Annotated in this window: 96 protein-coding genes and 5 pseudogenes (2 of these 101 running past the window's edge); 47 read left to right on the forward strand and 54 right to left on the reverse strand. The window is 70.6% G+C overall.

Annotated features, from left to right (window positions below):
- Positions 1-186: the 3' portion of a prolyl oligopeptidase family serine peptidase gene (locus ACQP2H_RS19915; protein WP_433228463.1), read on the forward strand. It extends 1,074 nt beyond the left edge of the window; 186 of the gene's 1,260 nt are visible here — the last part of the coding sequence; its start codon lies beyond the left edge, outside the window; the stop codon is at positions 184-186.
- 35 nt (positions 187-221) lie between these two features.
- Here ACQP2H_RS19915 and ACQP2H_RS19920 read toward each other — a convergent pair whose 3' ends face one another.
- The 7 genes from ACQP2H_RS19920 to ACQP2H_RS19950 all read right to left on the reverse strand — a co-directional run bounded on the left by ACQP2H_RS19920 (position 222) and on the right by ACQP2H_RS19950 (position 5,836).
- The gene (locus tag ACQP2H_RS19920; RefSeq protein WP_208567601.1) at positions 222-581 is read right to left on the reverse strand and encodes a MerR family transcriptional regulator; all 360 of its coding nucleotides are present in this window, start codon (positions 579-581) and stop codon (positions 222-224) included.
- Positions 582-601: 20 nt separating this feature from the next.
- On the reverse strand, positions 602-1,546 hold the full coding sequence (locus tag ACQP2H_RS19925) for an aldo/keto reductase (RefSeq protein ID WP_433228466.1): 945 nt from the start codon (positions 1,544-1,546) through the stop codon (positions 602-604).
- Positions 1,547-1,789: 243 nt separating this feature from the next.
- Positions 1,790-2,659: a DUF6745 domain-containing protein gene (locus ACQP2H_RS19930; RefSeq protein ID WP_433228468.1), complete on the reverse strand. Its 870-nt coding sequence runs from the start codon at positions 2,657-2,659 to the stop codon at positions 1,790-1,792.
- 144 nt (positions 2,660-2,803) lie between these two features.
- Positions 2,804-3,514 carry a glycosyltransferase gene (locus tag ACQP2H_RS19935; RefSeq protein WP_357537476.1) on the reverse strand — a complete coding sequence of 237 codons (711 nt, stop codon included), beginning with the start codon at positions 3,512-3,514 and terminating at the stop codon, positions 2,804-2,806.
- 5 nt (positions 3,515-3,519) lie between these two features.
- Positions 3,520-4,146 (reverse strand): class I SAM-dependent DNA methyltransferase, encoded by a 627-nt coding sequence (locus ACQP2H_RS19940; RefSeq protein WP_357537478.1) that lies wholly within the window; start codon positions 4,144-4,146, stop codon positions 3,520-3,522.
- Positions 4,143-4,880 (reverse strand): PIG-L deacetylase family protein, encoded by a 738-nt coding sequence (locus tag ACQP2H_RS19945; RefSeq protein WP_219463400.1) that lies wholly within the window; start codon positions 4,878-4,880, stop codon positions 4,143-4,145. The genes ACQP2H_RS19940 and ACQP2H_RS19945 overlap by 4 nt, the downstream gene beginning before the upstream one ends.
- Positions 4,874-5,836: an acyl-CoA dehydrogenase family protein gene (locus ACQP2H_RS19950; protein WP_357013413.1), complete on the reverse strand. Its 963-nt coding sequence runs from the start codon at positions 5,834-5,836 to the stop codon at positions 4,874-4,876. The genes ACQP2H_RS19945 and ACQP2H_RS19950 overlap by 7 nt, the downstream gene beginning before the upstream one ends.
- A 422-nt stretch (positions 5,837-6,258) precedes the next feature.
- Between ACQP2H_RS19950 and ACQP2H_RS19955 the strand changes: the two genes are divergently transcribed.
- The 3 genes from ACQP2H_RS19955 to ACQP2H_RS19965 are packed head-to-tail and all read left to right on the forward strand — an operon-like array spanning position 6,259 to position 8,905.
- Positions 6,259-7,092 (forward strand): CPBP family intramembrane glutamic endopeptidase, encoded by an 834-nt coding sequence (locus ACQP2H_RS19955; RefSeq protein WP_219463405.1) that lies wholly within the window; start codon positions 6,259-6,261, stop codon positions 7,090-7,092.
- On the forward strand, positions 7,092-8,249 hold the full coding sequence (locus ACQP2H_RS19960) for a sensor histidine kinase (RefSeq protein WP_219463406.1): 1,158 nt from the start codon (positions 7,092-7,094) through the stop codon (positions 8,247-8,249). Before ACQP2H_RS19955 ends, ACQP2H_RS19960 begins: the two co-directional genes overlap by 1 nt.
- A complete protein-coding gene (locus tag ACQP2H_RS19965) occupies positions 8,246-8,905 on the forward strand; it encodes a response regulator (RefSeq protein ID WP_219463408.1) in 660 nt (219 codons plus the stop codon). The genes ACQP2H_RS19960 and ACQP2H_RS19965 overlap by 4 nt, the downstream gene beginning before the upstream one ends.
- Before the next feature lie 51 nt (positions 8,906-8,956).
- Here the strand turns inward: ACQP2H_RS19965 and ACQP2H_RS19970 are convergent, their stop codons facing one another.
- The gene (locus tag ACQP2H_RS19970; protein WP_219463410.1) at positions 8,957-9,736 is read right to left on the reverse strand and encodes an NAD(P)H-dependent oxidoreductase; all 780 of its coding nucleotides are present in this window, start codon (positions 9,734-9,736) and stop codon (positions 8,957-8,959) included.
- A gap of 145 nt (positions 9,737-9,881) precedes the next feature.
- Here ACQP2H_RS19970 and ACQP2H_RS19975 point away from each other — a divergent pair, with 145 nt between their 5' ends.
- Both ACQP2H_RS19975 and ACQP2H_RS19980 read left to right on the forward strand, forming a co-directional pair.
- Positions 9,882-10,730, forward strand: a complete 849-nt coding sequence (locus tag ACQP2H_RS19975; RefSeq protein ID WP_219463411.1) for a helix-turn-helix transcriptional regulator — start codon at positions 9,882-9,884, stop codon at positions 10,728-10,730.
- Between the two features lie 185 nt (positions 10,731-10,915).
- Positions 10,916-11,443 (forward strand): DUF6244 family protein, encoded by a 528-nt coding sequence (locus ACQP2H_RS19980; protein WP_219463414.1) that lies wholly within the window; start codon positions 10,916-10,918, stop codon positions 11,441-11,443.
- A 12-nt stretch (positions 11,444-11,455) separates the two neighbouring features.
- Here ACQP2H_RS19980 and ACQP2H_RS19985 read toward each other — a convergent pair whose 3' ends face one another.
- The 4 genes from ACQP2H_RS19985 to ACQP2H_RS20000 all read right to left on the reverse strand — a co-directional run bounded on the left by ACQP2H_RS19985 (position 11,456) and on the right by ACQP2H_RS20000 (position 14,721).
- Complete coding sequence (locus tag ACQP2H_RS19985) at positions 11,456-11,938, reverse strand: NUDIX hydrolase (RefSeq protein WP_308290835.1); 483 nt, start codon at positions 11,936-11,938, stop codon at positions 11,456-11,458.
- A 210-nt stretch (positions 11,939-12,148) separates the two neighbouring features.
- Complete coding sequence (locus ACQP2H_RS19990) at positions 12,149-12,586, reverse strand: hypothetical protein (protein ID WP_219463416.1); 438 nt, start codon at positions 12,584-12,586, stop codon at positions 12,149-12,151.
- A gap of 228 nt (positions 12,587-12,814) precedes the next feature.
- Positions 12,815-13,372: an O-acetyl-ADP-ribose deacetylase gene (locus ACQP2H_RS19995; RefSeq protein ID WP_219463418.1), complete on the reverse strand. Its 558-nt coding sequence runs from the start codon at positions 13,370-13,372 to the stop codon at positions 12,815-12,817.
- A gap of 857 nt (positions 13,373-14,229) precedes the next feature.
- Complete coding sequence (locus tag ACQP2H_RS20000) at positions 14,230-14,721, reverse strand: SgcJ/EcaC family oxidoreductase (protein WP_219463419.1); 492 nt, start codon at positions 14,719-14,721, stop codon at positions 14,230-14,232.
- 59 nt (positions 14,722-14,780) lie between these two features.
- Between ACQP2H_RS20000 and ACQP2H_RS20005 the strand changes: the two genes are divergently transcribed.
- Both ACQP2H_RS20005 and ACQP2H_RS20010 read left to right on the forward strand, forming a co-directional pair.
- On the forward strand, positions 14,781-15,260 hold the full coding sequence (locus ACQP2H_RS20005; protein ID WP_219463421.1) for a MarR family winged helix-turn-helix transcriptional regulator: 480 nt from the start codon (positions 14,781-14,783) through the stop codon (positions 15,258-15,260).
- A 248-nt stretch (positions 15,261-15,508) separates the two neighbouring features.
- Positions 15,509-16,261, forward strand: a complete 753-nt coding sequence (locus ACQP2H_RS20010) for a DUF6928 family protein (protein WP_219463423.1) — start codon at positions 15,509-15,511, stop codon at positions 16,259-16,261.
- Positions 16,262-16,311: 50 nt separating this feature from the next.
- On the opposite strand, the gene ACQP2H_RS20015 is transcribed toward ACQP2H_RS20010, so the two are convergent.
- Entirely contained in the window at positions 16,312-17,328 is a 1,017-nt protein-coding gene (locus ACQP2H_RS20015) for a helix-turn-helix transcriptional regulator (RefSeq protein WP_219463425.1), read from the reverse strand.
- Positions 17,329-17,486: 158 nt separating this feature from the next.
- Between ACQP2H_RS20015 and ACQP2H_RS20020 the strand changes: the two genes are divergently transcribed.
- From ACQP2H_RS20020 to ACQP2H_RS20070, 11 genes are all read left to right on the forward strand, one after another.
- Entirely contained in the window at positions 17,487-17,888 is a 402-nt protein-coding gene (locus ACQP2H_RS20020) for a RidA family protein (protein ID WP_308290836.1), read from the forward strand.
- A 62-nt stretch (positions 17,889-17,950) separates the two neighbouring features.
- Positions 17,951-19,198 carry an IS701 family transposase gene (locus tag ACQP2H_RS20025; protein WP_219463427.1) on the forward strand — a complete coding sequence of 416 codons (1,248 nt, stop codon included), beginning with the start codon at positions 17,951-17,953 and terminating at the stop codon, positions 19,196-19,198.
- A 547-nt stretch (positions 19,199-19,745) separates the two neighbouring features.
- Positions 19,746-20,384, forward strand: a complete 639-nt coding sequence (locus tag ACQP2H_RS20030) for a YybH family protein (protein WP_357537485.1) — start codon at positions 19,746-19,748, stop codon at positions 20,382-20,384.
- Between the two features lie 145 nt (positions 20,385-20,529).
- Positions 20,530-21,732 (forward strand): 3-deoxy-7-phosphoheptulonate synthase, encoded by a 1,203-nt coding sequence (locus ACQP2H_RS20035; protein WP_308290838.1) that lies wholly within the window; start codon positions 20,530-20,532, stop codon positions 21,730-21,732.
- Positions 21,720-22,343 carry an isochorismatase family protein gene (locus ACQP2H_RS20040; RefSeq protein WP_219463436.1) on the forward strand — a complete coding sequence of 208 codons (624 nt, stop codon included), beginning with the start codon at positions 21,720-21,722 and terminating at the stop codon, positions 22,341-22,343. The genes ACQP2H_RS20035 and ACQP2H_RS20040 overlap by 13 nt, the downstream gene beginning before the upstream one ends.
- Entirely contained in the window at positions 22,340-24,256 is a 1,917-nt protein-coding gene (locus ACQP2H_RS20045; protein ID WP_219463438.1) for an anthranilate synthase family protein, read from the forward strand. The genes ACQP2H_RS20040 and ACQP2H_RS20045 overlap by 4 nt, the downstream gene beginning before the upstream one ends.
- Positions 24,253-24,600: a hypothetical protein gene (locus ACQP2H_RS20050; protein ID WP_219463439.1), complete on the forward strand. Its 348-nt coding sequence runs from the start codon at positions 24,253-24,255 to the stop codon at positions 24,598-24,600. Before ACQP2H_RS20045 ends, ACQP2H_RS20050 begins: the two co-directional genes overlap by 4 nt.
- The gene (gene phzG, locus ACQP2H_RS20055) at positions 24,597-25,214 is read left to right on the forward strand and encodes a phenazine biosynthesis FMN-dependent oxidase PhzG (RefSeq protein WP_219463441.1); all 618 of its coding nucleotides are present in this window, start codon (positions 24,597-24,599) and stop codon (positions 25,212-25,214) included. Before ACQP2H_RS20050 ends, phzG begins: the two co-directional genes overlap by 4 nt.
- Before the next feature lie 39 nt (positions 25,215-25,253).
- Entirely contained in the window at positions 25,254-27,089 is a 1,836-nt protein-coding gene (gene asnB / locus ACQP2H_RS20060) for an asparagine synthase (glutamine-hydrolyzing) (protein ID WP_219463443.1), read from the forward strand.
- A 32-nt stretch (positions 27,090-27,121) separates the two neighbouring features.
- On the forward strand, positions 27,122-27,610 hold the full coding sequence (locus ACQP2H_RS20065; RefSeq protein WP_219463446.1) for a PhzA/PhzB family protein: 489 nt from the start codon (positions 27,122-27,124) through the stop codon (positions 27,608-27,610).
- Between the two features lie 9 nt (positions 27,611-27,619).
- Positions 27,620-28,030: a VOC family protein gene (locus tag ACQP2H_RS20070; RefSeq protein WP_219463448.1), complete on the forward strand. Its 411-nt coding sequence runs from the start codon at positions 27,620-27,622 to the stop codon at positions 28,028-28,030.
- A gap of 117 nt (positions 28,031-28,147) precedes the next feature.
- Here the strand turns inward: ACQP2H_RS20070 and ACQP2H_RS20075 are convergent, their stop codons facing one another.
- The 4 genes from ACQP2H_RS20075 to ACQP2H_RS20090 all read right to left on the reverse strand — a co-directional run bounded on the left by ACQP2H_RS20075 (position 28,148) and on the right by ACQP2H_RS20090 (position 32,606).
- Entirely contained in the window at positions 28,148-28,999 is an 852-nt protein-coding gene (locus ACQP2H_RS20075; protein WP_307799765.1) for a PhzF family phenazine biosynthesis protein, read from the reverse strand.
- Positions 29,000-29,028: 29 nt separating this feature from the next.
- Positions 29,029-30,693: an asparaginase domain-containing protein gene (locus ACQP2H_RS20080; RefSeq protein WP_219463449.1), complete on the reverse strand. Its 1,665-nt coding sequence runs from the start codon at positions 30,691-30,693 to the stop codon at positions 29,029-29,031.
- Positions 30,690-31,163 carry a DUF488 domain-containing protein gene (locus ACQP2H_RS20085; RefSeq protein ID WP_308290839.1) on the reverse strand — a complete coding sequence of 158 codons (474 nt, stop codon included), beginning with the start codon at positions 31,161-31,163 and terminating at the stop codon, positions 30,690-30,692. Before ACQP2H_RS20085 ends, ACQP2H_RS20080 begins: the two co-directional genes overlap by 4 nt.
- Positions 31,164-31,349: 186 nt before the next feature.
- Complete coding sequence (locus ACQP2H_RS20090) at positions 31,350-32,606, reverse strand: replication-associated recombination protein A (RefSeq protein ID WP_363823995.1); 1,257 nt, start codon at positions 32,604-32,606, stop codon at positions 31,350-31,352.
- A 464-nt stretch (positions 32,607-33,070) separates the two neighbouring features.
- Between ACQP2H_RS20090 and ACQP2H_RS20095 the strand changes: the two genes are divergently transcribed.
- From ACQP2H_RS20095 to ACQP2H_RS20105, 3 genes are all read left to right on the forward strand, one after another.
- Entirely contained in the window at positions 33,071-34,045 is a 975-nt protein-coding gene (locus tag ACQP2H_RS20095; RefSeq protein ID WP_357537546.1) for a methyltransferase, read from the forward strand.
- 82 nt (positions 34,046-34,127) lie between these two features.
- Positions 34,128-34,454 (forward strand): TraR/DksA family transcriptional regulator, encoded by a 327-nt coding sequence (locus ACQP2H_RS20100; RefSeq protein ID WP_208569987.1) that lies wholly within the window; start codon positions 34,128-34,130, stop codon positions 34,452-34,454.
- A 285-nt stretch (positions 34,455-34,739) separates the two neighbouring features.
- Positions 34,740-35,288, forward strand: a complete 549-nt coding sequence (locus ACQP2H_RS20105; protein WP_357537492.1) for a hypothetical protein — start codon at positions 34,740-34,742, stop codon at positions 35,286-35,288.
- 68 nt (positions 35,289-35,356) lie between these two features.
- Here the strand turns inward: ACQP2H_RS20105 and ACQP2H_RS20110 are convergent, their stop codons facing one another.
- Genes ACQP2H_RS20110 through ACQP2H_RS20120 form a run of 3 tightly spaced genes read right to left on the reverse strand, consistent with a single transcriptional unit; the run spans position 35,357 to position 39,004 of the window.
- Complete coding sequence (locus ACQP2H_RS20110; RefSeq protein WP_433228478.1) at positions 35,357-36,709, reverse strand: hypothetical protein; 1,353 nt, start codon at positions 36,707-36,709, stop codon at positions 35,357-35,359.
- Between the two features lie 19 nt (positions 36,710-36,728).
- Positions 36,729-37,928 (reverse strand): ATP-grasp domain-containing protein, encoded by a 1,200-nt coding sequence (locus ACQP2H_RS20115; protein ID WP_433228479.1) that lies wholly within the window; start codon positions 37,926-37,928, stop codon positions 36,729-36,731.
- Positions 37,925-39,004, reverse strand: a complete 1,080-nt coding sequence (locus tag ACQP2H_RS20120) for a glycosyltransferase family 2 protein (protein WP_433228480.1) — start codon at positions 39,002-39,004, stop codon at positions 37,925-37,927. Before ACQP2H_RS20120 ends, ACQP2H_RS20115 begins: the two co-directional genes overlap by 4 nt.
- Before the next feature lie 158 nt (positions 39,005-39,162).
- On the opposite strand from ACQP2H_RS20120, the gene ACQP2H_RS20125 reads away from it, so the two are divergent.
- Both ACQP2H_RS20125 and ACQP2H_RS20130 read left to right on the forward strand, forming a co-directional pair.
- On the forward strand, positions 39,163-40,944 hold the full coding sequence (locus ACQP2H_RS20125; protein WP_219463461.1) for a carbamoyltransferase family protein: 1,782 nt from the start codon (positions 39,163-39,165) through the stop codon (positions 40,942-40,944).
- A complete protein-coding gene (locus ACQP2H_RS20130) occupies positions 40,941-41,618 on the forward strand; it encodes a hypothetical protein (RefSeq protein WP_433228482.1) in 678 nt (225 codons plus the stop codon). Before ACQP2H_RS20125 ends, ACQP2H_RS20130 begins: the two co-directional genes overlap by 4 nt.
- Here the strand turns inward: ACQP2H_RS20130 and ACQP2H_RS20135 are convergent.
- On the reverse strand, positions 41,615-42,709 hold the full coding sequence (locus ACQP2H_RS20135) for a UDP-galactopyranose mutase (protein WP_363821951.1): 1,095 nt from the start codon (positions 42,707-42,709) through the stop codon (positions 41,615-41,617). The genes ACQP2H_RS20130 and ACQP2H_RS20135 overlap by 4 nt on opposite strands.
- 201 nt (positions 42,710-42,910) lie before the next feature.
- Between ACQP2H_RS20135 and ACQP2H_RS20140 the strand changes: the two genes are divergently transcribed.
- Positions 42,911-43,933 (forward strand): hypothetical protein, encoded by a 1,023-nt coding sequence (locus ACQP2H_RS20140; RefSeq protein ID WP_433228485.1) that lies wholly within the window; start codon positions 42,911-42,913, stop codon positions 43,931-43,933.
- Here the strand turns inward: ACQP2H_RS20140 and ACQP2H_RS20145 are convergent.
- Together ACQP2H_RS20145 and ACQP2H_RS20150 are read right to left on the reverse strand one after the other, a co-directional pair.
- Positions 43,905-45,218, reverse strand: a complete 1,314-nt coding sequence (locus ACQP2H_RS20145; protein WP_433228486.1) for a phenylacetate--CoA ligase family protein — start codon at positions 45,216-45,218, stop codon at positions 43,905-43,907. The genes ACQP2H_RS20140 and ACQP2H_RS20145 overlap by 29 nt on opposite strands.
- Positions 45,219-45,642: 424 nt before the next feature.
- Positions 45,643-46,020, reverse strand: coding sequence for a VOC family protein (locus tag ACQP2H_RS20150; protein ID WP_219463470.1), 378 nt, complete (start codon positions 46,018-46,020; stop codon positions 45,643-45,645).
- A 105-nt stretch (positions 46,021-46,125) separates the two neighbouring features.
- Here ACQP2H_RS20150 and ACQP2H_RS20155 point away from each other — a divergent pair, with 105 nt between their 5' ends.
- Positions 46,126-46,719, forward strand: coding sequence for a TetR/AcrR family transcriptional regulator (locus ACQP2H_RS20155; protein WP_219463473.1), 594 nt, complete (start codon positions 46,126-46,128; stop codon positions 46,717-46,719).
- Between the two features lie 395 nt (positions 46,720-47,114).
- On the opposite strand, the gene ACQP2H_RS20160 is transcribed toward ACQP2H_RS20155, so the two are convergent.
- The 3 genes and pseudogenes from ACQP2H_RS20160 to ACQP2H_RS20170 form a co-directional block, all read right to left on the reverse strand.
- The gene (locus ACQP2H_RS20160; protein WP_374197569.1) at positions 47,115-48,932 is read right to left on the reverse strand and encodes a phosphotransferase family protein; all 1,818 of its coding nucleotides are present in this window, start codon (positions 48,930-48,932) and stop codon (positions 47,115-47,117) included.
- 72 nt (positions 48,933-49,004) lie between these two features.
- A pseudogene (locus ACQP2H_RS20165) lies at positions 49,005-49,523 on the reverse strand (AMP-binding protein); the annotation flags it as partial.
- Positions 49,524-49,977: 454 nt separating this feature from the next.
- Entirely contained in the window at positions 49,978-52,686 is a 2,709-nt protein-coding gene (locus ACQP2H_RS20170; RefSeq protein ID WP_433228488.1) for an RICIN domain-containing protein, read from the reverse strand.
- A 564-nt stretch (positions 52,687-53,250) separates the two neighbouring features.
- Between ACQP2H_RS20170 and ACQP2H_RS20175 the strand changes: the two genes are divergently transcribed.
- A complete protein-coding gene (locus tag ACQP2H_RS20175) occupies positions 53,251-54,381 on the forward strand; it encodes a LacI family DNA-binding transcriptional regulator (RefSeq protein ID WP_357537508.1) in 1,131 nt (376 codons plus the stop codon).
- 613 nt (positions 54,382-54,994) lie between these two features.
- Here ACQP2H_RS20175 and ACQP2H_RS20180 read toward each other — a convergent pair.
- Positions 54,995-56,332: a ricin-type beta-trefoil lectin domain protein gene (locus tag ACQP2H_RS20180; RefSeq protein ID WP_357537510.1), complete on the reverse strand. Its 1,338-nt coding sequence runs from the start codon at positions 56,330-56,332 to the stop codon at positions 54,995-54,997.
- A 377-nt stretch (positions 56,333-56,709) separates the two neighbouring features.
- Here ACQP2H_RS20180 and ACQP2H_RS20185 point away from each other — a divergent pair, with 377 nt between their 5' ends.
- Positions 56,710-56,889: a cellulose binding domain-containing protein gene (locus ACQP2H_RS20185; protein ID WP_219463483.1), complete on the forward strand. Its 180-nt coding sequence runs from the start codon at positions 56,710-56,712 to the stop codon at positions 56,887-56,889.
- A gap of 82 nt (positions 56,890-56,971) precedes the next feature.
- On the opposite strand, the pseudogene ACQP2H_RS20190 reads toward ACQP2H_RS20185, so the two are convergent.
- From ACQP2H_RS20190 to ACQP2H_RS20225, 8 genes and pseudogenes are all read right to left on the reverse strand, one after another.
- Positions 56,972-57,154: pseudogene (locus ACQP2H_RS20190) on the reverse strand (IS701 family transposase); the annotation flags it as partial.
- 312 nt (positions 57,155-57,466) lie between these two features.
- A complete protein-coding gene (gene iolB, locus ACQP2H_RS20195; RefSeq protein ID WP_433233602.1) occupies positions 57,467-58,291 on the reverse strand; it encodes a 5-deoxy-glucuronate isomerase in 825 nt (274 codons plus the stop codon).
- Positions 58,292-58,337: 46 nt separating this feature from the next.
- The gene (locus ACQP2H_RS20200; RefSeq protein WP_219463485.1) at positions 58,338-59,522 is read right to left on the reverse strand and encodes a glycoside hydrolase family 88 protein; all 1,185 of its coding nucleotides are present in this window, start codon (positions 59,520-59,522) and stop codon (positions 58,338-58,340) included.
- A gap of 84 nt (positions 59,523-59,606) precedes the next feature.
- Entirely contained in the window at positions 59,607-60,284 is a 678-nt protein-coding gene (locus ACQP2H_RS20205) for a hypothetical protein (RefSeq protein ID WP_219463487.1), read from the reverse strand.
- A 5-nt stretch (positions 60,285-60,289) separates the two neighbouring features.
- The gene (locus ACQP2H_RS20210; protein WP_219463489.1) at positions 60,290-61,186 is read right to left on the reverse strand and encodes a carbohydrate ABC transporter permease; all 897 of its coding nucleotides are present in this window, start codon (positions 61,184-61,186) and stop codon (positions 60,290-60,292) included.
- Positions 61,186-62,049 carry a carbohydrate ABC transporter permease gene (locus ACQP2H_RS20215; RefSeq protein WP_308290840.1) on the reverse strand — a complete coding sequence of 288 codons (864 nt, stop codon included), beginning with the start codon at positions 62,047-62,049 and terminating at the stop codon, positions 61,186-61,188. Before ACQP2H_RS20215 ends, ACQP2H_RS20210 begins: the two co-directional genes overlap by 1 nt.
- A gap of 116 nt (positions 62,050-62,165) precedes the next feature.
- Positions 62,166-63,470, reverse strand: a complete 1,305-nt coding sequence (locus ACQP2H_RS20220; RefSeq protein ID WP_219463492.1) for an ABC transporter substrate-binding protein — start codon at positions 63,468-63,470, stop codon at positions 62,166-62,168.
- A 42-nt stretch (positions 63,471-63,512) separates the two neighbouring features.
- Complete coding sequence (locus ACQP2H_RS20225) at positions 63,513-65,513, reverse strand: DUF2264 domain-containing protein (RefSeq protein ID WP_433228492.1); 2,001 nt, start codon at positions 65,511-65,513, stop codon at positions 63,513-63,515.
- A gap of 654 nt (positions 65,514-66,167) precedes the next feature.
- On the opposite strand from ACQP2H_RS20225, the gene ACQP2H_RS20230 reads away from it, so the two are divergent.
- Positions 66,168-67,307: a substrate-binding domain-containing protein gene (locus ACQP2H_RS20230; RefSeq protein WP_219463496.1), complete on the forward strand. Its 1,140-nt coding sequence runs from the start codon at positions 66,168-66,170 to the stop codon at positions 67,305-67,307.
- A 476-nt stretch (positions 67,308-67,783) separates the two neighbouring features.
- Here the strand turns inward: ACQP2H_RS20230 and ACQP2H_RS20235 are convergent, their stop codons facing one another.
- Positions 67,784-69,133: a ricin-type beta-trefoil lectin domain protein gene (locus ACQP2H_RS20235; protein WP_308290841.1), complete on the reverse strand. Its 1,350-nt coding sequence runs from the start codon at positions 69,131-69,133 to the stop codon at positions 67,784-67,786.
- 567 nt (positions 69,134-69,700) lie between these two features.
- Here ACQP2H_RS20235 and ACQP2H_RS20240 point away from each other — a divergent pair.
- Positions 69,701-70,081, forward strand: a pseudogene (locus ACQP2H_RS20240) (transposase family protein); the annotation flags it as partial.
- Here the strand turns inward: ACQP2H_RS20240 and ACQP2H_RS20245 are convergent.
- Positions 70,043-70,384 (reverse strand): hypothetical protein, encoded by a 342-nt coding sequence (locus ACQP2H_RS20245; RefSeq protein ID WP_357537708.1) that lies wholly within the window; start codon positions 70,382-70,384, stop codon positions 70,043-70,045. The pseudogene ACQP2H_RS20240 and the gene ACQP2H_RS20245 sit on opposite strands and share 39 nt — an antisense overlap.
- Positions 70,385-70,502: 118 nt before the next feature.
- Between ACQP2H_RS20245 and ACQP2H_RS20250 the strand changes: the two genes are divergently transcribed.
- Together ACQP2H_RS20250 and ACQP2H_RS20255 are read left to right on the forward strand one after the other, a co-directional pair.
- Positions 70,503-71,333 carry an IS5 family transposase gene (locus tag ACQP2H_RS20250; protein WP_219463508.1) on the forward strand — a complete coding sequence of 277 codons (831 nt, stop codon included), beginning with the start codon at positions 70,503-70,505 and terminating at the stop codon, positions 71,331-71,333.
- A complete protein-coding gene (locus tag ACQP2H_RS20255; protein ID WP_357537621.1) occupies positions 71,330-71,737 on the forward strand; it encodes a hypothetical protein in 408 nt (135 codons plus the stop codon). The genes ACQP2H_RS20250 and ACQP2H_RS20255 overlap by 4 nt, the downstream gene beginning before the upstream one ends.
- A 371-nt stretch (positions 71,738-72,108) precedes the next feature.
- Here ACQP2H_RS20255 and ACQP2H_RS20260 read toward each other — a convergent pair whose 3' ends face one another.
- Positions 72,109-72,786, reverse strand: coding sequence for a TetR/AcrR family transcriptional regulator (locus ACQP2H_RS20260; RefSeq protein WP_219463511.1), 678 nt, complete (start codon positions 72,784-72,786; stop codon positions 72,109-72,111).
- Positions 72,787-73,060: 274 nt separating this feature from the next.
- Between ACQP2H_RS20260 and ACQP2H_RS20265 the strand changes: the two are divergent.
- The 3 genes and pseudogenes from ACQP2H_RS20265 to ACQP2H_RS20275 all read left to right on the forward strand — a co-directional run.
- Positions 73,061-74,038 (forward strand): annotated as a pseudogene (locus ACQP2H_RS20265) (MMPL family transporter); the annotation flags it as partial.
- A gap of 180 nt (positions 74,039-74,218) precedes the next feature.
- A complete protein-coding gene (locus ACQP2H_RS20270; protein WP_357537710.1) occupies positions 74,219-75,214 on the forward strand; it encodes an MMPL family transporter in 996 nt (331 codons plus the stop codon).
- An 88-nt stretch (positions 75,215-75,302) separates the two neighbouring features.
- Positions 75,303-75,951, forward strand: a pseudogene (locus tag ACQP2H_RS20275) (Tn3 family transposase); the annotation flags it as partial.
- Between the two features lie 425 nt (positions 75,952-76,376).
- Here the strand turns inward: ACQP2H_RS20275 and ACQP2H_RS20280 are convergent.
- Positions 76,377-77,060, reverse strand: a complete 684-nt coding sequence (locus ACQP2H_RS20280; RefSeq protein ID WP_219463516.1) for an SDR family NAD(P)-dependent oxidoreductase — start codon at positions 77,058-77,060, stop codon at positions 76,377-76,379.
- A gap of 118 nt (positions 77,061-77,178) precedes the next feature.
- Positions 77,179-77,832 (reverse strand): NAD(P)-dependent oxidoreductase, encoded by a 654-nt coding sequence (locus ACQP2H_RS20285; protein ID WP_219463518.1) that lies wholly within the window; start codon positions 77,830-77,832, stop codon positions 77,179-77,181.
- A 119-nt stretch (positions 77,833-77,951) separates the two neighbouring features.
- On the opposite strand from ACQP2H_RS20285, the gene ACQP2H_RS20290 reads away from it, so the two are divergent.
- Together ACQP2H_RS20290 and ACQP2H_RS20295 are read left to right on the forward strand one after the other, a co-directional pair.
- The gene (locus ACQP2H_RS20290; protein ID WP_255597649.1) at positions 77,952-78,644 is read left to right on the forward strand and encodes a TetR/AcrR family transcriptional regulator; all 693 of its coding nucleotides are present in this window, start codon (positions 77,952-77,954) and stop codon (positions 78,642-78,644) included.
- 449 nt (positions 78,645-79,093) lie between these two features.
- Entirely contained in the window at positions 79,094-80,212 is a 1,119-nt protein-coding gene (locus tag ACQP2H_RS20295) for an IS630 family transposase (protein ID WP_357537626.1), read from the forward strand.
- 24 nt (positions 80,213-80,236) lie between these two features.
- Here the strand turns inward: ACQP2H_RS20295 and ACQP2H_RS20300 are convergent, their stop codons facing one another.
- The 5 genes from ACQP2H_RS20300 to ACQP2H_RS20320 all read right to left on the reverse strand — a co-directional run bounded on the left by ACQP2H_RS20300 (position 80,237) and on the right by ACQP2H_RS20320 (position 85,044).
- Positions 80,237-81,241: a tyrosine-type recombinase/integrase gene (locus ACQP2H_RS20300; protein WP_219463522.1), complete on the reverse strand. Its 1,005-nt coding sequence runs from the start codon at positions 81,239-81,241 to the stop codon at positions 80,237-80,239.
- Positions 81,231-81,713: a hypothetical protein gene (locus ACQP2H_RS20305; protein WP_219463524.1), complete on the reverse strand. Its 483-nt coding sequence runs from the start codon at positions 81,711-81,713 to the stop codon at positions 81,231-81,233. The genes ACQP2H_RS20300 and ACQP2H_RS20305 overlap by 11 nt, the downstream gene beginning before the upstream one ends.
- A 284-nt stretch (positions 81,714-81,997) precedes the next feature.
- Positions 81,998-82,786 carry a transposase family protein gene (locus ACQP2H_RS20310; RefSeq protein WP_374197509.1) on the reverse strand — a complete coding sequence of 263 codons (789 nt, stop codon included), beginning with the start codon at positions 82,784-82,786 and terminating at the stop codon, positions 81,998-82,000.
- Positions 82,787-83,212: 426 nt separating this feature from the next.
- Positions 83,213-83,848: a response regulator transcription factor gene (locus ACQP2H_RS20315; protein ID WP_219470164.1), complete on the reverse strand. Its 636-nt coding sequence runs from the start codon at positions 83,846-83,848 to the stop codon at positions 83,213-83,215.
- Entirely contained in the window at positions 83,845-85,044 is a 1,200-nt protein-coding gene (locus tag ACQP2H_RS20320) for a sensor histidine kinase (RefSeq protein WP_255597650.1), read from the reverse strand. The genes ACQP2H_RS20315 and ACQP2H_RS20320 overlap by 4 nt, the downstream gene beginning before the upstream one ends.
- A 153-nt stretch (positions 85,045-85,197) precedes the next feature.
- Between ACQP2H_RS20320 and ACQP2H_RS20325 the strand changes: the two genes are divergently transcribed.
- The 8 genes from ACQP2H_RS20325 to ACQP2H_RS20360 all read left to right on the forward strand — a co-directional run bounded on the left by ACQP2H_RS20325 (position 85,198) and on the right by ACQP2H_RS20360 (position 95,329).
- Positions 85,198-85,947 (forward strand): ABC transporter ATP-binding protein, encoded by a 750-nt coding sequence (locus ACQP2H_RS20325; RefSeq protein ID WP_219470168.1) that lies wholly within the window; start codon positions 85,198-85,200, stop codon positions 85,945-85,947.
- 2 nt (positions 85,948-85,949) lie between these two features.
- Complete coding sequence (locus ACQP2H_RS20330; RefSeq protein ID WP_219463526.1) at positions 85,950-88,340, forward strand: ABC transporter permease; 2,391 nt, start codon at positions 85,950-85,952, stop codon at positions 88,338-88,340.
- Positions 88,341-88,522: 182 nt separating this feature from the next.
- A complete protein-coding gene (locus ACQP2H_RS20335) occupies positions 88,523-89,329 on the forward strand; it encodes a thioesterase II family protein (RefSeq protein ID WP_219463528.1) in 807 nt (268 codons plus the stop codon).
- A 12-nt stretch (positions 89,330-89,341) separates the two neighbouring features.
- The gene (locus tag ACQP2H_RS20340; RefSeq protein ID WP_219463530.1) at positions 89,342-91,096 is read left to right on the forward strand and encodes a fatty acyl-AMP ligase; all 1,755 of its coding nucleotides are present in this window, start codon (positions 89,342-89,344) and stop codon (positions 91,094-91,096) included.
- A complete protein-coding gene (locus ACQP2H_RS20345; protein ID WP_219463531.1) occupies positions 91,093-92,709 on the forward strand; it encodes an acyl-CoA dehydrogenase family protein in 1,617 nt (538 codons plus the stop codon). Before ACQP2H_RS20340 ends, ACQP2H_RS20345 begins: the two co-directional genes overlap by 4 nt.
- Complete coding sequence (locus ACQP2H_RS20350) at positions 92,709-94,430, forward strand: acyl-CoA dehydrogenase (RefSeq protein WP_219463532.1); 1,722 nt, start codon at positions 92,709-92,711, stop codon at positions 94,428-94,430. Before ACQP2H_RS20345 ends, ACQP2H_RS20350 begins: the two co-directional genes overlap by 1 nt.
- Positions 94,431-94,465: 35 nt before the next feature.
- On the forward strand, positions 94,466-94,756 hold the full coding sequence (locus tag ACQP2H_RS20355; RefSeq protein WP_219463534.1) for an acyl carrier protein: 291 nt from the start codon (positions 94,466-94,468) through the stop codon (positions 94,754-94,756).
- Between the two features lie 9 nt (positions 94,757-94,765).
- Positions 94,766-95,329, forward strand: coding sequence for a DUF1579 family protein (locus ACQP2H_RS20360; protein ID WP_219463536.1), 564 nt, complete (start codon positions 94,766-94,768; stop codon positions 95,327-95,329).
- Between the two features lie 60 nt (positions 95,330-95,389).
- On the opposite strand, the gene purU is transcribed toward ACQP2H_RS20360, so the two are convergent.
- The 3 genes from purU to ACQP2H_RS20375 form a co-directional block, all read right to left on the reverse strand.
- Positions 95,390-96,241, reverse strand: a complete 852-nt coding sequence (gene purU / locus ACQP2H_RS20365) for a formyltetrahydrofolate deformylase (protein ID WP_219463538.1) — start codon at positions 96,239-96,241, stop codon at positions 95,390-95,392.
- A 73-nt stretch (positions 96,242-96,314) separates the two neighbouring features.
- Positions 96,315-97,235: a LuxR C-terminal-related transcriptional regulator gene (locus tag ACQP2H_RS20370; RefSeq protein ID WP_219463541.1), complete on the reverse strand. Its 921-nt coding sequence runs from the start codon at positions 97,233-97,235 to the stop codon at positions 96,315-96,317.
- A gap of 189 nt (positions 97,236-97,424) precedes the next feature.
- Positions 97,425-97,967 (reverse strand): hypothetical protein, encoded by a 543-nt coding sequence (locus ACQP2H_RS20375; RefSeq protein WP_219463542.1) that lies wholly within the window; start codon positions 97,965-97,967, stop codon positions 97,425-97,427.
- A gap of 393 nt (positions 97,968-98,360) precedes the next feature.
- Here ACQP2H_RS20375 and ACQP2H_RS20380 point away from each other — a divergent pair, with 393 nt between their 5' ends.
- The gene (locus ACQP2H_RS20380; protein ID WP_219463543.1) at positions 98,361-98,951 is read left to right on the forward strand and encodes a hypothetical protein; all 591 of its coding nucleotides are present in this window, start codon (positions 98,361-98,363) and stop codon (positions 98,949-98,951) included.
- 211 nt (positions 98,952-99,162) lie between these two features.
- Positions 99,163-100,794, forward strand: coding sequence for a BTAD domain-containing putative transcriptional regulator (locus ACQP2H_RS20385; protein WP_433228499.1), 1,632 nt, complete (start codon positions 99,163-99,165; stop codon positions 100,792-100,794).
- A gap of 53 nt (positions 100,795-100,847) precedes the next feature.
- On the opposite strand, the gene ACQP2H_RS20390 is transcribed toward ACQP2H_RS20385, so the two are convergent.
- From ACQP2H_RS20390 to ACQP2H_RS20415, 6 genes are all read right to left on the reverse strand, one after another.
- Positions 100,848-101,783, reverse strand: coding sequence for a TauD/TfdA family dioxygenase (locus ACQP2H_RS20390; protein ID WP_219463548.1), 936 nt, complete (start codon positions 101,781-101,783; stop codon positions 100,848-100,850).
- Positions 101,784-101,868: 85 nt separating this feature from the next.
- Positions 101,869-102,906, reverse strand: coding sequence for a MupA/Atu3671 family FMN-dependent luciferase-like monooxygenase (locus tag ACQP2H_RS20395; RefSeq protein ID WP_219463550.1), 1,038 nt, complete (start codon positions 102,904-102,906; stop codon positions 101,869-101,871).
- Positions 102,907-102,916: 10 nt separating this feature from the next.
- Positions 102,917-104,176, reverse strand: coding sequence for an MFS transporter (locus ACQP2H_RS20400; protein ID WP_219463553.1), 1,260 nt, complete (start codon positions 104,174-104,176; stop codon positions 102,917-102,919).
- 29 nt (positions 104,177-104,205) lie between these two features.
- A complete protein-coding gene (locus tag ACQP2H_RS20405) occupies positions 104,206-104,424 on the reverse strand; it encodes an MbtH family protein (RefSeq protein WP_219463556.1) in 219 nt (72 codons plus the stop codon).
- 74 nt (positions 104,425-104,498) lie between these two features.
- Positions 104,499-114,611: a non-ribosomal peptide synthetase gene (locus ACQP2H_RS20410; protein WP_219463558.1), complete on the reverse strand. Its 10,113-nt coding sequence runs from the start codon at positions 114,609-114,611 to the stop codon at positions 104,499-104,501.
- On the reverse strand, positions 114,608-115,343 hold the 3' end of the coding sequence (locus tag ACQP2H_RS20415; protein ID WP_433228503.1) for an amino acid adenylation domain-containing protein. It continues 11,813 nt past the right edge of the window; the window shows 736 of its 12,549 coding nt (coding positions 11,814-12,549); its start codon lies beyond the right edge, outside the window — the gene reads right to left on this strand; its stop codon occupies positions 114,608-114,610. The genes ACQP2H_RS20410 and ACQP2H_RS20415 overlap by 4 nt, the downstream gene beginning before the upstream one ends.

A 115,343-nucleotide genomic window follows, 5' to 3' on the forward strand; every position in this document is an offset into this window, starting at 1 on the left:
GTGCCACCCGAGACCAACACGGTCCACGCCCACCACCTCATCCCGGGATCACTGGTCACCCTGTACGACCACGTCGTCTGGAACGGCTACCAGTTCCCCGGTCACTTTTCCTGGATCTACCTGGCCCGCAACGACCCGAGCATCGGCGGCACCCACATCTGGCAGTGGATGGCCCACCGCCGCTGATCCGCCGCGTCCGCGGTCGCCCAGGCGGCTCGACCTCAGTCCGCGGCGCTGTAGTAGACGATCTTGTCGTCCAGGACCGAGATCGCGGTTTCGATCTGCCTCACGCGTCGTTGCAGTTCGCTGCGGTGCCGCACGAGGAAGCCGACCCGGTCACCCGCCGGATCCCCCTCACGCAGCATCGACGTGAACTGCCTCAGGTCGGCGATTCCCAGGCCGGCGTCACGCAGGCAGCTGATCAGTCCGATCCAGAACACGTCGTCGTCGGAGTACCGGCGCTTCCCACCGGAGTCACGGTCGACCGGGCCGATGAGCCCTTCGCGTTCGTAGTACCGCAGGGTGTCCAGCGAGAGACCGGTGCGTTCGGCCACCTGCGCCGGAGGCATCGATGCCTTCATCGCGAGCCTTCCGTTCCTGTTCAGCGAGCGTCGGCCAGCCGGGCCATCTGCTCGTCCTCCAACGGCACGTCCACCGCGTCGACGGCCTCGTCGAGCTGCGCGAGGTCACTCACGCCGACGATGGGCCGGACACCCTGCCGCAGCAGCCAGGCGAGCACCACCTGGTTACGCGTCGCCCCCGTCTCGACGCCGACCTCGTCGAGCACACCGAGGACCCGACGCGTTCCCGGATGATCGTAGGCCTCGGGTAGGGGCTTGTCAGGACGGACGTAGCCACCGTTGATCAACGGGGTGTAGGCCCACACGTCCAGGCCCTCGGTGCGCGCGTAGTCCAGATCGTCGGCGGCGAGAAGCTTGTGGCCCTGATCGGGCAACACGGCACCGGGCCGTGGTTGCGCCAACGAATACCGCAGTTGCACCGCCGACCACTGCGCCACCCCCTGGCCCCGGGCCAGGGCCCGCGCCTGCTCGACACGCCACGACGCGTGGTTCGCCGCCCCGACCCGGTGTACGTCCCCCCTGTTGACGAGCGCACCGAAGGCGGCGACGGTCTCAGCGAGCGGCACGCTGCGGTCCTCGCCGTGCGCCCACAACAGATCGACCGCGTCGACACCCAGCCGCGACAGGCTACCGGCGACACCCGCCACGACCGCCCCGGCCGACAGTCCCTCGGCGGACTCGGGCCAACGGTGCGCCACCAACGGGTCGTACCGGACCTTCGTCGCGATCCTCACCCGCGCCCGCCCGCCCGGACGCGCCTGGAGCCACGCCCCGATCACCCGCTCACTCGCCCCGCCGACGCCGGCCGGGTCGGACCAGAACGCGTAGCAGTTGGCGGTGTCGATCCACTCCCCGCCAGCGTCCACGAACCTGTCCAGCAGCGCGAACGCACGATCCTGGTCCACGGTCGTGCCGTAGTTCATCGTCCCCAGCACCAGCCGGGCCACTGCCCTGTCCCCTGCCATGGCGTCGACCCTGCCACCTGGAGCGCGTTCCAGATCAAGCCCTTCGCCCCGCCTGCCTGCCGGGGAGGCCGGTCGGCAGCTGCCCCGTCCCGGTGTTCCCGCCACACGGACCGCCGTGGGTCTCATCCGTCGAACCCGCCGGCCGGTCCGCTTCCGACCGGCAGCGGAGATCATGAGCAGCAAGGGGCCGGACCGGCCGGCCGGGACCGTGGACTGCCTGTCCCGGCCGGCGGTCGGCTCACCTCACCTGCTCAGCAGTGGTTGCCAGCCGTCGCGGTAGCACACCCCGCGAGGCAGCAACCGGATCTGGTCGTGCGCCGTGGCGACGACCGGCTCGGTGCGTACCTCCCGGGGGCGGTCCACCACGACGCAGACGTCCTCGCCGGGCCACCACCAGCCGCAGGAGCGGGCGAGGTCGGCCCAGGCGTCGACGTGTTCGGTCTCGTCCGGACCGTAGCCGGCCAGGCCGAGACGACGCAGCACGTCGTAGTAGGCGATCCAGGACGCGTCCTGCTGCCCGTACCAGCACACCGGAACCGCAGCCCCGCCGGCGAGCGCCGCGCGCACGGGCAGGTAGAACCCGTGCGCGAGGCTGCGGTGCAACGCCGTACGGATGCCCTGGTGCAACACGACCGCCAAGGGGACACCGCTGTCGAGCGCACGCGACGGTGCCAGTTCGGGCCAGGGCTGCCTGGTCCTGCCCGTACGCCCGGGGGACAGTTCCGGGTCGGGGTGGGTGACGCCCGCGCCCAGTGCGCCCCGCAGCCGGGAGGCGATCATGGCGAGGTCGCTGGCCAGCGGTGGGGTCCGGCGGGGCCGGGGGTCCCGGACCTGTTCGTAGAGCTGGTCGAGGGTGGGCCAGCCGGTGACCAGGGGGCGTGCCGCGGCCGGCGATTCGACCCAGACGAACCGAGGTCGCGGCCGTGCTGCCCGGGCGTAGAGGGCGGTCAGGGACCGCTCGGCGGTCGCCCGGTCAGCCGGCTGCGTGGACAGGGCGTGATCGAGCCACTCCTGGCGGATCCGGGTCGCCCGCTGCCACAGGTCGTGCGGGTCGCTGCGGACAGCGGCCTGCGGGGTCTTCGCGGCGACGTCGCGCCGCGCGGGGGCGCTCACCGCGCCAGGGCGTCGCCGCCCTTCCGGTACGAGATCATGCGACGACTATCGCCCGCCGCGCGCCGCCGGTGCAAAGGCATTTCGCCACCTCCCCGGTTCACCCGCCGCACGCCGCCGGCGCAAAGGCTTCGCCACCTCCCCGGTTCACCCGCTGCACGGCGTCCGCTCAGGCTCCACCGTCGGCGGCCGCAGGTCGGTTTCGAGGGCGTCGAGGTAGCCGGCGAAGCCGTGCGGGGCCCGACCGTGGCGGCGGGCGCTGGTCCGTACCGCACAGGCGACGTCGGTGACGACCCGCATGGCCTGGCGACGACCACGCTCGACCAGGTCGTGGTCCTCGCCGTGGCGTAGGTCGGCGAATCCACCCAGCCGCTCGTACGCGGTGGCGGCGCAGCCCAGGTTCGCACCGTGGACGTGCCGGTGACCGGTGCCGGTCAACCCCTGCCGGTACCGGTCCTCGAAGCGTTCGCGGAGCTGCGTGCAGCGCGGCGCCCAGTCGCTGACCCGTACGGTCCCGACGAGCAGGTCGGTGCCGGCGCGGGCGTGACCCAACTGCCAGCCGCCCCACCGCCGGGGCACCCGGCTGTCCGCGTCGGTGGTGGCGAGCCACAACCCCTGCGGACCGTTGCGCAGCGCGTACGCCATGCCGGCGGCGCGGGCCCGGCCGACGTTACGGGCCCGCACCGTCAGCACGACGACGCCGAGACGTTCGGCGACGGCGGCCGTGGCGTCCCGGCAGTCGTCGGCCACCACGATCACCTCCGAGCGCACCGGCAGGTGACGCAGCGAGTCGAGGACGGAGGTCAGACAGCCGGGCAACGACACCTGCTCGTCGTGGGCGGGCACCACGACCGCCATCCGGTTCACCACAGACCGTCGGTCTGTGCGACGGACCGGGCCGGCGGCGGCACCCGGAGGAACACGTCGAGGAGGAAGTCGGCCTCCTCGTGCCGGGCCGTCCGCGCCAGACCGGCCACGCCGCCGAGCAGCCGGTGCACGTCGTCGCCACCACGGGCGTGCTCGGCCACCGCCGGCCGCCAGTGCACCGCCACGAGCGTGCCGCCGGGGGCGAGCGAGTCCACCGTCCGGGCCACCAGCCGATCCAACCCGGCGTCGTCGAAGTAGTAACCCAACTCGGAGAGCACGACCAGGTCGAAACGGTCGTCCGGCACGGCCGGCCACTCGTCGGGAACGCGCATCCGCTCCACCCGTACGTGCGGCTGGTCCGCCAGCCGCTCCTGGGCGCTCGCCACCGGCGCGGCGGCGATGTCGACCGCCAGCAGCCGGTCGCACCGCTGGGCGAGGCGGCGGGTGAGCATGCCTGTCGAACACCCCGGTTCGAATGCCGACCGGTAACGCCGACGCGGCAGACAGGCCACCGTCACGTCGTGCTTACGCTGGTCGTACCAGCGGGTGGCGAAACCCCACGGGTCCTCCGCCCCGGCGTACATGCCGTCGAAGTACTCGGCCGGGGTGCCGGGTGGGGTCATGGCACGAACACCGTTTCGTAGGGCCGCGCGAAGCGGGCGAGAACGTGCGGGGGCAGGATCGCGGCGTCGGCGGGTGCCGGCCCGAGCGGCAGCACCTGGCTCCGGAAGGCGTCGACCGCTTCCCGCTTGGCTGATCTGGCCGCGTCGGTCAGGTCGAGCCGGCGTGCCCGGTGCCACGGCACGTCGGGATGGTCCGGCCCGGCCCAGTGCCACATCCACACCGGGAACTCCAGCAGCGTCGCACCCGTACGCCGGCAGGCGACCGCAGCCGCCCGCCCGACCGCCTCGTGGTCGGGGTGTCCGTCGCCGCGCCACGTCGTGACACACCATCGGCCCGGCACCAGCCGGGTGGTCAACGCGTCGGTGAGCGCCGCTTCGTCGACACCGCCGTCGGGATGCCCGAGATGCTCGATGACGGCGGGGGCGACCCCGAGCAGCCCGCAGGCCGTGACCGTCTCGGCCCGCCGGATCGCGGCCAGCGCCGCCCGCGAGTGCACCGTGGATTCCGGATGTGAGGCCTCGCCGTCGGTGACGACCGCGATCTCGACACCGCCGGCGAGCATCGCGACCAGGCCACCCACACCGAGCACCTCGTCGTCGGGATGGGGGGCGACGACCAGCGGCGGCACCGTCGGCGACCGGTCGGCCAACGCCAGTACGGGCCATCCGGCAGGTGCCGGCCAGGCATGCCAGGTGCCCTCGTCGGTGCCCGCGTCGACGATCGGCCTCACCATCCGGGGTCCCCGACCGCCGCCACCAGTTCACCGAGGTGGGCCAGGTCCGCCTCCGCGTGGCTCTGCCGCAGGTACACCGTCAGGTCGGCGACCCGTCGGGCGTGGTGGGCGTCCTGACACAACGGGCCCGCCCCCAGCGCCCGGCCGACCCGGTCGACGACGGTGGTGGCGGTCACCTCGACGGTGGCGCGCACCTGGTGCGCCAACCGGTCCGCGTCCCCGGTGGGCTTCGCGTCGACCTCGTCGGCGGCGGCGAGCAGGACCGCTCGGGCGGCGGTCAGGGCCGCGTCGACCGCCCCGAGGTGCGCCATGGCGTGCGGGCTGAGGCGGCGGTGCCGCGCCGCGTCGTGCAGGGTGTCGGCGACCCCGACCGCACCGCCGTACCAGCACGCCGCGACCCCCAGCCCGCCGTGCCAGAAACCCGGCCGCGCGGTGTAGCTGCCGGGCCCGCCGACGGGCAGGGCGGTCACGCCGTCGAAGCTGACGGTACGGCTGTCGCTGGCGGCCATGCCGACGGCGGGCCACGTGTCGGCCACCGGGGTGACCCCGGCGGCGTCGACCTCGATCACGAACAGCCGGACGCCGTCGTCGGCGGTCGCGGTGACCAGGGCCCGGGACAGTAGACCCGCCCCGGAGCACCACGGCCGGTGACCGGTCAACCGCCACCGGTCGCCGTCCCGGGTCGCGGTGACCGAAGCCGGTGCTGCCGCCCAGACGCCCCACGGCTCGCGACGCCACCCGGGATCGACCGACGCGTCGAGCTCGGCGAGGATCGCCAGGGCGTCGGCGTGCCCCTCCCCCAGCCGGGCCAACGTCAGGTCGGCGCGGCCGAGTTCGACGAAGCGCAGGAAGCGTTCACGCGTGCGTCCACCGCCGGGTGACGGCAGGTCGAGAAGCCCGGCGTGCACGGCCGACCGGAACGCCGTCCCCGGGTCCTCGCCGCCGGCGGTCAGCATCCGGTCCCCACTGCCCGGGGCGGTCGGCCGGACCGCAGCCCACCCCGGCCTGATGCGCGGTCGACCACGGGCAACGGCTCCGGACGGCCGAGCGTCATCGTGTACCTCCCCGTTCGGGCGACGTGCGGCCTGTGTAGGTCGCCGCCGCAAGATGCCCCTCTCCCCCGGGGCGAAACATGGCCTGGCCCACACCGCCGCAGGTGACACCCGCGGCGTCGCCCGGCGCGCGGACCTGACACCGGACCTGATCGGGGAGATGACCGTCGCGCGCCGGCGGCCCGGGCCCGTACGGCACCACCCTCGTCCCCCGTGCGAGCTACCCGCAGGTGTCCACCGCATGGTGACGATTCCCGGCCCGCGAATCCCTAGCGTTCCAGGTGACCGTGGCACTCCGGCCGCGCACCCTGCAGAGGAACCCCATCATGCGTGTGTTGAAGCAGGTCCTGGCTGTCGTCGCTGCCGGTGCCGTCGGCAGCCGGGCCGTCGCGGCGGTGCAGGACGACCCCTGGCTCACCCTGCTCCTCGGTACGGCGACCGCCGTGGCCACGCTCCTCGTGTACGGGTGGGTGGTGCGCCGTACCGAACGACGGGACGTCACGGAACTGGCCCGGGCTGGCGCCGGCACCCGGATCGCCCGGGGGACGTTGACCGGGTGCGCCATGTTCACCGCCGTCATCGTCGTCATCGCCCTGCTGGGCGGCTACCACGTGCACGGTGTGGGCTCGGTGACCGGCGCGGTGGGGTTGTTCGGGTTCATGGCGGCCGCGGCCGTGACCGAGGAGGTGCTCTTCCGGGGCCTGCTGTTCCGCCTCGTCGAGGAACGCCTCGGTACCTGGCTGTCGCTGCTGGTGACCGGGGTGCTGTTCGGCCTGATCCACCTGGCCAACCCCGACGCCGACCTGTGGGGCGCGACCGCCGTCACCATCGAGGCGGGTTTCATGCTCGCCGCCTGCTACGCCGCCACCCGCACCCTGTGGGTGCCGATCGGGCTGCACTTCGGGTGGAACTTCGCCGCCGCGGGGATCTTCAGCGTCGTGGTCTCCGGAAACGGCGAGTCGACGGGGCTGCTGGACGCCACCATGTCGGGCCCGACGCTGCTCAGCGGCGGCGACTTCGGCCCGGAGGCCAGCCTCGGCACGGTGCTGGCGGGGCTGGTGCTGACCGTGGTGTTCCTGGGGCTGGCCCACCGCAGGGGTCGTATCGTGCCGCGTCGCCGCCCGGTCGACGCGCCGGCGGCAGACGTTACCGTCTCCTGATGGTCGACCTGCGGACGCTTGCGGACCGGTGGCGGCGCTGGCCCGTCACGGTCCGGGACCTCCCGCTGGCGCTGCTGATCGCTCTCGCCTGCGCGCCGCTGCCGGTGTTGCAGGACCGCAGCACGCAACTCGGCGACCTGCCCGGCCGCCCGTTCGACGCGCTGGCCGTGGTGGCGATCGCCCTGGAGTGCCTCCCGCTGGCCGTCCGGCGGCGATGGCCCGGGATCTGCCTCGCCCTGGTGTCCGTCGGTTTCGCCATCGACCAGGTACGCGCCTACCACTCGGTCGCGGGCACCGCGCTGGCCGTGGCGTTGCTGAGCGCCGGCGTCCACCTGCAACGTCGTCGGCGTACCACCCTGGTGGTGGGCTCCGCCGCGTACGTCGCCCTGGCCGTCGCCCTGCACCGGCAGGGGTCGACGGAGGGCGTGGGTGGTTTCCTCACGTTCTACCTGGCGTCGACCCTCGCCTGGGGGGTCGGGGCCTGGCTGCGGCAGAGCCGGGCCGCCGAGGCCGAGCGCCGCCGGGTGGCCGCGGTGGCCGCCCGCGCCACCGAACGCGCCCGCATCGCCGGTGAACTGCACGACATCGTGACCCACCACGTGACGGCGATGGTCGTGCAGGCCGAGGCGGCGCGCTACCTGACGGCTGCCCCGGACCGTCTCGACACCACCCTCACCGCCATCAGCGACACCGGCCGGCGGGCCATCACCGACCTGCGGATCCTGCTCGACCTGCTCAACCCCGACCACCACGGCGACCCGCGGGTGCCGTCCGTCGGCGCGTTGCACGCTCTGGTCGAGCAGACCCGGCAGGCCGGGCAGCCGGTGGAGTTCACCCAGGAGGGCAGCCCCGCCGGGACCGTCGGCGGCGCGGAGGCCGCCGCCTACCGGGTCGTGCAGGAGGCGCTGACGAACGCCCTGAAGTACGCCCACGGCAGCCGCACCGCCGTGCACGTCCGCCACGGGAAGAGGGAGATCACGGTGGAGATCGACACCGACGGCCCGGGTACGCACCCCGCAGGCCCGGGTGGGAGTGGACGCGGCCTGACCGGGCTGCGCGAACGCGTCACCGTGCTCGGCGGCGAGTTCAGCGCGCAACGCCGGGACGACGACGGATTCGTCGTCCGGGCCCGCATCCCCACCGGTGACGCGTCGTGACCGCGCCGATCCGGGTGCTGGTCTGCGACGACCAGGCGCTGATCCGTACCGGCTTCGCGACGATCATCGGCGCGCAACCCGACCTGGCGGTGGTGGGCGAGTGCGGCAACGGGCGTGAGGCGGTCGACCTCGCCGGCCGGCTGCACCCGGACGTGGTGGTGATGGACGTGCGGATGCCGGTCCTCGACGGCATCGCGGCGACCCGCCTACTGGCCGGCAGCGGGACAGCCAACCCGGTCAAGGTGCTCGTGGTGACGACGTTCAACCTCGACGAGTACGTCTATGAGGCGCTGCGCGCCGGAGCGAGCGGCTTCCTGCTCAAGGACGCGCCGCCAGCGCAGCTGCTGCACGGCATCCGCACCGTCGCCAGCGGGGCCGCACTGCTGGCACCCGAGGTGACCCGGCAACTCGTCGGCCGGTACGCCGCACGCATCCGACCCGCCGAGGGCACCCCGGACGACACGGGCCTGACCCGGCGCGAGTTGGAGGTGCTGCGCCTGATCGCCGACGGCCTGTCCAACAGCGAGATAGCGGCCCGGCTGGTGATCAGTCAGGAGACCGTCAAGACGTACGTGTCGCGCATTCTCACCAAACTCGACCTACGCGACCGGGTGCAGGCGGTGGTGTACGCGTACCGGACCGGGCTGGTGACCTGAACGCCCCGGGAGGTTGGTCCTCTCGACGAGACAGGGGGCGCAGGCCCGCCGTCAATCTCGCACATGCAGGTTGAAACCCCCGCGCCCAGGAGCCTCCAGGCCCTCCTTCAATCGTAGTGACGGAATCTCGTAGTCACCGGAGTTCTGCCGCCGGAACGCGATGGGCGCCGTCGTCTCCAGCGTCAGCAATCGTTGCTTCCACCTTTTCGTCACGTCCTCGAATTCTCCGTCGGACATCCTGACGGCGTCATACAACACGAATGGCGGCAGCACCTCCATGCCCGGGTAGTAGAGGATCCCGTGGTGGATCGGGAACAGCAGATCCCCGATGGGGCCGTTGATCCCGCGATCGGTGTAGTGCGACTGTGGGCCGCCCACGGTCACCGAGAGGATCGCCCGCCGCCCGAGCAGGATTCCCTCGCCGTAACGCTCGCCGTAGCGGGTCTCGTCGTGCACGCCCACGCCGTAGGCGAAGTGGAAAGAGAACACCCGGTCCACCCAGCCCTTGAGGATGGCCGGCATCGTGTACCACCACAACGGGAACTGGAAGATCACCGTGTCAGCCCAGAGCAGCTTCTCCTGCTCGGCCGTCACATCGGGGGTGAGTGCGCCGGCGTCGTACGCCCCACCCGAACTCGGTATCACCCGCAGCGGGCTCGTGGCGTACCCGCCGAAGTCGGCTGCGTCCACGACGGCCTTCCAGTTCATCGCGTACAGGTCACTCACCCGCACCTCGTGACCGGCGGCCTCAAGAGTGGACACCGCGACATCCTTCAGTGAGCCGTTCAGCGAACGCGGCTCCGGATGGGCGTACACGATGAGCGTCTTCATGGCTGATCCCTTCGACGACGTGGGTCGCCACCGATACTCGACGGCCGGGACCGCCCCCGTTCAGGGGCGCGAGTTCCGTCGGACCGGACTTCCTGGTACCGGCAGGACCACCCGCACACGGGTCACCCGAGCGATACTGGAGGCCATGGACGATCTCGCGGGCTTCCTGCGTATCCGGCGCTCCCGGGTCGACCCGTCCGTCGCCGGCATCCCGACCGACAGCCGGCGTCGCGTCGAGGGTTTGCGTCGCGAAGAGGTCGCTCATCTGTCCGGGGTCAGCGTCGACTACTACGTACGCCTGGAGCAGGGCCGCGCCACCCAACCCTCGGAACAGGTCCTCGACGCGCTCGCCCGCGTCCTCGGACTCGACGAGACCGAACGCGGTCACCTGCACCGGCTGGCCCGGCAACGCCGCCGTCGCACCAGGTCACCCAGCAGTCGCCCCCGGGCGGACCTGCTACGGGTACTCGACCTGATCATCGACGCCCCGGCCCTGATCATGGACCACCGGATGGACGTGGTCGCCGGCAATCGCCTCGCCGGACTTCTCTACGGCCGAAACACGACGGGCCTGAACACCGCCCGGCACATCTTCCTCGAAGAGGCCGAACGTGGCCTCTATGCAGAATGGGAGAAATGCACGCTCGACGTGGTCGGGCACCTTCGCCTGGCCGCCGGCAGATACCCCGATGATCCCCGCCTGGCCTCGCTCATCGGCGAACTGTCGGTGGGCAGCGAGCGCTTCCGCCGTCTCTGGGCCCGTGCCGACGTACGCGCCCGCACGCACGGACGCAAGGCCTACCGGCATCCCCTGGTCGGACTGCTCGAACTGCATCAGGAGAACTTCGCCCTGCCGGATGAATCGGGCATCGAACTGATAGTCCTGTCGGCGCCACCGGAAAGCCCCGCCGAAGACGGGCTGCGCCTGCTGGCCTCACTCAACGACGGCGGGAACACCCCGGGGAAAGGACTGCGGGTCACCAACTCGTCATGAGCCGTGCGCCCATCTGCCACCGGGCACGCGTCGCTGGGCCAATTGTCGCCCAGCTGAACATGCGCTGGGACGCACAGTTCGTCGTGACGCGGTACCGCTACCGCTGCTGGCTCTGGTGAGCTGGCAGTGCCTTCGGTAGCGTCAAACGCACCCGTCCGCCGTCATCGATTGGGGATGCTGCCTTCGTGTCACAGGTTGAGAAGATCACTGGTGAGCTCCGCGCCCTGATGGCCGGAGTCGAGCGGGCGCAGGGGTTGACGGCCGCTGCCGACCGGCAGGCGCAGGAGGTGGCATTACGTGCCACGAGCGCCGGCTTCCTCGCCGTCGCCGCAGGCGTCGCCCGGATACGCACCGCGATCACCGACGTCCAGGGCACCCTGGGACGGCTGGGAGGATCGATCGGTGAGGCGACGAAAGCCGCCGCCGCCGTACCCCAACAGGCCACCCCGCAGGAGACGGTCGCCGCACTGACGCCCGTGCAGAGCGCCATCGGCGCCGCCCGCGACGCGGCGGGCGGCGTCATCACCCAGATCGGGGAGACACAGCAGCTCGTCACCACGATCCTCCAGGGCGGCCAACCCGGACCGCTGCTACAGGCCCTCGACGGCATCAAGCAGGTCCTGATGCAGGTCGTCGCCCGCACCAACGGTGCACGACAGGCCACCGAGGCGGCGATCGCCGAGGCACAGCGGGTGGGATCAGCGGGAAACTGACGGGGCTGGAGGTCAGTGCGCGCGGAAGCCGTTCTCCAGGTCGAGCATGGTGCCCTCGGCCTTGGCCCGCAGCGCCGCGACGACCCGGCGTGCCAGCAGCTCCGGCATGCGCTCCCGGATCTGCTCCTCGGTGCACCAGGCCCAACTGCGCAGCTCGTCCGGTGGCAGGAGGATGTCGGCCGCGCCGGCCTCATCGAGGGTGCCGCCGTCGTAGACGAACATCATGCCCTCGGTGCGGTCCGGCCGAGGGGGCACCCAATCGGTCACCAGCAGCCGACCAGGCACCACCGACCTGCCCAGCTCCTCCTCCACCTCACGGGCCGCCGCCTGCCGAGGAGACTCGTCCGCGTCGACGCACCCGCCGACGATCTCCCAGTAGTCCTTGTAGACGGGCTCGACCAGCAACGCCCGCCCGGCAGCGTCGGTGATCAGAACTGCCGCGCCCATCCGCTTACGGGGAAGCGTCGCCGTGTAGTCGCCGGATGGTGTGCTCACCTTCGCAGGCTACCCGCGCCGGCGGCCCCGGCATGTCACCTTCGACCGTCCTGGACGGCTGACGAGGAACCATCGACATGGCTGGCCCGTGTCCCGCGGGCCAGCCATTCGTCAATCCGGAACTGCACAGATAACGGGCCTGCCGCACACTCGGTGGTGACGGAGCGTGCTGTTGTCCGAGGAGGATGCAGTGGCGGATCAGGCTTCGGGTCAGGTCCGCTTACGGCTCGCGATCTCGTCGGAGAGTTGCTGCACACGGGCTGGGTCCGCGTCCCGGGCAAGGGCGACGTAGTGGTCCATGACGGCCGGCCGGTAGCGCACGGGCAACGTCTGCCCCGGGGCGAGTCGGGTGAGCTCGGTGATCGTGAGGTCTTCGTCGGCGATACCGCGGAACGAGATGCCCTCGGCGGTCTCCACGTCGAACATCAGGACCACGCGAGGGTTGCTGTTCACCTCCCGCCAGTCGACGAGAACGCCGAGCGCAAGCACCCCCGTACGCAATTCCGCATTGCGCTTCCGTGCGTCACCGCTCAGGAGCGGGTTCGGGGCGACGCCCGGGAAATCGGGCCCGACGCCCAGCGATTCCCGACTCAGGTCGGGCCTGAGCTGCGCCATCGCATCGTCGAGCTTCTTCTTCCAACCGAACATCCTGACCCCTCCTCACACCGGCGCCGGGATCTCGGGCTGACGCTTCACCACCACCGCGATCATACGTCGCCGGCCGTTCCCCTCCGACCCGGGCGGCCCGTTGGTTGCAGGAGCATCCCCTCGAACAACGACCACTGGGAATCCGAGAGCACCTGAAAAGACGACCGGGCCAGAGTCCCGGCCACCTTTGTCACACGCCCTCATAATGACGCTGGCCGACGGCCCGAGTCAGTCCCTTGCAGAATCGTGATGCGGCGGCGGGGTGAACGGACCGCCAGGCGTCCGCCCGACTCGCTCGGCGGCCTGCCGGGTGTCATCATCGAAAAGGACAAGTCGTACGCGCTCGACGGCCGGCGGTGCCGTCTGCAATCCGGTCAACGCCTGGACGACAGCGTCCTCCTTAGGCCACCGGTACACGCCAGACGAGATCAGCGGGAACGCCACCGACGTCGCGCCGAGCTCGGCCGCGATGATCAGCGAGTTGCGGTAGCAGTCACGCAGCAATGCCGATCGGTCCTCGGTGGCGCTCCATACCGGCCCGACGGTGTGGATGACCCAGCGGGCCGGAAGGCGGCCCGCAGTCGTCGCCACGGCCCGCCCGACCGGCAGTCCCCGGCCGAACCGGCTGGCCCGCAACGCGCGGCATTCGTCCAGGATCGCCGGGCCACCCCTACGGTGGATCGCACCGTCCACCCCGCCACCACCCAGCAACGACGAATTCGCCGCATTGACGATCGCATCCACCCGCTCCGCGGTGAGATCCCCCGTGACGAACTCGATCTCCATGGCCACCATCATGAACCATCCGCATACCCCGTGCCGCCGACAAACCCCCGTCGATCACCCGCACTCCAGGTCGCATACGCGCACATGCCGCGATCCGCATGCTTACCGGGATCATCGTGCGTCGAGCCTGCCCGGGGCGTACGGAGCCGGACAGGGGGACGAAGTTCAGCCGATGATGGCGGCGAGAGTGGGGTTCGCAGCTCGCGTCGTAGTCGACGGCTGCGGCGAGCGGTCTGGCGGTCGTTGAAGAAGCTGGGACTGCGGTTTCACCTGCCAGTTCGTCGGGAGCCGGGTCGCCGACCTCCACCCTTAGACCCAGAACTGCGGCGTCGGGTCGGCTGATCAGCCGGTCCGTCGACGGCACCAGGGCTGGAGAACGACACCGGAGGCGCTGCAGGACGGGAGGACTGCGGCGGCGGCCATTGCGACGCCGCGAGCTGGGCCCCGGTGACCGGCAGGGTGGGCGAGATCTGGTCGAGCAAGCGCTGCGCCAGAGTGGCGTCGATCTCGACGTCTGCGCTGATGCGAACATCGGCCGCAGTCGCCAGGTCCACGACGTCATCGCTGGTGAACGCATCAGCTCCGAGAGTACTCAGCCGTCGCGCGAGCTCCTGGACATTGATCATTTGCAGCCTCATCGTCAGATTGTTAGTTATCCACCGTAACCCCCGCTTCGGTCGGCGGATCCTGCGCCCGCCGTTCGGGCTGCTGGGCCGGCAGTCGACGCTGACAACTACGACCGCTGCGCGGAGGTCCGCAACTCTTCGGTGAGCTGATCGCGCGCCTGCAGGGTCGTCACGCTCTGTGTTACCCATGCAGTCCGCGACGCCCGCGATCCGCTCCGGGAGGGCTGCCGTTCAGGTCGTCGTGACGCGGCGGCCGACGCCGAGGCCGCGAGCCAGCCTCCCCATGGCCTGGGCCATGCGGGAGGGCGTGGAGTCGGGGGCGGGGATAGTGATCGGCCTGACGCGGCCGTTGTGCAGTGCAGTGAACCGCCAGCCGTCCTGGGCACGGATGGCGACCAGAGTCTGCCGGGACAGTCGCCGCTTGGGCAGCGTCGATCGCCAGGGCATCAGGACCGATGCGGTGCCGTGGATCACCGCGACGTCCGGGCTGACGTAGCGGATCGATTCGATGCCACCGACGAGCGCGGATCCGGCAAGCACGCCACGGAAGAGCCGGTCGTGGGCTTCTTGCATCGGTACGCGGCCGACTGCGCGGGTGCCGTCGTAGGAGACGTAGTCGGAGTCTTCGGTGAAGCAGTCCGCGTAGGCGACCGCGTCGTTGTCTGTCCATGCCTTCATGAGGCGGTCGAACAAGGCGCGAATCGCGCGGTCGTCGACGTTCATGGGTGCTCCCTATCGGGTAGGATCAAGTCGTCGAAGATTACGATAGCAGAAAGGTTCGAATGTCGAAACGTGAGTTGATTGGTCTCGTAGCCACGCATCTGCGGCTGCTGCAGCAGAGCATCGACGCGTTCGACGAGGCCGCAGCCGCCGCGCTGGAGATCAACCGCACGGATCTGCGGGCACTCGACCTGCTACTGGAGGGCGACAAGCCGCTGTCGGCCGGAGAGCTGAGCAATGCGCTGAGCCTCAGCCCGGCCGCCACGACCACGGTCATCGACCGCCTCCAGCGCGCCGGACTCGCCGACCGGATCGCGGACCCGCACAACAGGCGGCGGGTCCTCGTCGCGGCCACCGATGCCGCCCGTGGCGCCGAACGCCAGATCTACGCGCCGGTCGGCGTCGCGGGTTCCGAGGCGCTAGGCCGATACACGTCCGAGCAACTCGCCACCATCCTCGACTTCCTACGCGTGGCCCGTCATGTCCAGGAAGAGCAGACAGCGCGGATCGCGAGCACACAGACCCGGCTGTACCCGACGTAACAACCTCCTGGCAGCCCGGCGAACCCCACCGGAGATCGCTCACCCGCCGCACATCGAATCGACGCACGGACATGCCGCTGACCGCGCGTCACGCAACGTCGCAGTCGGCCAATCAAGAGAATCCCTGGTCTTGTCGGGAAGCGGATACCGCTGCGTGGCGTTGAGCGTGGACGGCCTGTAGCCGCCTCACCGGGGCGAAAGTGGGGTGTAGTCTGCAGTGATCATTTGGCACTGGGAGCGGACGACCGATGGGTGCGCGTACCGCACTGCTCGCTTTCACCGAGGGTGGTCTGCGCCCTGCTCTGCGGGGAGCGGTCCGGTCGCGCCCAGCGGAGGTCATCGACCTTGTGCGCGGGATGCATCCCGGCTCCGAGGTGACACCGATCGGTGACGGTTCGCTCGGTGACCACAGTTGTCCGCCGGACGACACCAGTTATGCGACCGTCCTGGCTGGTGCCGAGCTGTTCTGCGACCGCCGGCTCGTCTGTGCTCTCCCATCACAGATACCTGCCTGGCTGCTGCGCGCCGCGGAGGGCCGGCGGATCATCATGCACGGCATGCACTCGGTCTCCGACTCGCTGTGCTTCGCGGTGTGGGAGAACGGCGAACTTCTCCGCTCGCTGAGCATCTCGCCGGTCGCCGGCATCGGGGAGAACATCGGCGAGCCCTACGACTTCGAAATGCCATATTGGGCGGGCGAACACCCCGTCGAGCCCGTGCTCTCCGAGGAGCCGTACCCTCTTGCCTTCCACCCGTTGGAACTGGGCGAGCAGGCCCTACGCGCGTTCTTCGGCTTCATCCTCGAGGGCCGACCCGACCCGGACGACATCGACCCGTTCGATGTTCCCCTGCACGGCTTCCACGTCGCCGACCCAACCGGCCGGGAACAGGCGGAACGCGACGACCTGATGGAACGAATCCTGCAGAGGATGGAACCGCCACGGCGTCACCGCATGATGCCGGACGGCACGCTGCGCCGACTCGACGACGGCGAGATCTGACCCCGAAGACCGACCTGCGAGCACTGCCAGGCCCACTCAAACCCGTACTGTCACCGGTCGCCCGGGGACGGGGCAGCACTCGCGTGACGATGGGCGTCCCGGGAGTTGTCATAGAGGCCGGCGATCGTCGCCGCCCGGCAGCCCAGAGCGGCCCGGAGGGAGGGCGGGGAGAGTGCCTCCGCATCGGCGCCGAGTTGCCATACGGCCCAGATGGCATGCCGCAGGTTCTCGAAGGTGACGTTGAGGCGCAGCCAGCCGTCCGTGTCGGGCTCTTCGGCCCGAACGGCCACGGCACTGGCCAGTAGTTCCTCACGCCACATCGGGGCGACCCTGACCGACACCGAGATGTGGTCGGCGGACAGGAACTGCGCGCACCGCTGCTTCCAGAGTAAGTCGAGATCGATGTGATCGGTGCGCTGCGCCCGTTCGTCAAGTTCCTCGGCGGCCAGCATCCGGGACAACCGGTAGGTGCGGTCTTCGCCGTTGCGGGTCGCGAGCAGATACATCCGGTCGCGGACGGTTACCAGGCCTACCGGGTCGACAGTGCGCCACAGTGGGCTCTGGTCACGGGCCGCGTAGTGGATTCGCAGCCGGTTACCGGCGACCACGGCACGCCGCACAGTCAACATGGTGCTGTCAGGGACGTCTCGGGCAGCCTGCCGGCGGGATAGCAGATCGGTCTCCGGCTCCACGAGTAGTCGTTGGGCCGCGTCGCTGACGGTGACCTGGTGGCCGTCGGGCAGCGCGTCCACGACCTTGCGGATGGCCGAGGAGAGGGCGGCACCGAGACCGAAGACCTGTTCACCCCGGGCGGAGGCAGCGGTCACCAGGGCCAGCGTCTCGTCGTGGTTGAGGCCGGTGAGCTCGGCACGAAAGCCGGGTAGCAGAGCGACGCCTCCGTGGCGGCCGCGCTCGGTGTAGACGGGCACGCCGGCGGCGGACAGCGCTTCGACGTCGCGCAGCACCGTACGCGTGGAGACCTCGAGTTCCCGCGCCAAGGTGTCGACGGTCAGCTGACCACGCTGGCGGAGGAGCAGCATCAGCGAGACAAGCCGATCGGCGCGCACGGGACAACTCTAGCCACGGACCGCCCGGAATACCTGACACAGGGTGTCGTGATTACTTGTGACACTCGTCGGCAGGAGCTCGACATGCCGCCTGTTCGGGCGGCGGGACGAACACGTCCTCGACCGAGCTCGTCCTCAATTGAGTCTAAGGAGTAACTGTGGCAGCAGAGCGTATCGCGGTCAACCCGGTGAACTGGTCCCTCGAGATGGGCTTCAACCAGGGTGAGATCGTTTCTGGTCAGACCCGGACGCTGTACGTCTCGGGGCAGACGTCGATGAGCCCGGAGGGCAAGCCCGAGCACGATGGCGACATCGCCGCGCAGCTCGCGCTGTGCGTCGACAACCTGGAGGCCGTGCTGAAGGAAGCGGGCATGACCCTGGCGAACCTCATCCGCTTGAACGTCTACACCACCGACGTCGACCAACTGTTCCCCCACTACGGCGTGCTCGCCGGGCGACTGGGGTCTGCGGGTGTCGCGCCGACCACGACGATGCTCGGGGTGACGCGCCTGGCGATCCCCGGCCAGCTGGTCGAGCTCGAGGGCACCGCCGTCGCCTGAGCCGACCTCGCCACGCTCGCTGCTCGTGCCGGTTCGTCCGGCGCGGGCAGCTGGCAGATTGGGTGACCCTGGTGGCCAAGAGCCTGCCCCCCGGCTGGGCGTCGCGACTGCGACAACTGACGGACCGTGTCGGGCACGTGTTCGCCCGCCCCGAGCCCCGCGTCGTCTTCCACGACCTGGTCGAAGGGCTGCTGTCGGACCTGCCGAAGAAGAACTGCTGGTCCTTGTCCGAACGGGCCGGGCACAGCCACCCGGGCCGAATGCAGGCGCTGTTGTCGCGGGGCGCGTGGAGCGCCGACGCCCTGGAGGCCGAGGTCCGCTCGTACGTCATCGAGCACCTGGGTGACCCGGACGCCATGCTCGTCATCCGCGACGCCCAGGTGATCAAGCGGGGTGACAAGTCCGTCGGGGTGGGACCGCAGCACTGCACGCTCACCAACCGCATCGAGAACTGCCAGGTCGCGGTCATGCTGGCGTACGCCGCGCCCGCCGGGACGGCGTACGTCGGGCATCGGCTGCACCTGCCGCGTACCTGGATCGCCGACTCGGTGCGCCGCAGGAAGGCGGGCATTCCCGCCGACGTCGCGTACGCCTCTCGGCCGGAGCAGGCCGTCGAGCTGCTGGCGGAGGCAGTGGATGCGGCGGTGCCGTTCAGCTGGGTCAGCCTCGACGACGGATACGCCCAACATCCGCAGGTCCGGGACTGGTGCGTGCAGCGCGCCCTGCCGTACATCGCGGCCGTGCCGGCGACGCTACCCCTGATCAGGGTCGGTGCGACCAGGTCGTCCACCACGACCGGCCCCGAACAGATCCTCGGCCACATCGCCGACAGTTACTGGCACCGCCGGACCGAACGGGCGACTGGACGCACGCACGACTGGGCGCTCGTCGGGCTCGGCGGCAGCCTGCTGGTCGGTGGCGAGGTCCCCACCCGCGGGTTCGCCCAGTCGCTCATGGTACGGCGGTCGGTCGACAACCCGCACGATGTCGCCTACTTCGTGGCCCACGCGCGCCGCCGCACACCCGCGTCCGTCCTGATCGGTGCGGCGGAGCGGCGACACCGCGCGGGACAGCCGGAGCAACCCGGCGACGAACTGATCGGTCTCGACCAGTACCAGGTGCGCACCTGGACCGCCTGGCACCACACGATCACCACGTGCATGCTCGCCCACGCGTTCCGCACGGTGCAGCACACAACGGCACCCGATGCCCGCACCGCCGTCCGCAAGCCCCGGCAGGTCGCGGCCTGCCGCCCGGGGGTGGGCACCGGGGCAGCGAGCCACCCACTGCGCAGCGGCTCGGGGCACTAGCGGACGTCGTGAGGGCGGGGCCGGCCGGGTACCGGTCGGCCCCTCGGGCGGTGGCAGGGGCGGGGATCCAGGCCGTGGCAGCACACCGGCGGCACCGTCCGAATCGGACCATCACTCTCATTTGAGTTCCAGCCCGGCTGTCGTCATCCGGTATTTATGCCCGGTTCACGACACGTGACATCACCTGCGCGACGGAATTCGCAAAACGCCGTGAGGCCACCACGAGTCCAAGATCCGCAACTGTAGTCGCCAACTTCGGCCGGCGCGTTTTGGGGGCATCCTTCCGGAAGGAGAAAATCGAGGGTTCGCGTTTTGGCTGGTAGTAAGCACGAGTCAGCAGCACAACGTCCCACCAAGCGATTCATGATGTTGAAATATTGTCGCCGCCCGAGCTTAATGTGTCTTGACAGAGCCAGATGCGGGCTGTTGTATCAATGCCATCAGGCCGCCGGAACGACAAACCGGGGACCATGAAACGCGCCCGTAAATGACGGTCAGATGAGCGACTCAAACCCTAGTAACCACTTCCAATTAGGGGGAGACAGTCATGCACGAAATCAAGCGCACGATACCCATTGTCGCCGCCGGCGGCATCCTGCTGGCCGCCGGCACGCTCTTCGGGGCCAACTCCGCCTATGGCCAAACCGACACGAACAATCCCCAGCAGACACACGCGAATCACTCCATCGACCACCGGGCGCATGCCCGCGTGCCCGGATTCGTCGCGCCGACCACCACCGCCGTACCGACCCCCGCCACCAACACCGCCGCCCTCCAGGCCGGCGCCCAGAGCCCCGCCGAGCTGATCAACCTCCTCGGTCAGCGGATCGTGGCGAAGGACGTGGACGGGATCGTCGCGCTTCAGGAGCGCGAGGCAGCCATCATCGACTGGGACGGATCGGTCATTCGCGGGCATGCCGCCATTCGCGCATTCTACGTCGAGTGGTTCGAATCAGACCCGATCCTCCAGGTCAGCCCGCTCCAGATCGTGGAGGCCGGCGGAACACGCGTCGGAAACAAGGTGATTGGCCGTTCAGCGTCCGTGATGGGCACCTACACACTCGAACAGGACGGGCCCGACGGCACCCGGGTGAGCTTCTCGGGGAACTTTTGCGACATCGTCCGCCAGCAACTGAACGGCACCTGGCTCTACATCCAGGACAATCCCTACCCGCCGCACAGCTGATCTGCCCATCCACTGACCACGTCCCCCTCACGCACTCCACCGCACGTCGGTAAGTGAGCCCGTAGCCGATTAGCCAGCCTAATCGGCTACGGGCCACACCCGAAGTAACCAGCGAATGCCGAGATGTCCGAGGTTGGGAGAGAGTGTGAACGCCATCTCACTCGATGTTCCACCGGTCGAGGCCGCCGAGCAGCAACCTGAATGGGAAGACCCGGCGCAGGTCGCGCAAATCCGCGACGTCCTGGCGAGCCTTCCTCCACTCATCGAGGCGGAGTCACTTCCCACGTTCCAGAGTTCACTCGCCGACGTCGCCGCCGGGCACGCCCAGGTACTGCAGGCCGGTGACTGTGCCGAGGACCCTGCGGAATGCACCGCGGAACACGTCAGGCGCAAGGTGGACCTGCTCGACGCCCTCGCCGCCACCATGAGCGCCGCCACCGGCCGACCCGTCGTCCGGGTGGGCCGCATCGCCGGCCAGTACGCCAAGCCACGGTCGAGGCCCACCGAACAGGTCGACGGCGTCGACCTGCCCGTCTACCGCGGCCACCTGGTCAACGATCCTGCGGCGACCCGCCCGGCACGCCGGCCCGACCCGCAGCGGCTGCTCGCGGGATACCGGTCGGCGAGACGGACCCTCAGCGAACTCGGGACCGTCCGTGCCGCCGGGGCGCCCGTCTGGACCAGCCACGAGGCACTGCTGCTCGACTACGAGGTGCCGATGCTGCGCCGTGACCGCGCCGGCCGGGTCGCGCTCACCTCCACCCACTGGCCGTGGATCGGTGAGCGGACCCGGCAGCTCGACGGTGCCCACGTCGCCCTCCTCGCCCAGGTGGTGAACCCGGTCGCGTGCAAGGTCGGGCCGACGATGACGGTCGTCGACCTGCTCGCGCTGTGCGCACGGCTCGATCCGCTACGGGAACCGGGACGCCTCACCCTGATCGCCCGACTGGGCGCCGACGTGGTCGCCGACCGGCTACCGCCGCTCGTGCGGGCCGTACGCGCGGCCGGGCACCCGGTGGTCTGGCTGGTCGATCCCCTGCACGGCAACACCGTCACCGCAGCCACCGGACGTAAGACGCGCATCCTGTCGACCATCCTCCGGGAGGTCACCGCGTTCCAGATCGCGGTACACGCCGAAGGTGGGGTCGCGGGCGGCGTACACCTCGAGACGACCCCCGACGACGTGACCGAGTGCCTTGACGACGGGCACAGCAGCGAGCCGGCCCGCCTGCGGTACACCTCGCTCTGCGACCCGCGGCTCAATCCCCGCCAGGCGCAGACCGTGGTCTCCGCCTGGCGGACGTCACCCCTGACGAACCGGGCTGAGGAGAAACCGTGCCGGGCCTGACACCGATCGCCGCCTACCCGCTTCCGACCACGGGCGACCTGCCCGTCAGCATCGCGCAGTGGACTCCCGATGCCAGCCGGGCAGCGCTGCTCGTCCACGACATGCAGCGTTACTTCCTCGGCCCGTTCGACCCGTCGGTACGCGGGGCGCTGGTCCGCAACTGCGTCCGGTTACGCCAGCGGTGCGGCGAACTCCGCGTGCCGACCTATTACACGGCCCAGCCCGGAGGCATGACCGAGCAGGAGCGCGGCCTGCTCAAGGACATCTGGGGTCCCGGGATGAGCGGGCAACCCGGCGACCGGGAGATCGTCACCGAACTCGCGCCCGGACCGGCGGACCACGTGCTCACCAAGTGGCGCTACAGCGCGTTCCACCGTTCGGACCTGCTGACCCGGCTACGCCGGCAGGGTCGCGACCAGCTCATCGTCTGCGGGGTCTACGGGCACGTCGGAGTGCTGGCCACCGCCCTCGACGCGTTCACCAACGACATCCAGCCCTTCCTCGTCGCCGACGCCATCGGTGACTTCTCCGCCGACCACCACCAGTTGACGCTCGACTATGCGGCCACGCGTTGCGCGGTGGTCACCACCACGGAGGAGGTCTTCCCGTGAACGCGGCCCGCCTGCTCCGACAGCTAGTCGATCCCGGCCGGGAGGCATTCGCCCTGCTGCACCGCCCCGAGTCGGTGGGCGGCGACCGGGTGGAGATCCTGTCCGGCCGGATCAGCACCGTCGCGCGGCTCGCCGACGTCCCACTCCCCGACGCCCCGATCCACCAGGCCGGGCCGGGCGACGAGACGCTACACGAGACGCTGGTGCTGGTGCCCCACCAGCAGATCACCGAGCGGGGATTCACCGCCGTCATGGACGGGTCACCGCTGATCACTCTGTCGGTGACCGAACAGGGCTCGATGACCAGGGCTGAAGCGTTCGAACACCTCCCGGACGACCCGATCAGCCTCACCAACGGCGGCTTCGACACCGATGACGGCAGCTACGCCGACACGGTACGTGCGGTACTCGCCAACGAGATCAGCACCGGTGCCGGCGCGAACTTCGTCATCAAGCGGTCGTACGTCACCACCGTCACGGGGTACTCCCCGCGCACGGCGCTGAGCCTGTTCCGCCGGCTGCTCGCCCGGGAGACCGGCGCCTACTGGACCTTCCTCGTGCACACCGGCACCCGGACGTTCGTGGGCGCCACCCCGGAACGGCACGTCAGCCTGCGTGGCGGCGTGGCGGCGATGACCCCGATCAGCGGGACCTACCGCTACCCGAGGACCGGACCGGTCCTGGCGGAGGTTCTCGACTTCCTCACCGACGGCAAGGAGACCGACGAGCTGTACATGGTCCTCGACGAGGAACTCAAGATGATGGCCCGGGTGTGCGACAGCGGGGGCCGGGTGGTCGGCCCGTTCCTGCGGCAGATGGCCTGGCTCGCGCACACCGAGTACAACATCGAGGGCCCCAGCAGCCTGGACCCCCGCGACATCCTCCGGGAGACCATGTTCGCCCCGACCGTGACGGGCAGCCCGTTGGAGAACGCCTTCCGGGTGATCGCCCGCTACGAACCGCACGGCCGCGGCTACTACGGCGGCATCGCGGCCCTGATCGGCCGGGACGCCGGTGGCGCACGGACCATGGACGCCGCCATCATGATCCGCACCGCCGACATCCGTCCCTCGCAGACCGACGACAGCGCCCGCGTCGAGGTCGGTGTCGGTGCCACGCTCGTCCGGCACTCCGATCCCGACGCCGAGGTCGCCGAGACCCACGCCAAGGCCGCCGGGGTGCTCTCCGCGTTGGGCATCGGCGAACGCCTCGACGGGCACCCACTGATCCGACAGGCGCTCGACCGCCGCAACACGGCGATCGCGAGCTTCTGGCTCAGCGACGCGCAGACCCGCAGGCGGCCGCAGCCCGCCCTGGCCGGCCGCCGAGCCCTGATCGTCGATGCCGAGGACGCCTTCAGCGCGATGCTGGCCCACCAGCTACGGGCACTCGGCCTGGCGGTGCAGGTGGCCCGGGCCGACACCCGCCCCGGGTTCGACGCCCACGACCTCGTCGTCCTCGGCCCCGGCCCGGGTGACCCGCGCGACACCGCCGATCCACGGATGAGCCACCTCACCGAGGCGATCGACCAGCTCCTCGCCCGGCGTACCCCGTTCCTGGCGGTGTGCCTGAGCCACCAGCTGCTGTGCCGGCACCTCGGCCTGCCGCTACGGCGGCGGGACATCCCCAACCAGGGCGTCCAACGTGAGATCGAGCTGTTCGGCACCCCGGCACGGGTCGGCTTCTACAACTCCTTCGTCGCGTACGCGCGGATGGAGCAGTTCCACAGTCCCAGGGCGGGCGAGGTGCGCGTCAGCCACGACCCCACCACCGGTGAGGTGCACGCCCTACGCGGAGCCCACTTCAGCTCGGTGCAGTTCCACCCGGAGTCGGTCCTCACCCAGGACGGCGAACGCGTGCTGGGCGACCTGCTGGCATCGCTGACACACATCGAGGAGGTCATGAACGCATGAAGGCCGCCGTCTCCTGGTGGGACCTCGCCGGGTCCACCCAGACCATCGACTCACTGCGCCACTACCTGCGCGAGGAGGGCGTGCAGCCGTGGGAGCGGGTGCACGGAATGCGGCTCAAGTTCTGGATCTCCGACCGGGAGACCAACCGCTGGGGCGCGGTCATGCTGTGGGACGCCACCGCCGACCTGACCGCGCCGCTGCCGCCGAACCGGGCCACCGAGCTGATCGGATACCCGCCCACCGTGCGGATGATGACCGAGGTGGAGGCCATCGTGGAAGGGCTGCACGCCGGCCCGTCCGACGACCGTGGGCTGGCATTCGGACCGGTCCGGAACCCGTCGTGAGTACGTCGGCACAGCAGCTGGGCGTCGATGTCTTCGCCACCCCGCCCGACGAGCCGATGGGGCTGCTGCGGAGCTGGCTGGACGCGGCGCGGGCGGACGCCGTCCGCGAGCCCGGCGCGCTGGCGCTGGCGACCGCCGACGCCGACGGTCGCCCGTCGACCCGGATGGTGCAGGTCCTCGCCGTGCGCGACAGCGGACTGCTGTTCGCCACCCACTCCGGCAGTCGCAAGGGCCGGGAGTTGGCGGCGAACCGTTGGGCGTCGGGTGTCCTCTACTGGCGGGAGGTGGCCCGCCAGGTGGTCGTCAGCGGGCCGACCGGCCCGCTGGGAGCCGACGAGGCCGACGCCCTGTGGACGGCCCGGCCGGTCGCCACCCACCCGATGTCGGTGGCGTCGCAGCAGAGCGCACCCCTCACCGACGAGGAGGCGTTGCGCGAGCAGGCGCGGCGGCTCGGCGACGGGGGCCTGCCGTTGCCCCGCCCGGATGCCTGGCTGGCCTACCTGCTGGAGCCGGATTCGGTCGAGTTCTGGGAGTCCGACCCGGGCCGGTTGCACCGTCGGCTGCGCTTCGACCGCGACGGCACCGGGTGGCGGTCCGGTCGCCTTCAACCCTGACCACCCGGACAGTTCGCTCGAGAGGAACAGGTAGACGAGATGTGTGGAATTGCAGGCTGGGTCTCGTACGATCGGGATCTCACGCGACACCAGGCCGACCTGGACGCGATGACGGCGACCATGGCCTGCCGGGGTCCGGACGCATCCGGTGTCCAGCTGGACCGGCACGCCGGGCTCGGTCACCGCAGGCTCGCCGTGATCGACGTCGACGGCGGCACCCAGCCGATGGCGGTGCAGACCGACGACGGCACGGTGACGATCACCTACAGCGGCGAGGCGTACAACTTCGGGGAGCTGCGCGGCGAACTGCGACGCCGCGGTCACCGCTTCCGGACCCGCAGCGACACCGAGGTGGTGCTGCACGGCTACCTGGAATGGGGCGAGGCGGTCGCCGAACGGCTCAACGGCATGTACGCCTTCGCCGTGTGGGACTCCCGGGTCGAGAAGCTGGTGCTGATCCGGGACCGGCTCGGCGTCAAGCCGCTCTACTACTACCGCACCGACGACGGGGTGCTCTTCGGTTCCGAGCCCAAGGCGATCCTCGCCAACCCGCTGGCCGAACGTGCCGTCGACCTGGCGGGGATCCGGGAACTGGTCAGCTTCACCCAGACGCCCGGCAGCGCCGTCTGGTGCGGGATGAACGAGGTGCTGCCCGGCGGGGTCGTCACCGTCGACCGTGCCGGGCTGCGCGAGCACCGCTACTGGACGCTGCCGAGCCGCCCGCACACCGACGACCTGCCGACCACCATCACCAACGTCCGCTCGTTGCTCAGGGACGTGGTGGAACGCCAACTGGTCTCCGACGTGCCGCGCTGCACCCTGCTGTCCGGCGGGCTCGACTCCAGCGCGATCACCGCCCTCGCCGCCGCCAAGCTCGGCGAACGCGGTGAGAAGGTGCGCAGCTTCGCGGTGGACTTCACCGGACGCGAGGACGACTTCGTCGCCGACGAGCTGCGCGCCACCACCGACGCCCCGTACGCGCGGGAGGTGGGCGCGCACGTCGGCTCGCTGCACGAGTCGGTGGTCCTCGACCACCGGGACATCGCCGACCCCGCGGTCCGACGGGCGGTGATCACCGCCCGGGACAGTCCGCTCAGCCTCGGCGACATGGACACCTCGCTGTACCTGCTGTTCCAGGCGATCCGTCAGCACTCCACGGTGGCCCTGTCCGGGGAGTCCGCCGACGAGGTCTTCGGCGGCTACCGGTGGTTCTTCCAACCGGAGGCCCAGGCCGCGGCGACGTTCCCCTGGATGGCGGTGTTCGTCAGCGGCGCGAAGGCCCAGGTGTCGGACCGGTTCAACGCCGACATCACGGCCGCCCTCGACCTGCCCAGCTACATCCGGGACCGGTACGCCGAGGCGCTCACCGAGATCGAGCGGGTCGACGGCGAGAGCGACCACGAGTTCCGGATGCGCGAGATGTGCCACCTGCACCTGACCCGCTTCGTCCGGATGCTGCTCGAACGCAAGGACCGGGTCAGCATGGCCGTCGGTCTGGAGGTCCGGGTGCCGTTCTGCGACCACCGGCTGGTCGAGTACGTCTACAACACCCCGTGGTCGATGAAGACGTTCGACGGGCGGGAGAAGAGCCTGCTGCGGGCCGCGACCGCCGACCTGCTCCCCCGTTCGGTTCTCGACCGGGTGAAGGCCCCGTATCCGGCCACGCTCGACCCGATGTACACGAGCGCCCTGTTGCAGCAGTGCAGGGACCTGCTCGCCACCGACGACCCGGTGTTCAACCTGGTCGACCGCGCCTACCTGGAGGGCATCACCCGTGAGTCGGGCGCCCTGCCGATCGAGATCCGCAACGGCATGGAGCGGGTGCTCGACCTGAGCACCTGGCTGGACATCTACCGCCCCGAGCTTCGGTTCTGACCTGACCGCCACCGGCTGAGAAGGGACTTCCGTTGACGACCGAGACCCAGCTTCCGGGGTTCACCGACCAGGTGGACCTGCGGGCCCGCAACCGCGCGACCGTCACCGACTACATGAGCCGCAAGGGCGAGAACCGGCTGACCCGCTACCTGCTGTTCACCGAGGACGGCAGCGCCGGCCTGTGGACCACCGACACCGGCCAGCCGGTCGCCTCTCAGGGCCACGAACTGCTCCGGGCGCACGGGGAGTGGTCGCTGCGGATGTTCCCCGACTGGGAGTGGACGAACGTCGAGATCTTCGAGACGCAGGACCCGAACCGGTTCTGGGTCGAGTGCGACGGCGAGGGTCAGATCCTCTACCCGGCGTACCCGCCCGGGCACTACCGCAACCACTTCATCCACTCGTTCGAGTTGGACGATGGAAAGATCCGCCGCCAGCGGGAATTCATGAACCCGTTCCAGCAGCTCCGGGCGCTGGGCATCGAGGTGCCGACGATCGACCGCGGCGGAATCCCCACCTAGGAGCAGCAGATGACCGCTCGGCTCAATCCGTACATCGCCTTCAACGGCAACGCCCGGGAGGCACTGGAGTTCTACCGTGAGATCCTCGGCGGTGAGTTGGAGATCGGCACGTTCACCGAGTACGGCGCGTCCGACGTGATGGCCGCCGACAAGATCATGCACGCGGTGCTCACCACCCCGGACGGTTTCACCCTGATGGCCTGGGACGTCCCCGAGCGGGTGCCGTTCCACCCGGGCAACAACGTCGCCCTCTATCTCGGCGGCGACGATCCCGCGTTGCGCGGCTACTTCCAGCGGCTGTCGGTCGGGGGCACGGTGACGATGCCGCTCAACACACAGGTGTGGGGCGACGAGGCCGGCTCGTTCATCGACCAGTTCGGGATCTTCTGGATGGTCAACATCACCCGGCCGAAGGGCTGACCGGCCACACCTGGCGGATCCGGCACGCTAGCCCCCCGAGGTGGGCCCGCCCGCTGTCAGCGGGCGGGCCCACCTCGGTCTGCCGGCGTACCGCACGTCGGCGGGACCGCCCGGGGCTCACGTGTAAAGCGTCGCGCGGGCCACCACGACCGCGGACCCGGAGACCTGGACCGTTTCGATCCGGTCCGGTGCACCGGTGGCCCGGGCCCGCATCGTCGACGGGCGACCGATCTCGACGCCCTGCAGGACCTCGATCCACTCACCGAAGGGGATCAGGCCGTGTCGCGCCAGATGCACCGCCAACGACCCGGCCGCCGAACCGGTGGCGGCGTCCTCGACGACGCCGTAGGCGGGCGAGAACATGCGCAGCCGCCACTGCGTGTCGGAACCCGCGAAGCAGTTGGCGGCCATGTCGGGCAGCCGGGCCAGGACCCGCTGGTCGGGCTCCAGCGCGGACAACTCGGGTACGCCCGGCAGACCGACGAACACATGCCTCGGCCCGTTGTCGTAGACCTCCACCGGCAGGACGGCGTCGGTGGCGGGGACACCCAGCCCGGCGAGCAACTCCTCGGCCCGGTCGTAGCGCCCCCAGGTGGGGATGGGCTGCCACGAACTCGCCGAGCCGCGCCCGTCCCGGGTGGACCGCTCGATGTCGAACGTCACCGTGCCCATGGCCGTCTCCATCCGGATCTCCCCGACCGGCTTCAACTCGCTGAGTACGATCGCCGTGCCCAGGGTCGGGTGCCCGGCGAACGGCAGCTCGTTGACGGGGGTGAAGATGCGGACCCGCACGTCACCGTCCCGGCGCGGAGGCAGCACGAAGACGGTCTCCGACAGGTGCATCTCGTTCGCGATCTGCTGCATCCGCTCGGCGGACAGGGCTGCCGCGTCCAGGAAGACCGCGACCGGGTTGCCCTCCAACGCCGTCTCCGTGAAGACGTCCGCCACCACGTACTCGTAGGTGCCCACAGGTTCTCTCCAGCCGGGGATCGTCGAGGTCAATGCGTGTCGAACAACGCCTGGTAGCGGGCGACCGCCTGCTCGGTCACCGCACGCTCGGCGTGGGTGGGCCGGAACGGGTCCGCGGCCGGCGGCAACGCGCCGTACTTGAGCAGGGCAGCCATCAGCAGCAACCGGGCCTTGGTCGCGGTCAGGTTGTTGCCGACGATGAACGTCGGATCCGTCCGGTACGCCATGCCACCGGTGTTGCCACGGCCGGTGCGAACCACCGGCATCCCCGCGAAGATGGCCACCCCGAGCGCCGAGTTCTTCGCCGGGTCCGCCATCCCGAACGGCGACATGCCCTCGCAGACGAAACCGGCGAGCGGGGCGGCGGCGAGATTGGCCCGGATCCGGGCCAGGATCTCCACCTCGTCGCCCACCCGGGGATCGCCGCCCGGTTCCGCCGCGTAGCGGCTGTACTTGGTGATCGTCACCCTGGGCATGGCGTCCGGGATCAGCCCGTCCCCGTCCCTCGTCGCGACACCGAGCAGGGTGACGCCCGACTCCAACGAGCCGGCGACGCCGTTCACCTCCTTCGGCAGCACGGTGAGGCGCAGCTGCGAGCGCGCGGTCTGCCGACGCGTCGGCAGGTAGGTGAGCTGCGGGGGGCCGTACCCGCCCAGGTCGGCGACGATTCCCCCGTGGCCGCCGGTGACTTCGTATCCGCCCGGTCGAGCGTCGACCTTGGTCACGTCGCGGGCGGTGTAGACGAGTTCGTCGACGATCACGCAGGCGCCGACCCGGTCGACACCCTGCGCGTCGAGGGCGACACCGGAGGCGATGTACTTCACTCCGTCCACCACGTTGCGGTCGCCGTCGGCGCTCAGCGAGTGGTGCCGCCGCTGGGCGGCGTGGCCGACGAGGGGAACCGTCGTGTCGATCAGCAGGCCGAGCCAGTAGAGGGTCTCGTCCACGGTCGGGCTGCCCTCGAGCCACTGCACGCCGTCGTGCTCACCCGCGGCGAGGACGGCCTGGACCTGGTTGGTCGCCCCGGCGAGGTCACCCAGGTGCGGCTCACTCTGCAGGTGGTAGGGGTAGTAGACGAAGAAGTCACGGCCGAGCCGCTCCCCGTCCGGACCGGTGGTGTAGCCACCCGACGGGGCCGCGCGGAAGAAGTCGAAGTCGGCGATCGAACCGAACTCGACAGGTGTGCCGTGATCGCCCAGCCCGAACCGTTCGATCTCCTCGTAGAGGCGGCTAGCGTCCGGGTAGAACGTCTGCCGGGCCGCCTCCGGTGGCGCGTACGGCGTGGTCGCGGCCTGCTCCCACGCTGAACCGTCACGCTGCCGCGCCAGGTATGGCAGGGGGTACAGCCCGTCGTCGGGGTGCAGCTCCACGACGAACACCGGGGTGGCGTCGCCGGCCGGCTGCGCGGTGTGGAACGCGCCGTCGGTGTCGAGCCAGCCGTCCGGCGGCGCGTACAGGTGTGCCGCGTCGCGTTCGAGTGGATGCGCGCTGTACGCCTCGACGTACGCCGTGACCGGCGCCGCCAGCCGCTGCGGACGCAGTGCGTCGAACCGGCCCGGCCGGGGTGCGAGGCCGTGCCGGATCCGGGCCTTGTTCGACGTGACCAGGTCGGGGGTGTTCAGGATGGTCGCCGTCGGCCCGGCGAACACCGCGATCCGGGGCCGGGTCCCGCCCGTCGGGGTCAGGCCGGTCATGCCGGGGTCAAATGCTCGACCGACACGTCGTGCTGCTCGGTGAGCCGCCGGGCGATCAGCGACCGGTGACAGGCCACCGCATCGCGCTCGACGCAGAACAGCGCCGCCCGCCCCCGCGTCGGTAGCGCCGCGAGCAGCGGCACCAGGTCGGCGAGGTCGAGGACCTCGGCGGTGTAGCGGCGCACGTACTCGGCAGCCAACTCCCGGCGGGACCGCTTACCGACGCCCTGGCGGTCGTCCTCGGCGTACTGCAGATGGCGGTGTTCGGTGGTCGGGGCCAACTCGCGGTGGTGCTCGTAGGCGATGCCCGCACCGGCGAGGGCCTCCTGCAGCCGGCGCGCGTTCGCCCAGGCGTAGTCGGGCCCCCGGACCCCGCGGCGCTGGCGCACGTCGAACAGCAGCCTGACGTCCGCGGCGCGCAGGCGTAGCAGGAATGATTCGAGATCGAAATCGTAGACTCCGATTGTCACCAATCTATGCATTGGCATCCCGGTCCCTCGTATGGCGGTGCCGCACAATCCGCATCCTGATACTTGGTCGACCCACCCGACACTACCCTTGGAGACCCTCGACACAGCGGTTCGAATGCCATACCGAAAATGCCGATCCGACCACCCGCCCGACTCTTTTGCATCGACCGTCCACTGTGTTATGTGTCAGCCGCCACGAATCACGCGCCGGAGGTCTGCGAGTCGATCACGAAGGGTGCGCTCACCACCGTGCCGACTCGGGTGGTAGTAGTTCTTTCCCACCAGACCGTCCGGCGGATACTGCTGTTCCAGCACCCCGTCCGGAACCTTGTGCGGATAGCGGTAACCGATCGCGTTGCCGAGTTCCGCGGCACCCTTGTAGCGCCCATAGCGCAGGTGGGCGGGGACGTCGTCCACGGCACCCCTGCGCACGTCCGACATCGCCGCGTCGATGCTCTCGATCACCGCGTTGGACTTCGGCGCCATCGCGAGGTGCAGAGTGGCCTGCGTCAGCGCGAGACGCGCCTCGGGCATGCCGATCAACTGCACCGCCTGCGCCGCGGCGACGGCCGCGTGCAGGGCCGTGGGATCGGCCAGACCGACGTCCTCGCTGGCGTGCACGATGAGCCGCCGCGCGACGAACCGCGGGTCCTCCCCGGCCACCAGCATCCGGGCCAGATAGTGCAACGCGGCGTCGGGGTCCGAACCACGGATCGACTTGATGAAGGCGCTGATGACGTCGTAGTGCTGGTCGCCCTGCCGGTCGTATCGCACGGTCGTCTCCGCGACGGCCCGTTCCACGGCCGGCACGTCGATCTCGGTGCCATCGGTCGCCAGCACCCCGTCGGCGGCGGCCTCCAACGCGGTCAGCGCGCTGCGGGCGTCACCGGCGGCCAGCCGCACCAGCGCGGCTTCGGCCTCGGCCGACGGCGTGACCGCGCCGCCGAGGCCCCGTGGATCCGCTGCGGCGCGACGCAGCAGGTCACGGACGTCGGTGTCGCCCAACGAGCGCAGTTGCAGCACCAGCAGGCGCGACAGCAGCGGGGCCACCACCGAGAACGACGGGTTCTCGGTGGTGGCGGCGACCAGCAGCACCAGCCGGTCCTCGACCGCACCGAGCAGCGCGTCCTGCTGCGTCTTGGAGAAGCGGTGCACCTCGTCGATGAACAGCACGGTCTGCCGGTGCTGCCGGTCGAGCCGGCGGCGGGCCTCGACCATCACGTCGCGCACCTCCTTGACGCCGCTGGACAGCGCCGAGAGGGCGACGAACTGGCGGGTGCCGGCGGTGGCCAGCAGCCGGGCGATCGTGGTCTTTCCGGTGCCGGGCGGGCCGTAGAGCAGCACCGAGGCCGCGCCTGCGCCCTCGAGCAGTCGGCGTAACGGGGCACCGGGACGCAGCAGGTGAGCCTGACCGACGATCTCGTCGATCGTGCGGGGTCGCATCCGGGTCGCCAGCGGGCCGGCGTCCGGTGCCGCCGCACCCGGCTGCGGCCGTGGGTCGGCGCGCGGGGTGGTGAAGGACGGTGCGGGCAATTCGAACAGGGTCTCGACGCTGTCGTCCGTTCCGTCGTCTCGGCCATCCGTTGTGACGGTGCTCTGCTGGGACACGCTTGGTGGCCCTCCCCTTCGGTGAGCTGGGTATGTCGTGCGCACCCTAACCCGTCGTCCGCGAGCAACCCGTCAATACAACAACGGCGGTTCGCCACGACGCACGCCGGGAACCACCGTTGTTGTACATCAATTTTGTCGCACTCCGGTCATTGGCCGAACGGAGCGCGTCCGTGACACCAAAGCCCTTCCTCGGCAGTTCCCTACGGGGTACGGTTGCCACCGTCGTCGCGAAGGGCAGTGCGGGCGGAGGAAGAATGGCAATCGACCTACAGGCCACTCGGGACATTGTCGATGTCATGACCGGCGGGTGGAAGGCACAGGCTCTCTACACCGCGGTCAAGCTCGGATTACCGGATCACGTCGCCGCCGGCCGGACCACCAGCGACGAACTGGCCGCGGCAAGCGGCGCTTCCGCAGCGGGGATACGTCGTCTCATGCGACTCATGGTGGCGATGCGCGTGTTCAACGGTAGCGAGACGAGCGGCTACCGCAGCACCTCGATCAGCGAGGCGCTGCGTTCCGACTCACCGTCGATGCGCGACATGTGCCTGCTGCACGGCGAGGAGTACTACGCCGCGTGGGGGCACGCCCATCGCGCGATCGGCACGGTCAACTCCGGCTTCGAGGCCGCCTACGGCAGCTCCTTCTACGACTACCTGAGCGGGGACCCGGACACCGCCCGCCGGTTCCAGGCCACCATGAACGCCGGCAACATGTTCTTCCATGAGGTGCCGGCCGCCTTCGACTTCACCGGCGGCAAGACCATCGTGGACGTCGGTGGTGGCGGCGGGCAGCTGCTCTCCACGCTCCTCGCGGCCACACCCGACGCCAAGGGCGTGCTGTTCGACCGCGAGCACATGATGCCCAGGGCCGGCGAACACCTGGCCGCCACCGTCGGGCTCCACCGGGTCACCCTCGTCGGCGGCGACATGTTCACCAGCGTGCCGACGGGCGGCGACGTCTACATCCTGTCCCGCGCGCTGGCCGGTTGGGACGACGACGCGGTCGTCCAGGCCTTCGACAACTGTCGCCGGGCGATGTCCGGCCCGACGGCGCGGCTGCTGGTCCTCGACCGCTTCGTCGTCGACGAGGACCCGTCCGTGCTGCCGGCCCTGTGGGATCTGCACCTGCTGATGATCACCGGCGGGGCGCACCGGAGCCTCCACCACGTCACCGAGCTACTCGGCCGCGCCGGATTGGACGTCGAGCGGACCGGCGCGCTCCCGATGGAGCACGTCGCCGTCGTCGCCGCACCCCGCCAGGCATCCTGACCGGGCCGTCGATGGCCGGGAGCGGCCGCTCCGGCCAACGGGATCAGCCGCTGGTGTGCCCCTCCGGTACTAAACTGTGACGATGATCCGGGAGGAGCTGCTGCGGTTACGGGCGGGTGCGGAGTCCGAGGCAGCGACGCTGGCGCGGGATCTGGAGGCGCTGTTCACGGCATCGCGGGATTCGAACGCCGACGACGAACACGATCCCGAGGGTGCCACCGTCGGCTTCGAACGCGCCCAGCTGATCGCGCTGCTCGCCGCGACGCGGGCGCGGATCGCCGAGGTCGACGACGCCCTGCTCAGGCTGGAGGCGGAGACCTACGGGCGCTGCGAGCGCTGCCAGCAACCGATCGGTGCGGAACGACTCGCCGTGCGGCCGTTCGCCCGCCACTGCATCTCGTGTGCGTAGGACGGTGAGGCGGGCGAGTGCCCCAATCTTCCCGCTTTCGTAGCCGGGGGTGTCGCGGTGGACGGTGTCGGCCGCCCGCACACTCCGGGAGTCGATACAGGATGCCAGCGACGACCGCCCGACGAGGATGCCTCTCCGGCCCACCCACCGCGGCGACGGCCCTTGCGGTGCGGGAGGCACTGCGCCTCAGTGTCGGGTCATCCGCCGTCCCGGCTTCGTTCCCACGCCCGGGTAGCACTGATAGGTTCACGGTCCGGACGGGTTCGTGGCGGGGTAGGGATGACGATGTCGGTACGCCTGATCGGTGCCAACCCCGGACTCACCCTGTTCGACGCCGCCGGCGAGCGCACCGCGTTCGCGTCGGTGTGGCGGGTGGACTGGTCCGAACGGGGCCCGGGGCATGCGATCGTGGTGTGGCAGGCGGGCGAGGTCCGGATCCTGACCCCACGACCGGAACTCGGCCAGTGGCTGACCGACGAGTTCACCAGGCATTTTCCGGAGGTCGCGGGCCTGCCGTGGGGCACACCGGCGGTGACGCACACCGCAGTCCGTCTCGACTACGACCTGGCCCGGGGTGTCCGCGCACAGGCGGCCGATGTCGTCGTGGAGATCGACGAGCCGCTCGACCGGCGGCTGATCCGGGTGCCCGAGTTCGACCTCGGCGGCACCCCGAACCTGCTCTCCACCGTGTACGTGCCGTGCGCCGAAGGGCGGCTGACCGTCGACGGGGTCGCCGTGGCGGGGTCACCACAGGTGACCCACGAGCCGACGACATCATCCAGCGCGTTCCTGGCGGACGCCGAGGTGTGGTGCCGGGTGGACGTTCCCAGCTGACCCGGTCCGGGCCGCCGCCGGTACCGGCGGCGCCCCGCCGGACAGTGGAGCCCGTGACCACCCGGTCCTCACCTCCTGACCGCCCGGCCGGCGGCGAGCCACAGCAGGGCCGCCCGGACCAGCTCGCCGGCGACCAGCGCGGCGACGCCGCCGAGAGCGCCCGTGACCGGCACGAGCAGCCAACCGGCCCCGGCGACGACGGCGAACTGTGCCGCCGCCGCCTGCGCCGACCAGCGTCGACCCCGCGCGCCGCTGACCTCCAGAAGCAGCGCCGACACGGCGTTCGCGCCGAACAGCACGATCTCCACGGCGATCGCCGGATAGACCAGGTCCGGTCCCGCCCCGGCGGTGCAGGCGGCGGTCAGCGCGACCGCTGCAGGCAGCCCGAACGCCATGGTCGCGCCGAGCGTCCGCCGGGCGGACCGCCAGCCGGCCAGCTCGCCGGCCCGTTCGTAGCGGTCCGCGACGGCGGGTTGGACGAGGCGCAGCAGGTAACCCCACCCGGTGGACACCACCGACGTGACCACTGCCAGCACGTAGAAGAGGCTGATCTCGGTGGCGTCCCCCAGGGCGGCCAGGGCGGCGTACAGGGCCGACGCGCCGGCCGTGCCCAGCAGTTCGGCCACGCCGAGCAGCGCCGCGGCGCGCAGCGCGACCCGGCGTGGCAGCGCCGGTACGTCGGAGGCGACCGCGTCCCCGTGACCCGCAGCCGAGTCGGCACGTCGGGCCGTACCGCCGTGCGGGGCCGGGTCCAGGTGCTCCGTCGCCGGCTCCCGTGCGGTGTCCGCACCTGCTCCGGGACCGGGCGTGTCCCCGGGGGGCGCGGGCGTGCTCCGGTCGCCGCGGACGAGGCCGACGAGCAGCGCGACGTTCACCGCGATGCCGGCGGCGGCCAGCGCGGCGAGGACCTGGGTGGCGCCTGCTCCGGCCAGCGCCAGCGTGACCGCGACCGCGTACGCCGCCGCGACGGCGAGGTACGCCGCGCCGTCGACCAGCGGGGCACCCCGCAGCCGGTACAGCGCGACGAGGACCGTGGCGCAGCCGATCCCGCCGGCGGCGGTGGCCGCGGTGGCGTAGCGGACCGCCGTGTCCCCCGCGCCGGCCACGACCAGCAGCAGCCATCCGGCCAGCGGCACGGCGAGCCCGGTGACCGCGATGGCGCGCATCAGCCGGTGCAGGTGTGCGCCGCCGGGCCGCGCGATCAGGGTCAGCGCGGCCTTCTCCGGTCCGCTGGACACCGCCACGGTGTACCAGGCGAGCGCGCCGACAGGTCCCGCGTACGCGGCGAACTCGTCCGGACCCCACACGGCCAGCAGGATCAGTCCCGCGGCGTACACGGCGAGCCGGTATGCGCCGCGTCCGGCCAGGAGGACCACCACAATGCGCGGCCGGGGCAGGGCGGCCGGGACGGTTGTCCTCATGCGACCGGGTCGGGACCGCTCACGGCCGCTCTTGCGGCTGTACGTCGAACCGCAGGTGGGCGTCGACGACGGCCAGGGTGGCGCGCAGCTGGTCGTGGTCGGGGGCGGTCGCCAGCAGGTAGCCGAGCTTCGCGCCCGCCCGGTGGTACGGCTCGACGTGGTCGCCCGGACTCACCGCGAGGATGAAGTCGACCAGGCCGGGCAGTGCCCGTACCGTGTCGTCGCCACGGACGGCGACCAGCTTGCCCGGCTGGGCGGCGCGCAGCACCCGCATTGCCGCGCAGGACGGCGGACCGGGGGTCAGGTCGGGCCGCTCGCCGACGGCCATCGCCACGTACGCGGCGGTGACGTCGACGCCGTGCACGAGACCGAGCAGCTCGGCCGACCCGTTGCCGCCCAGGCGCGCCCCCAGTTCGATGACGATCACCCGGTTGTCGCGGTCGACGAGCAGGTCGGCGTTGAGCGACCCCCACCGGTAGCCGAGCGCGGCGACGATCTCCTCGGTGGTGGCCCGGCAGCGGGCGACGAGGTCCGCGTCCGCTCCGGGCATGACGTGTTCGAGGGTGACGAAGTGCGGCGGCTCGGTGAGGGTACGTGCGCCGAGCCCGAAGAGCACGATCTCGCCGTCGGCGACCACGGCCTCCACCGCGTAGTGCTCGCCGTCGAGGAACTCCTCGACGATCACGATGCCCGCGGCGGAGTACGCGGCGGCGGCGTCCACGGCGGCGGGCACCTCGGCGGGTGACGCGCACAGGCTGATGCCGCGTCCGCCGCTGGAGTCGGTCGGTTTCACGATCACCGGGTAGCGCAGGTCCCCGCAGCCGCTCACCACGGCCTCGGGCCTGTCCTGCACGAACCTGGGTCCGGGTTGGCCCAGCCGGTCGCAGACCGCGCGGAAGTACCCCTTGTCGACGGAGGCGCGCAGGGCCTGCGGGGAGAGCCCGTTGGGGAGGCCGAGCAGCTCCGACAACTGGTACTGGGCGGGCAGGTTGACGTCACTGGCGGGAGAGACGACGCCGACGACGTCGTCGCGCGCGGCGAGCGCGGCGGCGACCACGGGCACTTCACGGGTGCTCAGATTGAGGAACTCCGCGGCGTAGGAGATCGCGGGGGCGTCGGTACGCGCGTCGATGCAGATGGTGTGCAGTCCGAGGCGTGCCGCCGTGGCGAGGGTGGTGATGGCCCCGTCCGCGCCGCCGAGCACGGCCAGGGTTCTCATGCCGCGTGTTCCGGCAGGGGTAGCGGTGCGCGGGCCGGCCGCGCCGGGGGCGGCGCGAGCGTGTCCTCGGCGGCGGTCGTGATGTTGGCCTCGCGGATCAGGAACTGCGGCAGTCGGCCCGGCGGCCGGGCGATGTGCAGCAGGTACCGGGCGACGACGGCCAGGCTGGCCAGGCCGGCGGCCAGCGCCAGCCCGAGCAGGGCCGCGGCGGCGGGCAGGCGGCCGGGCAGTAGGGCGCAGAGCGCGCCGGCCAGCGCCAGTGCGGCGGCGACGAGGCTGACCTGCCCGGCCGCGACGACCGGGCGCGGAGAGTGGGACATGAACAGCTCCACGGCGTGCCGGGCCAGACCGCGTACGGTCACCTTCGCCTCGCCGCTGCGACGGGCGCGGTGCGCGGTGGGGACGGTCGTCCAGGCACCGGTCAGCCGGGGCAGGGTCGCCATGAAGTAGGGCGTGGCCAGGCGCAGGTCCACGACCCGGCGGGCGACGTCGGTGCGCAGCAGCCGGAAGCTGGTGCCACCGGCGGGGATCTCGATGCGCAGCAGCCGCCGGGCGATCAGATCGTGCAGCCCGGACGCGGCCCGACGCAGCAGGCGGTCCTGCCGGTCCACCCGGATGCCGAAGACCGCGTCGTAGCCCTCGCGGGCCCGTTCGATCAGCTTGTGCGCCTCGGCGGGCGGAAACTGGAGGTCGGCGTCCAGGTGCAGGATCCAGGGGTGGCGGGCATAACGGTAGCCCGCCGAGAACGCCGCCTCCAGCCCGAAGTTGCGGGTGAAGGACAGGTAGGACACCGCGTGGTCCTTTTCCGCCAGTGCACGGAACCGTTCCAGGGTGGTGTCGGTGCTGCCGTCGTCGATGAACAGGATCTCCAGGCCGGCGTATCCGGACAACTCGGCGACAATTTCCCCGTGGACCGCGTCGATATTGTCCGCCTCGTTCAGACATGGCACGACGACGGTCAGAGCGAACCCGTCGCCGCCTTGGTCGATACCCGGCAATACGGCCGCCTTTCCGGCACATCGTCGCGCCACCAGTGGCACCGGCACAGGTGAAGCCGGCGCGCAAACGACCCCCACAATAGCGGTATGCTTCGATTCCCCATACCCCCTGCCCGAATTCAGGTATCTCAGTAGATATGCCCTCCGAATAGGAAAATGACAGCCCGGCAAATGTTGTCGAAGCCGCCGTTACGCGGCAAGCTCAAGCATCCAGTCGATGGGGATCGGAGAATCGCATGTACGTGCTGGGCATCAACCAGCATCACGACTCGGCAGCCGGGCTGGTGCACGACGGCCGCATCGTGGCCTTCGTGGAGGAGGAGCGGGTCTCCCGCGTGAAGCACGACGGGACGTTCCCGGCGCGGGCCATCCGCGAGTGCCTGGCGACGGCCGGCATCACCCTGGCCGAGGTGGACCACGTCGCCTACTTCTGGCAGGCCCGCAAGGAGGTCACGCACGCGCTCAAGCACTTCGTCACGCACCTGCCGGCGACGCTTGCGGTGCTGCGCAACGACGCGGGCAGCTACGGCGGCAAGGCGTCGGGGATCGCCGCCACGATCCGTTCCGGAGGCGTGCAGTCGCACTCCGACGACTACCACGTCGGCGGCGCGCTCCTGCTGCACCTGCGCCGGTCGTACACGATGAAGAAGATCCTGTGCGAGGCGGTCGGCCACACCGGGCCGGTGCGCTTCAAGGTGCACCTGGTCGACCACCACCTGTCCCACGCGGCCAGCGGGTACCTCCTGTCGCCGTGGGACCACGCGGCGATCATCACCTGGGACGGCATCGGCAGCGACGGCACGTCGACCTACCTCGCCGTCGGCGAGGGCGACCGGATCCGCGACGTGCGCCGGGTGCGCTTCCCGCACTCACTGGGCGCCCTGTACGCCTGCGTCACCAGCTACCTCGGCTTCCACCCCACCCGCGACGAGGGAAAGGTGATGGGGCTGGCGGCCTACGGCGAGCCGACCCACGTCGAGGCGATGCGGGAACTGGTCCGGCTGCTGCCCGACGGGCACTACGAGCTCGACCTGAGCTGGTTCCGCCACCACGCCACGGGCAAGCACCAGATGTCGGCCAAGTTCCTGGAACGCTTCGGCCCACCGCGCCCGCGTAGCCGTGACGAGGTGCCCCAGTACTACGCCGACATCGCGTACGGCCTACAGACCACCCTGGAGGAGGCGGGCCTGCACGTCGCCCGCTGGCTACAGCGGCACACCGGTGAGACCCGCCTGGTCACCGCAGGCGGGGTGGCGCTCAACAGCGTCATGAACGGGCGGATCCTGCTGGAGACCCCGTTCGAGGACTTCTTCGCCCAGCCCGCCGCGGCCGACGACGGTTCGGCACTCGGCGCGGCGTTGCAGGTCGGCGCGAGCCTCGGCCAGCCCCGGCCCACCGGCGGCTACATCTTCCTCGGGGCTCAGTACACCGAGGCGGAGATGGAGAAGGCGCTGGCGGATGCGGGTCTGCCCTACGAGCGCACCGACGACATCACCGAGACGACCGCGCGGGCCCTGGCCGACAGCAAAATCGTCGGCTGGTTCCAGGGGCGCATGGAGTGCGGGCCGCGGGCGCTGGGCAACCGGTCGATCCTGGCCGACCCGCGCGGCAGGGACACCAAGGACCGGCTCAACGAGAAGGTCAAGCACCGTGAGCCGTTCCGGCCGTTCGCGCCCTCCTGCCTGGCCGAGCGCTCCGGGGAGTACTTCGCCTCCGACTACCCGTCACCGGTGATGCTGCTGGTCTTCGACGTCCTGGAGCACCAACGCGAGCGGGTGCCGGCGATCACCCACGTCGACGGGACGGCCCGTGTGCAGACCGTCTCGGCCACCGACAACCCGCTCTACCACCGGCTCATCACCCGGTTCGACGAACTCACCGGAGTGCCGATGGTGGTCAACACGTCGTTCAACGACAACGAGGAGCCGATCGTGCGGACGCCGGCCGACGCCGTGCGGTGCTACCTGCGTACCGGTATGGACGCCCTGGCCCTCGGCCCCTTCTGGACCCAGAAGTGATCCGCCGCTGGTGGTGGCTGCTGCCGGCGACGGTGGGCGGCGGCCTCGCCGCGCTGATCATGCTGGTGCTGCCGCCGGACCGCACCATCGACCACCTGGGCGAGGTGCTGCTCAAGACCGCGCCGCTGCTGTGCGCGGTGCTCGCGGTCGCCTACTTCCCCCAGCGCCCGGGGCTCGGCCTGGCACTGCTGGGGGTGCTGTTCGTCGGCTACATGGCAGTGGTGGACACCCTCAACGTCGACCACATCTTCGGCTACGCCGAAGCCGCCGACCAGGACGCGGCGTTTCCCCGGTTGTACCAGTGGACGATCTTCCTGAACGCGTTCACGGTGCTCGCCGTGCTCTTCGCGTACCGGCTCGGTGGTGCGTCGGCGGGCCGGGTGCTGCGGGCGGGCCTGGCCGCGATCCTGGTCCTGATCTCCGGCCTCAACGACCTGTCGTTCTACTACACCAACGACTGGGACGGCCCGAGACCACGGGTGCTGCACTGGGCGTCACACATCACGGTGTTCGTCGGTGGTCCGCCCACCGCGACGGTCGCGATCGTGTTCTGCGCGGTCCACCTGCTGCTCGCGGCGGTGATCCTGGCGCTGCCGCTGGACCGGTGGGCGGCCCGCTTCGACGGCTGGGCGGCGACACCCACCCCGGCCGAACGCCCGCCCGCCGCGCCCTAGACCTCGCCGAGGATCCGGCGGGCGGTGTTGAGCGCCTGACGGACGACCTGGTCCATGTCGATGTAGGTGTACGTGGCCAGCCGTCCGGCCACGTAGCGGGGCGGGCCGGGCAACCCCGCCAACTCCTCAAGGTAGCGGCGGGCCAGCGCCCGGTTGGCCCCCTGCACGTCGTCGATCGGGTAGTGGCGCGCGGGCGCACCCGGATACTCGTAGCTGACCACGGTGCCCGGCCCGGTCTGGCCGCTCATCCACTTCGTCTCGATGGCCCGGGTGTGCGCCTTGAGCGGGCTCGGGGTGTTCACCACCCCGCAGGTCAGCATGTGCTCCACCCCCGGCAGGTAGTGGTTGACCAGCCGCACCCCACGCCAGGGCAGCCGGCCCAGGTGCTCGGCGAAGAACTCGTCGAGTGCGCAGGTGACCACGACCGCGTCCGCGCCCGCGCACACCTCGTCCCAGTCGTCGACGGTGACCCGACGGCCCATGACCACCGGTACGTCCCGCAGCAGCGCGTCGACCAGCCGCGGGTAACCACCCTCCGGCCAGCCCTGGTGAGGGTCACGGAACAGATCGGTGTAACCGTCGTCGCGCAGCTCGATACGCTTGGGCGCCCACCCGGCCGCAAGGTTCCGGGGATCCTCGCCCCACTGCTTGCGGGTGTACCCCTCGATCAGCTCGCGGTACAGCGTCTCCCCCAACAGACCCACCGACCAGGACTCGAAGTTGGCGGGGTCGGGCCGGGCCGGGCGGGCGGCCAGCTCGCGCGCGATCTGCGGCCACCGGGGCAGGGTACGCAGCTCCGACAGCTGGGGCGGCCAGCTCAGTTCGCGGTCGAACGCCTCGGTGCGCACGGTGTGCCGGTACGGCAGGAAGCGGACCAGCCCCGTCACCAGCCGCCACACCTCGGCGTCGGCGGTGTGGAAGATGTGCGCGCCGGCCGGCTCGTAGAGAATGCCCGCGGCCGAGGCCGTGCGGAGCTGGCCGCCCCAGGTGGGATCACCCTCGACGACCTCGACGGTACGACCCGCCACGTGCAGGAGATGAGCGACGGTCGCGCCGGCCAGCCCCGCCCCGATCACCCGCACGCAACCCATCGCCGGATGGTAATGGGTCGCGCGCGTATCCGGGGTCCACACCCTCACCCGCCGGCCGGCCGGCCGCCGTGCCACCGCTTGGTCGAACCCGGCCGCCGCGCCACCGCTTGGCCGGGCCCGGCCGCCGCGCCAAGGACGAGACGGCATCGGGTGCCCTGGCCGACGGACGGTATGGTCGGCGGATATGAAGGCGGGTCGGGCATGAACGACGGGCTCACGGTCACGCTGCACGATCCCCACGTAGCCGACGCCCCTGCGGGCTGGGACGCCTTCATGGCCAAGGAACACCTGATGGCGGCGTGGTCCTGGCCGCTCGTCCGGGCAGCGGCGAGCCGACGGACGGTCATCGCCGCAACGGTCCGGCATGGATCCGACGTCGTCGGGCTGGTCACCGGTCGCTTCCACGGGCTACGGACGGGCCGCTCCACGGTCCCGTTGGCCGGAATCGTCGACGTCGACAGCCTCTCCTCCAGCGCACTGCCGGGCGTCACGCTCGCCGCCGGGGCCGACGGGGCCGCGCTGACCGACACCATCGGCGCGCTCCGCTCCGCGCTGCGGGAGGCCCACGGCGGGCGGGTACGCGGCCTGATGTTCCGTCAGGTGTCCGCCGAGTCCCTGCCCGCGCTGCTGACCCGACCGGCGATCGTCCGGGAGGGCGGCCCCATCGCGTGGTTCCCCAACCGGTTCGCCTCGCTGGAGGACTACCTGCGGTCGCTGGGCCGGGGCCGACGCTACGACCTGCGCCGGATCCTGGCCGGGGTCGCCGCGTCGGACCTGCACGTGGCGAGCACGCTGCGGGGGGAGCCGGTCCCGGTCCAGCCGGCACAGCTGTGCGAGCTGATCGCGAGCGTCGTGAACCGCCACCACGACAGGTGGTGGCTGCCCAAACGGTTCATGTCCCCGGCCATGGCCGCCGCACAGCTCACCACGCCCGGCGTCCACCTCAACGGCTACCGCGACGGCGACCGGCTCATCGCCCTCAACGTGATCTTCGACCATCCGGATCTGCCGCTCTCGGCCGGCTGGGGCGCGTTCTCGGTGGCCGAGGGCGGCCGTCGGGACCTGTGGTACCACAACAACCTCGAACTGGCCCGCTGGTGCATCGACACCGGCCGCCGTGGCTTCCTCAGTGGTCAGGGCAGCCTCGTGGAGAAGCGCCGTCTCGGCCACGAGATGATCCGCCAGTGGGCCGTGCTCATCCCCTTTCCGCGCGGGGCCCGGTGACCCCCGGCCGGTAGGCCGACTCGACGAAGCGGCCCTTGCCGCCCGGTGTCAGCGCGATCCGCTCCGCCCGCACGAACCGCGGTACGACGGGGGCGTCCACCGCCTCGCCCAGGGCCTGCTCGAACGCGACGCACGCGGCGGCGAAGGCCGCCTCGCCGGGAGCCTCGGGCACCAGGTGCACCGTGACCTGGCCGGTCTCGTCCTGCCGGATCATGCACTCCGCCACGCCGGGCGTGTGCATCGCCAACGCGAGGAAGACGCCGCTGTACACGCGTCGGCCGCCGGGCAGCGTGACGAAGTCGTTGGTGCGCCCGTCGACCAGCCGCATCCGGCGGAACCGGCTACCGCACGGGCAACCCGCCGGCAGGACGTACGCCCGGTCACCCAACTGGTAGCGCGGCAACGGCATGGCGCGCTCACGGAAGTGCGTCACCACCACCGAACCGGTGACCCCCTCGGGGACCGGCGTGCCCGCCTCGTCCACTATCTCCAGCCACACCCGGTCCTCGTCGACGTGCATCGCGCCCGCCGCGCAGCCACTCGACACCGTCAGCACCTCGTACGCCGAGTACTCGTCGTACACCGGCACCCCGAACCGCTCGGTGAACAGCGCGGCGACCTCGTCGGTCAACAGCTCCGAGTCGGTCATCACCAGCTTGAGACCGCGTCGTAGCCGGGCCAGGTCACCGGGGTCGAGGGCGCGCAGCAGACCCCGCAGGACCACCGGATAGCCCATGATCAGTTGGGGTCGGACGGCGAGGACCGCCCGTGCCATCGCCGCGTCGGACTGGCCGGCCGGCACCACCACCCGCGGGAACAGGCCCAGTCGCTGGAACCAGCGCACCGGCCGGGGGAACGGCTTGATGTGCGCGATCCGCCACCACGGACGGTAGCCCGACAGCAGGAAGCGCCGCAGTACGGTCGCGCCGTGATAGCCGTACGCGTCGACGTCGTGGCGGATGTGCAGCCGCGTTCCGGTGGTACCGCTGGTGACGTCCGTCCGGTAGGCCCCGGCGGCGAGTCCCCGGGTGTGAAAGGACTCCGCGCCCGCGTCGAGCACGGCGCGTTTGGTCAGGATGGGCAGCCCGGCCAGCTCGTCCAGGCTCGCCAGTGGCCCGGCCGGATAGTCGGCGAAGGCCGGCACCCGCTCACGACAGTGTCGCAGCAGCGCGTTGACACCCTCCAACGCCAGCGCACGGGTACGTTCGGGGGCACGGTGCGGTGCCCGCCAGACCGCCGGCAGGTGCCGCAGCTCGCGTACGGCGACGGCGAGGCCCCCGCTCATCGGGGCCCATGGATGTCGGTAGGCACCACGCCACCGTAGCGGGTCGCCGCTCGGGCGTCAGGTGCCCGATCCGACCCCCGAGTCGGGACCGGACGACGACGCGGTTCATCGAGGTCACCGCGGTGACGAACCGCTTCTCTACCCGGCTCGGCCGGCCATGGCGACGAAGCCGTTGAGGCCGGGTGCCGGCCGAGCATCTCGTCTGCGGCGGCGGTGATGGAGCCGGGGTCGGTCGTGTCGATGAGCACGGTGTCGATGTCGGGGCGCTCGGTGCGGATGTCGGCGAGCCGGTCTGCTCAGCGGCCACCGACGAGGACCGTGTTGCCCCGTTGCCGGAGCCGCACGGCGAGGCCGAGTCCGATGCCGGAGGTGGCGCCCGCGATGAAGCTGGTGTTGCCGCTGATCTTCATCTGCCCGGTGCCGTTCAGTGGCCGGTGGAGTAGAGGTTGATGAGGTTGCCGTCGGGGTCGCGAAAGAGCATCGACCGGTAGCCCCACGGCTGGGTGGTGGGTTCCTGAACCCAGTCGGTGACCTGCTCGCCCAGGCGGGCGCGTTCGGCGTCGACGTCGTCGACCTCGAATTCGAGGATCGCGGACCGGTTGGCGGCGGCCTCGGCCGCGCCGTTGTTGTAACGCTTGACCGCAGCGCCGGCGGCCAGCGCAATGATGCTGCCCGCGGTGTGCAGTTCGGCGTAGTCACCGGGCCCGAAGGGGGTCACCGGCTCGGTGTTCGTGAGCGCGGAGTAGAAAGCGGTCAGGGCGGGCAGGTCGTCGGTGACGAGACGGATCGAGGCGAGCTTCATGGCGTTCTCCCGCTGCTTCCAGGGGCCGGACCGTCCGGCTCCCCGAAACAGTACGGTACTGTACCGTACTGTTTCTTCGGTGTGCAGAGATGCGGAGATCACAACGTGGCCCGATCCGAGGACTTCGTCGACGTCCGAGTCCAGCGATCCAAGGCGGCCGTGCTCGCCCAGACATACGAGTTGCTGTCGTCAGGTGGGATGGGTGGCGTCAGTATCGACGAGGTGTCACGGCGTTCCGGCGTGTCCAAGACCACGATCTACCGCCATTGGCCGTCGCGGGCCGCACTGCTGGTCGAGGCATGCTCGACGATCGGGTCGGCGCCCCCGGTCCCCGATACGGGTAGCCTCGGCGGGGATCTCGCCGCACTGGCCGAGGAACTGGCCGAGCAGCTACGCAGCGCCCGGTGGGCGACGGTCCTGCCCTCCATCATCGATGCCGCTGAGCGTGAGCCCGAGTTGGCCGGCCTTCAGGCGGACCTGCATGCTCGGTTGCTGGCTCCGTTCGGCGTGGTCGCCGAACGCGCGCGGGCCCGGGGCGAGCTCACCACGGATTGCAGGCAGGACGACGTCACCGCCCTCATCGCCGGCCCCCTGTTCTACCGCCGCTGGTTCTCCCGGGAGCCTCTCGACGCCGCGTTCATTCGACGTGTCGTCGAGGCCGCCCTTGACCAATTCGGCATGCCGCCCCGTTCCCCGTGATCGTTAGGCTTCGCACGCCGGGCGACAGGCGGTCACTACGATTCCGTCACGCGCGTGCACGACTACGCATGGCCCTGCGGCCCTGGCGGCTAACGGATTTGCCGCGGAGGGCGCGCGAGGCGCCCTCCGTCGAACCAGTTGAACAGCAGGTCACCGAGCCGTTGCGGCTGGTGGTAGGTGACCGGGATCATGCCGCTGAGCCCCGGCGACCAGGTTGGCTGCCGCGTTGAAGAGGATGCTCAGCGACCCGCCGTCACGGAGCCGAACACCGACCCGGTAGTAGTTCCGGCCGACCATCGGAGCCTCGACCGAGAGTCCGCCATAGCCGCAGCGTGGGCCGCGCGCGGCCCACGCGGGCGGGGCCGGGCTGCGCCTTCGAGGACGGGTCGACTTACCTATCCAGACTGAGCCACTGCGTGCCGGAGTTCGCTCAGCCACTCAACGCCGAGCCGATGGCCGTCGGGAAACTGGTCCCCGCGATCCCAGCGCCACGTGGTGATCATCGCCAGCATGAGGATCCGGCAATCTCGGAGCAGCCGGCGATCGACGCCCGGGTAGTTGTCACCGACGTCGTCGGGTGCGTAGGCCAGGTCGAACTCGACCGGCCCCCGGCAACAGGTCTCGAAGTCGATGAAGAGCGGGCCGGTCCGGGTCGAGAGCAGGTTGCCTGGGTGGGGTTCACCGTGCAGAAGCTGCTCGGGTCGGCCCCTCTCGCTGACCGCGCGCCGCATACGGTCCAACGTGCTGGCGAGGAAGACCCGATCCGAGTCAACCAGTTCCGGCGTTCGGGCATGGTCGGCCACGAGCGTCTGCGCCGCAGAAACCCGGTCCGTGAAATGCGGGACGGGCAGGTCGACCTTACGCATCCCGGCATGCAGACGTTCGAGCGCGCCGACATACTCCGCGTTCGACAGTGACTGAGTAGTCGCCGGTTCGTAGTAGATCCAGAAGGTGACCACGTAGTCACCCCGGATAAACACCTCGAGCGACTCCAGCGCGGCCACCGGACTCCCGACCTCGGCCAACCGCCGAGCAACATCCACTTCAAGCTGGGCACACTGGTTCGCTGCCGGCGCGACCCGGGCGAGCACGGCGCAGGGCTCCAGCCTCAGGGTGAGCGCGTTCGAGTTGTGCAGGACGGCACCATTGCGGACGGTCAGGCCGAGCGATGAGGCGCTCGACATGGCTGCCTGCATCTGGTGTTGCAGCCGGGCGGCGTGCTGTTCCAGTCGCCCCCACTGCTCCGCTTCCGGGCGGCCCGACAGGTCGAGGCGGACCAGGTCGACGGCCGTCTCGTCGCCGTACTGTTGGGCCGGGGCGTCCGGCGGGCCCACCAGTCGCAGCCGCAGTGCGTCGTGGTGCTCCACCAGGGCGGCCAGTGCCTGGCGCAGCAGATCCAGGTCGACGTGCGCGTCCAGCTCGAACAGCTGCGACATGTTGAAGTGCTCACGGGCCGGCAGCGGTTGTTCCAGGAACCATCGCTGGATCGGGCTGAGCCGGAAGGGCTCGCCGGTCACCGCGGCGACCTCCGGTACGGCTTCCAACTGTTTGCCGACTCCTTGCGCGGCCAGCCGGCGGATCGTCCGGGCGTCGAGGATGTCCCGTGGCGACACCCGCACACCGGCACGCCGTGCCCGGGCGACGATCTGGATGCTGATGATCGAGTCGCCGCCCAACTCGAAGAAGTCGTCGTCGATGCCCACCCGATCGGCCTTGAGGACCTGGCACCAGATGGCCGCGAGCTGTCGCTCCAGATCCGTCGTCGGAGCCACGTACTCGTCGACGGTCGGCTCGAATCCGACACGCGGGTCCGGCAGCCGGGCGAAATCCACCTTTCCGTGCCGGGTCAGCGGGAGGCCGGGAACGGGCACCAGGAACGCCGGCTGCAGGTAGCGCGGCAGGGTCTCCTCGAGCCGGCCCCGGATCTGACGGACGTCCAGGTCGTCCGTCGCGGCCACCAAGTAGGCGACCAGTTGGCGGTCGCCATCGTCGTTGCGGACCACGGTCACCGCCGCGTCGGCTATCCGCTCGTCGGTGACCAGCGCGGCGTGCACCTCGGCCGGCTCGACCCGGAATCCTCGGATCTTCACCTGATCGTCGAGCCGGCCCAGGAACTCCAGTGTGCCGTCGTGACGCCAGCGCGCCCGATCACCGGTCCGGTACCGGCGGGCGCCGGCGCGACGGGGGTCCGCCACGAACCGTTCGGCGTTCATCTCCGCCAGGTTGAGATAGCCGTTGGCGACGCCCAGGCCGCCGGCGTACAACTCGCCGGGGACACCGATCGGCACCGGTTGGCCGGCCGGGTCGACGATGTCGACCGTGGTGTTCGGCAGTGGGCGTCCGATCGGCACGGCGCGGGTCGTGTCGACGGCCGTGACGCGGTGCACGCTGGTCAGCTGGGTGTTCTCGGTGGGTCCGTAGATGTTGAGCAAGGTGCAGTTGGGCACCTCGGTGAGGAAGTCGCGCGCCGCCCGGACCGACATGATGTCCCCACCGGACAGCAGCAGCCGCAGACCGCCGAGGTCCACCAGATGGCGTGGTTCGAGCCGGCGGAACAGCCCCGGGGTCAACTGGAGCACGGTGACGCCGGTGGCCGAGAAGAGCGCGCATAGTTCGTCCAGGGTCTCCGGTCCAGGTGGCGCAAGGGCGAGCGCGGCGCCGTTCAACAGCGCGCCGAAGACGTCGAACAGCGAGGCGTCGAAGGTCAGCGGTGTCGCCTGGGCCACCACGTCGTCCGGACGGACCTGGAGCTCGTCGACGTCGCAGACGAGAGCCGTGATGCCCTGGTGGGACAGGGCCACGCCCTTGGGGCGACCGGTCGAGCCGGAGGTGTAGACGACGCAGGCGAGGTCCGTCGGCTCGAACGGCCATGGACTCTAACTCGGAAGTAGACCTACTTCCTCCCGATTAGGGCCGCTTCGCGCAGCGGAGCGACAAGGACTAACCCCGAACCCGCGGATCAAGAGGTTGATCTTGGTCGAATCGCCTGGTCCAGCGGAGTCGCGTGAGTCCATCTGTTCGCGATCGGGCCCCAGCTTCAGCGGGACGGCGTCCGGGCTGATCCATCGCGCGCCGGCCCCGTCCATCGCGCCAGAGCACCCCGTGAGACGCCGCGTGGATGATCAACCGCCAGCCCAGCTCGGGGCCCACCGCGTCGGATCGTGGCCGACTCGGGTGCACAAAGCGTGCACCCGAGTCGGCGCGACGATCGGCAGTCCGTTACCGGCGGTCAGGCTTGACATCCGCCTCTGTTCTCTGTCAGGCGGGTGCGAACTGCCACTGCTGGTTGGTACCGCCGTTGGCCGACCACTGCACGACCTGCGCTCCGTCGCTGGTCGAGGCGCCGTAGACGTCGGCTGCCAGTCCGTTGCCGCGGCTGACGATGGTGTAGTAGCCGTCACCGGTGGGCCGCAGGTACCACATCTGGTTGGTGCCGCCGTTGGCCGACCACTGCTGCAGTTGCAGGCCCTGCGTGGTGCTGCCGCCGTTGACGTCGAGCACCTTTCCGGAGGCGGTGTAGCGCAGGGTGTAGGCGTCCTGCGTGGTGCTGATCGTCCAGGTGGGGGTGCCGCTCTGCTGGACGGTCTTGGCGCCGTCGGCGGTGGAGTTGCCGGCGATGGCGAGGGGTTTGCCGCTGTTACGGTTGACGATGCGGTAGGTGCCGGGAGTGGGTCCGGTTCCGCTGCCTCCGCTGAGGTTGAAGTACTCGACCGCGTCGGTGAAGACGGTGCTGCCGGACTTCGTGGTCGACAGTTGCAGGTACACGCGGCTGCCGGTGGCGGGGGTGGTGAAGGACACCGGCTGGGTGACCCGTGAGCCGAGCGGGACGGTCAGGGTCGTGCTGCCGGACGCGACGACCGCACCGGTCGGGCTGTCGAGCCGCGCCGTCCAGGTGAAGCCCACCGACGTGTCGACGAAGTCGTCGTTGAACACGGTGATGTTGCGGGTCACCGTGGCGTTACGGGCATAGCTGGGTACCGCCTGCGGCAACGGGAAGGTGCCGTTCGAGTCCGAATTGCCGGAGGCCGACCAGAAGGGGAGGTCGACCGCGGCCACCGGGTTGAACGCCGCCTGCACGCGCTGGATCTGCGGGTTGCTCCACGGGTCGGGCAGGTTGTCCACGCCGTAGATGGGGTGACCACCCTCCTCCGGGGTGAAGTCGGTGCTCCGCACGCCGGGCACCACGCTTGCCCAGGCCGACAGCAGCGTGTACGGACGCAGGTCGGTGGCGCCCTTGCCGCGCTTGGCCAGGGTTGCCGTGGCGAACCACTCGAAGCCCTGCTTGTTGTTGCATGCCGGCCAGATGTACTCGCCCTCGCCGTCGGGCCGCCCATTCACGGTGATCAGGCCCTCCCCGTACCTGCCGAAGCCGTCGACGTAGTGCGGGATCACCGCGAAGTTGGCGTACGTCATCCCGGGATACAGGCTGACATTCCCGCCGACGCCCACCTCGGCGATGATCGGCCGGGTTCCGTCGGCGCCATTCATCGCCGCGTACAGCTCCTTCTCGAACTGTTCGGAATCCTGGCCACTTTGGTTCGGCTCGTTGTTCTGACTCCAGCGGATGATCGCGGGGTGGTTGCGGTCGCGCAGGACCAGCGCACGGGCGTGGTTGACCATGTTGTCGTGCCCGACGGACTCCTTCCACTCCTGCGAGGATTGGGAGCCGCGAATCGCGACCTCGTCGATGATCATCAGGCCCATCTCGTCGGCGACATCCAACATGTACGGGCTCCCGGGCTCCTGGTGGATGCGCACCACGTTGTAGTTCAGCCGCTGGTAGTTGTCCACCGCCTGCGGCCAACCGCCGTTGCCGGACGACGGGGGCAGGAAGCCGGGCAGGGTGTGGTACGCGTCGCCCTTGCCGCCGTTGTTGATCCGGTCGTAGTCGGCACCCTGGAGGTTGTCGCCGCGGAAGTTGACGCGCACGCCGTTGAGGTAGTAGTAGTCACCGTTCTGGGTGGCCTCCCGGAACCCGAACCGGTACTCGGCGTCGCTCGTCCGGCCGTCGTCGGCGACGGCATGCACCGCCAGCCCGTGCAGCTGCGCCCGGTACCCCGACCGGTACGGCACGTTGGGCCACCAGTACGAGGTGCTGTCGAGGTTCCACGCGACCGGCCCGACGGGCACTGTCACGGTCGAGCGGGCCGCCACGGTGACCGTACGGCTGGGCAGTTCCGGGTAGCTGAAAGCCGTTCCGTTCTTGGACGACAGCGACCCGGTCAACGTCACCGACCGGGAACTGCCCGACGTGTTGCGCACCGTCACGTCGTAGGTCAGTGTCTTGTTCGCCACCGACGTACGCACGAATGTGTCGCTGACGTATACCGCCGGGTAGACCCGCAGGAACGCGGACCCGAAGATCCCCTGCGGTACCGCCTCGGACCACGTGGCGGCGTCGGGCACCAGGTACCGGCCGTTGGATGCCTTCAACGCGCCGCGGCCCTTCACGTTCACCGTGATCGTGTGGGTGGTGCCGGGCGCCGCGTAGGCGCTGATGTCGAAGTTCGACGGGGTGAACGCCGTCGTCTGGGTGGCGACCACGCGGCCGTCGACCGACAGTGTCGCCTGGTGGTTGACCGCGCCGAACTCGATCCAGGTCGACTGGGGCTGCCCCGAGTCCGGCACGGTGATGCTGCGCGAGTACACCGCCTCGTTCACGGTGGTGAAGCCCTGTTTGTACCAGCCGCCACCGGGCACCGCGATCGTGGTCGCCGCCCGGCCCGCGGGCGTGAAGCCCCAGGTCCCGCTTAGGTCGACCGAGGCGATCGCGGCGTTCCCGGCTGCCACACCGTCAACACCGGCGGCGGCCACAGCCCCCATCGCGCCCGGCGCGGCCAGGGCCGACCGGGGGGTCGCCAGGGGCAGCCCGCCCAGCGTCAGGGTCAGGCCGAGCGCCACGGTCGCGGCAAGCCCTCTGGCCGACGCCGACAATCGGCCACCCCAATGGGCTTTCGTACGATGCACGGCAACCTCCTGTGACTCATCCGCCAGCTCCGCAACACCGGTTCAGGGCGCAGCCTCAAGGCCGAAACTCGAATCGATTCGACGAATCTGCCGGCGTCGCCGACCACCCCGGGAAGGGTGGCTACGGCCCGGATACATAGATATGTATTAATGGACCTATCGAGCGTGAAGTCAAGGTTTCACGACGGTTACTTCCTGCTCCCTGCGCCTCGCAGACTTCAAACAACCGCCGGTGAGTACGCCCCTTCCGGAGCGCTAGGGCATCGCGATCAGGCATTCCGTGTCGCCAGCTCACCGATGCGGCGTCGACGAATGGCGAATCGATTCGACTCTCCGATGCCAGGCCGCGTGACACGTCGAAGGCGTGGACAGCACTGCGGTCCTCGGAGAAGTCGGCGGGCACCCCGGCCCGGCCTGTTCGATTCGAAACTGGGATTAGAGTGTTGGCAAGGAACGTGCCTCGCCAGCATCACAGGCGGGCTACGGGATCTTGATGGCGAGTGTATGACTGCGCAGACATGACAGCGCAATCATACATAACTATGGCCGGCGATGGGAGGTGCCATGACGCGACTGGCAAGGCCGGGTGGAAGCCCTCCGACGCCGCGCAGCGTGGACGTCGCGCGGCTGGCCGGCGTCTCCCAGAAGACGGTGTCCCGGGTCCTCAACGACGAGCCGTATGTCTCAGCCGACGTGCGCCGGCGGGTCCTGGACGCCGCCGAGGAGCTCGGCTACCGGCGCAACCAGGCGGCCCGGGCGCTGGCCTCCGGGCGGACCCGGTCGATCGGCGTGGTGACGCTCGGCAGCGCCTTGTACGGGCCGGCATCGTGGCTCATCGGCATCGAGCGGGCGGTCCGGAAGGTGGGCTACACGCTGCGGGTGGCCACCACGATCGAGGGCGACCCGGGCGGCATCGCGAGCGCCCTGGCATCGCTGCTGGACCAGGGCGTGGACGGCGTCGTCATCTCCGAGCCGATCGACGAGGGCGTCGGCCTCATCAGCGTGGACGTGCCGGTCCTGGTCCTCGGCGCGCCGCCCACCTTCACCGCGCCGCAGGTGGTGACCGCCAGGGTCGGCGCGGGCCGGCTCGCGCGAGCCGCGACCGAGCACCTGCTGGAGTTGGGGCACGCGACCGTCCATCACCTGGCCGGCCCGCAGCGGTGGTATTCGGCACGGGACCGTCTCGCCGGCTGGCGCGAGGCGTTGCGAGCCTGCGGCGCGGACGAGCCGCCGGTCGTCGAGGGCGACTGGTCGGCCGCGTCCGGCTACGCGGCGGGCCGGGAACTGGTCGGCGACGGCACCGTGACCGCGGTGTTCGCCGCGAACGACGACATGGCGATCGGTCTCATCCGCGCGCAGCTCGAGGCCGGGCGCCGGGTGCCCGAGGACATCAGCGTCGTCGGGTTCGACGACATCCCGGTCGCCGCCTACGTCACTCCCCCGCTCACCACCCTGCGGCAGCCATTCGACGAGGTCGCGCAGCAGGGCCTCGCTCGGCTGGTAAACGTCATCGAGAAACCGGACGTCGAGCTTCCACCGGCGGCCGACCAACCGGTCGAGCTCGTCGTCCGCGCCTCGACGGCACCACCACCGCCCCGACCGATCCCGGTACGCGGCCGCCGAGCGACCCCCCATGCCCACGGTGGCCCGCATGATCAGCCCGCCGGCAGCGAAGTCCCCTCCACCCAGCCCTGATCAGCGTCGATCCGTCCACCCACGGGGCACGTCACCCGAGGCCCGCACCGGCCGTCGCTGACGAGCGGCGGAAGCACCCGCGCGGACGCGCACCTCTCTCGATACCCCTCCTGTCCCAGCACCCCGTTGCCCAGCGCGCCGGCCCCCGCCCTTTTGATGGGAGTTCACCATGGCCACATCGCCCCCAGGAGGTCCTCGCGCCTGGCAGCCGCCATGGTGTCCGCCGGGCTTCCAGGACACGCAGAGTGTGGGTGCGGCGTCGTAAAATCCGCTGAGTTGCATCATCCGCCCGGGGACAGGCTGACCAGTCGGGTTCGGGGTCGTAGTGGGAGTCGACACCGCAGAGTTCCAGTCCGCGCCCAGAAGGGTGACGGTGTCGTCGAGTTGTTTGCCGGGGTTCCGTGGTCCGAGGCGGATGACCGCGACCATGAGCGGGCAGTCCGCGCCGATGCCCAGTCCAATCTCTTCTGGGACAAGCGGATCGACGCTCGCCTGTTTCCAAGGTGCAGGGCGAAGAACAGTTGTAATCCCGGCCCGGCGGGGTGGCGGCCGAAGGAACTGGCCGCCACCCCGCCTCACCGCCGTGCCATGGTGGTACGGGGTTGTCGGACCGTCAGCTACGGGTAGCCCATTGCTGGTTGCCGCCTCCGTGGCACGCCCACAGGTTGAGTTGCGTCCCGTTGGCGGTGCCGTTGCCGACGGCGTCCAGGCAGAGTCCCGACTGGACGGAGGTGATGGTCCCGTTGCTGTTCCGGTTCCACTGCTGGTTCGCGCCGCCGTTGCAGTCCCAGATCTGGACGACGGTGCCGTTGCTGGTGCCCGATCCGCTGGCGTCCAGGCACTTGTTGCCGTAGACGGTCAGGGTTCGGTTGGCGGTGTGGGTCCAGCGCTGGTTGCTGTTGCCGTGGCAGTCCCACAGCTGCACCCGGGCGCCGTTGCTCGTGCTGGAGTTGGCGACGTCGATGCAACGGCTCGACTGGCCGCCCGCGATCATCACGTTCGCCTGGCCGGCCGGCGGCGTGGTCGGCGGCGTGGTGGTCGGCGGCGGGGTCGACCCGAACTGGGTGAAGAACCGCCACACCTCAGGCTTGACCCAGCTTCGCGCGCCGCTCTCACAGCCGGCACATCCGTCCACCGGGCCCTGCTGGTGGCCGCCGTCGAACGGGGCCCAGGCCACCGGGTAGCCGGCCCGACACGAGTAGGTGGTGATGATGTGGGTCAGGCTGCCCCGCGCGGGCTCGGGGGCGTTCTGCGCAGCGCAACCGTTGTTTCTGAGCCACCTGTCGCGTAGTGACCGGCCGCTTTGAATGTTGTCGTTGATGCCGTGAATTCCCAGGTACGCCACGGGCTGGGTCCCACCGCTGCAACCACTGATCTCGCCGGGGGCGGCGATGGCCGCGACCGCGCGGAACACCGTCGGCCGCGAACACGCCAACGAGTAGCTCATCGCGCCGCCGTAGCTGAACCCGACCGAGAAGCGTTGCGTGGTGTCGACGCAGAGCGCGTTCTCGATCACGCGGATCATGTCGTCGGTGAAGGTGACGTCCTCGCCGTTGGTGTTGGCCCAGCCGTTGTTGATGCCCTGGGGGGCGACGAAGATCGTGGTGTTGTTCGACTGCGACAGCATGCCGTAGTAGGCCCAGGCGTAGCCGTCGGTTCCGCCCGAGGCGACGGCACTCGCGGTGCCACCCAGCCAGTGGTAGCCGAAGGCCAGCCGGTGCGGGTAGGTGTTGTCGTAGCTGTCGGGGAGCCGAAGGATGAAGCTGCGGCTCTTGCCGCCGCTCTGGATGGTGTGGGTGCCGCTGTTCAGTCCCGGGGCCTTACCGCAGCCGGCAGTGGTGGCCGCCGAGGCCGGTGGGGCGTCGGTGAGGACGTACGCGCCGACGGTGACCAGGACCAGGGCGGCCAGGATCGCCCCTATCCAGGGGGCCGAGCGTTTACGAGGTGACACAGAGTCGACTCCTTACGGGGAAGCTGCCGTCCGGCTCGGGTGTCAAGCCGGCGACCGCTACTTGAGCCACACCCGGCTGGACGTGAAGGCGTCACCGAAGCGCCGACGTCAACACGGACGGCGGTCGAAGCGGCGGCCGCAGACGTCGACCGGCCCGGTGTCATCTCAGCCCTCCGGACGGGACGCGGGCAGGTATATATCGATGCCTATATTCGTATGACGTACGACGTTCGTCAAGTCCCTGCTGCTGTGGGCCATCAACCAGCAACGCATCGCTTACGGCCAGACCGTCACCGTCGGCCCACCCATGACCGCCGCCGGCCGCCGCACCATCGCCCTGGACCACACCACCGCACGGGTGGACCGTGCGGTGGACCATGGCCGCAGGGGCCACGATCAGCCAACTGTGGAACGGCACGCTGAGCACCAGCGGTTCGTCGGTGACGGTGCGCAATGCCGCGCACAACGGTTCGCTGGCCGCCAACGCCTCGACCACGTTCGGATTCCTCGTCAACGGCGCACCGGCCACGCCCCCGCTGACCGTCACGACGCCATAGCACGCCGATCAGGGTGCGCCGGGTGGTGCGCCCATCACACGGATCTCAGGAATGCCCGCGTGCCCCGGTGTCCGTCCTGCGCACGGCCGGTCAGGATGCCGGGGGTACGGGTGATCACGCCGTACCCCCGAACTGCTGCTTGCGGCGGACGTAGACCCCACCCGGCCAGCTCGTCGAGCATCTCCAGGGCCATCATCCACTTCGGCCGGTATCGCTGGTCCACGACCAGCTACGATGCCGCCCGTCGTCGGATCTGGTCGATCTGGCAGTTGGCGACCTTCCGAGGGTGCCGGAGTACTGCCGGGCCGCACGCTCCGGGGCCTTGCCGTCCTTGAGGAATCCGGTGCTAGGACGGATGTCCCCACACCGCAACGGGGCTCCTCGGCACCGCTCCCGGTCCTGGGCGGTCAGGGGCCCAAGGTTCGTCGCCCACGGACAGAGGTGGCGACTCGGCCCGGGGGCGGCGTCGGGCGAGGTCAGCGCCGGCCTGGTCGCGGTGGCCTGGTCCATCCCACGGTTGTCGCGGGTGACCGTCGCGACCAGGCCGTCGAGGTGAACAGGGTGTTCAGGGCCGTCGCTACAGACCCAGGCTGCGCAGGGTCGGCACGGTCTGGCCCACCCAGGCGAGATCGGCGTCCTCGCGGGCACCCTGGGTGCGTTGTGTGCCGGCCAGAAACCACAGGAAGTAGGTCGTGTAGCCGGGCGCGCTGACCACGGTGTGGTAGCCCTCGGGCATCATCTGCATCAGATGCTCGCGGATGGTGGCGTTTTCCTCGTACCCGTCGTCGGTGTAGACCCGGCTGATGCCGAACCCGTCAACCGGGTTGACGCGGTAGTAGTACATCTCCTCGTGTGCGGCCTCGGCGGGAAGGTCGTCGACCCGGTGCCGGTGCGGCGGGTAGGTGCTCCAGTTGCCCGAGGGCGTGTAGGTCTCGCCGACGATGAGCCGGCGGGCGGGCAGGTCCGGTTGGGCGATCTCGGTGAGGATCTGGTGGTAGGTGCGGCCGAAGTTGGCGGCTCCCCAGCGGCCGGTCGCGACCTGCTCCGGCGCGATGACGTAGGGCTCGGTGGCCAGCTCACTGGGTGCGCTGGGCAGGGCGATCTCCACGGCGGTGACGGCCTCGACGGTGATCGAGGAGCCAGCCGGGAGGTAGACGGAGTGCGGCTTGCCGAAGAAGACGTCCGGACGCTGGCCGACCTGCGGGAAGTGGTGGCCGGCGACGGTGAAGTCGGCGGTGCCGCCGAGAATGACGGCCAGGATCTCCCGATCACCGGACTCGCCGGTCCAGGACTCGCCGGCCGACAGCCGCAGCAGGGTGAAGTCCAGCAGCCGGCAGGGATTGAAGGGCAGCGTGTTCCGGCCGTCGGCGGCGGGGATGGAGCAGTGGTAGCGGTAGTCCATGGTCACCTTTCGGAGGAGGCGGGGCAGTACGGGTCCGTCGCGGCGGTCACCAGGGGCTGGTCCAGCCGGGGATCGTGGCGCGGGTGAGGGCTTCCAGGTAGAAGTAGTCGCCCCACAGGGTTCCCTCGTCGACGCCGACGCCCTTGGGTTTGTCGTAGACGCCGTGCAGGATCAGCGCGTTCGAGACCTGATGGCCGCCGGTGGAGTAGTGGTCGATGAGCGAACGCAGGATCTCGGCGGCGGCTGTGCGGTACCGGCCGGCGCTGGCCGGGTCGGTGAGGTTGTCCGCGAGTTCGAGCAGGCCGCAGACGGCGATGGCCGCGGCGGAACTGTCCCGTTCCTGGCCGCTGCCGTCGCCGAACTCCAGGTCCCAGTACGCGACGTGGTCGGCTGGCAGGTGGGCGAGGAACCGGTCGGCGCAGGCGCTCGCGGCGGCGAGCAGCGCGGGATCGCCGATGTGCCGGTGGTTGAGGCTGAACCCGTAGATGCCCCAGGCCTGCCCACGGGCCCAGCAGGAGTGGTCGGCGTGGCCCTGTTCGGTCTCGCCGCGCAGCGGCACACCGCTGTCCGGGTCCCAGTAGAAGGTGTGGAAGGTGGTGCCGTCCGGGCGCAGGATGTGCCGGCGCAGTTGAGCGGTGTGCCGGCGGGCGGCCGCGGCGTAGCGGTCGTCGCCGGTGGTGTGGCCGGCCCAGAAGAGCAGTGGCGTGTTCATGAGGCTGTCGATGATGGTACGGCCGCGTTGGCGCGGATCGTCGAGGTCGCCCCAGGCCTGGATGATACCGGCGGGTTCGAGCACGCGGGTCATCAGGTGGTCGGCGGCGGCGAGAGCCGCGTCCCGGGCCTGCGGGTCGCCGGTACGGCGGGCCGGGTTGACGCAGGCGAGGGTGTAGAGGAACCCGAGGTCGTGGGTGTCGAGGTCGATGCCGTGGTTCACTCGCGACGCGAAACTGTCCACGTGGGACAGGGCGGCCCGCAGGTGACGGTCGTCACCGGTCAGGTCGTGCGCCAGCCAGAGCATGCCGGGCCAGAAGCTGGTGGTCCACCCGACGTTGGCGCCCTCGGGCTGGCCGGCGCTCGGTGGCCGGAGCGGGTAGCGGTCGGCGTCGGTGGTGTCCGCGGGATACCGGTCGCCGAAGGTGACGATGTTCGCGTCGACGGTGCGTACCGCGGCGGCCACCGCAGCCGCCAGAGCCTCGGCGTCGGAGTGGAGACGGACGTTGGTTGCCGTCATGGATGCTGTTCTCCCTCGTGGGTCCGGTCCGGTGCCGGGCAGGTGTGTCATCGACGTCCCCGCTCGCTGGCCGGAACGTGGTGGTCAGGTGCGCTGGGCTGCGGCCGTCGACGGGTCGAGGACGGCCCGCAGGGTGAAGCGGCTGTTGGCCCAGACGACGTAGAGCAGCGGCGCGGCGGCGAGGCCGAGCGCGATCGCGGGCCGGGCCGCTAGGAGCTGGACGAGCAGCGCAAGCACGAGCAGAGACGCGACGGTGAGGTACCACCGGCGCACCGCCAGATATCCGCAGGCACTGGCCACGTCGCGCAGCGGCGCGGTGGGTCGCTCGGCGACGGTCACCAACCCGAGCAGCGTGGTCGCGACGGTGAGGACGATCAGGGTCGCCAGTACCGGCAGGGCGAGTGCCCCGACCCGGTGGCCCCACGCGGCGCGGGCGTCCACGGCGAGCACCACCAGGGCGGCCATGGCTACCGCCGTCCAGAGCATCGCCGGCCGGGCGGTGGCTCGCCAGGCACGTCCGTAGGTGCGCAGCACGCCGCCGGAGTCGCCTGCGGAGTAGGCGGACATGACCGCGAAGACCGCACAGAGCCCGGGCGCGCAGAGCGGGGCGGTCAGCGCGTAGAGCGGCCAGGAGCGCGCCGCGTCGGTGGTGAACGCGAGGGTCACCATGGGCAGGCAACCGAGCACCAGCAGCAGGTTGGTGACGAGCGCGACGTGGACCCCGTCGAAGACGGCGGTGATGGTGTGGTGGCGTGGCCGCATGGACCTCACCCCTTCAGTCCGGTCGTGGCGATGCCCTCGATGAAGTGGCGTTGGCCGAGCAGGAAGATGACCGCGACGGGCAGCACGGACAGCACGGAGCCGGTCATGATGAGCGCGTACTCGGCGTTGTACTGGGAGATGAAGGTGTTCAGCCCCAACTGGATGGTGCGCAGCTCCGGACTGCGCAGGTAGACCAGCGGGCCGAGGTAGTCGTTCCAGGTGGTCACGAACGTCAGCAGGGCCAGGCTGGCGAGCGCCGGCCGGGACAACGGCAGCATGATCCGTCGGTAGATGCCGAACTCGCTGAGCCCGTCGACCCGCGCCGACTCGCTGAGTTCCTCGGGGATCGTCTCGTAGAACTGCTTCATCAGGAACACGCCGAACGCGCCGAACGCCTGTAGCGCGACGATCGACCACAGGGTGTTCGACAGGTGCAGCTTCGACATGAGGATGAACTGCGGGATCATGTACGACTGCCAGGGCACCGCGATCGTTCCCACGTACGCCAGGAAGAGCATGTTGCGGCCGGGGAAGCGGACCCGGGCGAAGCCGTAGGCGGCGAAGCTGCCGGTGAGCACCTGCAGGACGGTGACGAGCACCGACAGCAGCAGGGTGTTCCACAGCCACGTCGTCATGTCCGAGCGCTGCCAGATGTCGAGGTAGTTCCGCCACACCACGGGATCGGGCAGCCAGGTGATCGGGATGGTGAAGACGTCGTTGTTGGTCTTCAACGACGCCGCCACCATCCAGTAGAACGGCAGCAGCAGCCCGACCGCCGCGAGCACGAGGGTCACGTACCCCACGAGCCGCCAACCCCGGAGCCTGACACGTCGGGTGGGTGTCCCGCGGTGGCCGGGCGCGGCGACGGCCGGTGCGGGCACGGAGAGGTCGGTCGCGGTCATCAGCTGTTCCTCCGCTTGTTGACCATGAACTGGATGACCGTGATGCCGAAGCAGATGGCGAACAGGACGATGGAGACCGCCGAGGCGTAGCCGAACTGGTTCTCCTCGAAGCCCTTCTGGTAGATGTACTGCGAGAGCACCAGTGTCGACTGGCCGGGCCCGCCGCCGGTCATCACGAGAATGAGGTCGAAGACCTTGAAACTCTCGATGGTGATCAGCACGGTGACGAAGAAGGTGGTGTGTCGCAGGCCGGGGAGGGTCACGTGCACGAACCGCTGCCACGCTGTGGCGCCGTCGGTCTCAGCCGCCTCGTAGAGCTGGGCCGGAATGGTCTGTAGGCCGGCCAGGAACAGCAGCATGTAGTAGCCCATGTAGCGCCAGGTGCCGACGATGATGACCGCCGGCATCGACCAGGTCGACGACGTGGTCCAGCCCGGCGGGTCGTCCACCCCCACGGCGCGCAGGAGCGCGTTGACCGGCCCGTACTCCGGACTGAACAGTTGGTTCCACACGATCGCGATCGCCACGATCGAGGTGACGTAGGGGAAGAAGGCGACGGTACGGAAGAACCGCACGCCGCGCAGTCTGCGATTGAGCAGCAGCGCCAGCCCGAGTGCGGCCGCGAGGGTCAGCGGGATGTGGAAGACCGTGTAGTAGACGGTGTTACGCAGCGCGGTCCAGAAGCTCGCGTCGCCCCACATCCGCCGGAAGTTGGCGGTGCCGGTCCACTCGGCCACCCCGAAGACGTTCCAGCTGGTGAAGGCCACGTAGAACAGCACCGCGACGGGTAGGAGGGTCAGCACGGCGAAGCCGACGAAGTTGGGCAGGATGAACGACCAACCGGCGACCGTGTTGTGCCACACCAGACGCCGGTTCCTGGGTCGCGTGCGCGGCAGTGTTGCCATAGGGATTCTCCGGGGGCGTTCGACGTGGCGGCGGGTCCGGCAGGCAGTTCAGCCGCGCCGGGCCCGCCGTGAGTTCACTGGTTGAGGACCTCGTTCTTGGCGCGGGTCTGCGCCTCGCTCAGCGCCGCATCGACGCCCTTGCTGTTGGACAGGATCGCCGAGTGCGTCTCGTTGAGGAGGTTCTGCAGACCGGCGGTGTGTTTCGAGACCGGGTTCTCCGGCTTGATGGTGTGCTTGGCGTAGGCGAACTTCGACAGGTCGTCCTGCGGTACGCCGTCCAACCCGAACAGCGTCGCGGTGACCGCGTCGGTGACCTGGGCCGGGGTGATGCCGATCCCGGCCAGCGCCTTGCCGGCATCCGGGCCGGCCGCGTACTGGAGGAATGCCTTGGCCACGGCGACCTTCGACTTGCTGATCTTCGGGTTGATCCCCAGGCCGGTCGGGTCACCGAAGGTGACAGGTGTGGCGGAGGTGCCGGTGGTGGACTTGTCGAACTGCGGCACCGGGGCGATCCCCCACCCGAACGTGTCGGCGTCACCGCTCTTGCGCTGGTTGAGCAGCGTCGCCACGTACCAGGTGCCCATCGGCAGCAGCGCCGACTGCTGCTTGCCGAACTGCGCCTGGTAGGTGAGCTTGTTGGTCTTCGCGGTGCCGAAGGTCGGCTGCGCGCCGGCCGCCTGCAGGTCCAGCGACCGCTCGTAGTACGGCTTCAGGTAGCCGAAGTCCCCGGAGAGCAGGTCCGCGCCGGGGGTCTGGGCGAGCGCGAATCCCTGCACGGTGGACTGGAAGGTGTGCTGGTACGCGCCGGTCGCGTTCGAGCCGGCCGCCTTCAGCCCGGTGTGCAGTCGCTTCGTCGCGTCGGTGTAGTCGTCCCAGGTCCAGCTGCCGTCCGGCGGTGCCACCTTCGCCTTCGCGAACAGGTCCTTGTTGTAGAACAGCACCCACGAGTCCTGCCGGTACGGCACCGCGTACGCCTTGCCGTCCACCTGGAACGACGCGAGCGCCGGGCCCGAGCCGAGACCGGAGATGGCGTCGGAGACGTCCAGCAGCTGACCACCGCTCTGGTACGTGTAGAAGTTCTTGAGGTTCTTCATCACGTACAGGTCCGGGGCGGTGCCGGCGGCCAGGTCCGTGATCATCTGGGTGTCGTAGTCGTTGCCTGCGGCGTACTCCTTGAGCTCCACCGTCACGTTCGAGTGGGTCGCCTTGAAGCCGTCGGCGAGCGTCTTGAACTCGGGCGTGGACGACAGACTCCAGCCGGCCAGGGTGATTGTCACGGGGGCGTTGGGGTCGACTGGCTCGTCTCCGCCGCCGCAACCGGCGAGAACAAGCGTCAGGGCCGTCGCGGCGCTGATGACGGCAGGTATCGCGCGCTTCATCCCTTTCTCCTTCAGGTCAGGGGCCCGGACGGGCCCGCACTGCTACCAGGCCACCGCGGTGGGCCCGGCATGTTCCGTGTCCAGCCGGGTCGACGTGCTGACCCCGTCGGGCCAGTCGACGGCCAGGTGGAGGCCGTGGGCGGCCTCGTCGGCCACGACCCGGCACGCCTGCCCGGCCGTGGCTGCCGGGGCCCTGGACAGCTCGAGAAGGGCGACGACCCATGCGCCCGGCCGGACGGGGTGGTCCAGCCAGGGCACGACCAGGTCGCCGGCCAGCGGCCCGCCGTGCGGAACAACGGTGGCACCGGCCGTTCCGCCGCCGTGAACGCTGTCGAGCCTGCTGGTCAGGCCGGCCCCCGTCACGGCCGCCACCCGGTCACCCAAGGTCGCCGTCGCGTTCCCGGCAACGGCCCAGCCGCCGATCCGCAGCCGCAGCGCAGCCGCCCCGACACCGTCGGCGAGGTCGTCGACGCGGGTCAGCCGGAGTTCCCAGGGGCCGTGGACCAGCGAGTACACCGTGAGGTGCCCGGCCGGTCGGGACCGGCCCCGGCGGCCGCCGCCGTGATCGCGTTGACCGGGATCCGGGTCGACCCAGTGGGCGAGGGCACGTGATCCGGCCACCCCGACGCCGTCGGTGTCGACGTACACGGTCAGCAGGCGCATGCCGGCGCGGTGGGTGACCCGACCCGCGTCGTCGACGAGGGTGACGGACTGGTCGAGCGGACTGACCCAGCCGCTGTCGTCGAGGACAGGGCTGGTGGCGGTGGAGTAGCCCAGCCGGGCGTAGAGCGGGGAGTCTCCGACGGTGGCGCCCTCGACGGCGTGGTCGGTGCCGTGGTTGACGACACGGACGACCCCGTCGGCGCGGGTGCCGGAGACCAGCCAGCCCGGCGCGGGTATCGCCCGTACCGTGTCCCGCTCCTCGACCGGGAGCGGCTCCTCGACGGCCGTCCAGACGGGATGGTCGGCGGGCAGCGCGATGCCGAGCAGACCCTTGCTGGCCCAGTACGGCGAGCCGGGCCCGGAGTACGACTGCGCCAGTCGCGGCCACGGCCCGTGCCAGCCGAGGGTGAGCAGGCCGCGTTCGTCCACGGCGCCGTTGGCGACGAAGTGGCGCACGATACGGGTGGCCGCGCGGCGCAACTGACCGGGGCTGACCGAGGACACGCCGGCGATGGCCCCGACCCAGAACGGCGCCGCCGCGGCGAATCGGTAGGTCAGGCTCCGTCCCTGGATCAACGGTGATCCGTCGGCGCCCACGAGCGCGACCGCATCGCTCAGGAAGCGGTCGAGGCCGGCCAGGTCCCGTTCGCGGCGCTGCTCGGCGAGGCCCGCGGCGCCGGCCATGCGCGCCCACAGCGTCGGGTACAGGTGCAGGGCCCAACCCACATAGTGGTCGTAGGCGCGGTCTGATCCGTCGGACATCCAGCCGTCGCCTCGGGCGAAGCCGTCATGGGTGCGCAGGTCCTCGGCCATCTCGTCGAGCGAGTGCGGCCCGCCGACCGAACGCAGGAACGTCTGGACGACCAGCCGGAACCAGACCCAGTTGATCCGTGGGTACGTGTCGTCGCCGACCGCCGGGCGCAGATAGTCCACTACCCGCTCCCGCACCACGGGCGGCAACCGGTCCCAGATCCACGGACGGGTCAGGTCGAGGACCAACGCGATGGAGGCGGCCTCCACCTTCGCCTGGGGGTGCTCGTCCAGGCGCACCCAGCGGTCCGGACCGCTCGGGTCGGTGCCGGCGGCGATGCCGGTCGTGTACCGGTCCACGAGTTCGTCCACGCCCACTCCCCGGGCACCCGCGATGCGGAAGCCGGCCAGCAGGAAGGTGCGAGCGAAACCCTCCAGGCCGTCGACGGCCCGTCCGTAACCGCCCGCCGGCCCGGGAAAGGTGACGAGGGCGTGGCCGGGCGACGCGAACGGCCGGACGGCGGCGAGCATCCGGTCGGCGAGGGCCAACCAGTCATCCCGGTGCCAGGTCGCGGCGGGGGCGGCCGGGTTCGTCCCCGGTGTCGGCCGGCCGGCCGTCCCGAACGTCATCCGAGGTCCTGTCGCATCAAGCCGTCTCCGTGAAACGTGGCGAGCGGGGCGTTGCCCATGAATGTGACGTGCAGACATCCACCGGGTTTCCGAAGTAAAACGCTCACATCAGAGCAAGTCAATGCCGTCCTCAAACCGATGTGGACACAACCGATCAAAGAGGGAAACAATACTGCTTTGACCGGCCAAGTGATCTGATACGATCACCATCGTTCATAACCGCTCTACCGTCCGAGGGGTCATGACCATCGCCGACCGCTTCGCCGGCCCGCTGGCTGCGGCGCGGCGCGGTCACCGGACGGAACCACCGGGACGGATGTTCGCGTCGCCGCAGGACGCCTGGTGCCTCGACCCGGGCCAGACGACCTCGCCGCCCCCACAGCCACCTGCCCGTGGCCGGCCAGTCATGGCTCGGCGGCGGCCGCGCCCGGCCGCCGCGCCGGGCGGCGCCTGGCCGGCTCGGCGACGGTCGGCAGCCGGGTGCGGCGTCGTGCGCCGCGACGATCCGGCGGAGCACGACTCCTATGCTCTTCGACGGATGGGAGATGAGCTGATCCGGCTCGCGGTCGACGTCACCGCGTTCGACCCGGCCGGCGAGCCCATCCGCACCCCGCACGAGCTCCCGCCGCACCAAGCGTTCCCCGGAGGTCCCCCATGACCAAGGACAGTCCTGTCGTCGCCACGACGGAGGGCTCCCGAGGGCCGCTTCAGGTCGCCCGCCGTCAGCAACTGTTGGCAGCCCTGCAACGGGACGGCTCGATGCGCGTCTCCGACCTGTCCCACGCGCTGGGCGCCGCGCCGGTCACCATCCGGCGTGACATCGCGGAGCTGGCCGCCGAGGGTCTGGTGCGCCGCGTCCACGGTGGGGTCGCCCTGATCCTGCCGGACGACGCCCCGGCAGCAGACGAGGCACCAGTCGCCGGCCTGGACCCGCTGGTCGGACGCGCCCTCGGCATGCTCGTGCCCTCATTGGACTACTACTGGCCGGACGTGGCCCGCGGCGTCGAGGGAGCAGCCCGCGAGCTCGACATGCGCGTGGTACTGCGCGGCTCCTCCTACGACACCGAGGACGACCAGCCGCAACTGGCCCGGCTCGTGGAGCGGATGGGCGTCGACGCGCTCATCATCGCGCCGAGCATGGACGCGCCGAGCGCCGAGCGCACCATCGAATGGCTCGACCAGGTCGGCATCCCGGTCGTCCTGCTGGAACGCACCGCCACGGTGGGCAGCCACCACGCGGTCATGGAGTCAGTGGTCACCGACCACGCACTCGGTGCGGCCATGGCGGTACGCCACCTCACCTCGCTCGGACACCGCACGGTCGGCCTGGTGCTCGATGCCAACAGCCCCACCAGCCAGCACGTACGGCGCGGCTGGCTCGACGCCACTACCGAGTGCGGCCTCGACCCGGACGCGACGGTGGTGGCCGTGGTGCCCGACGCGCGGTCACCGGAGCGGGACACCGTACTCAACGACGTCCTCGACCGGTGTCAGGCGACCGGGACGACGGCGCTGCTGGTGCACGCCGACGCCGAGGCCATCGCGCTGGTACAGCACTGCGAGGAACGGCACCTCTCCGTTCCCGGCGACCTCTCCATCGTGGCGTACGACGACGAGGTCGCCGGCCTCTTCAGCCCGCCGCTGACCGCGGTCCGACCGCCTCGACGCTCGATCGGACGGGCCGCCGTGCGTCTCGTCGCCGACCGGCTTGTCGACCCCGACCGCCCCACCCACCGGATCGTCATCAGCCCGTCACTGCGGATCCGGGGATCGACCGCGCCGCCACCCGCGTAGGTGCTCCACCTCATCCTCGGCTCCCCCGGTCACCGTCCGCCCGGCCGATACGGCAATGCTGGCCGACGCTCCTGGTCTGCCAGTCTGAAGAGGTCAGATCGATCCGGCGCCATCGGCTCACCGGCAGCACGCCTGGTGGCTCGGCGTCGGCTTCGGAATCGAGATCCACGACGAGCTCCGTGTTTCGTTGATCAGTGGGGCAGGTCAGGTGCGTGTGCGGCAGGTGGTGCGGGCGTCGGCGTACCAGGCCGTAGTGAGAAGTCCTGCCTGGTGCCGTGACCACGAACGTTCACGGTGTCGGATGACACGCCGTCGTGCCTGTCGGCTGGAACCACGACTCGGACACTCCCCGTGACGAGCCGAGGAACTGTCCGGTCCGGGCTGGCCCGCCGGGCCCGGACCCGTTACCGCGCAGGCCCGCCGGGCCCGGGCCCCTCTCGGGCCCGGACCGAGTCCGGCCCCGAGAGAGGTGGCGGTCAGCTACGCAGACTCCATCGCTGGTTGGAGCCGCCGTTGCAGGACCACAGGATCAGTTTGGTGCCGTTAGCCGTCCCGGCGCCGTTCGCGTCGAGGCACAGTCCGGACTGCTGTCCGGTGATCGTGCCGTTGGAGTTGACGTTCCACTGCTGGTTCGGCTGGCCGTTACAGTCCCAGATGATCACCGTCGTGCCGTTGCTCGTACCCGCGCCGTTCGCGTCCAGGCACTTGCTGCCGTACACCTGCAGTTGCCTGCCCGAAGTGTAGGTGAAGCGCTGGCCCATGGCGGTGCCGCAGTCCCAGAGCTGCACCTGGGTGCCGTTGTTCTGGGTCGAGTTCGGCACGTCCACGCAGCGGTTGGACTGCGCGCCGACGATCTGCTGCCCGGTTGCCGGCGGCGGCGTCGTGGGTGGGGTGGTGGTGGGTGGGGTGGTGGGTCCGTCGGGGCTCAGTGAGGTGATGAATCTCCACACCTCTGCCTGTGTCCAGGATTTGGCGCCGGGTGCGTAGGGGTCGGCCGAGCCGTCGACGGCGTTGGGGGCGTGTGGTCCGTCGAAGGCGCCCCAGACGACGGGGTAGCCGGTGCGGCAGCCCGTGTACCAGGTGACGATGTGGGTGAGGCTGCCCTGGGGTGGCTCGGGCGGGTTCTGTCGGGTGCAGCCGTTGTTCTGGACGAACCGGTCGCGCATCGACCGTCCGCCGGAGATGGGGAGGGTGCCGTCGCGGAGTCCGTGGATGCCGAAGTAGGCGATGGGATCGGTGCCGCCCTGGCATCCGCTGAGGACCCCGCCGGAGTAGACGATGACGCCGCGGAAGGTGGTGGCGCGGGCGCAGGCGATGGCGTAGGTCATGGCGCCGCCGTAGCTGAAGCCGGAGGCGAACAGCTGGGTGGTGTCGACGCACAGGCCGCCTTCGATCTGCCTGATCATGTCGTCGACGAAGGTGAGGTCCTGGCCGTTGGAGTTTCCCCAGCCGTTGTTGATGCCCTGGGGGGCGACGAAGATCGTGTTGCCCTTGCCGTACTTGTCGACGCGCAGTCCGTAGTAGGACCATTCGATGCCGCTGGTGCTGCCGTTGTCGACCTGTTCGGCGGTGCCACCGACCCAGTGGAAGGAGAAGACCAACCGGTAGGGGTGGTTGCTGTCGTAGTTGTCGGGGATCCGCAGGATGTAGCTGCGGTTCTGTCCGCCGCTGGTGATCGTGCGTTTACCGCTGGTCAGGGTGGGCGCCTTGCCGCACCCGGCGGTCGCGGCCAGCACACCAGCACCAGCGGTGGAGGCTGCGGAGGCGAGTCCGCCGCTGATGGTGAGGCCGGCGGCCAGGGTGAGGGCGACCGCGGCGGCTGCCACGGATGCCAGGGTTGCTCTGTGTTTCACGACCATTCAACTCCTTCTATCAGGAACATCCCGCCCCCGGTTTCGGCTACCCGCCTGCCTGGGTGGTCGGGTTTGGCTGCCCGTCCCACGCCTCGCCGTGGCGGCAGGGCTCCCGGCCCCGCCGGGCGGGAGCCGCACCTGATCCGCCGGCACCGACCCAGGACGGTACGGCGAGGACCGGCCTCCCGCTGTCGGCCCACCGCCGCTACCGGCGTACGACCCGCGATCACGGACGGCCGCGATCACGCCGAGGACGGGTGAGCCGGACGTGGCGGCGTGGACGGGCACCGATGGGCGACTGACCGCGTACGCGGGGCATACTCAGACAGGTCTCCGCAGGCTCGACGAATCGATTCGCCACACCGTACGGTCGGCATCACCGGACCGTCAAGTGATGAACGTCAATGCATATGTCGAGGTGCCGACCAGCGACGGCAGGCGCTGTCGCGTTGGCGGATCGGTGGGCACGCCGAGCCCCGCCAGTGGGCGCTGGTCAGATTGCTCCGGCGAGTTCGGTGAACGCGGAAGCCACCCGTAGAGAGGGCTCGGACTCCTGAAGGGACGGCCGCCTGTCCGGACTGCGCGGCCGTGACGGACCGGGTGCACGGGTATCACCAGTGGAGCCTCGCGGACGTGTCGGTCGATGCCCGGCCAGTGGTGCTCCGGGTACGCGTACGTCACCTGGCATGCCCGACGCAGGGCTGCCCACAGACGTTCCGTGAACAGCTTCCGGCTGTTCTGGAGCGTTACCAGTACCGCACACCCCGGTTGATCTCCCAGGTCGCTACGGTGTTGCGTCATCTGGCTGGCCGGGGCGGCGCTCGCCTGTTGTCAGTCCTGGCGATGGTCGTCATGTCCCGACACACCGCCCTGCCGGCGCTGCTACGCATACCGCCGACTGAGCGGAGGGTGCCCCGCGTGCCGCATCTGCGCCTGGTTGTCGGTGTCGTAGGCGAGTTCCACGAGACCGACGGGCTCGGCCGGCAACTTCGGGTAGAGCGGGGTGAAATCGAAGCCGGAGGCGCTGGTGCGCAGCAGTTCCTGCCCATCGTCGATCGCTTGGGTGAACCGCAGCATATCGGCCCGGTCGCGGTTGATCGAGTCGAGCAGGTCCCGCACCTCGCCGGCCACGCCCTCCCGGATCTTGATGAAGTATCCGCCGCGCAGGGCCGGGTTCGCGCTTGCCTCGACGTGAGAGGGCGGTCCGAGGATGTTCGAGTTGATCTATGGCTTGTATCCGGTTGAAGGGCTTTCGGCAGGTTCGTCGGTGATCGCTACCACTCGATGCGTGGAAGGTGAATCCTGGTCGTGACCGACGGGCGGTAGTGGCGTTAGGTCGGTCATGGGTGATCGAAAGCCGTACCCGAGTGACCTCACCGACGAGCAGTGGGCGCTGATCGGGCCGTTCCTGCGGGCGCGGAAGACCAAGCGGGTCTCGGTGTCGGGCCATCAGGGTGACTACGACCTGCGGGAGATCGTGAACGCGATCTTCTACCAGAACCGGACCGGGTGTCAGTGGGCGTACCTGCCACATGACCTGCCCCCGAAGTCGGCCACCTACTACTACTTCGCTCTCTGGCGCGACGACGGCACCGACCAGACGATCCACGATCTACTGCGCTGCCAGGCTCGGGAGAACGCCGGCCGGGCCGAGGACCCCAGCGCGGTCGTGCTGGACACCCAGTCGATCCGCGCGGCGAACCATGTCCCGGCTGCCACGACCGGCAAGGACGCGGCGAAGAAGGTACCGGGGCGTAAGCGGGGCCTGGCCGTGGACGCCCTGGGTTTGATCATCGCGGTCGTGGTGACCGCGGCGTCGTCCACCGACAACGCCATCGGCGTTCGACTGCTCGACAAGGTCGCCACGCACACCCCGACGGTCACCCGCGCCTTCGTCGACGCCGGGTTCAAACAGGACGTGGCGCTGCACGGCGCCGTGCTGGGAATCGACGTCGAGGTCGTCAAACGATCCGACACCCGGCCCGGGTTCGTGCCGATCCGCAAACGGTGGATCGTGGAGCAGGTCAACGGCACGCTGATGCTGCACCGCCGCCTCGTGCGCGAGTACGAGAGCCGACCGGAATCGGCGGTGTCACGGACGGTGTGGGCATCGACGGCAAACATCGTGCGCCGGCTGACCGGGACCACCACATCCTCCTGGCGACACCGGTGAACCTTCCCACGCTGCTCGACCTGATCGCCGAACACGAGGCCACCGCACGCCAGGCCGCCGACCGGCTCCGCGAGCAGATCACCACACTCACCACCGAACTCACCCGCGTCGAGGGCGAACTGGCCGACCTGAAGACCACCCGCACCACCCTGCGTGCCCTCGCCGCCGCCGAGTTCACCGCCGACGACCCGACGATCGCCAGCGCCCCCTACCAACAGATCCTGGAAGTCCTCACCACCGCCCCGACCGGCATGCGCGCGAAAGGCATCTGCCTCGCGCTCGGCGTCGAGCCCTCACCGAAACACGTCGAAGGCGCCCGCGCGAAGCTGAAACGCATGGTCACCCGCCAGGTCCTGACCGAAGACGAACCCGGAGTGTTCACCCTCGCCCCGAAACGGACCTAATGTTCCGAACCGTCCTCTGATAGGACCGGCCGGCGCAAGATCCCTCACCACGGCCAGGCCGCCGCGACCAGGGCGGACGTAGTTCTCGGCACCCACAGCGTCGACGGGTAGCGGACAAGCGCGTGCTGGCTCTGGTCAAGGCGTTCCTCAAGGCGGCATCCTCACCGAGGTCGGTGGTTGCGCGGACACCCATACCGGAACGCCGCAGGGGTCTTTATGCTCAGCTGAACATAATGAACCCTATGAACAGTGCTGGGTTATGCGCAGCGGTGGTCTGTTGGTCCTGGTGAGGCGGACAGGGGAGGCAGGGTCTTCTCGCGAGATCGTCACAGTGACCTCTTCGGCACAGCCAGCAGAGTATTTGAGTGTTGTCAGCCTGCCCACCGGTGCGGGCCCGGGCCCGCGGCTGTGGCGTGGGTCGTGGACGCGGGCACGCTGAGGACGGCGCGCGCGGCGGCGATGACGAACGATTTCTCCTCGGCGGTGAGTCGGCGTCGCTGATCGAACGACGTTCGAGGGGTGCCGGCGCATCGTTCTGCCGTGGTGCCGGTCTCCGCCGCGGTCAGCACGCCGGCGTGGATGACACCCACGACGCATCGCCCACGCAGTACGGCGGCTTGGTCGGTGCCTCCGCCGATGGCCTTTTGGAGGGTGAGCACGCGTTCGGGAAGGCGCAGTCGCCGCAGCTCGCGGGCCACCGACGGGTCTCCGAACAGCGAGCGCAGCAGCGCGGCGTGCTCGTCGAAGATGTCGACCAGGCGGGCCAGGAGGTCGGTGGTCATCGTTCCCGCGGCGTTGAGGTCGGCGACGAACGCATCGTGTTCGCCCAGCGGGGGTGTCATCAGGGCGTGCAGCAGCTCCTCCTTGGAGGAGAAGTGGTAATACAGGGAACCCTTGGTCATCTGGACCTGCTCGGCGACATCCTGCACTGACGTGCCGGCGTATCCGCGCTCGACGAACAGCCGTCGGGCCACGTCCAGGATCCGCCGGCGGGTCTTCTCCGCCGCACTTCCCACGGTCCGCGCCATTGCCACCTCCCGTACTGCCATCCGAGCCTGGGTGTTGATCCGATGCCAGACCGTGGCCGACCGGCCGTGGCCACGCGCTCAGCAAACCGGCTGTTCCCCGGCGACGCAAACCGCCTGATCGCCGCGTGCGACCGTCCGCCGTCGGAGCGAACGCGGTCTCAGCCAGTTCACAGGAACGTTGGTTACCTTGCGCGCGAACATACCGACCGTTTGATTAAAAAGGGGGTCCGGCATGGCAGGGGTCGCACGCTGGTGTTTTCGTCGACGGCATGTCGTCGTGTTGCTGTGGGTAGCGGTGCTGGTCGGCCTCGGAGCGCTCAGCCAGGCCGCGGGAAGCGCCTACTCCAACAGCTTCTCGCTGCCCGGCACTGATTCCAGTAAGGCACTCGACCTGCTCAGGTCAGCCTTCCCGGCGCAGGCCGGCGACTCCGACACCATCGTGTGGCGGGTGTCCGCCGGGTCAGTCCGCGACCCCCAGGTCCAGCAATCGATCACCGTGATGCTGGACAAGGTCGCCGACGCGCCGTCGGTCGCCGCCGTCAAGAGCCCTTACGTCGCCGGCGGCGCGGCGCAGATCAGCCCGGACGGGCATACCGCGTACGCCACGGTGAACCTGGAAGGACTCGCCTAGGAAGTCCCGAAGGCAGATGTCGAGAACGTGATCTCGTTGGCCGAGTCCGCGCGCACCGATAACGTCGCGGTGGAACTCGGCGGCAACGCGATCCGTCAGGTCAACAAGGTCTCCACCTCGGTGTCGGAGGTCGTCGGTGTCGTCGCCGCGGCGGTGGTGCTGCTCATCGCGTTCGGTTCGTTGCTGTCGATGCTGTTGCCCCTGGTCACCGCGATCGTGTCGCTGTTCGTCAGCATTCTGAGCATCGGCCTGTTGAGCCACGTCGTCACCATGAACGACATCGCGCCGACCCTGGCCGTGCTCATCGGCCTCGGCGTGGGCATCGACTATGCGCTGTTCATCGTCTCCCGGCACCGCAGCGGCCTCAAGGCAGGGCTCACCGCCGAGGAGGCGACGGTACGAGCGCTGAACACCTCGGGCCGAGCCGTCATCTTCGCTGGCCTCACGGTCTGCGTCGCCATGCTCGGCATGCTCGTGCTACAGCTGTCGTTCCTCACCGGCATCGGCATCGCCGCGGCGGTGATGGTACTCATCAGCGTGGCAGCGGCGACGACCCTGCTGCCCGCGATGCTCGGCATCATCGGTCACCGGGTGCTGAGCCGGCGGGAACGGCGCCAACTCGCCGCCGAGGGCCCGCGCGACGTATCCGGCCAGGGCTTCTGGGCCCGCTGGGCCACCTTCGTGCAGCGGCACCCGCGGCTTCTCGCACCGGCCGCGCTGGCCGTCATGGTAGCGCTGATCATCCCGGTCTTCTCGCTGCACCTCGGCTCCTCCGACCAGGGCAACGACCCGGCCGGCACGACCACCCGCAAGGCCTACGACATGCTCGCCACAGGGTTCGGGCCAGGCTTCAACGGGCCGCTACAACTGGTCGCCGCGACCTCCTCCCCCGCCGACCAGCAGGCGCTGGCCGGCCTCGCGAACACCGTCAGCAGGACGCCCGGCGTCGCGGCGGCCATCGCACTGCCGGCACAGCCCGGCGCGAAGCTCGGCATCATCCAGGTCATCCCGACCACCTCACCGCAGGACTCCAAGACCAGTGACCTGATCACACACCTGCGCAAAGACGTCATCCCCGCCGCCGAGGCGGACACCGGGCTGCGCGTGTACGTCGGCGGCCAGACCGCCATCTTCGATGACTTCGCCGACGTCATCACCGCGAAGCTGCCGCTGTTCATCGGTGTCATCGTCGGCCTGGGCTTCCTCCTGATGCTGCTCGCGTTCCGCAGCGTCGTGGTATCGCTGACCGCGGCGGTGATGAACCTGCTCGCGGCCGGTGCCTCGTTCGGTGTGGTGGTCGCGTTCTTCCAGTGGGGGTGGGGCTCCGAGGCGTTCGGAATCGGCAAGGCCGGCCCGGTGGAGGCGTTTCTGCCCGTGATGATGCTCGCCATCCTCTTCGGGCTGTCCATGGACTACCAGGTGTTCCTGGTCAGCCGGATGCACGAGGAGTGGGTGCACACCCGCGACAACCGGCGTGCGGTCACCATCGGTCAGGCCTCCACCGGCCGCATCATCACCGCTGCGGCAACGATCATGATCTGCGTCTTCCTGGCCTTCGTCTTCGGCGGCCAACGGGTCATCGCCGAATTCGGCGTCGGCCTGGCCAGCGCGGTGCTCATCGACGCGTTCGTGCTGCGGACACTACTGGTGCCAGCACTGATGCACCTGCTGGGCAAGGCCAACTGGTGGCTGCCGACATGGATCGACAGGTGGCTCCCACACGTCTCGGTCGAACCGGCCGACGACGCCGCTTCGGCCACCGGTCAGACACCCGCCGCAGACCCGACGCACCAGACGATCCCGGCGGCATCGGCCTAATGCCCCTGAGCCGGTCGTCGGCCTCAACCTCGTCACGCGAAACCGGATCCCGCAGGCGCGACCGAGCGGGATCCATACCGCAACGGCACCGGGCGAGGCCGCCGACGCGCTCGCGGCGGCTGATGACGATCTGCACACCGCCCTCGCAGACCTGCAGGCCCAACTCGCGAAGGGCAACCGGGCGACGTCCGGATCACCGACGACGGCGAGCTGATCATCCCGCCTCTGACGGCTGAGGACGTACCCGCCGAGACCGACGCGCTGCGTGCCGAGCTGGCCGGGATGCTGCCACGGGCGCCGATCGCGTCGGTGCTGGTAGAGGTCGACGCCCGGATCGGGTTCACCGACCACTTGGTGCACGCCGGTGAGAAGTTCGCCCGGCCGGCGGAGCTCAAGCGCAGTCTGATGTACGTGGTCATCGCGGAGGCCACGAACCTGGGCCTGTCCGCGATGGAAGAGTCGTACGACGTGCTCGCCTGGACCGCCGAGTGGTACCTCCGGCCGGAGGCCCTGGAGGCAGCTAACGCCACGGTGGTCAACTACCACCATCGGCTGCCGCTGACCCGGGCGTCCGGCTCGGGCACCCTGTCGTCCTCGGGCGGGCAGCGGTCCCGGTCAAGGGCAAGAGCATCACCGCCCGGCACCTGCCGCAGTACCTCGTCCACGGGCAGGGCATCTCCACCTACACCCACGTTTCCGACCAGCACTCGACCTACGACACGAAGGTGATCCTGGCGCACATCTGGCCGACCTACCACGAGAACGGCACTTCTACGGCACCGACTCCGTCGACATCGACGGCGAACTCTCCCAGCTCGACGCCGACGGCTACCGGCCGCTGCGCCTGGCCCAGGTTGCCACGGCAAGTGGCTGACCGGACTCCGGTGACGGACGATGCCCGCCGACTGGTAAGTCGGCGGGCATCGGTGTGCCGGTGGGGCGCTCACGCGCAGCAGCTGCCGCGGGCCGACTGGTTGAGGGCTGTCAGGCCGGTAACGGGGCCTGCAGGGTGCCGGGCTGTTCGGTCAGCGCGGCACCCTGCAGGCCGGCGTCATCGCAGCCACGGATTCCGCCCCCGGGGCCCTGCAGAACATGCGCTGCATCTTCCTGGGGCAGCCTCCGTCGTCCCGCCGAGGGGCGTATGCAGATCAACGGCGTGTACTCAGGACGCGGGTTGCTCGCTGGGGAAGAAGACCTTCTCGACCTGGTCGTGGTGGGTGTGCAGCTCCCAGTACAGCGGCGCGATCTCTTCCGGTGCGGTGGCGCCCGGCTGGCGGCCGAGCCACGCACCGATCGCTATGTGACCGACCTGTACTCCTCGAGGAGCGGCGGCGGCGTGCAGACCATGGGCCCAGCTGCGTAGCCACGCCGCGGCCGGGGCGACGTTGCCGAACATGTCGTGACCCATCTCGGGGCGTACGGAGGAGGCGCCGGTGGTGAACAGGATCGTGCCCGAGCCTCGGGCGAGCATCTCCGGCAAGACCTCGTTGACCGCTGCCACGGCGCCGTGCACGTAGAAGTCGAGCTGGATCTGCACGTTGTCGTGGGTCAGCTCGGTGGAGGAAGCCATCGGCAGCGTCAGGTTGGCCGGCGAGTACTCAAGGACATCGATCTGCCCGAATCGCTGCTTGACCGCCGCGAGGCCGGAGACGATCGACGGCCGGTCCAGGACGTCGGCCGCGAAGGCCGCCGCTTCGACGCCTTGGCCGGTCAGTTCGGCCACGACCGCCTCCAGGTTGGCCGGGGTACGCGACAGCAGCGCGACCTGGTGGCCTTGGCTGCCGAAGGTCTGGGCGATGGCGAGCCCCATTCCGGGACCGGCACCCATGATGGCGATGGTCGGCATGACTTCTCCTTCGATGACAACAGCGTTGTGGACAGCGGGTTCGGTCGGGGCCGAGTGCCGCTGGGAGTTGATGAGGCGCAAGAGGAGCAGGCGGGGCACCGCGTACCACTGGCCGATGTCAGTCGCTGATTCGCAGCTCCTGCCGCGCGTATCGCAGGTCCTCGGTCTGAGCGAGGATGAACTGCGCGAGATCGGCCCGGGCGATGCGCGAGCCGACCCGGTCCCCGGATCCGGTCCTGGTGCGCACCTTGACCCTGCCCGATCCCGGCTGGTCGTTGGGTGCGGTGACGACCACGATGGCCCAGTCCGAATCCGAGCCACGAACGGCCTCACCCACCTGAACCGTCTCGTTGACCATGGAGCGGGTAGCGGGCAGCAGCCCGAACAGGGCGAAGCTCGCGCTGCGCAACGCCCGCAGCAGGGGATTGCGGGGAATCACGATGCTCGGCCCCCAGTTGTAGACGAGCCTGAGGGCCCGGTGTGCGCGCATCGCGGCCAGGATAGTGCCCGTTCCCGACGCGAGAGGCACCTCCCGTGGCCCGCCGAGGATCTTGGGGCTGAGGGAGGCGAGGACGGCGTCAGCGCCGCGGGCGGCGTCGGCGACGACCACCTCGTTGGTCAACTCGCCCTGCGCGACCCGCAGCCGGTCGTGGCGCAGGGCGAGCTTCGCCGGATTGCGCATCAATGCCACCATATCGGGCCAGACCGCGAGCGCCTGCTCGACCAGATGCACGCCGGTGTGGCCGCTCGCGCCGAAGATGGCCAGTTTCATCAAATCTCCCCAAGCCTGGTCCGCGCCGAGTCGCGACACAGCGTGACAAAATGAGGCCGCCCTCATGTTGAGCTTAGCACGAAAGTCGAGGTACCCCTCAAATTGATAGACTGTGGGGTATGCCCCCTGACCGTGCACCAGCCGCGACCCCGGTCTCCGCGCCCGCCCGCCCGCTGCGCCGCGATGCCCAGCGCAATCGCGAGTCGCTACTGGCCGCCGCCCGGGCCACGTTCGCCGAGCAGGGGATGCAGGCGTCGCTGGAGCAGGTCGCCAAGCGTGCAGGGGTGGCCATCGGCACCCTCTACAACCACTTCCCCGCCCGGCTGGACCTGGTGCAAGAGGTATTCGCCGGCAAACTCGCGACCTGGATCGCCGCAGCCGAACAAGCCCTGAGCATGGACGACGCGTGGGAAGGGCTCCGCCTGTTCCTGGAAACCATGTGCGAACTGCAGGCCCGCGACCGCGGCTTCAACGACTTCGCCTCGATCCGGCTGCCAGAGGATGCCTGCCTGGCCGGCCAGCAGACCCGCGTCCACGACCTCGGTGTACGCATCGTCGAACGGGCGCGAGAACAGGGCCGCCTACGAGCCGACCTGGTACCCGAGGACCTCGCCTTCGTCATCTGGTCCCACAGCCGGATCATCGAGGCGACCGACGGGATCGCCCCGCACGCCTGGCGCCGCCACCTGTACCTGATGCTCGACGGGTTCCGCGCTGAGCGCGCCCGCCCGCTCCCCGAACCGCCCCTGACTCCCGGACAGCTCTACCGCGCCATGCTGCGCCTCGGCGGCGGCGACAACAGCACCGACTGACTGCCCGGGACGCCGAGCTGGCGTGTCCCCGTGCAGCTACGCCGCCGGCATGTCCCCTGTCCGGCAACTACATCGCCGGCGACGCCGCTGACCAGCAGCCCGAACGGCTCCACCGACGGTGCCGGTTCCGCGTCGACCATGGCGAACTCCGCTGTGGCCGGCAGGTAGCCGGCAAGGACCACCTGCTGCCCGCCGGTCGTCGAGCGTAGCCGTACGGCGGTCGCGTCAGAATCCGAGTGCTTACCGCCGTGTGTATCACGGCATCGACGACCACATGGCCAAGGTGCGGCAACAGCACACCCAGGCCGGCCGCCGCGTTGATCAGAGTCCACAGCCAGCCAAACGATCACGACCAACTGCTAGTGCCTTGACCACGAACGTTCACGGTGTTGGTTGACACGCCGTCCGGCCTGCTGGTCGGGCGGCGTCGTGGGGGTCAGGCTGTGGCGGTGGCAGATCCTGTACGCGTGCGGCGGCTGAGTGACCTGGAGGGTCAGCAGCTGCTCAGAATCACCCGCCGGGGCACCGGTTCACCGATCCGACTGCGGCGAGCGATGGTCGTGCTCGCGTCCGCTGGTGGGAACACGGTGCCGGCGATCGCCCGTCTCGTGCAAGCCGATGAGGACACGATCCGGCAGGTCGTCCACCGGTTCAACGAGATGGGGATGGCCAGCCTGGACCCTCAGTGGGCGGGTGGCCGTCCCCGCCAGATCAGTCCTGACGAAGAGCAGTTCATCGTCGAGACGGCCAACACCCGCCCCGAGAAGCTGGGGCGACCGTTCACCCGTTGGAGCATCCGCAAGCTCGCCGATCACCTGCGCGTCCACTCCGCTCGACGGGTCCGGATCGAGCGGGAACGGCTGCGGCAGATCCTGCACCGACACCGGATCACCTTCCAACGGACCAAGACGTGGAAGGAGTCCATCGATCCGCACCGGGACGCCAAACTGGCCCGGATCGAGTACGTGAGTACCTGTTTCCCGCAGCGGGTGTTCGCGTTCGACGAGTTCGGGCCCCTGGTGATCCGTCCGCAGGCCGGCGCAGGTTGGGCACCGGCGGGGCACCCGCACCGGTTGCCCGCGAACTACCACAAGCTGCACGGCGTCCGGCAGTTCCACGGCTGCTACTCAGTCGGTGACGACCAGCTCTGGGGTGTCGTCCGGCGGCGAAAGAGCGCCGGCAACACCCTGGCGGCGCTCAAGTCGATCCGGGCCTCTCGACCCGACGGGGCACCGATCTACGTGATCCTGGACAACCTGTCCGCGCACAAAGGGCTCAAGATCCGCAGGTGGGCCGCCCGGAGCAAGGTCGAACTCTGCTTCACCCCGACCTACGCCTCCTGGGCCAACCCGATCGAAGCCCAGTTCGGGCCGCTACGCACCTTCGTCATCGCCGGCTCGAACCACCCCAACCACACCGTCCTGGCGCGTCGGCTACAGACCTACCTGCGGTGGCGCAACGCCAACGCCCGCCACCCCGACGTTCTCGCCGCCCAACGCCGCGAACGCGCCCGAATCCGCAGCGAACGACAACGACGATGGGGCCAACCCACCACCCACGCAGCCTGACCCCAACACCCTGAACGTTCGTGGTCACGGCACTAGCGGGTGGGGTTGGCCGGTGAGGGCGACCAGGGCGGTGGCGACGGCGTGGAGGTCGGCTTTGATGTAGGTGGTGGTGGCGGGTCCGCGGCTGTCGGTGTGGCCGGCGTAGGCGCGGGCTATCCCGTAGCCGAAGCGCCGTTCGACCCAGGTGAGGGTGGTGTGGCGTAGCCAGTGGGTGGAGATGCCCTGCGCGGCGACCCACGGGAGCTGACGCCCGATGCGTTTCCACAGCAGGTCGTAGCGGCGGTAGCTGGCGGGTTGGCCGTTGCGGTAGCGCAGGAGCTTGTCGGTGGGCGCGACGGCGCCGCGGGCGTTGGCGTGATCGAGGAGGCGTTCGGCGAGCATCGGGGTGATGGGTTGCCACCGTTGGGTGCCGCCCTTTTCGGTGAGCCGGATCAGGGCGTGGTCGGTATCGAGGTCGATCAGGCGCAGCGCCAAGGCACCTCCGCGGCGGCAGGCGGTTTCGGTGTGCAGGCGCAGCAGCAGGGCGTCGAGGATGATGTCGTTGCCGCCGCTGCGGGCGGCGCGGTTGATCTCCTCCAGTTCTATCGGGGTGAGGGCGCGGCGGGTGTTGGGCAGCCGGCGGGGCTTGCGCACCCGGTGGGCGGGGCTGTCTACGGCCGTGATGTAGCCGTCGGCGATAGCCCGGGTGTAGAAGGCGCGGGCGGCGGCGACGAAATGCTCGCCGGCGTGCCGACCGTGACGGGAGTTGCGGCGGGAGCGGGCGCCGGCGGTGGCCTGGCGCATGAGGGCTTCGATGTCGCTTGCGGTGACCGTATCGAGGCGGCGGTCGCCGAGGGTCGCGGCCATGCGGTTCCAGTAGCTTCGGTAGCCGCGCCGGGTGCCGGGGCTCGCCGCCGCTTCGACGCGGGGCAGGTATTCGGCGATTGTCGGCACCGCGCGGCTGGTGGTGTCGGTGAGGTCGGCGGCGGTGAGGCCGAGATGGTCGAGCCGCGCTCGGGCGATGGTGATGCGGTCGGGGTCAGCGCTCATCGAGTGCTCCGAGGATGTGGGCGTGCAGGTCGGCCAGGAGCGTGGTGATGGTGTTTGAGGGGTGCACGACGATCAGGTCTCGGCCGCGGAAGGCGGCCAGGAGCACCGGTTGACCGGGAGTGATGCCGCACAGGTGGCGGGCGGCGGCCGGCAGGGGAAGCTCTTCACGGGCGCCCACGACGTGCTCCCCGTCAACGGCAGGGGCGATGAGCAGCGCGGCGTGCACGACGTCGACGCGCAGGGCGAGGCCAGGCGTCCAACCCAGGGCGCGCAGCAGCGGGCGGGCGGTCACCCGACCCGCGGAATCGGGGCGGGCGACGTCGAACAACACCCCGCCGGAGGTCTGGTCAGCGGGCGGCGGCAGGGTCGGCATGGGTGCCGGCTGCGGCGGCGCGACCGGCAGTGGGGTGGGCACGAGCGCCTCGACGAGCTGCTCGTCGTGCCAGCGGGGAGGGAGCGGTCGGCGGCTCACGGCCGTTCCCGCCAATGTGGCCGCGCCAGTGTCAGCGCAGGCGGGGGCGTCCCCCGAGGTTCGTCATGAGCATGGATGCTGCTGGTGGTGATCCGCTGCCCCGCCGTTGCCGGTCGATCTTGCGCGAATCTCCACGAAAACTGGTGTCCGAGGGGGGATGAGCCCCCACGCGAAGCATCCCTGCACACGGTAGGTGTGCATGCAGCAAAGGCTACCGGTCGTATACCCCATGACGGAACCCCTCGGTTCCAGCACGCGCTTCCGCGATGCGGAGGATCCCGAGGTCACACAGCCTGGTCGGCGCGGCCACTAAAGGACGTCTCGTAACTCGGTGAAGGCTTTGCCCGGCACCGGTGCTGGGTCACCCCGTGAGGATGATGTTGTGGAAAGGTCTTCATGCGGGCCAGGGCGTGTTCGACCTGGGCGCGGACGGTGCGGTGTTGCCTGTTCAGCTCCTTCTGCCAATCGGGTAGCTCGCTGCCGTCGGCGGGCTTGCGGTACGGGATGATCACCTCCGGGTTGCCGCGGTAGGCGCCGTCGGCCATGACCGGCCTTCCGGTCAGTTTCTGGTTGATGCCGGAGGTGCGGTAGACGATGGTGTCGTTGCGGTTGCCGGGTTGTGGATCGCCGAGAGCCACGACGAGGCGGGTGTGGGCGTCGATAGCGACCTGCAGGTTCGTGCTGTAGCGGTAGTTCTTGCTCGGGGCGGCCAGACGGTGGTCCCGGGTCGGGACGAGGGTGCCGTCGACGATGGTGATCTGCTCGACCCGACGCCGCCGCCCCGGAGTGAGAGCGAGCAGAGGGCCGAGGGTGTCGATGACCCGGTGCGCGGCGGAGTGCGACACCCCGAACAGCGGACCGATCTGCCGCATCGTCAGGTTCGTGCGCCAGTATGCGGCCACCAGCAACACCCGGTCGGCGAGGTCGAGAGACCACTGCCGGCCCGGCCGACCATCAGCGATCGCATCACCACCACGCTCGGCGACCAACCTGACCAGTCTGCGGAACTGGGCGGGCTGCAGCCCCGTGAACGGGAAGATCCACTCCTGGCGGGCCGCTGAGATTACCTGCACCCCAACATGATCCACCATGGACCGAACGCCGAGTTACGAGACGTCCTTTAGGGCCGCTTCGCGCAGCAGAGCGACAAGGACTAACCCCACGGAAGGCAGGGACCGGAGCCTGCACAACAAGAGGTTCGCCACTGCGACATGCACCCGCGGCCGGCGTGACCAGGGACGCGCTCGGACGCAGCAACGGGCCGTCGGACAGGACCGGACGTGAGGGATGCTCGTCGCACGAGCACCCACCGAGCACCCAACCGACCACAAGGGACGGAAAAGCGAAGGGGCCTGACTGCCATTTCGGCAGGTCAGACCCCTTATAATCTTGTGCGCCCGAAGGGACTCGAACCCCTAACCTTCTGATCCGTAGCCGCCGGAGGCGAGAGGTTCCCGGGTGGCACCTCGGGCGAACCGGTTCAGACCAGGTCACGGTGTTCAGGCGCGCAGGTAGGCGAGGACGGCGAGCACGCGACGGTGCCCGTCGGTGGCGACCGGGAGTTCGAGTTTGTTGAAGATGCCGCCGATGTGCTTGTTCACCGCGGCATCGCTGACGCGCAGCTTCGCCCCGATGTAGGCGTTCGAGCGGCCCTCCGCCATGAGGGCCAGAACCTCCTGCTCACGGGGGCTGAGCCGCTCAAGCGGATCCTGCCGGCGGCGGATGAGCTGGCGGACCACGGCCGGGTCGACCACCGTCTCGCCGGCCGCCACCTGGTCCACCGCACTCATGAAGTCGGCGACCGCGCCGACCCGGTCCTTGAGCAGGTACCCCACCCCGGCCCCGTCGCCGGAGTCGAGCAGTTTGGCGGCGTACGACTGCTCCACGTATTGGCTGAGCACCAGCACCGGCAGGCCGGGCAAGGCATCGCGGAGCGCCACAGCAGCACGCAATCCGTCATCGGAGTGGTGCGGCGGCATCCGCACGTCGGTGATCAACAGGTCGGGTTGGTCCGCGTGCACCGCCTCCACCACGGCATCGGCGTCAGCGACCGCCGCGATGGTCTCGTGACCGAAACGGCTCAGTATGCCGACGAGGCCTTCCCGCAGCAGAGACGAGTCCTCGGCGACGACTATACGAAGGGGCACGGTATCTCCACGTGGATGATGGTGGGGCCGCCAGGCGGGCTGGAGACGCGCATGCGGCCGTCGAGGACGCCGACCCGGTCGGCGAGACCGGTCATTCCGGTTCCGCCACCCTGGTAGGCGCCACCGACGCCGTTGTCGGTGATCTGTAGGGTCAGCACGTCGGCATGGTGCCGCCCGGTGATCCGGGCCTTGGTCGCGCCGCTGTGCTTGGCGATGTTAGTCATCGCCTCGGTGACCACGTAGTACGCGGCCAGCTCGACGGATTGCGGCAGCCGGGCCGGCAGCTGCACGTCGACGGTCACCGGAATCGTGAACCGGCTGGTATTTTCCTCGATCGCGGCGACCAGGCCGTTGTCCGCGAGCACCTGCGGGTTGAGCCCGTGCACCAGGTCGCGCAGCTCCGCCAGGGCAATCGACAGCTGCTCCTGCGCCTCGCCGATCCGCCGGTGCAACGGGGAGTCCGGCTCGGTGTCCAGCTGCATCACCCCGAGCCGCATGCTGAGCGACACGAGCCGTTGCTGGGCGCCGTCATGCAGATCGCGCTCGATGCGGGCACGTTCCGCCTCGAACGCGCCGACCAGCCGGGCCCGGGACCGACTCACCTCGGTGAGCTGCTCACCGAGCTCCTGGTCGCGCGGCGACAGGATGATCCGGGTGAGCGCGGCGCGCGCGCCGGCCCACGCGGTGATGGAGTACGGCCACGCCGACAGCAGCAGTACACCGATGATCGCCCACGGCCACACCGCCGGATCCTGAACCGCGGCCTGGATGCAGATCCACGGCAGCGCGAACGCGAACGCCAGCACCACAAGGTCCAGCCAGCACAGGGCGGTGGTGGAGATGACGGTGAAAGCGAGCTCGCGCCACGTCGCCGGCTCGGTCAGCCGGGTCCGCAGCCAGGCTCGGAAACCGGGGGCGGCCGGCGCCTGGTGAGGGTCGTCGGTGCGGTCCATGTCCACCAGCCGCATCCGCCAGCGCTCCAGGCGGGCCACGGCGAGGCCGGACAGGGCGGTCGCGAGCAACAGCACCAGCCCGACCAGGATGACGAGAGAGATCACGCCGGCCGCGATCAACACGGCCAGGATCCCGAGAGTCACCGCACCGAGCAGGACACCGGAGATCAGGTACGCGAGAGCGCGCCACGGCCAGGAGGTGAACAGGAATCCGAATGGGCGCTGGGCCATCGCTTGCCACGCTGTCCGGGTTTGCACTCCACGACCGTAGGACATCCCGCATGGGCCGCACAGTAGAGCGGACTCTACCTGCAGAACTACAGTCCGGGTCAATGTGCGGGAGCCGGTCGGTGGGGTCTGATGATTGGCATGACGACGACGCATATGACCTCCGTTACGACGGCGGTTGAACTCAACTCCGTCCGCAAGGTCTACGGATCCGGCAACCAGGCCGTGACTGCGCTCGACGACGTCTCCATCGCCTTCCCCCGTGGCACCTTCACTGCTGTCATGGGCCCCTCCGGCTCGGGCAAGTCCACGCTGCTGCAGTGCGCGGCGGGGCTCGACCAGCCGACCTCCGGGCAGATCCTGGTAGCCGGGCAAGACGTCGGCGCGATGGACGAGAATCGCCGCACGATCCTGCGCCGCGACCACATCGGCTTCGTCTTCCAGGCCTTCAACCTGGTCGCCTCGCTGACGGCCGCGCAGAACGTGGAGCTGCCGATGCGTTTCGCCGGCAAGCGGCCCGACCCGGCCGCGGTGCGCGCCGCGCTGACCCAGGTCGGCCTCGGCGAGCGCACCGGGCACAAGCCCAGCCAGCTCTCCGGGGGGCAGCAGCAGCGGGTGGCCCTGGCCCGCGCGCTGATCACCCGCCCCGACGTGCTCTTTGCCGACGAGCCGACCGGCGCTCTCGACACCACCACCTCCGGTGAGGTGCTGACCCTGCTCCGCACGCTCGTCGACAACGAACAGCAGACCACGATCATGGTGACCCACGATCCGGTCGCCGCCTCGTACGCCGATGTCGTGGTCTTCCTCAAGGACGGACGGATCGCCGATCGGGTGACGCTGCGCCGGGGCGACCCGGCCAACCCCCAGCTCATCGCCGCCCATATGACCCGGCTGGAGAACTGATCATGCTCGCACTCGCCAACATCCGCGAACGCTGGCGCTCCTTCGTCGCCGCCTTCCTCGCGGTCGCCTTCGGTGTCGCCCTCATCGGCGTCACACTAATCGTCTACGACTCGGCACGCCCGCAGGTCCAGTCACGCTATGGGGCGGCGCCGGTGCTGGTCATCCCCCACCAGGCCGCGAACGAGAGCGGCACCCCCAAGGATCCGATCCCGTGGAGCGAAACGGACGCGGCGGCCCTCGCCGGCCGGCTCGGCGGGATCGCTGGAGTCCACGGAACCGTGATCGACCGGTCCTTCTACTCCCAGGCGTTCCGCAACGGACAGCCGGTCCACGACGACGCGGCCGAGGACGCCGGGCACGGCTGGTCCAGCACTCTGCTAGCACCGTACAAGCTGGTGGCCGGCACCGCGCCGCAGACTGCCGACCAGGTCGCGGTGGACGCGTCACTGAACGTCGAGCCCGGCGACAAACTCCAGGTCAACCTGGCCTCCGGGCTGCGAGAGCTGACCGTGTCGGGCACGGTCGACGGGCCCGGCTTCTTCTACACAGACACGGCCGCCGCGCAGCTCGATCCGGGTGTGCGGGCGATCGCCCCGCTGCTGGACGACCCAGGTAGGGCCGGCGTCGTGGCGAACCAGGCCGGCACCGTGACCGGCGACGCGGGCACGGTCCTCACCGGTGACGCCCGGTCCGCGCTGGAGCCGCAGTTCGTGGCGCACAAGCGCTTCCTCGGCACCCAACTGATCGCGGCGATGGCCCTCCTCGGCCTGTTCGTGACGGTGTTCGTGGTGGCCGCCACCCTGGCGCTGGCGACCGCTCAGCGGCGGCGTGAGATCGGCCTGCTGCGCACCATCGGCGCCCAGCCCAAGCAGATCCGCCGGATGATCCTCGGCGAGGCGGCCGGGGTCGGCCTGGCCGGCTCGCTGGCCGGCTCGGTGCTGGCGGTGGCGGCCGCGCCGCTGATGAAGGCGATCCTGGTGAGCCTGGACGTGACCGCTCCCGGCTTCGCGATCTCGGTGTCCGCCTGGCCGCTGCTGACCGCGACGCTGATCGGCGTCGGGGTGGCCGTGGTCGGTTCCTGGGCGGCGAGCCGACTGGCCGCGAAGGTGGCTCCGCTTGAGGCGCTCCTGGACGCCCAGTCCGAGAAGCGCGCGATGACGCCGGCCCGGTGGCTCACCGGAGCCGGGACGCTGGGCCTCGGCGCGCTGCTGGCGGTGATGACCGCGGTCTCCGGTGCGGACGACCGGATCAACATGGCGATGGGCGCGGCGATGTGCTTCATCGTGGCGGCGGCGCTGCTCGCTCCGGTCCTCATCGGCCCGGTGGTCCGGCTGGTCACCGCGCCGCTGACCCGGCGGTCCGCCTCGGCCGGCCCGATGTTGATCCGTTCCGAGCTGCTCAACGCGACCCGCCGGGCGGCCTCGACGGCGGCGCCGATCATCGCGGCAGTCGGGTTCGCGGTGCTGATCAGCGGCATGGTGGAGACGATGCGGATGGCGTACCCGGCCGGGGAGACGAAGAAGCTGGCCGGCCAGGTCCTGATAGCACCGGAAGGCACACCGGGTCTGAGCGACCAGGTGGTGACGCAGAACCCGGTGGGCAAGGCGGCACTGCCGACCCGGATCTTCCTGGACCGTCCGGGCAAGGGCCCGACCGTGATCGACGGGCTCGGCTCACGGGACCCCCTCTGGGACAAGCCGGGCGAGGCCGTGCTGGGTGAGAGCACCGCGAAGATGTTCGGCGTTACCGCCGGCCAGACGGTCACCGTCCGCTTCGTCGACGGCCTGAGCGAGACGGTCAAGGTCTCCCGGGTGCTTCCGGACGATCCGGGTCGCGGCGCCTTCGTGATGTCCCGGGCGCTGGTCCGGCAGCACGACCGCGCGGCGCTCACCGACACCATCTTCATCCCGCAGGCCGACGCTCCGCAGACGGTGGCCGCCGGAGCCGCGCTGCACGACGCGCAGAGCTACGCCCTGGCCGACTACAACACCGACGCCCGCCTCACCACCAGCCTCGCGATGATGCTGATCGTGGTGGCGGTCGGCTACAGCGGCCTGGCGGTGGCGAACAACATGGCGATGGCGGCGTACGGACGCAAGGACGACTTCGCGGTGATGAAGTCGGCCGGTGGCACCATGCGGCAGCTGATGAGGTTCGTGGTCGGCGAGACCACGCTGATCTCCGGGATCGGCATCGCGCTGGGCCTGCTGGTGACGCTCCCGCCGCTGGCCGGCATGGCCTCAGGCCTGTCCCAGGTGACCGGCACGGACGTCACGATCCAGCTCAGCGGAGGCGTGGTCACCGCCGCGATCATCGGCTCGCTGATCATGGCGATCGGCGCGAGCGTCGCGGTCACGTGGCGAGTGCTCCGGCCCCGGGTGGCGGCCGGCTGAGCCGGGATGGGGTCCCGTGGCCAGACCCCCATCCCGAGGAGCCCGAGGACGGCGGACCCCCGCCGCTGTCCTCGGGCTCCGTCGTGTCCACCCATCCGCCTAGACGGATCGACGCTTATAGAAAGCAGGTAGCCCCCGGCGATTCGCTACGGCTTCCACCTATCCGATGGGAGGCGATCAGCATGGTCGTCCGGGGGAGCCAGACGTCCGCGCGATGGCTGCGGCCGTGCAACGACGTCGTGTACCCGACCAGCCACCTCGTATGCCTGCCGCACGCGGGAGGCACCGCTCAGGCGTACCGCAGCTGGCCGGGCCGGCTGCCGGCCGACGTGGCGGTGCACTCCGTCCAGTACCCGGGCCGGCAGGACCGGCTGCGTGAGCCAGCCGCCGAGGCGCTGACCGATCTGGTCGGCCCGATCGCCGACGAGCTGACCGCGCTGCTCGGCTCGCCGTTGACCCTGTTCGGGCACAGCATGGGCGCGATCGTCGCCTACGAGGTGACGCTGGAGCTCCAGCGGCGCCACGGCGCGGTCGTCGACCTGCTGGCCGTCTCCGGCTCCCGGGCCCCGGACCAGCGCGAGCCGGGTGACAAGCACAAGCTCACCGACGCCGCGCTGATCGCGGAGATCAGCCGGGTGAACAGCACGTTCGGTGATCTGCTGGCCGCCCCGGAACTGCTCGAGCTGGTGCTGCCCACGATCCGCGCCGACTACCAGCTGATCGGCGGCTACGACCGTACGGCGGTGGTGCCGGTGCGAGCGCCGATGCTGGCCATGGGTGGTGACGCCGACCCGGACGTCAGCCGCGCCGACCTGCTGCAGTGGTCCCGGTTCAGCAGCGCCGGCTTCGACTCGGCCGTCTTCCCGGGCGGCCACTTCTATCTCGTCGCCGACGAGGCGAGCGTCCTGCGCCGGCTGGCCTGCTCTCTGCCGTCCGGCGCCACCCGCCGGCACCAACGGGTCGCCGTCCAACAGCCGTCGAACAGCTAGGGGTCCGTAACCATGCCCGAATCCCGTACAGTCTCCGCAGTCTTCCGCCAGATAGTCGAGCGCAGGAGCGACCGTCACGCCGTCGCCTACGTCGGCGACCCGTTGGACGACGCCACCATCCGCTGGTGGACTTACGCCGATGTGGATCGCCAGGCCCGGAGCATCGCCGGCTGGCTGACCCAGCAGGCCCCGCCCGGCTCCCGCGTGCTGCTGCTCTACCCGGCCGGTGGTGACTTCGTCACGGCCCTGCTCGGCTGCTTCTACGCCGGCATGGTGGCGGTGCCCTCGTCGATGCCCGGCCGGTACATGCACGACCAGCGCCGGGTGCTCAACATCGCCCGGGACGCCCAGATATCCGGCGTGCTCACCGTCGACGCTGAGCTGGACTCGGTGCGTTCCTGGGCCGAGCAGACCGACCTGGACGCGGCGATCCTGGCCACCGACACGTCCGAGCTGTTCCCGCTCGCGGCGGAGGCGATCCATCCGGTACGGCCGGACAGCGTGGCCGTCCTGCAGTACACCTCCGGGTCCACGTCGGACCCAAAGGGCGTGGTCATCACCCACGAGAACCTGCTGCTCAACGCGGCTTCGGTGCACGAGGGCCTGAACACCGACGAGACCAGTCGGTTCGGCGGCTGGATCCCGAACTACCACGACATGGGCCTGATGGGGCACATCCTGCCGCCCCTTGTGGTCGGCGGTCAGGTCGTGCTGATGAGCCCGGCGACGTTCCTGCGCCGGCCGGTCACCTGGCTGCAGCTGGTCGACCGGTTCGACCTGAAGCTCTCGGCCGGCCCCAGCTTCGCGTACGAGCTGTGCCTCAACCGGGTCACCGACGAGGAGATCGCCGAGCTTGACCTGTCCGGCTGGCAGAACGCCGCCAACGGCTCCGAGCCGGTCAACCCGACGGTGCTGCGCGCCTTCACCGAGCGGTTCGCGGCCGCCGGTTTCCGCGCGGAGAACTTCTCGCCCTGCTACGGCATGGCCGAGGCGACCCTGGTGGTGTCGGCGTTCGCCACCGGCGACCCGGTGGTGCGGCGCTGCGACGCGGCCGCCCTGGCCGAGAACCGGATCGTGCCGGCCGCCGTCGACGGCGAGCACCGCGACCTGGTCAGCTGCGGTGCGCCGGTCGGCATCGACCTGCGGATCGTGGACCCGGCGACCGGAGTGGAACTGCCCGAGGGCCGGGTCGGCGAGATCTGGCTGAACGGTCCCAGCGTCGCGCAGGGCTACTGGCAGAATCCGGCCGCCACCGCGGCGGCCTTCGGCCATCGGGTCGGCGACACCGACGACTTCCTGCGCACCGGCGACCTGGGCACGTTGCTCGACGGCGAGGTCTATGTCACCGGCCGGATCAAAGACATGATCATCGTACGGGGCCGCAACATCTACCCGCACGACGTGGAGCAGGAGCTGCGTCTGCACCACCCGGAGTTGCGCGACCGGGTCGGCGCGGTCTTCACCGTCCCGGCCGGGGACGGCAGCCCCGACGGCCGGCTCATCGTCACGCACGAGGTGCAGAAGTTGCCCGCAGGCCGGGACGCGGCCGACCTGATCGCCGGCATCCGCCAGACGGTGTCCCGGGAGTTCGGCGTCCGGGCGTACGCGGTGCTGCTGATGCGCCGCGGCGCGGTCCGGCGCACCACCAGCGGCAAAATCCAGCGCTCCGCGATGCGCGCACTCTTCCAGACCGGCGAGCTGCAGCCCCTGCACGCCGACGGCTACTCGGCCGAGCGCACCCTGGCCACGATCGGCGGCCTGCGGTGACGCTGGAGAGCCTGGGCCTGGACGAAGTCTCGGCGTTCCCGATCGCCGCCTGCGCCGCGTTGGACGAGGCGGGACTGCCGGCGCACTACGTGCCGGTCCCGCTCGGCGGCCGGCTGGACGGCCTCAGCACCCTGATCGCCCGGTTGCGCGAGACGGCCGCGACCGACCTGACGGTGGCGGTGGCGCACGGCAAGACGTTCCTCGGGGCGGTCTCGGTGTGGCTGGCCGGTGACCCCGCCCAGGCCACCCGGCTGGCCCGGCACGTGCTGGCCGGCGAGGCGGTGGCGTGGGGGCTGACCGAGGAGGGCACCGGCAGCGATCTACTGGCCGGGACGGTGTCGGCCACCCGCACTGCGGAGGGCTGGCGCCTGGACGGCCGGAAGTGGCCGATCAACAACGCCACCCGCGGCCGCTTCATGTGCGTGCTCGCCCGTACCTCCGAGGCCGGCGGCCCGCGCGGCTTCAGTCTCTTCCTGGTCGACAAGCGCGTCATGCCGCCCGGCGCCACCGCACCGATAGCGAAGGTGTCGACCCACGGCATCCGCGGCGCCGACATCAGCGGGCTGGAGTTCACCGCCGCCCCGCTGCCGGCCGACGCTCTGGTGGGCCCGGTCGGAGGCGGCCTGGAGACGGTACTCAAGGCGTTGCAGTGGACCCGGACCGCGTGCAGCGCGCTGTCGCTGGGCGCGGCCGACCACGGCCTTGCCCTGGCCCGGCGCTACCTGTCCGAACGGCGGCTCTACGACCGGCGGCTCGGCGACCTGCCACACGCCCGCGCCGGCGCCGGGGAGGGGGTGGCCCGGCTGTTTCTGGCCGAGGTGGTCGCCACCACCACGGCCCGGGCCGCGCAGGCCGCGCCGGGCGAGCTGAGCGTGCTGGCCGCCATCGCGAAGGCGTTCGTGCCGAGCGTCGTCCACGAGCAGTTGCGGCAGCTCGGCGACCTGCTCGGGGCCCGTGGGTTCCTGATCGGCGTCGAGGGCTACGGCGAGTTCGCCAAACTCGAGCGCGACCACCAGATCGTCGGCATCTTCGACGGCAGCACCTGGGTCAACCGCCGTGCGCTGGTCACCAGCCTGCCGGCGGTGAGCCGGATCCTGGAGCGCGGCGCCGGTCCCGTCGGGCCGCCCGGATGGCTGGACCTGGACACGCCGCTGCCCGCCCTGGACCCGTCGGTGCTGCGACTGACACCGGCCGACGAGTCGATCGTGCGGGCGCTGCCCGGGGTGGTCGCCGGCCTGGAGCGGGACGGCAGCCTGCCGCCGGATGTGCTGGCGGAAGCGCATCGGCTGGTGGCGGCGGCCCGGGCGGTCCAGGACGAACTGCGGACGATCCGGCCCAGCGCCGGGTTGCCGCCGACCGCTGTGATGCGCCTGGCCGAGCGGTACGAGTGGTGCTTCGCGGGCGCCGCCGCGGTGAGCCTGTGGGCGGCCAACCCGCAGCGGCACGCCCTGCCGTGGTGGCAGTCGGGCCTGTGGCTACAGGGTGTCCTGTCGCTGGTGCTCGCGCAGCTCACCGGAGCCCCGGTGGACTATTTCGACCTGCTGGCGGATAGGTTGCTCAGCCCGGACGGGGCGGCGCCCACGCTGCTGACCCGAGGATCGGGGGTGGTCTGATGGCCGCGGACGTCTTCTTGGCTCCGGACATCGACGAGCGGATCGGCGCGCTGGAGAACCTGCTCGGGGATCCGCGCGATCCGGCCAACCCGGTCGGGCACGCGGCGATCCTGGGCGCCGACGAGCGGGCCGAGCTGCTGCCCGCCGGCGAGGAATTGCTCGACGAGTTCGGGCTCAAGGCCGAGATGGTGCCGGCCGAGCTGGGCGGACGCTTCACCCGAGCGGACGACCTGGTGGAGTTGATGCGCTCGCTCTACCGGCGCGATCCGTGCCTGGGCCTAGGCTATGCCTCCAGCACCCTGCTGGGCGCGGTGAACGTGTGGACGGCGGGCTCGGCCGGGCAGCGGGCCGACTTGGCCGAGCTGCTGCTGGCCAACGGGCGGGTGGCAGCGGCATACCACGAGCTGGCGCACGGCAACGACATCGGCGCAATGGAGTTCTCGGCGCTGCCCGGGCCGGCGGGCGGGCTGCTGCTCAACGGGCGCAAGGAGGTCGTGTCGAACCTGCGGCGCGCGGACGCGGTGGTGTTCTTCGCCCGCACCGATCCCGGACCGGGGCGGCGCAGCCACTCGCAGGTCTACGTGCGCAAGTCCGATCTGGATCCGCGCCGCTACACGTATCTGCCCCGCTTCCGCTCGGTCGGGATGCGCGGGGTGGATCTGGGCGGCATCGAGATCCGGGACTGCCCGATCGACGCCGGCTCGGTACTCGGGCCGCCCGGCCGGGGCATGGAGGTGACCACCCGCGCCTACCAGCTGACCCGGACCGCGCTGCCGGCGATGTGCACCGCGCTGCTGGACACCGGTCTGCGCACCGCGCTCGACCACGTCCGATCGCGCACCCTTTACGGTCGCACCGCCGACACCATCCCGATGGTGCGCACCACCCTGGTCAACGCTTTCGTGGATCAGCTGGTCTGCGAGGCGCTGGCGCTGGCGGCGACCCGGGCGCTGCACCTGGCCCCACGGGCCGGCAGCGTCTACGCCCCGGCGGTCAAGTATCTGCTCTCCGGCCTGCTGCTGGACGCCATGCAGCAGCTGGTGCTGGTGATGGGCTCGGAGTTCTATCGGCGCGACGGCGTGAACGCGATCTTCGAGAAGATTGCGCGGGATCTCAAGCCGGTCGGGTTCGGGCACGTCGCCCGGGCGGCCTGCCTGACCAGCCTCATCCCGCAGCTGCCGTTGCTGGCCCGGCGGGGCTGGTGGGCCGCCGAGCCGGCCCCGGACGGCCTGTTCGCCCCGATCGCGGATCTGCCGCCGCTGGACTTCGCCGGGCTGACGATCACTTCCGGCGGCCACGACCCGCTCGCCGGGTCACTGGCCACCGCGTCCGACCGGCTCGGCCCGGACGCGCCGGCCACGCTGCGCCGGCTGGTCGAGCGGCAGGCCGGTGAGCTGGCGATGCTGACCGCACAGTGCGCGGCCCTCGCGCCCGCGGACCTGAGCATCGTCGCGACCGCACGGACCCGGCAGCTGGCGGCCGCGTACGTGACGGCGCTGGCCGCCTCGGCCTGCATCGAGCTTCATCTGCGGCACCGCGCCACCAGCGGTTTCCTCGGTGGCTCCGACTGGCTGGTCGCAGCGCTCACCCGGCTCTCCGCCGCACATTTGCCGGTCACCCGGGACGTGCCCGTCGAGGTGGAGGACGCGCTCCTGACCGAGCTGCGGCGACGGCACGACCAGGGCGCCGGCTTCGGGATCTCGGCCCGTCAACTGCGCTGACAGGTCATCGCACTCACTGTGAAGGGAAATCTCTGATGGACAGCATCACCGGAATGACCTCGGTCGACGGCGCCGTCGCCACGCTGCGCGACTGGCTGCTGGAGCGGGTCGCGGCGTATCTGCCCGACGTCGAGGAGCCGATCAGCCCGCGTAACCCGCTCGGCGAGTACGGCCTCGACTCGATCGTCGTGCTAGCCCTGGCCGCCGACATCGAGGACCATCTCGCGATCAGCCTGGACCCGACCGCTTTGTGGGACTACTCCACGGTCGACCAGCTCACCGTCTTTCTGCTGGACGAGTGCGTCCGGCAGAAGTCACAGATATAAGGGGGAATCATGCGTTCTTTCAAGATCACGGCGGGTCTGCTCGCCGTAGCGGTGGCGCTCGTGGCGCCGCTCCCGGCCGAGGCGGCCGCTCCCGTCCGGGCGGCGACCATCGACTGGCCGATCCAGGAGATGGAACGGCTCGACCCGCTGGAGGGGGTCTGGAACTGCACCGGACTCAACTACTCCCGCCCGGGGGCCACGCCGATCGCCGCGACCGGGTCGGCCGCCGTCAAGTTCTCGCAGGGACAGCGCTGGCTGCAATGGGACGTGACGACCACGCTGGCCAACGGCTACGTCGGCACCGAGTTCGCCGTCTGGGGCTGGGACGCGGTCACCAAGACCTACTCCCTCGACACGTACGGCGAGGGGTACCGGGCGATCCTGCGCAGCCCGGGCTGGCAGGGCAACACGATCATGGCGTACGGCATCACCACCACAGCGTCAGCGGACATCGTCAAGTCACGCGTGTCGATGACCATCGAGGGGTCGGAGGCGGTGAGCCTGCAGCGTGAGTACGAGGTGAACGGCGCGTTCTACGTGGCCGTGCAGCAGAGCTGCCGACGCAGCTCGTAGGGCGCAACGACTTTGGGGCGCCCCGATTGCGGGGCGCCCCAAAGTCGTCTGCGGGTCCGGTCAGAACACGAGGACCAGGTTGTCGTGGCGCAGCAGCCGATCGTCGCAGTGCCACTCGATCGCCCGAGACAACACGGTGCGTTCGACGTCGGCGCCCAGCCGGACCAGGTCCGCGGTGTCGTGCCGATGCGAGGCCCGCACCACGTCCTGCTCGATGATCGGGCCCTCGTCGAGATCCTCGGTGACGTAGTGAGCGGTCGCGCCGATCAGCTTGACGCCCCGCTGCCGGGCCCGTTCGTACGGCCCGGCCCCGGCGAACGCCGGCAGGAACGAGTGATGAATGTTGATCACCGGCACCCGTACCTTCTCCAGGAACGCACCGGAGAGGATCTGCATGTACCGGGCCAGGACGATCACGTCGCACTCACCAGCGAGCACGTCGGCGAGCGCCCCCTCGGCCTGCGCCTTGCCGCCGGGCGGCACCGGCACATGGTGGAAGGTCAGGCCGAACGACTCCACGGTGTCCCGCAGGTCGGGGTGGTTCGAGGCGACCAGGACCAGTTCGCCGGCCAGTTCACCGCGGCGCCAGCGCCACAGCAGATCCAGCAGGCAGTGATCGGTCCGGGAGACCAGGACCGCGATCCGCTTGGGCCGACCGGCGTCGGCGAAGTGCCAGGCCATGTCGTACGGCGTGGCGACCTCCGCGGCGAACTCCCCGACCAGGGCCGGCCGGTCCACGGCGTCGACCGCGAGCTCCATCCGCAGGTGGAACGTGCCTCCCTCCGGGCTGGTCGTGTACTGGTCGGCCTGGCGGACGCTCGCACCACGGTCGTGCAGGAACTGCGTGACCGCGCGGATGATGCCCGGACGGTCCGGGCACGAGACGAGCAGGCGCAGCTTGTCGACGGGCATGGTTCCTCCAACACAGGCTCGGATCACCCGAATGTCGCGCAGTGATCTATGCCGGAACTCTGTGTCGGCGCCCTCAGCTCAACCAGCGCAGCTCCTGTGCGCGAACCCCGCCCTGGAAACGGCTCTGCGCCCCGAGCGCGTCCATCAACTCGCGGATGAGCCGGCTCAACGTACGTGGGGAGACGCCCAGGTTGCGGGCGATCTTCTCGTCCTTGAGACCGGTGGCCAGCATCTGCAGCAGCGCGGCGTGCTGCGGCGCGAGCTGGTCGAGCGGTGGGCGGGGCAGCTCATCGTCGTGCGGCAGCGCGGTGCCCGGATTCCACGCCAGGTCGTACAGGTGGGCGATCGGTTGCACGATGGCCCCGCCCCGCAGCGCCAGCACTGGTGACTCTTCCTGATCACCAACTGCGGCTAGCAGCGCCAGCGTGTTGTCGCAGATGATCATCCGCGTTGGTACGACCGGACTGGTGCGTACGTCGGCGCCGATGTTGCGCAGCGAGTTCAAATACTGCCGGGCATAACCGACCCGCAGGTACTGCTCCTGATAGAGCGCGCGCATACGGATGCCCCGGCGCAACATGATCTCGTCACGTTGGAGACCGCTCCGCAACACCTCCTCGGGCGGCGGCGGGCCGGGGTGCACGGAGATCACCTCGTTGACCGCACGGTCGGTGATCTCGGTCAGTAGGCCCCGGATCCGTCCGCTGTCACGGACAAGTTCGACCCGGATGTCGTCGGACGGAACGATGTCTATCGGCAGGAACCCCTGAACCAGGGTGGCCACTGCGGCCTGGGTCTCCGCAACCCGCTGGGCGGCCACGTCCAAGGTGTCCATCTCGTCGCTGAGTAGTCGGCGTAGCGCCGCGTCCGGGGTGAGCAGGGCGTCGGACTGCTGGATCCCCTCGCCATCCAGTAGCCGCAACGCCGACAGCACCTCCACGGCACGTTCCCGCTTGGCGCCGTTGAGATCGAGAGCCTCGGCGGCGTTGTTCACGTCCGAACACCCGGCACGAAACATGTGTTCGTAGAGTCTTAATGCCAGATCGACATCAGGCTTATCGAAAGCAGGCATACGCACTTCCCCCGTGCTAGTCCACCACGCGGCATGGTCGCACGATTGTCAGACCAGGACGAGGCCAGCCCAGGAGTGATCCGAATCACTTTTCAGGGCGGAAAGACGGTATCAACCTACCCCCATAGGCCTGGTACCGCCGCTTCGGCCGTCCCGGGCCGGCCGGGACGCGTAACGCACCCGGGCCGCCAGACACCCGGCCAGCACCTCGCCTGCTACCTGGCTCCGACCGGCCACCGGGACCCGGCGCACCGCATCGGCGGCCAAGCCGAACCGGTCGGCCTCGGCCACCGCCGACTGGGTGTACAGCAGATGGACGTCGACGGGAAGGCTCTGATAAACGAGCCGGGCCCAGGCCCGCGAGCCGTCGCCGGCGGCGGCCGGCGCCTCCAACGCCGAATGCGCCAGCGGGCAGCCCAGCTCCAGGGCGAGCAGCGCGGCGAAGATCAGCGACTCGGTGCCCCAGGCGAGCACCACGTCGATCTTCGGTTCGACGGCGCGGGCGCGCAACGCACCACACGCCGCGGCGACGGCCGCGCGGGTCAGCTCCCCGCTGACCACGACGTCGGCCCGGTGACCGAGCCGCTCCAGCTCGACACGCAGGGGATCGAAGTCGGCAGTCGCCGCACTGAAGACGCACGTGAGTATGCGCATCGGCGCACACCTCCTAATCGCAACCGATCCCGAGACCGCCCAGTGTCCGGAGCGCCGTGCGTCATCGGCGCTCCATCGCGTCAGGTTGGCAGCTTGCTGCCAGGTTGGCGACCGTCGGCATGCCCACCGGCCGGGCGATGCCGCAGCCCGCCGCACCACCAGTAACCAACAGTGAGACAGTGGCGACTCTCCGCCACTGCGAGTTGCCGCCTTTACCAAGCCTTCCAATAGCCCCGCTACATCGACATCCTGGTTTACAGAGCCGGACGGAATCCGGACGGATCAACGGCCGAAACTCTCCCCATGAAAGGTCGATGTCATGCTGTCTGCCCTCATTCTCACCCTCACTACCACCGCCATCAACGTCTTCCCGGCGGCCGACATCACGATCTGGTGGCCGTGACGATGCACGTCAAAACCGTCACGGCTCGACAGATTCAACCAGTGCTGGGCGGCGCGGCGCACCACCTCACGCTGCTGGCTCCGGCCGCCGCGCTGACCGACGGCTGCCCGGACGTGGCGGCCGCGACCGCGGCCGTCCGGCGCGGCGTACGGGTCCGGGTGCATGTCGGCTCCGACCGTTGCGGCCTGTGCCCGGCGATGGCCGACCTGGCGGTGCTGCCGACCGTCACGGTCCCGTGCCGGATGGCGGTGATCGACGGAAAGATCCTGGTCGCAGCGCAGAATGGCTGGGACTACACGGCCGGTGGGGCGGTGCTAGCGAGCCCCGGACTGGCCTCGATGATCGAGCGGTCGATGTGGCGCGACGCGGTACCGCGGGCCGGCGAGGCGCACCGGTTGCCGTACGCCGAGCAGGCCGTGCTTAGTCAGCTCGCCCTCGGCCTGACGGACGACCTGGCGGCACGCAGCCTGGGTGTCGCGATTCGGTCCTATCGGCGCACCGTCGCGGCCCTGATGCAACGGTTCTCCGCCGACAGCAGATTCCAGGCCGGCTATCGCGCCGCCAAGGCGAATCTGCTTTGAACAGCTCGGTCCAGCTATACGGACTATCGGGGGAACGACAATGGAATTTTCAATTCTGGGTCCGGTGACGGCGCGCAAATGCGGTGCGGAGATTCCGCTGTCGGGATCGAAGATAAACACCGTGCTCTGTGCGCTGCTCGTGGCCCGGGGCAGAGCCCTGTCCTACACACAGCTCAGTGAGTACCTGTGGGGTTGGACGCCACCAGCGACGATGAGCGCGCAGATATACTCCTACGTCTACAAGCTCCGCAAACAGCTGGGCGACGAGGTGAGGCTGGAACGCCAGCACGCCGGGTACACACTCGACACGCTCGATGCGGAGCTCGACGTGGTGGCCTTCGACCGCCGGGTGGAGCAGGGCCGCCGCGCCCTCGCCGTACGCGATTACGGGACCGCCGCCGAGCAGCTGCGCGCCGCCCTGGCACTGTGGCGCGGACCCGCGCTGACCAATGTCACCGAGCACCTGGCCGAGGTCGAGCGGCCGCCGCTCGAGGAGGCCTGGGCCAACGCCACCGAGCAGCGCATCGAGGCGGACCTCGCGCTGCGTCAGGACACCGGGCTGACCCCGGAGCTGACCAGCCTGGTCGGCAAGTACCCGCTGCGCGAGCAGTTCCGTGCGCAGCTGGTACTGGCGCTGTGTCGCAGCGGTCGGCGTGCCGACGCCCTGCTCGCCTTCCACGAGGGCCGCCGGGTGCTCGCCGACCATCTCGGCGTGGATCCGGGACCGATGCTCGTCCGGGCCTATCAGGAGGCGCTGCACGACGAGGAGCCCGAGTACCCGCCGAAGCCGGGCGTCGTCGTTGCCCGGGAGCGCCGACGGCGGGCCAACTCCCCACTGCTACCACCCGACATCGGGCACTTCACCGGACGCCGCGCTGAGCTGGCCACGGTCCGCGGCGCCTGGGCCGCGACCGGCGGTCCCTGGGCCCGAACGGCACCGAGCCGTCTGCTGATCACGGGCGCGGTCGGCACGGGCAAGACCGCCCTGGCCATACGCATCGGGCACACCTCGGCCGAGCAGTTCCCGGACGGGGTTCTCTACGCTCCGCTGACCGAGTGGGACGGCACACCCCGGCCGGTCGCCGACATCCTCACCCAGCTACTGCACGGCATGGGCGAGGAACCGGCCCCCGGCACCGACGTGCGCGACCTCCTGCGTGACTACCGGATCGCGGGGCACGACCGTCGCATACTGGTGATCCTCGACGACGTCGTCGACGAGCGACGCCTGGACGACCTCATTCCAACCAGTCCCATGGCGGCCGCCATGGTCACCAGCCGTCAGTATCTCACCGGCTTCCCGCACCGGCACGTCATGGCACTGGACCCGCTGTCGGAGCGCGACGGGGTGAAGCTGCTGGCCGCGATCGCCGGCGAGTACCGGGTCTACAAGGAGCTCGCCGCCGCGCGGACGGTGGTGCGGCTATGCGACGGTCTGCCGCTGGCCCTGCACATCGCCGGCGCCCGGCTCGCATCCCATCCGCTGTGGACGGTTGAGCAACTGGCCACCCGCCTCGCCGATCCGGCCCGGCGGCTCGACGAGCTCTGCCACGCCCGGCAGACCGTACGCGGCCGGTTGATGACCGTGATGCAGCGGCTGCCCGCACCGGCCCGTGCACTGCTGCCGGCACTGGTCAGCGCGGATCCTGCGGGGTTCACCGCACGGTCCGTAACGTCGGCGGCCACGGCGTTGACCGAGACGGCCGACCGGCTGGAGGAACTGGCCGATCTGCACCTGGTCGCCCCGGCCGCAGTGGACGACGCCGGATTCACCAGGTTCCGGCTGACCGGGCTGAACCGCTTGCTCGCCGCCGAGCTGGCGGCCGGGGAGGACAGAAGTTGAGACACCGGAGGTGGGGGCGGATGGTCCGCCCCCCTTCCGGTGCGCGCGTGACGTCAGTCGGACATCGCCACCAGCGTGCGCCGGTCACCGGTGAACGACCGGCGACCGTGCCCGACCAGCACGTTGTCGATGAGCATCAGGTCGCCGGCCTGCCACGGGACGTCGACCGCGTTCTCCAGGCCACGGTCGCGGATCTGCTCGACGTACCGTCCGGGGATCGGGCTGCCGTCGGCGAACGTGACGTACTGCGGCAGCTCGTCGAGCGGCAGGATGTCGTAGAGCTCGGCCGCCGTCTGGTCGCCCAGCCCGGCCGGATGCCACTGGTCGGCCTGGTTGAACCAGACCTCCGCGCCGGTCACCGAGTGCCGGGTCGTGGCCGGGCGCACCTGGGTGACCCGCAGGCCCTCCGACCGCCACTCGAACTCGGCCTCCGCGTCGGTCAGGAACTTCTCCACCGCGGCCCGGTCGTCGGTCTCGAACGTGTCCTGCCAGCTCTTGCCGAGCCCGTAGCCGTCGTGCAGGTTCTGCACGTAGCGCACCCCGCCGGCGAACGCCTCGCGGACCTCGACGTCGAGCGAGGCCAACCAGAGCTCGCCGTCGACGATCGGCGTCCCGCCGCCGGTGAGCGCCGCGATCTGGCTGTAGAACGCCAGCCGGGCCGGCCAGCGCCGGGCATAGCAGAGCTCGTTGTGCTGGGAGATGGTGAACTCGGCCGGATACTCGGTCGAGGTGTAGACGTTGCCGCGCACCCGGGCACGCGGCGAGTTGCCGTGCACGTAGGGCAGGCGATTGGGCAGCAACCGGTCGAGCACGCCGTCGAGCTCCCCCGGCGTCACCCCGAAGTCGCGGAAGACCAGCGCCTTCTTCTCCACCAGCAGGGTCGACAGACCGTCGGGGCCGAGCTCGTCGAGCCATCCGGCGAGCCGGCGGACACCCGTGTCGGTCGCCCGGATCTCGTACGGCGTCCACGCGGTGGCGATGTCCGTCATGAATTCATCCTTCGTCCCGGCCGCGCCACCCGGCACGGCGCCGACGGGCGCGCCGGTCGGCGCGTCCGTTCCCGGGCCCGCGGCCTCAGGCGGTGACGCGGGCGTTGAGCTTGCCGAGCAGTTCGATGCCGGCCAGAACGGCGTCCGGGCGGACACCGAAGTCGATCAGGCAACCGATCTCGTCGATGCCGAGGCCGGCCACCCGGTCGATCAGCTCGGCGGCGTGGTCCACGCCGCCGAACAAGCCGCCGGTGGAGAAGTAGCGGTCGAAGGCGCGCGCCGAGAGGTACTCGATGTCGGCGGCGTTCAGGTCGGCCAGGTTCACGTCCTTACCGAGGAACGACTTCGCGGTCAGGTTCGCCGAGCTCTTCAGGTAGTTGGTGAACGGGGCCCGGACCACCTCGCGGACCTGGTCGAGGTCGTCGCCGAGCAGGGTGTGCAGCATCAGCACCACGTGCCCGGACCACCCGTGCCGCTCGGTGGCGACCCGGCGGTACTCGGCGATTTTCCCGGCCAGTTCACCGAGGTTCTGCCCGAGCAGATGGGTCAGCAGGCCGGCCCGCATCTCCCCGGCCGCCCGGAACGTCTCGACGCCGCCACCGGAGGTGACCCAGATCGGCAGCTCCGGCTGGACGGCCGGCGGGTACGGCCGCACCTCGACGGCCCGCCCCATACCGTCCACCCCGGTCGCCGTGCCGCCGCGCCACAACCGCCGTACCTCCTCGGCGGTCTGCCTCAACACGGTGCGACGGTTCTCGTAGTTACCCGGCGCGAGCGCGAAGTCGACGGCGTTCCACCCGGAGGCGAAGGCGATGCCGACCCGGCCGCCGGAGAGGTTGTCGACGACCGACCACTCCTCGGCGATGCGCAGGGGGTTGTGCAGGGGCGCGACGACGCTGCCGGCCCGGATGCCGATCCGGTCGGTGATCGTGGCGATGGCCGCGCCGAGCACCGACGGGTTCGGATAGGCGCCGCCGAACGGGTCGAAGTGCCGTTCCGGGGTCCACACCGCGGTGAGGCCGGCCCGGTCGGCGAGCTTGGCGCCCTCGATGAGCAGCTCGTAGCGGCCGCGCGCGCCGGGGGCGGTGCTGTCGTTGGCGAAGTAGAACAGGCTCAGATCCATGGTGGTCCCGTCAGGTCGTGGTTACGAGGTCGCCCGGCACCGGCTCCGGGGCCGGCAGCCGGGTCCGCCGGATCGCCGGGACGGTGAGCGCAGCCGCCGTAACGACGGCCATCCCGGCCGCCGCGATGAGCAGCCCGGTCGCGCCACCGGTCACGTCCAGCAGGTATCCGGCGCCGATCGCGCCGAGCCCGGCGGCGGCAGCTGCGGTGAATCCCGCGGTGGCCCCGACCCGCCCCTGCAGCTCGGCCGGAGTCGCGGTCATCTGGTAGATCGCCGAGGCGACGTTGAAGACGGCGCCGACGAAGCTCATCGCGGCGAACAGCACGCCCAGGCCCACCGGCGTGACGATGAACGCGCTACCCGCCATCAGGGCGCCCCAGGCCGCGAACCCGCCGATCACCACGGCCGGCAGCGGCAGCCGGCTCAGCCACCAGCGCGCGGTGAGCGCCCCGGCCACGCCGCCGCAGCCGCTGATGCCGAAGAGCAGACCGACCGCCGATGCCGGATGGCCCTGCTCCTGGACCAGGACGACCATCAGGGACAGCGAGACGAGCTGGAAGAACACGCCGCTGAGGGACACCAGGACGACGGCGGCGCGCAGGAAGGCGTGGCCTCGCAGCCAGGCGAGGCCGTCGAGCACGTCCCGGCCGACGTGCCGGTCACCGGCGACGGGCGCCGGACGGGTGTCGGCCCGCATCAGCCAGACGTTGGCGAATGCCACCAGGGCACCGACGGCGGCCAGCAGGAACGGGCTCCACCGGGTCCAGGTGAACAGCAGCGTGCCGAGCGGCGCGCCGACCAGCCCGGCCACCCGGCCCCGGGCCTCGTTCTGGCCCATCGCCGAGCCGAGCTGGGACGCCGGCACCACCTGACGCACGGTCACCCGCTCGGCGAGCCCGGAGAAGATCGCCAGGCTGGTGTCGACGAAGACCGCGGCGAGCAGCACGGTGAGGGTGAGCGTGCCGGTCAGCAGGGTGGCGGCCACCGCGCCGAGTGCCAGCGCCCGGCACCCGGCACAGAGGACCATCACCCGGCGGCGGTCCCACCGGTCCACAAGAGCTCCGGCCGGCAACTGGAAGACGACGCTCGGCAGGATAGCCGCCGCGGTCGCGAAACCGGCCGCCGCCGCCGACCCTCCGGAGATCCAGAGCGCCAGCAGGGGATAACAGACCGCGCTCATCCGGGAGCCGAGGAACGAGACCCAGTGGCCCGTCCAGAGCAGGACGAAGTCGCGGTTGCGGTGCAGCGGCACGATCTCGCGGGCAGTCATCACCGGCGCCTCTCTTTCGGTGCCTCGGCTCAGGCGGCGTCGCCGGCCATCTCGCGCACCAGGCTGAGCGGGCGCATGTCGGTCCAGTTCTGCTCGACGTATTCCAGGCACGCGGCGCGGGTGTCCTCGCCGTACACCCGCTCCCAACCGGCCGGCACCTCGGCGAAAGCCGGCCACAGCGAGTGCTGCCCCTCGTCGTTGACCAGGACTAGGTACGGCGCCTCGTCGTTCTCGAACGGGTTCGGCATGGTTGCTCCTCACATCGGATCGGTGTCGTCCGGTGACGACGAGTTCGACTCTCCGGCAGTGGTCTATCCGTTTCCTATGCCGTCGCGCCGAGGCGTTTGGCCAGCACACGGCCGATCTCGCTGACCGCCGCAGGCGTGGTGAACAGCTGCTCGTGCGTGGCGTCGACGGGATGCTCGGTGATCTGGCCACCGATGTGGGCCGCCCACGATGACGCGTCCTCGCGGACCTTGCCGCCCGGCGCCGAGGCGACGAAGAGCAGATCTCCGCCGTACGGATCGGGCTGGTGCGCCCGCATGATCAGCACGTTGCCGACGAAGGTCTCGATCATCCGCAGCAGCTGATCGTCCGGAAGATCGGCGATCGACGGGTTCTCGCCGCGCAGGAAGGTCAGGTAGGCGTCGACCGGCACGTCGTCGCCCTCGTGGGTGAACCCGGTCGCGCGCATCTGGTCGGCAATCACCTGCTGCCGGGTCGGCGGCACGGCGCCCGGTGGTTGCGGGTGCGCGTCCACCACGGCCAGCAGGTCGACCTCGGCGCCCGAGCGTTCCAGCAGCACCGCGACGGCCTGCGCCACGTGGCCGCCGAAGGACCAGCCCAGCAGCCGGTACGGGCCCTCCGGCCGCACCTCGCGGATCAGCCGCACGTAGCGTTCGGCCATCTCCCGCAGGGTGTCCGGCCGGTCGTCGCCGGTGAGGCCCTCGGCCTGCAGGGCGTAGACCGGCTGCTCCGGACTGAGGTGGCTGAGCAGCCCGGCGTAACACCAGCCGGCCCCGGAAGCCGGATGCACGCAGAATAGCGGTGGCTCGCCGCCCCGGGCCCGCAGCGGCAGCAGCGGCCCGAACGCCGGCCCACCGGCGTCGCCGGAGCCGAGCCGCGCGGCCAGAGCGGCCGGGGTCGGCGCCTCGAACAGCGTCCGGACGCCGATCTCGGCGCCGAGTACCGCCCGGATCCGGGCCACCAGGCCGGCCGCGAGCATCGAATGTCCGCCGACGGCGAAGAAATCGTCGTCCACGCCGACCGCCGGCACCCTGAGCACCTCGGCGAACAGGCCGCAGAGCAGCTCCTCCTGCGGGGTTCGCGGCGCCCGGCCGACCCGGGCGGTGTGAACCGGGGCCGGCAACGCACGCCGGTCCAGTTTGCCGGTGCCGGTCAGCGGCAGCGCGGCCAGCGGCACGACGGCGGACGGGATCATGTAGTCCGGCAGCCGCCGGGCCAGCGCAGCACACAGGGCGACCGAATCCGGCTCGTCACCCACCACGTAGGCGACGATCCGCCGGTCACCAGGCACGTCCTCGCGGACCAGCACCGCGGCCCGGCTCACCCCGGCCTGCTCGGTGAGGGCCTGCTCCACCTCGCCCAGCTCCACCCGGAAGCCGCGGATCTTGACCTGATCGTCGGCCCGGCCGAGGAAGACCAGATCACCGCCACCGGTCCACATCGCCAGGTCACCGGTCCGGTACATCCGCTCCCCCGGCGTACCGGACGGGTCAGCGACGAAACGCTGGGCGGTCAGCCCCGGATGGGCGTGGTAGCCCCGGGCCAGGCCGGCACCGGCGATGTAGAGCTCGCCGGGAACACCGGGCGCGACCGGGCGCAGCCGCTCGTCGAGCAGCCGCAGGTGGGCGTTGTCGACGGCACGGCCGATCCCGGCCGTCTCCGGCCAGCCGGCCACCGCGGCGGGCAGGGTGGTGGCGGTGACCACGTGGGTCTCGGCCGGCCCGTAATGGTTGTGCAGTCGGGCGTGCGGGTGGTCGGCGAAGAACCGGCGTACGTGCGGGCGCAGTGTCAGCGCCTCCCCGGCCTGGGCGACCGCGGTCAGTGCGGGCAGCCGGATCCCCTCCTGACCGGCCGCATCGAGGACGGCGTCGATCACGAGGTTCGGCGCCAGCAGGTGCTCGATCCCGGTGGCGGCGAGCCAGGCGGCCAGCCGTGGCGGGTCGCTGCGGATGTCGGCCGGGCACGGGACCAGGGTGTAGCCGTGCAGCAGGGCGCCCAGCAACTCCTGCACCGAGACGTCGAACCCGACCGCGGAGAACTGGGCGATCCGGCGGGTGCCGGTGGCCGGCAACGCGCGCTCGTGCCAGGCGAGCAGGCTGCGCATCGCCAGCTGGGTCATCACCACGCCCTTGGGGCGGCCGGTGGAACCGGAGGTGTAGATGACGTAGGCCGGATGCAGTGGACCGGCGACCGGCCAGACGTCCGGTTCCGGCGCGCCGCCGGGCGCGGTCACGTCGACGACCGGGCCGTCCCAGTCGAAGCCGCCCGCGCAGACCAGCACGGCCGGGGCCGTGTCGGCGAGCATCAGCGCGATCCGCCCGGCCGGCAGGGCCAGATCGACCGGCAGGTACGCAGCGCCGCACTTGAGGACCGCGACCAGGGCCACGGCCAGGTCAGCGGAGCGGGGCAGGGCCACCGCCACGTACCGCTCCGGGCCGGCGCCCTCGGCCAGCAGCCGCCGGGCCAGCCGGGTCGCCCAAGCGTCCAGCTCCCGGTAGGTGACCGGGACGTCGCCATCCAGCACCGCGACCGCGTCCGGGGTGCTCGCCACCACGGCGGCGAACCGGTCGGCCAGGCCCGCGCCGTCGTCCGGGAACACCGCGCCGACGCCGAAACCGGCCGGCACGGCGCCGAGGCTCAGCTCGGCCACCGGCTGGTCCGGGCTCTGCAGGACGGTCGCGAGCAGCTCGGTGAGCCGGACGGTTAGGCGCTCGGCGGTGTCCCGGTCGAACGCGTCCACGCCGAAGAGCAGGCGACCGGAGACCCCGGCCGGTGCGCCGGCTTCGTCCCGGCGGGCGTACAGGGCGAACGAGAGGTCCATCCGGGTCATGCCGGTCTCCGGCCGCTCCTCGGCCAGCCGTACGCCACCGGCCTCGGACACCGCGCGTACGCCCAGGCTCTGGTCCTGCCAGAGCAGCTCCACCTGGAACAGCGGGTGCCGGGCCATCGACCGGGCCGGGTTGACCACCTCGACCAGTCGCTCGAACGGCAGCTCCTGGTGTTCGAAGGCGGCCAGGTCGCTCTCCCGGACCCGGCGGACCACCTCGGCGAAAGTGGGTTCACCGGACAGGTCGGTGCGCAGCACCAGGGTGTTGACGAAGAAGCCGACCAGCCGGTCCAGCGCGTCGTCGGTACGCCCGGCGACCGGCGTGCCGATCGGGACGTCGTCGCCGGCGCCGAGCCGGTGCAGCAGCACCGCGAGCGCGGCCTGCACCACCATGAACGGAGTGGCGTGCCGGGCGGCGGCGAACGCGGCCAGGCCGGCGTGCACGTCGGCGCCGAGCTCGAACCGGACGGTCTCCCCACGGTTGGTCGGCTGGGCCGGTCGGGGCCGGCGGCCGGGCAGCGCCACCTCGTCGGGCAGCCCGGCCAGGGCGTCCTGCCAATACGCGAGTTGCGCGCTGATCAGGCTGTCCGGGTCGTCCTCGGAGCCGAGCAGGGCGCGCTGCCACAGGGTGTAGTCGGCGTACTGGACCCGCAGCGGCGCCCAGTCCGGCGCCGAGCCGCTACGCCGGGCGTCGTAGGCGGCCATCAGGTCCCGGCCCAGCACCGGCAGCGACCAGCCGTCGGCCGCGATGTGGTGCAGCACCAGCAGCACCACGTGCTCGTCCCCGCCGGGCTCGAAGAGCCAGGCCCGGATCGGGATCTCGGCGGACAGGTCGAAGGCGTACCGGGCGGCCTCGGACAGGTCGTCGCCGGCGACCACGGTCAGCTCCGGCCGGGCTTCCGGCAGAACCACCTGGTACGCGCCGTCGTCGTCGGTCGCGACCACGGTGCGCAGCGCCTCGTGGCGGGCGACCACGTCGGCCAGCGCGTCCCGCAGGGCGTCCACGTCGAGCGCGCCGGTCAGCCGCAAAGCGGTCGGGATGTTGTACGTCGGGTTCGGCCCGTCCAGCTCGTGCAGGAACCACAGCCGCTGCTGGGCGTAGGAGAGCGGCACCCGGGCCGGACGCGCTCCGGCGACCAGCGGGGTGCGGCTCCGCCCGGCGCCGTCCAGCCTGGCGCCGAGCCGGGCCGGCGTCGGGTGATCGAAGAGGTCGCGGATGCCCACCTCCGCGCCGAGCACGCCGCGGATCCGGCTGACCAGCGTGGTGGCCAGCAGGGAGTGGCCGCCGCAGCCGAAGAAGTCGTCGTCCAGGTGGACCACCGGCCGGTGCAGCAGCTCGGCGAAGAGGCCGCAGAGGATCTCCTCCCGCGGGGTGCGCGGCTCGCGGCCGGCGTCGTCGAGCCGGTACTCCGGCACCGGCAGTCCACGCTTGTCGACCTTGCCGTTGGGGGTGAGCGGGATCTTCGGCAGCGGCACGAGCATCGACGGGAACATGTAGTCGGGCAGGGCCAGGGCGGCGTGCGCGCGGACCGCGGCCAGGTCGATCCCGGGCTCGGCGGCCAGGTAGGCGACGAGCCGCCGGTCCCCGGGCCGGTCCTCGCGGATCAGCACGACCGCCCGCGCCACCTCGGGGTGGCCGGCCAGCACGGTCTCGATCTCGCCGAGCTCGATCCGGAAGCCGCGCAGCTTCACCTGGTCGTCGACCCGGCCCAGGTAGTCCAAGGCGCCGTCGGCACGCCGGCGGACCAGGTCGCCGGTGCGGTACATCCGCTGTCCCGGCCCGGCGAACGGGTCGGCGACGAAGCGTTGCGTGGTCAGGCCGGGCCGGCCGTGGTAGCCGCGGGCCACGCCGGCGCCGCCGACGTAGAGTTCGCCGGGCACTCCGGCCGGGACCGGGCGCAGGCCCGCGTCGAGCACGTACGCGGTGGTGTTGGCGACCGCCGGGCCGATGTCCGGCACGGTCTCCCCGTCGACCCAGGCCATCGTCGAATAGATGGCGGCCTCGGTCGGGCCGTAGCCGTTCGACAGCGACTCCGCGGTGGCCATCACGGTGGCGGCCAGGTCGATCGCCAGGGCTTCGCCACCGACCAGCAGGCGCAGACCGGCGAACGCCTCCGGGTCCTGTTCGGCCAGGGCCCGGAACAGGCTGGGCGTGGCCTGCACCATCAGGGTGCCGGCACGAGCCCGCTCGGCTCGCATCCGGGCGCCCAGGGCGATCTGGTCGCGGACCACGTCCACCGGGGCGATCACCAGCGTCGCGCCGGTGATCATCGGCAGGAAGAACTCGAGGCTGGCGATGTCGAAGCCGATCGTGGTGACGGCCAGCAGGCGGTCGCCGTGGGTGAGGCCGAACCGGCTCCGCACGGCGACGAGGGTGTTCTGGAAACCACCGCGGGTCACCACCACGCCCTTGGGACGGCCGGTCGATCCCGAGGTGTAGATCATGTAGCCGGCCGCGGTGGCCGGGGCGGCGACCCGTACCGGCTCGGATTGTCCCTGGGCCAGGTCGATCTCGTCCAGGAACAGCCGGCCGACCGCGGTGCCGGCGTCCGGGTCGGTGCCGTGGGTGGTGAGCAGCAGCGCCGGGGCCGCGTCGGTGAGCATGTAGTCGATCCGGTCGGCCGGATACGCCGGGTCGATCGGCACGTACGCGGCGCCGGCCTTCACGATCGCCAGGAGCGCGACCGCGAGGACGGCAGTGCGGGGCAACGTGACCGCGACGAACGACTCGGTCGTCACCCCGCGCGCCACCAGCAGCGCGGCGAGCCGGTCGGACCGGGCGTCGAGCTCGGCGTAGGTCAGCGGGCCGCCGTCACCATCCACGGCGACGGCGTCCGGCACGGCCGCCGCGGTGCTCGCCGCCCAGTCCGCCAGCCCGTCCGGGGGCACCGGCAAGTGCTCCCCGGCCCGGGTGAGTGCGCGCTCTTCGGTGGGGGTGGCGAGCGCGAACCGGCTCACCGGGCGGTCCGGGGCGGCGGTGACCGCCGTGAGCACCCGGACGAACCAGTCGGCCAGGCGGGTGGCCGTGGCCGTGTCGAACAGGTCGGTGCTGTACTCCAGGTGACCGGCCAGGCCGGCCGGGGTGTGCCCGGCCGGACGGGGCTTCTCGGCCAGCGAGAATCGCAGGTCGACCATGACCGAGCCGGTGGCGACCGGCTCCGCGGCGACGGTCAGGCCGGGCAGCTCCCGTACGCCGCCCATCTTCTCCACCTGATCGACGGTGTTGAGCGCGAGCATGGTCTGGAACAGCGGATGCCGGACCATCGAGCGGGGCGGGTTGAGCACCTCGACGAGCCGCTCGAACGGCACGTCCTGGTGGGCGAAGGCGGCCAGGTCGGTCTCCCGCACCCGGCCCAGCAGCTCGGTGAAGCTCGGATCGCCGGACAGGTCGGTCCGCAGCACCAGGGTGTTGACGAAGAAGCCGACCAGCCGGTCCAGCACGTCGTCGGTACGCCCGGCGACCGGCGTGCCGATCGGGACGTCGTCGCCGGCGCCGAGCCGGTGCAGCAGCACCGCGAGCGCGGCCTGCACCACCATGAAGACGCTGACCCGGGCCTGCGCCGCGAGTTCGACGATCCGCTGGTGGGCTGCGGCCGGGATCTCCAGCGGCACCTGGCCCCCGCGGTAGCTGGCGGTCACCGGGCGGGACCGGTCGGCCGGCAGGGTCAGCTCGTCCGGCAGCCCGGCCAGCGCCTCGGTCCAGTAGGCGATCTGACGGGCCAGCGCACTGTCCGGGTCGGACTCGTCGCCGAGCTCCGCGCGCTGCCAGAGGGTGTAGTCGGCGTACTGCACCGGCAGGGGCGCCCAGTCCGGCACCCCGCCGGCGGTGCGGGCGGCGTACGCCTCAGTGAGCTCGCCCATCAGCAGCGGGATGGACCAGCCGCCGTCGGCGGCGATGTGGTGCGCGACCACCAGCAGGATGCGCTCGTTGCCACCGGGCTCGAACAGCCAGGCCCGGATCGGGATCTCGGCCGACAGGTCGAACGGCCGCCGGATCGCGGACGCCAGATCGTCCCCGTCGACCACGGTCAGCACCGGCCGGGCATCCGGCCGCACCACTTGGTACGCACCGTCACCGTCCTCGGCGAAGACGGTCCGCAGCACCTCGTGCCGAGCGACGACGTCGGCCAACGCGTCGGCCAGAACGGCCGGGTCGACGTCACCGATGAGCCGGAGCGCGGCCGGCACGTGGTACGCGGGGTTCGGCCCTTCCATCTGGTGCAGGATCCACAGCCGTTGCTGGGCGAAGGAGAGTGGCAGGCGCTCGGGCCGGGGTACCGCGGTGAGGGATCGCCTCCCACGCCCAGCCCGTTCCATCGCCGCCGAGATCCCGGCGACGGTGGGCGCCTCGAACAGGACGCTGATCGGCAGATCGATGCCGAACACCGTCCGGATGCGGCCCATCAGGCTCATGGCCATCAGGGAATGCCCGCCCGAGCCGAAGAAGTCGTCGTCCACGCCCACCGACGGGCGACGCAGCACTTCGGCGAAGAGCCCGCAGAGGATCTCCTCCTGCGGAGTACGCGCGGCCCGGGCGGGGCTCGCGTTCGCGAACACGGGGGCCGGCAGGGCCTTCCGGTCGAGCTTGCCGTTCGGGGTCCGGGGGAACTCCGGCACGGTGACGAACGCCGAGGGCACCATGTAGTCGGGCAGGAGCCCGGTCAGGTGCCCGCGCACCGCCGCCAGGTCGGTCGACGGGTCGTTGACGTAGGCGACCAGGCGGGGCTCACCACCGGCGTCGGCCCGGACCGCGACTGCGGCCCGGCGCACCCCCGGCGCGGCCGCGAGCACGGCTTCGATCTCGCCGAGCTCGATCCGGAATCCGCGGATTTTGACCTGGTCGTCGACCCGGGACAAGAACTCCAATCCTTCCGGCGTACGGCGGACCAGGTCCCCGGTGCGGTACATCCGCTCGCCGGGCCGGCCGTACGGGCAGGCGACGAACCGCCCGGCGGTGAGCCCGGCGCGGCCGTGGTAGCCGCGGGCCAGCCCGTCACCACCGAGGTACAGCTCGCCGGGGACACCGGTCGGCACCGGGCGCAGGCCGGCGTCGAGTACGAGCACGTCGGTGTTCCGGATCGCCGTTCCGATTCGCACGGCACGGCCGGCGGTGACGTCGCCGACCGTCGACCAGACGGTGGTCTCGGTCGGGCCGTACATGTTGTGTACCGCCGCGGCCGGGCCGAACGCCTCGATCAAGTCGGGTGGCAGCGGTTCGCCGCCGACTAGGACCCGGACGCCGGCCACCGCGTCGGGCTCGTCGCTCACCAGCGCCCGCCACAGCGTGGGCGTGGCCTGCATGACCGACGCGGTGCGCAGCAGGGCGGCTATGCGGGCGGTGTCCCGGACCGTCTCCCGCGGCGCGATCACCACGGTCGCGCCGGTTGTCAGGGGCAGGAACAGTTCCAGGCCGGCGATGTCGAAGCCGACGGTGGTGACGGCCAGCAGACGCTCGCCGGGGTCGAGGCCGATCCGCTCGCGCATGGCGGCCAGGAAGTTGTCGAACGCGGACCGGGGGATGACGACGCCCTTGGGGCGGCCGGTGGAACCGGAGGTGTAGATGGTGTACGCCGCCGCGGTTCCCGGCACTGGAAGCGCCGGCAGTGACGTCTCACCCGGGGCGAACGTGTCCAGCAACAGCCGTTCGGCGTCGCTCGGCAGCAGCGCCGAGGTGGCCGTGTCGGTGATGGCCAGCACCGGCGCGCAGTCCTCGATCAGGTAGGCGACCCGGTCGGCCGGGTACTCGATGTCGACCGGCAGGTAGGCGGCGCCGCAGCGGAGCACCGCCAGCAGCGCCACCAGCAGGTCGACCGAGCGGGGCAGCGCCACCGCGACGAACCGGTCGGGGCCGGCGCCGCGGCCGGCCAGTTCGGCGGCGAGCAGGCCGGCCCGCTCGTCCAGCTCGCGATAGCTGAGCCGGATCGGACCGCACTCCACCGCGACCACGTCCGGCGCGGCGGCCAGCCACCGGTCGAAGGCGGCGGCAAGGGATGCCGCGGGCTCGTCGGCGCGGTTGCCCCCGAAGTCGGCCCGCTCGTCGTCGAGCAGCACGTCGACCGCGGACACCCGGATGTCCGGCGTGGTGGCGAACGCGGTCAGCACCCGGGTGAGGCGGGTCGCGAGCCGCTCGGCGGTGCCTTCGTCGAACAGGTCGGCCGACGCGGTGAGCGAGCCGCAGAGACCGGCCCCGCCGGGTTGCTCCTCCACACTTACCGACAGGTCGAACCGGGCCGTGCCGGCCTCGGCCGGCTCCACCCGCACGGTCAGCCCGCGCAGCGCGGCGACGCTTTCCCGGGCGGCCCGCTCGTCCAGCGTGTTCCAGGTCAGCAGGGTCTGGAAAAGTGGGTTGCGGGACCGGGATCGGGCTGGGTTGAGCGCCTCGACCAGCCGCTCGAACGGCAGGTCCTGGTGATCCTGTGCGGTCATCACCAGCTCGGCGGTACGACCGACCAGCTCCTCGACGGCAGGGTCGCCGCTGAGGTCGTTGCGCAGCACCAGCGTGTTGACGAAGAGCCCGACCAGCTCGTGCAACGCCTCGTCAGGGCGACCGGCGACCGGCGTGCCGATCGGCAGGTCGTCGCCGGCTCCCAGCCGATGCAGCAGGGTAGCCAGGGCCGCCTGCACCACCGCGAAGACGGTGGTGCGCTGCCGCTTGGCCAGCGCGGTTAGGCCGGCACGCACCTCGGCCGGGACGGTGAACGGCACGGAGTGACCCCGGTGCCCGGCCACCGGCGGACGCGGCCGGTCGACCGGGAGTTGGAGCTCCTCCGGCAGCCCGGCCAGAGTGCTCGTCCAGTGGGTGAGCTGACGGGCGGCCAGACTGGCCGGGTCCGTCTCCTCGCCGAGCAGCTCACGCTGCCAGAGCGCGTAGTCGGCGTACTGCACCGGTAGTTCCGGCTGCTCCGGCGCACGTCCCTCGGCCCGGGCGGCGTACGCCGTCATCAGGTCGCGCACCAGCAGCGAGCGGGACCAGCCGTCCGCGACGATGTGGTGCACCAGCAACAGGAGGACGTGCTCGTCGCCGCCGAGGTCGAAGAGGCTGGCCCGCAGTTGCGGCACGTCCCGCAGGTCGAAGGCGTGGCGCTGGGCCTCCGCCAGCCGCGCCGGCAGCTCCGCGGGAGTCACCCGAACCGTCTCCAGGCCGGGCCGGTGATCCGCTCCGAGGATGATCTGCTGCTCCCCGTCGAAGACCGTGCGCAGGCTCTCGTGCCGCAGCACCAGGTCATGCAGTGCGGCGTGCAGGGCCGGCCCGTCGAGTCGGCCGGTGATCCGCAGTGCGGTGGCGATGTTCCAGGTGGCGGTCGGGCCCTCGAGCTCGTGGAGAAACCAGAGCCGCTGCTGGGCGTATGACAACGGGATCATCGGGTGGTCCTCCTGCGCAGGGCCGGGCGGGCCGGGGCCGCGGCCGGGGAGTCGCCGGCCGCGGCGAGGCGGCCGGCGAGGTCGGCGACGGTCGGGCATTCGAAGAGGGTGCGGACGGTCAGGTCGGCGCCGAGGACGGTCCGGATGCGGGCGATGGCCTTCATGGCCAGCACCGAGTGACCGCCGAACTCGAAGAAGTCGTCGTCGATCGAGACCCGGGGTAGTCCGAGCACGTCGGCGAAGACGCAACAGAGGTTCTCCTCGCGCGGGTCGCGCGGCGGCCGTCCGGTCGGTCCGGTGTCGTACCGGGGTGCCGGGAGCGCCCGGCGGTCCACCTTGCCGTTCGGGGTGAGCGGAACGGCGTCCATCGTCACGATCACCCGCGGCATCATGTAGTCGGGCAGTGTCTGCCCGGCGTGCCGGCGCAGCTCCGCCGAGTCCAGGGCGAAGCCGGGCTCGGCGACGACGTATCCGGCCAGCCGCCGGTCCCCGGGCTGGTCCTCGCGGACGATGACCACCGCGCGGGCCACCCCGGGGTGCTGCTGGAGCACCGTCTCGATCTCGCCGAGCTCGATCCGGAAGCCGCGCAGCTTGACCTGCGCGTCGACCCGGCCGAGGTAGTCGAGACGGCCGTCAGGCCGCCAGCGGACCAGGTCACCGGTGCGGTACATCCGCTCGCCGGGCCCGCCGAATGGATCGGCGACGAACCGTTCCGCGGTCAGCGCCGGACGG

It is taken from the genome of Micromonospora sp. CA-248260 (assembly GCF_050942205.1).
Classification (GTDB): Bacteria; Actinomycetota; Actinomycetes; order Mycobacteriales; family Micromonosporaceae; genus Micromonospora; species Micromonospora antibiotica.

Excerpts from the sequence above, each read along its gene's own strand:
- ACQP2H_RS20405 (WP_219463556.1), bottom strand. The coding sequence starts at position 104,424 with ATGCCGAACCCGTTCGAGAACGACGAGGCGCCGTACCTAGTCCTGGTC.
- ACQP2H_RS20400 (WP_219463553.1), bottom strand. The coding sequence starts at position 104,176 with ATGACTGCCCGCGAGATCGTGCCGCTGCACCGCAACCGCGACTTCGTC.
- ACQP2H_RS20360 (WP_219463536.1), top strand. The coding sequence starts at position 94,766 with ATGCGTTCTTTCAAGATCACGGCGGGTCTGCTCGCCGTAGCGGTGGCG.
- ACQP2H_RS19995 (WP_219463418.1), bottom strand. The coding sequence starts at position 13,372 with ATGGAGATCGAGTTCGTCACGGGGGATCTCACCGCGGAGCGGGTGGAT.
- ACQP2H_RS20330 (WP_219463526.1), top strand. The coding sequence starts at position 85,950 with ATGCTCGCACTCGCCAACATCCGCGAACGCTGGCGCTCCTTCGTCGCC.
- ACQP2H_RS19960 (WP_219463406.1), top strand. The coding sequence starts at position 7,092 with ATGGTCGACCTGCGGACGCTTGCGGACCGGTGGCGGCGCTGGCCCGTC.
- ACQP2H_RS19945 (WP_219463400.1), bottom strand. The coding sequence starts at position 4,880 with ATGGTGAGGCCGATCGTCGACGCGGGCACCGACGAGGGCACCTGGCAT.
- ACQP2H_RS20095 (WP_357537546.1), top strand. The coding sequence starts at position 33,071 with ATGACCGGCGGGTGGAAGGCACAGGCTCTCTACACCGCGGTCAAGCTC.
- ACQP2H_RS20280 (WP_219463516.1), bottom strand. The coding sequence starts at position 77,060 with ATGCCGACCATCGCCATCATGGGTGCCGGTCCCGGAATGGGGCTCGCC.
- ACQP2H_RS20220 (WP_219463492.1), bottom strand. The coding sequence starts at position 63,470 with ATGAAGCGCGCGATACCTGCCGTCATCAGCGCCGCGACGGCCCTGACG.
- iolB (WP_433233602.1), bottom strand. The coding sequence starts at position 58,291 with ATGGACTACCGCTACCACTGCTCCATCCCCGCCGCCGACGGCCGGAAC.
- ACQP2H_RS20395 (WP_219463550.1), bottom strand. The coding sequence starts at position 102,906 with ATGGATCTGAGCCTGTTCTACTTCGCCAACGACAGCACCGCCCCCGGC.
- ACQP2H_RS20010 (WP_219463423.1), top strand. The coding sequence starts at position 15,509 with ATGGGTGCGCGTACCGCACTGCTCGCTTTCACCGAGGGTGGTCTGCGC.
- ACQP2H_RS19935 (WP_357537476.1), bottom strand. The coding sequence starts at position 3,514 with ATGGCGGTCGTGGTGCCCGCCCACGACGAGCAGGTGTCGTTGCCCGGC.
- ACQP2H_RS20160 (WP_374197569.1), bottom strand. The coding sequence starts at position 48,932 with ATGAACGCCGAACGGTTCGTGGCGGACCCCCGTCGCGCCGGCGCCCGC.
- ACQP2H_RS20300 (WP_219463522.1), bottom strand. The coding sequence starts at position 81,241 with ATGAGCGCTGACCCCGACCGCATCACCATCGCCCGAGCGCGGCTCGAC.
- ACQP2H_RS20090 (WP_363823995.1), bottom strand. The coding sequence starts at position 32,606 with ATGCGACCCCGCACGATCGACGAGATCGTCGGTCAGGCTCACCTGCTG.
- ACQP2H_RS20340 (WP_219463530.1), top strand. The coding sequence starts at position 89,342 with ATGCCCGAATCCCGTACAGTCTCCGCAGTCTTCCGCCAGATAGTCGAG.
- ACQP2H_RS20320 (WP_255597650.1), bottom strand. The coding sequence starts at position 85,044 with ATGGCCCAGCGCCCATTCGGATTCCTGTTCACCTCCTGGCCGTGGCGC.
- ACQP2H_RS20070 (WP_219463448.1), top strand. The coding sequence starts at position 27,620 with ATGACCGCTCGGCTCAATCCGTACATCGCCTTCAACGGCAACGCCCGG.
- ACQP2H_RS20005 (WP_219463421.1), top strand. The coding sequence starts at position 14,781 with ATGTCGAAACGTGAGTTGATTGGTCTCGTAGCCACGCATCTGCGGCTG.
- ACQP2H_RS20080 (WP_219463449.1), bottom strand. The coding sequence starts at position 30,693 with ATGACCGGCCTGACCCCGACGGGCGGGACCCGGCCCCGGATCGCGGTG.
- ACQP2H_RS20290 (WP_255597649.1), top strand. The coding sequence starts at position 77,952 with ATGCCCCCTGACCGTGCACCAGCCGCGACCCCGGTCTCCGCGCCCGCC.
- ACQP2H_RS20175 (WP_357537508.1), top strand. The coding sequence starts at position 53,251 with ATGACGCGACTGGCAAGGCCGGGTGGAAGCCCTCCGACGCCGCGCAGC.
- ACQP2H_RS19975 (WP_219463411.1), top strand. The coding sequence starts at position 9,882 with ATGGACGATCTCGCGGGCTTCCTGCGTATCCGGCGCTCCCGGGTCGAC.
- ACQP2H_RS20375 (WP_219463542.1), bottom strand. The coding sequence starts at position 97,967 with ATGCGCATACTCACGTGCGTCTTCAGTGCGGCGACTGCCGACTTCGAT.
- ACQP2H_RS20410 (WP_219463558.1), bottom strand. The coding sequence starts at position 114,611 with ATGATCCCGTTGTCATACGCCCAGCAGCGGCTCTGGTTTCTCCACGAG.
- ACQP2H_RS20135 (WP_363821951.1), bottom strand. The coding sequence starts at position 42,709 with ATGGGTTGCGTGCGGGTGATCGGGGCGGGGCTGGCCGGCGCGACCGTC.
- ACQP2H_RS20000 (WP_219463419.1), bottom strand. The coding sequence starts at position 14,721 with ATGAACGTCGACGACCGCGCGATTCGCGCCTTGTTCGACCGCCTCATG.
- ACQP2H_RS20385 (WP_433228499.1), top strand. The coding sequence starts at position 99,163 with ATGAGCGCGCAGATATACTCCTACGTCTACAAGCTCCGCAAACAGCTG.
- ACQP2H_RS20205 (WP_219463487.1), bottom strand. The coding sequence starts at position 60,284 with ATGCGGCCACGCCACCACACCATCACCGCCGTCTTCGACGGGGTCCAC.
- ACQP2H_RS20100 (WP_208569987.1), top strand. The coding sequence starts at position 34,128 with ATGATCCGGGAGGAGCTGCTGCGGTTACGGGCGGGTGCGGAGTCCGAG.
- ACQP2H_RS20285 (WP_219463518.1), bottom strand. The coding sequence starts at position 77,832 with ATGAAACTGGCCATCTTCGGCGCGAGCGGCCACACCGGCGTGCATCTG.
- ACQP2H_RS20225 (WP_433228492.1), bottom strand. The coding sequence starts at position 65,513 with ATGACGTTCGGGACGGCCGGCCGGCCGACACCGGGGACGAACCCGGCC.
- ACQP2H_RS20150 (WP_219463470.1), bottom strand. The coding sequence starts at position 46,020 with ATGAAGCTCGCCTCGATCCGTCTCGTCACCGACGACCTGCCCGCCCTG.
- ACQP2H_RS19925 (WP_433228466.1), bottom strand. The coding sequence starts at position 1,546 with ATGGCAGGGGACAGGGCAGTGGCCCGGCTGGTGCTGGGGACGATGAAC.
- ACQP2H_RS19950 (WP_357013413.1), bottom strand. The coding sequence starts at position 5,836 with ATGCTGACCGCCGGCGGCGAGGACCCGGGGACGGCGTTCCGGTCGGCC.
- ACQP2H_RS20260 (WP_219463511.1), bottom strand. The coding sequence starts at position 72,786 with ATGGCAGTACGGGAGGTGGCAATGGCGCGGACCGTGGGAAGTGCGGCG.
- ACQP2H_RS20230 (WP_219463496.1), top strand. The coding sequence starts at position 66,168 with ATGACCAAGGACAGTCCTGTCGTCGCCACGACGGAGGGCTCCCGAGGG.
- asnB (WP_219463443.1), top strand. The coding sequence starts at position 25,254 with ATGTGTGGAATTGCAGGCTGGGTCTCGTACGATCGGGATCTCACGCGA.
- ACQP2H_RS20145 (WP_433228486.1), bottom strand. The coding sequence starts at position 45,218 with ATGAGCGGGGGCCTCGCCGTCGCCGTACGCGAGCTGCGGCACCTGCCG.
- ACQP2H_RS19970 (WP_219463410.1), bottom strand. The coding sequence starts at position 9,736 with ATGAAGACGCTCATCGTGTACGCCCATCCGGAGCCGCGTTCGCTGAAC.
- ACQP2H_RS20210 (WP_219463489.1), bottom strand. The coding sequence starts at position 61,186 with ATGACCGCGACCGACCTCTCCGTGCCCGCACCGGCCGTCGCCGCGCCC.
- ACQP2H_RS20200 (WP_219463485.1), bottom strand. The coding sequence starts at position 59,522 with ATGACGGCAACCAACGTCCGTCTCCACTCCGACGCCGAGGCTCTGGCG.
- ACQP2H_RS20270 (WP_357537710.1), top strand. The coding sequence starts at position 74,219 with ATGCTCGCCACAGGGTTCGGGCCAGGCTTCAACGGGCCGCTACAACTG.
- ACQP2H_RS20140 (WP_433228485.1), top strand. The coding sequence starts at position 42,911 with ATGAACGACGGGCTCACGGTCACGCTGCACGATCCCCACGTAGCCGAC.
- ACQP2H_RS20350 (WP_219463532.1), top strand. The coding sequence starts at position 92,709 with ATGGCCGCGGACGTCTTCTTGGCTCCGGACATCGACGAGCGGATCGGC.
- ACQP2H_RS20355 (WP_219463534.1), top strand. The coding sequence starts at position 94,466 with ATGGACAGCATCACCGGAATGACCTCGGTCGACGGCGCCGTCGCCACG.
- ACQP2H_RS20030 (WP_357537485.1), top strand. The coding sequence starts at position 19,746 with ATGCACGAAATCAAGCGCACGATACCCATTGTCGCCGCCGGCGGCATC.
- ACQP2H_RS20105 (WP_357537492.1), top strand. The coding sequence starts at position 34,740 with ATGTCGGTACGCCTGATCGGTGCCAACCCCGGACTCACCCTGTTCGAC.
- ACQP2H_RS20325 (WP_219470168.1), top strand. The coding sequence starts at position 85,198 with ATGACCTCCGTTACGACGGCGGTTGAACTCAACTCCGTCCGCAAGGTC.
- ACQP2H_RS19920 (WP_208567601.1), bottom strand. The coding sequence starts at position 581 with ATGAAGGCATCGATGCCTCCGGCGCAGGTGGCCGAACGCACCGGTCTC.
- ACQP2H_RS20335 (WP_219463528.1), top strand. The coding sequence starts at position 88,523 with ATGGTCGTCCGGGGGAGCCAGACGTCCGCGCGATGGCTGCGGCCGTGC.
- ACQP2H_RS20250 (WP_219463508.1), top strand. The coding sequence starts at position 70,503 with ATGGGTGATCGAAAGCCGTACCCGAGTGACCTCACCGACGAGCAGTGG.
- ACQP2H_RS20110 (WP_433228478.1), bottom strand. The coding sequence starts at position 36,709 with ATGAGGACAACCGTCCCGGCCGCCCTGCCCCGGCCGCGCATTGTGGTG.
- ACQP2H_RS20115 (WP_433228479.1), bottom strand. The coding sequence starts at position 37,928 with ATGAGAACCCTGGCCGTGCTCGGCGGCGCGGACGGGGCCATCACCACC.
- purU (WP_219463538.1), bottom strand. The coding sequence starts at position 96,241 with ATGCCCGTCGACAAGCTGCGCCTGCTCGTCTCGTGCCCGGACCGTCCG.
- ACQP2H_RS20390 (WP_219463548.1), bottom strand. The coding sequence starts at position 101,783 with ATGACGGACATCGCCACCGCGTGGACGCCGTACGAGATCCGGGCGACC.
- ACQP2H_RS19940 (WP_357537478.1), bottom strand. The coding sequence starts at position 4,146 with ATGACCCCACCCGGCACCCCGGCCGAGTACTTCGACGGCATGTACGCC.
- ACQP2H_RS19955 (WP_219463405.1), top strand. The coding sequence starts at position 6,259 with ATGCGTGTGTTGAAGCAGGTCCTGGCTGTCGTCGCTGCCGGTGCCGTC.
- ACQP2H_RS20125 (WP_219463461.1), top strand. The coding sequence starts at position 39,163 with ATGTACGTGCTGGGCATCAACCAGCATCACGACTCGGCAGCCGGGCTG.
- ACQP2H_RS19990 (WP_219463416.1), bottom strand. The coding sequence starts at position 12,586 with ATGTTCGGTTGGAAGAAGAAGCTCGACGATGCGATGGCGCAGCTCAGG.
- ACQP2H_RS20185 (WP_219463483.1), top strand. The coding sequence starts at position 56,710 with ATGGCCGCAGGGGCCACGATCAGCCAACTGTGGAACGGCACGCTGAGC.
- ACQP2H_RS20050 (WP_219463439.1), top strand. The coding sequence starts at position 24,253 with ATGAAGGCCGCCGTCTCCTGGTGGGACCTCGCCGGGTCCACCCAGACC.